This is a genomic window from Nonomuraea sp. NPDC003214 (genome assembly GCF_053590035.1).
Map to the genome: position 1 here is coordinate 628,201 of NZ_JBSFSX010000003.1, position 113,060 is coordinate 741,260.

At 72.2% G+C, this 113,060-nt stretch carries 101 protein-coding genes, 1 tRNA gene and 1 pseudogene (1 of these 103 running past the window's edge); 52 read left to right on the forward strand and 51 right to left on the reverse strand.

Annotation, left to right across the window (positions count from 1 at the left end; translation table 11 throughout):
* Window positions 1–71 precede the first annotated feature (71 nt).
* From ACWDXC_RS11730 to ACWDXC_RS11740, 3 genes and pseudogenes are all read right to left on the reverse strand, one after another.
* Window positions 72–290, reverse strand: coding sequence for a DUF6011 domain-containing protein (locus ACWDXC_RS11730; RefSeq protein WP_219511683.1), 219 nt, complete (start codon window positions 288–290; stop codon window positions 72–74).
* Window positions 290–691 carry a phosphatase domain-containing protein gene (locus ACWDXC_RS11735; protein WP_449980807.1) on the reverse strand — a complete coding sequence of 134 codons (402 nt, stop codon included), beginning with the start codon at window positions 689–691 and terminating at the stop codon, window positions 290–292. The genes ACWDXC_RS11730 and ACWDXC_RS11735 overlap by 1 nt, the downstream gene beginning before the upstream one ends.
* A 50-nt stretch (window positions 692–741) precedes the next feature.
* Window positions 742–840: pseudogene (locus tag ACWDXC_RS11740) on the reverse strand (IS5/IS1182 family transposase); the annotation flags it as partial.
* Between the two features lie 320 nt (window positions 841–1,160).
* Here ACWDXC_RS11740 and ACWDXC_RS11745 point away from each other — a divergent pair.
* The 4 genes from ACWDXC_RS11745 (at window position 1,161) to ACWDXC_RS11760 (ending at window position 4,265) form a co-directional block, all read left to right on the forward strand.
* Window positions 1,161–1,667: a DUF4240 domain-containing protein gene (locus ACWDXC_RS11745; RefSeq protein WP_449980809.1), complete on the forward strand. Its 507-nt coding sequence runs from the start codon at window positions 1,161–1,163 to the stop codon at window positions 1,665–1,667.
* Window positions 1,668–2,090: 423 nt separating this feature from the next.
* Entirely contained in the window at window positions 2,091–2,807 is a 717-nt protein-coding gene (locus tag ACWDXC_RS11750; protein ID WP_449980811.1) for a DUF4352 domain-containing protein, read from the forward strand.
* A gap of 310 nt (window positions 2,808–3,117) precedes the next feature.
* Complete coding sequence (locus ACWDXC_RS11755) at window positions 3,118–3,306, forward strand: hypothetical protein (RefSeq protein ID WP_449980813.1); 189 nt, start codon at window positions 3,118–3,120, stop codon at window positions 3,304–3,306.
* 431 nt (window positions 3,307–3,737) lie between these two features.
* Entirely contained in the window at window positions 3,738–4,265 is a 528-nt protein-coding gene (locus ACWDXC_RS11760; RefSeq protein ID WP_449980815.1) for an SMI1/KNR4 family protein, read from the forward strand.
* A gap of 76 nt (window positions 4,266–4,341) precedes the next feature.
* On the opposite strand, the gene ACWDXC_RS11765 is transcribed toward ACWDXC_RS11760, so the two are convergent.
* From ACWDXC_RS11765 to ACWDXC_RS11805, 9 genes are all read right to left on the reverse strand, one after another.
* A complete protein-coding gene (locus ACWDXC_RS11765) occupies window positions 4,342–4,974 on the reverse strand; it encodes a DUF6461 domain-containing protein (protein ID WP_449980817.1) in 633 nt (210 codons plus the stop codon).
* A gap of 120 nt (window positions 4,975–5,094) precedes the next feature.
* On the reverse strand, window positions 5,095–5,619 hold the full coding sequence (locus tag ACWDXC_RS11770) for a DUF6461 domain-containing protein (RefSeq protein ID WP_449980819.1): 525 nt from the start codon (window positions 5,617–5,619) through the stop codon (window positions 5,095–5,097).
* A gap of 224 nt (window positions 5,620–5,843) precedes the next feature.
* Window positions 5,844–5,918: transfer RNA gene (locus ACWDXC_RS11775), tRNA-Val, on the reverse strand.
* An 18-nt stretch (window positions 5,919–5,936) separates the two neighbouring features.
* Window positions 5,937–6,887 carry an ROK family protein gene (locus ACWDXC_RS11780; RefSeq protein WP_308126175.1) on the reverse strand — a complete coding sequence of 317 codons (951 nt, stop codon included), beginning with the start codon at window positions 6,885–6,887 and terminating at the stop codon, window positions 5,937–5,939.
* A 51-nt stretch (window positions 6,888–6,938) separates the two neighbouring features.
* Complete coding sequence (locus ACWDXC_RS11785) at window positions 6,939–7,259, reverse strand: hypothetical protein (protein WP_219517455.1); 321 nt, start codon at window positions 7,257–7,259, stop codon at window positions 6,939–6,941.
* 11 nt (window positions 7,260–7,270) lie between these two features.
* Window positions 7,271–7,726: a peroxiredoxin gene (locus tag ACWDXC_RS11790; protein WP_357587406.1), complete on the reverse strand. Its 456-nt coding sequence runs from the start codon at window positions 7,724–7,726 to the stop codon at window positions 7,271–7,273.
* A 49-nt stretch (window positions 7,727–7,775) separates the two neighbouring features.
* A complete protein-coding gene (locus tag ACWDXC_RS11795; RefSeq protein ID WP_219517457.1) occupies window positions 7,776–8,207 on the reverse strand; it encodes a DUF3052 domain-containing protein in 432 nt (143 codons plus the stop codon).
* A 117-nt stretch (window positions 8,208–8,324) separates the two neighbouring features.
* Entirely contained in the window at window positions 8,325–8,732 is a 408-nt protein-coding gene (locus ACWDXC_RS11800; protein WP_219517458.1) for a secondary thiamine-phosphate synthase enzyme YjbQ, read from the reverse strand.
* A gap of 9 nt (window positions 8,733–8,741) precedes the next feature.
* The gene (locus tag ACWDXC_RS11805; RefSeq protein ID WP_219517460.1) at window positions 8,742–8,924 is read right to left on the reverse strand and encodes a DUF1918 domain-containing protein; all 183 of its coding nucleotides are present in this window, start codon (window positions 8,922–8,924) and stop codon (window positions 8,742–8,744) included.
* Between the two features lie 442 nt (window positions 8,925–9,366).
* Between ACWDXC_RS11805 and aceE the strand changes: the two genes are divergently transcribed.
* Complete coding sequence (gene aceE / locus ACWDXC_RS11810; RefSeq protein WP_449980823.1) at window positions 9,367–12,114, forward strand: pyruvate dehydrogenase (acetyl-transferring), homodimeric type; 2,748 nt, start codon at window positions 9,367–9,369, stop codon at window positions 12,112–12,114.
* Between the two features lie 109 nt (window positions 12,115–12,223).
* Window positions 12,224–13,720 (forward strand): alpha/beta hydrolase, encoded by a 1,497-nt coding sequence (locus ACWDXC_RS11815; RefSeq protein WP_449980825.1) that lies wholly within the window; start codon window positions 12,224–12,226, stop codon window positions 13,718–13,720.
* Between the two features lie 165 nt (window positions 13,721–13,885).
* Here ACWDXC_RS11815 and ACWDXC_RS11820 read toward each other — a convergent pair whose 3' ends face one another.
* The 3 genes from ACWDXC_RS11820 to ACWDXC_RS11830 form a co-directional block, all read right to left on the reverse strand.
* On the reverse strand, window positions 13,886–14,248 hold the full coding sequence (locus ACWDXC_RS11820) for a VOC family protein (protein ID WP_219517465.1): 363 nt from the start codon (window positions 14,246–14,248) through the stop codon (window positions 13,886–13,888).
* A gap of 91 nt (window positions 14,249–14,339) precedes the next feature.
* Window positions 14,340–15,065 (reverse strand): helix-turn-helix transcriptional regulator, encoded by a 726-nt coding sequence (locus ACWDXC_RS11825; RefSeq protein WP_449980827.1) that lies wholly within the window; start codon window positions 15,063–15,065, stop codon window positions 14,340–14,342.
* Between the two features lie 68 nt (window positions 15,066–15,133).
* Window positions 15,134–16,153: a PHP domain-containing protein gene (locus ACWDXC_RS11830; RefSeq protein ID WP_449980829.1), complete on the reverse strand. Its 1,020-nt coding sequence runs from the start codon at window positions 16,151–16,153 to the stop codon at window positions 15,134–15,136.
* Between the two features lie 109 nt (window positions 16,154–16,262).
* Between ACWDXC_RS11830 and ACWDXC_RS11835 the strand changes: the two genes are divergently transcribed.
* The 9 genes from ACWDXC_RS11835 (at window position 16,263) to ACWDXC_RS11875 (ending at window position 24,372) form a co-directional block, all read left to right on the forward strand.
* Window positions 16,263–16,649 (forward strand): hypothetical protein, encoded by a 387-nt coding sequence (locus tag ACWDXC_RS11835; RefSeq protein WP_219517471.1) that lies wholly within the window; start codon window positions 16,263–16,265, stop codon window positions 16,647–16,649.
* 3 nt (window positions 16,650–16,652) lie between these two features.
* Window positions 16,653–17,795 (forward strand): glutathionylspermidine synthase family protein, encoded by a 1,143-nt coding sequence (locus ACWDXC_RS11840; RefSeq protein ID WP_449980831.1) that lies wholly within the window; start codon window positions 16,653–16,655, stop codon window positions 17,793–17,795.
* Between the two features lie 2 nt (window positions 17,796–17,797).
* On the forward strand, window positions 17,798–18,235 hold the full coding sequence (locus ACWDXC_RS11845; protein ID WP_364169775.1) for a DUF350 domain-containing protein: 438 nt from the start codon (window positions 17,798–17,800) through the stop codon (window positions 18,233–18,235).
* A 71-nt stretch (window positions 18,236–18,306) separates the two neighbouring features.
* A complete protein-coding gene (locus ACWDXC_RS11850; protein ID WP_364169864.1) occupies window positions 18,307–19,431 on the forward strand; it encodes a PucR family transcriptional regulator in 1,125 nt (374 codons plus the stop codon).
* Between the two features lie 103 nt (window positions 19,432–19,534).
* Window positions 19,535–20,431: an ACP S-malonyltransferase gene (locus tag ACWDXC_RS11855; RefSeq protein ID WP_364169778.1), complete on the forward strand. Its 897-nt coding sequence runs from the start codon at window positions 19,535–19,537 to the stop codon at window positions 20,429–20,431.
* The gene (locus tag ACWDXC_RS11860; protein ID WP_219517478.1) at window positions 20,428–21,384 is read left to right on the forward strand and encodes a beta-ketoacyl-ACP synthase III; all 957 of its coding nucleotides are present in this window, start codon (window positions 20,428–20,430) and stop codon (window positions 21,382–21,384) included. The genes ACWDXC_RS11855 and ACWDXC_RS11860 overlap by 4 nt, the downstream gene beginning before the upstream one ends.
* A 57-nt stretch (window positions 21,385–21,441) precedes the next feature.
* Window positions 21,442–21,678, forward strand: a complete 237-nt coding sequence (locus ACWDXC_RS11865) for an acyl carrier protein (RefSeq protein WP_219517480.1) — start codon at window positions 21,442–21,444, stop codon at window positions 21,676–21,678.
* Between the two features lie 36 nt (window positions 21,679–21,714).
* The gene (gene fabF, locus ACWDXC_RS11870) at window positions 21,715–22,947 is read left to right on the forward strand and encodes a beta-ketoacyl-ACP synthase II (protein WP_364169782.1); all 1,233 of its coding nucleotides are present in this window, start codon (window positions 21,715–21,717) and stop codon (window positions 22,945–22,947) included.
* Window positions 22,948–24,372, forward strand: coding sequence for an acyl-CoA carboxylase subunit beta (locus tag ACWDXC_RS11875; RefSeq protein WP_449980835.1), 1,425 nt, complete (start codon window positions 22,948–22,950; stop codon window positions 24,370–24,372). It begins immediately after the preceding gene.
* Between the two features lie 210 nt (window positions 24,373–24,582).
* Here the strand turns inward: ACWDXC_RS11875 and ACWDXC_RS11880 are convergent, their stop codons facing one another.
* Window positions 24,583–25,077, reverse strand: coding sequence for a DUF3145 domain-containing protein (locus tag ACWDXC_RS11880; RefSeq protein ID WP_219510259.1), 495 nt, complete (start codon window positions 25,075–25,077; stop codon window positions 24,583–24,585).
* Between the two features lie 175 nt (window positions 25,078–25,252).
* Between ACWDXC_RS11880 and ACWDXC_RS11885 the strand changes: the two genes are divergently transcribed.
* The 4 genes from ACWDXC_RS11885 to ACWDXC_RS11900 all read left to right on the forward strand — a co-directional run bounded on the left by ACWDXC_RS11885 (window position 25,253) and on the right by ACWDXC_RS11900 (window position 29,975).
* Window positions 25,253–26,266 (forward strand): S8 family peptidase, encoded by a 1,014-nt coding sequence (locus ACWDXC_RS11885; RefSeq protein WP_219510261.1) that lies wholly within the window; start codon window positions 25,253–25,255, stop codon window positions 26,264–26,266.
* Between the two features lie 72 nt (window positions 26,267–26,338).
* A complete protein-coding gene (locus ACWDXC_RS11890; protein ID WP_449980837.1) occupies window positions 26,339–26,872 on the forward strand; it encodes an RNA polymerase sigma factor in 534 nt (177 codons plus the stop codon).
* Window positions 26,869–27,315, forward strand: a complete 447-nt coding sequence (locus ACWDXC_RS11895; RefSeq protein ID WP_449980839.1) for a hypothetical protein — start codon at window positions 26,869–26,871, stop codon at window positions 27,313–27,315. Before ACWDXC_RS11890 ends, ACWDXC_RS11895 begins: the two co-directional genes overlap by 4 nt.
* Entirely contained in the window at window positions 27,312–29,975 is a 2,664-nt protein-coding gene (locus tag ACWDXC_RS11900) for a CHAT domain-containing protein (protein WP_449980841.1), read from the forward strand. Before ACWDXC_RS11895 ends, ACWDXC_RS11900 begins: the two co-directional genes overlap by 4 nt.
* On the opposite strand, the gene ACWDXC_RS11905 is transcribed toward ACWDXC_RS11900, so the two are convergent.
* The 4 genes from ACWDXC_RS11905 to ACWDXC_RS11920 all read right to left on the reverse strand — a co-directional run bounded on the left by ACWDXC_RS11905 (window position 29,915) and on the right by ACWDXC_RS11920 (window position 35,431).
* Entirely contained in the window at window positions 29,915–30,730 is an 816-nt protein-coding gene (locus ACWDXC_RS11905; RefSeq protein WP_449980843.1) for a sulfurtransferase, read from the reverse strand. The two genes, ACWDXC_RS11900 and ACWDXC_RS11905, sit on opposite strands and share 61 nt — an antisense overlap.
* Window positions 30,727–31,893: an alkaline phosphatase family protein gene (locus tag ACWDXC_RS11910; RefSeq protein WP_449980845.1), complete on the reverse strand. Its 1,167-nt coding sequence runs from the start codon at window positions 31,891–31,893 to the stop codon at window positions 30,727–30,729. The genes ACWDXC_RS11905 and ACWDXC_RS11910 overlap by 4 nt, the downstream gene beginning before the upstream one ends.
* 69 nt (window positions 31,894–31,962) lie before the next feature.
* Window positions 31,963–32,553: a DUF5998 family protein gene (locus ACWDXC_RS11915; RefSeq protein ID WP_219510267.1), complete on the reverse strand. Its 591-nt coding sequence runs from the start codon at window positions 32,551–32,553 to the stop codon at window positions 31,963–31,965.
* A gap of 130 nt (window positions 32,554–32,683) precedes the next feature.
* Complete coding sequence (locus ACWDXC_RS11920; RefSeq protein WP_449980848.1) at window positions 32,684–35,431, reverse strand: bifunctional acetate--CoA ligase family protein/GNAT family N-acetyltransferase; 2,748 nt, start codon at window positions 35,429–35,431, stop codon at window positions 32,684–32,686.
* 158 nt (window positions 35,432–35,589) lie between these two features.
* Between ACWDXC_RS11920 and ACWDXC_RS11925 the strand changes: the two genes are divergently transcribed.
* A complete protein-coding gene (locus ACWDXC_RS11925) occupies window positions 35,590–36,483 on the forward strand; it encodes a carbohydrate kinase family protein (RefSeq protein WP_449980850.1) in 894 nt (297 codons plus the stop codon).
* Window positions 36,484–36,553: 70 nt separating this feature from the next.
* Here ACWDXC_RS11925 and ACWDXC_RS11930 read toward each other — a convergent pair whose 3' ends face one another.
* The gene (locus tag ACWDXC_RS11930; protein WP_449980852.1) at window positions 36,554–38,641 is read right to left on the reverse strand and encodes a RecQ family ATP-dependent DNA helicase; all 2,088 of its coding nucleotides are present in this window, start codon (window positions 38,639–38,641) and stop codon (window positions 36,554–36,556) included.
* 117 nt (window positions 38,642–38,758) lie between these two features.
* Between ACWDXC_RS11930 and ACWDXC_RS11935 the strand changes: the two genes are divergently transcribed.
* Window positions 38,759–39,565, forward strand: a complete 807-nt coding sequence (locus ACWDXC_RS11935; protein ID WP_449980854.1) for a hypothetical protein — start codon at window positions 38,759–38,761, stop codon at window positions 39,563–39,565.
* A gap of 107 nt (window positions 39,566–39,672) precedes the next feature.
* Window positions 39,673–42,162 carry a DNA gyrase/topoisomerase IV subunit A gene (locus ACWDXC_RS11940; protein WP_449980856.1) on the forward strand — a complete coding sequence of 830 codons (2,490 nt, stop codon included), beginning with the start codon at window positions 39,673–39,675 and terminating at the stop codon, window positions 42,160–42,162.
* Window positions 42,163–42,450: 288 nt separating this feature from the next.
* Here ACWDXC_RS11940 and ACWDXC_RS11945 read toward each other — a convergent pair whose 3' ends face one another.
* Window positions 42,451–42,825, reverse strand: coding sequence for a VOC family protein (locus ACWDXC_RS11945; protein ID WP_449980858.1), 375 nt, complete (start codon window positions 42,823–42,825; stop codon window positions 42,451–42,453).
* 26 nt (window positions 42,826–42,851) lie between these two features.
* Between ACWDXC_RS11945 and ACWDXC_RS11950 the strand changes: the two genes are divergently transcribed.
* A complete protein-coding gene (locus ACWDXC_RS11950) occupies window positions 42,852–43,415 on the forward strand; it encodes a thioredoxin family protein (protein WP_449980860.1) in 564 nt (187 codons plus the stop codon).
* Here the strand turns inward: ACWDXC_RS11950 and ACWDXC_RS11955 are convergent.
* Window positions 43,412–43,741: a hypothetical protein gene (locus ACWDXC_RS11955; RefSeq protein WP_219510274.1), complete on the reverse strand. Its 330-nt coding sequence runs from the start codon at window positions 43,739–43,741 to the stop codon at window positions 43,412–43,414. The two genes, ACWDXC_RS11950 and ACWDXC_RS11955, sit on opposite strands and share 4 nt — an antisense overlap.
* 134 nt (window positions 43,742–43,875) lie before the next feature.
* Here ACWDXC_RS11955 and ACWDXC_RS11960 point away from each other — a divergent pair, with 134 nt between their 5' ends.
* On the forward strand, window positions 43,876–44,367 hold the full coding sequence (locus tag ACWDXC_RS11960) for a beta-class carbonic anhydrase (protein WP_219510275.1): 492 nt from the start codon (window positions 43,876–43,878) through the stop codon (window positions 44,365–44,367).
* A gap of 145 nt (window positions 44,368–44,512) precedes the next feature.
* On the opposite strand, the gene ACWDXC_RS11965 is transcribed toward ACWDXC_RS11960, so the two are convergent.
* Window positions 44,513–46,579 (reverse strand): DNA gyrase/topoisomerase IV subunit B, encoded by a 2,067-nt coding sequence (locus ACWDXC_RS11965; protein WP_357587425.1) that lies wholly within the window; start codon window positions 46,577–46,579, stop codon window positions 44,513–44,515.
* Window positions 46,580–46,828: 249 nt separating this feature from the next.
* Between ACWDXC_RS11965 and ACWDXC_RS11970 the strand changes: the two genes are divergently transcribed.
* Window positions 46,829–47,059: a DUF7455 domain-containing protein gene (locus ACWDXC_RS11970; RefSeq protein ID WP_219510277.1), complete on the forward strand. Its 231-nt coding sequence runs from the start codon at window positions 46,829–46,831 to the stop codon at window positions 47,057–47,059.
* Between the two features lie 104 nt (window positions 47,060–47,163).
* Here the strand turns inward: ACWDXC_RS11970 and ACWDXC_RS11975 are convergent, their stop codons facing one another.
* Window positions 47,164–47,862: a GNAT family N-acetyltransferase gene (locus tag ACWDXC_RS11975; RefSeq protein WP_449980863.1), complete on the reverse strand. Its 699-nt coding sequence runs from the start codon at window positions 47,860–47,862 to the stop codon at window positions 47,164–47,166.
* Window positions 47,863–47,948: 86 nt separating this feature from the next.
* Here ACWDXC_RS11975 and ACWDXC_RS11980 point away from each other — a divergent pair, with 86 nt between their 5' ends.
* From ACWDXC_RS11980 to ACWDXC_RS11995, 4 genes are read left to right on the forward strand one after another with little or no spacing between them, the layout of a single operon-like run.
* The gene (locus ACWDXC_RS11980; RefSeq protein ID WP_449980865.1) at window positions 47,949–49,271 is read left to right on the forward strand and encodes an extracellular solute-binding protein; all 1,323 of its coding nucleotides are present in this window, start codon (window positions 47,949–47,951) and stop codon (window positions 49,269–49,271) included.
* A complete protein-coding gene (locus ACWDXC_RS11985) occupies window positions 49,268–50,167 on the forward strand; it encodes a carbohydrate ABC transporter permease (protein WP_449980867.1) in 900 nt (299 codons plus the stop codon). Before ACWDXC_RS11980 ends, ACWDXC_RS11985 begins: the two co-directional genes overlap by 4 nt.
* Window positions 50,164–50,988: a carbohydrate ABC transporter permease gene (locus tag ACWDXC_RS11990; RefSeq protein WP_449980869.1), complete on the forward strand. Its 825-nt coding sequence runs from the start codon at window positions 50,164–50,166 to the stop codon at window positions 50,986–50,988. Before ACWDXC_RS11985 ends, ACWDXC_RS11990 begins: the two co-directional genes overlap by 4 nt.
* Before the next feature lie 25 nt (window positions 50,989–51,013).
* A complete protein-coding gene (locus ACWDXC_RS11995) occupies window positions 51,014–51,727 on the forward strand; it encodes a YaaA family protein (RefSeq protein WP_449980871.1) in 714 nt (237 codons plus the stop codon).
* 60 nt (window positions 51,728–51,787) lie between these two features.
* On the opposite strand, the gene ACWDXC_RS12000 is transcribed toward ACWDXC_RS11995, so the two are convergent.
* The 3 genes from ACWDXC_RS12000 to ACWDXC_RS12010 all read right to left on the reverse strand — a co-directional run bounded on the left by ACWDXC_RS12000 (window position 51,788) and on the right by ACWDXC_RS12010 (window position 56,558).
* Entirely contained in the window at window positions 51,788–53,458 is a 1,671-nt protein-coding gene (locus tag ACWDXC_RS12000) for an RNA polymerase sigma factor (RefSeq protein WP_449980873.1), read from the reverse strand.
* A 242-nt stretch (window positions 53,459–53,700) separates the two neighbouring features.
* Window positions 53,701–55,794, reverse strand: a complete 2,094-nt coding sequence (locus ACWDXC_RS12005) for a SpoIIE family protein phosphatase (protein WP_219510284.1) — start codon at window positions 55,792–55,794, stop codon at window positions 53,701–53,703.
* A 194-nt stretch (window positions 55,795–55,988) separates the two neighbouring features.
* On the reverse strand, window positions 55,989–56,558 hold the full coding sequence (locus ACWDXC_RS12010; RefSeq protein WP_449980875.1) for an HhH-GPD-type base excision DNA repair protein: 570 nt from the start codon (window positions 56,556–56,558) through the stop codon (window positions 55,989–55,991).
* A gap of 153 nt (window positions 56,559–56,711) precedes the next feature.
* Here ACWDXC_RS12010 and ACWDXC_RS12015 point away from each other — a divergent pair, with 153 nt between their 5' ends.
* The 6 genes from ACWDXC_RS12015 to ACWDXC_RS12040 all read left to right on the forward strand — a co-directional run bounded on the left by ACWDXC_RS12015 (window position 56,712) and on the right by ACWDXC_RS12040 (window position 62,058).
* On the forward strand, window positions 56,712–56,936 hold the full coding sequence (locus ACWDXC_RS12015) for a hypothetical protein (RefSeq protein WP_219510286.1): 225 nt from the start codon (window positions 56,712–56,714) through the stop codon (window positions 56,934–56,936).
* Between the two features lie 123 nt (window positions 56,937–57,059).
* A complete protein-coding gene (locus ACWDXC_RS12020) occupies window positions 57,060–58,559 on the forward strand; it encodes a hypothetical protein (protein ID WP_219510304.1) in 1,500 nt (499 codons plus the stop codon).
* The gene (locus ACWDXC_RS12025; RefSeq protein WP_449980877.1) at window positions 58,559–59,317 is read left to right on the forward strand and encodes a thioesterase family protein; all 759 of its coding nucleotides are present in this window, start codon (window positions 58,559–58,561) and stop codon (window positions 59,315–59,317) included. The genes ACWDXC_RS12020 and ACWDXC_RS12025 overlap by 1 nt, the downstream gene beginning before the upstream one ends.
* A 22-nt stretch (window positions 59,318–59,339) precedes the next feature.
* Entirely contained in the window at window positions 59,340–60,095 is a 756-nt protein-coding gene (locus ACWDXC_RS12030) for a LamB/YcsF family protein (RefSeq protein ID WP_449980879.1), read from the forward strand.
* A 472-nt stretch (window positions 60,096–60,567) separates the two neighbouring features.
* The gene (locus tag ACWDXC_RS12035) at window positions 60,568–61,185 is read left to right on the forward strand and encodes a 5-oxoprolinase subunit B family protein (protein ID WP_449980881.1); all 618 of its coding nucleotides are present in this window, start codon (window positions 60,568–60,570) and stop codon (window positions 61,183–61,185) included.
* A 24-nt stretch (window positions 61,186–61,209) separates the two neighbouring features.
* Complete coding sequence (locus ACWDXC_RS12040; RefSeq protein ID WP_449980883.1) at window positions 61,210–62,058, forward strand: 5-oxoprolinase subunit C family protein; 849 nt, start codon at window positions 61,210–61,212, stop codon at window positions 62,056–62,058.
* Here the strand turns inward: ACWDXC_RS12040 and ACWDXC_RS12045 are convergent.
* The 9 genes from ACWDXC_RS12045 to ACWDXC_RS12085 all read right to left on the reverse strand — a co-directional run bounded on the left by ACWDXC_RS12045 (window position 62,048) and on the right by ACWDXC_RS12085 (window position 74,630).
* Complete coding sequence (locus ACWDXC_RS12045) at window positions 62,048–62,881, reverse strand: PhzF family phenazine biosynthesis protein (protein WP_449980885.1); 834 nt, start codon at window positions 62,879–62,881, stop codon at window positions 62,048–62,050. The genes ACWDXC_RS12040 and ACWDXC_RS12045 overlap by 11 nt on opposite strands.
* 13 nt (window positions 62,882–62,894) lie before the next feature.
* On the reverse strand, window positions 62,895–64,442 hold the full coding sequence (locus tag ACWDXC_RS12050) for a phospholipase D family protein (protein WP_449980887.1): 1,548 nt from the start codon (window positions 64,440–64,442) through the stop codon (window positions 62,895–62,897).
* Window positions 64,443–64,451: 9 nt separating this feature from the next.
* On the reverse strand, window positions 64,452–65,555 hold the full coding sequence (locus ACWDXC_RS12055) for a winged helix DNA-binding domain-containing protein (protein WP_449980889.1): 1,104 nt from the start codon (window positions 65,553–65,555) through the stop codon (window positions 64,452–64,454).
* Window positions 65,556–65,591: 36 nt separating this feature from the next.
* Window positions 65,592–67,277 carry an ABC transporter family substrate-binding protein gene (locus ACWDXC_RS12060; protein WP_449980891.1) on the reverse strand — a complete coding sequence of 562 codons (1,686 nt, stop codon included), beginning with the start codon at window positions 67,275–67,277 and terminating at the stop codon, window positions 65,592–65,594.
* Window positions 67,278–67,288: 11 nt separating this feature from the next.
* Window positions 67,289–69,316 carry a dipeptide ABC transporter ATP-binding protein gene (locus tag ACWDXC_RS12065; protein WP_449980893.1) on the reverse strand — a complete coding sequence of 676 codons (2,028 nt, stop codon included), beginning with the start codon at window positions 69,314–69,316 and terminating at the stop codon, window positions 67,289–67,291.
* Window positions 69,313–70,218, reverse strand: coding sequence for an ABC transporter permease (locus tag ACWDXC_RS12070; protein ID WP_449980895.1), 906 nt, complete (start codon window positions 70,216–70,218; stop codon window positions 69,313–69,315). Before ACWDXC_RS12070 ends, ACWDXC_RS12065 begins: the two co-directional genes overlap by 4 nt.
* Window positions 70,215–71,201 (reverse strand): ABC transporter permease, encoded by a 987-nt coding sequence (locus ACWDXC_RS12075; RefSeq protein ID WP_219510296.1) that lies wholly within the window; start codon window positions 71,199–71,201, stop codon window positions 70,215–70,217. Before ACWDXC_RS12075 ends, ACWDXC_RS12070 begins: the two co-directional genes overlap by 4 nt.
* A 125-nt stretch (window positions 71,202–71,326) precedes the next feature.
* Window positions 71,327–73,669 carry an AAA family ATPase gene (locus ACWDXC_RS12080; RefSeq protein ID WP_449980897.1) on the reverse strand — a complete coding sequence of 781 codons (2,343 nt, stop codon included), beginning with the start codon at window positions 73,667–73,669 and terminating at the stop codon, window positions 71,327–71,329.
* Window positions 73,670–73,733: 64 nt separating this feature from the next.
* Window positions 73,734–74,630, reverse strand: coding sequence for a haloalkane dehalogenase (locus ACWDXC_RS12085; protein ID WP_375072029.1), 897 nt, complete (start codon window positions 74,628–74,630; stop codon window positions 73,734–73,736).
* 163 nt (window positions 74,631–74,793) lie between these two features.
* Here ACWDXC_RS12085 and ACWDXC_RS12090 point away from each other — a divergent pair, with 163 nt between their 5' ends.
* Complete coding sequence (locus tag ACWDXC_RS12090) at window positions 74,794–76,323, forward strand: MFS transporter (protein WP_219510300.1); 1,530 nt, start codon at window positions 74,794–74,796, stop codon at window positions 76,321–76,323.
* Between the two features lie 35 nt (window positions 76,324–76,358).
* Window positions 76,359–77,135 carry a DoxX family membrane protein gene (locus tag ACWDXC_RS12095; protein WP_449980900.1) on the forward strand — a complete coding sequence of 259 codons (777 nt, stop codon included), beginning with the start codon at window positions 76,359–76,361 and terminating at the stop codon, window positions 77,133–77,135.
* Window positions 77,136–77,143: 8 nt separating this feature from the next.
* Here ACWDXC_RS12095 and ACWDXC_RS12100 read toward each other — a convergent pair whose 3' ends face one another.
* The 3 genes from ACWDXC_RS12100 to ACWDXC_RS12110 all read right to left on the reverse strand — a co-directional run bounded on the left by ACWDXC_RS12100 (window position 77,144) and on the right by ACWDXC_RS12110 (window position 79,604).
* Complete coding sequence (locus ACWDXC_RS12100; protein WP_449980902.1) at window positions 77,144–78,067, reverse strand: DMT family transporter; 924 nt, start codon at window positions 78,065–78,067, stop codon at window positions 77,144–77,146.
* Between the two features lie 100 nt (window positions 78,068–78,167).
* Window positions 78,168–78,419, reverse strand: a complete 252-nt coding sequence (locus tag ACWDXC_RS12105; protein WP_219508345.1) for a hypothetical protein — start codon at window positions 78,417–78,419, stop codon at window positions 78,168–78,170.
* A gap of 72 nt (window positions 78,420–78,491) precedes the next feature.
* Window positions 78,492–79,604 carry an MFS transporter gene (locus ACWDXC_RS12110; RefSeq protein ID WP_449980904.1) on the reverse strand — a complete coding sequence of 371 codons (1,113 nt, stop codon included), beginning with the start codon at window positions 79,602–79,604 and terminating at the stop codon, window positions 78,492–78,494.
* Window positions 79,605–80,034: 430 nt separating this feature from the next.
* On the opposite strand from ACWDXC_RS12110, the gene ACWDXC_RS12115 reads away from it, so the two are divergent.
* On the forward strand, window positions 80,035–80,205 hold the full coding sequence (locus tag ACWDXC_RS12115; RefSeq protein ID WP_219508351.1) for a hypothetical protein: 171 nt from the start codon (window positions 80,035–80,037) through the stop codon (window positions 80,203–80,205).
* Here the strand turns inward: ACWDXC_RS12115 and ACWDXC_RS12120 are convergent.
* Window positions 80,202–80,825 carry a pyridoxamine 5'-phosphate oxidase family protein gene (locus ACWDXC_RS12120; protein ID WP_449980906.1) on the reverse strand — a complete coding sequence of 208 codons (624 nt, stop codon included), beginning with the start codon at window positions 80,823–80,825 and terminating at the stop codon, window positions 80,202–80,204. The genes ACWDXC_RS12115 and ACWDXC_RS12120 overlap by 4 nt on opposite strands.
* Before the next feature lie 48 nt (window positions 80,826–80,873).
* On the reverse strand, window positions 80,874–81,971 hold the full coding sequence (locus tag ACWDXC_RS12125; RefSeq protein ID WP_375072024.1) for a PrsW family intramembrane metalloprotease: 1,098 nt from the start codon (window positions 81,969–81,971) through the stop codon (window positions 80,874–80,876).
* A 53-nt stretch (window positions 81,972–82,024) separates the two neighbouring features.
* Between ACWDXC_RS12125 and ACWDXC_RS12130 the strand changes: the two genes are divergently transcribed.
* The 3 genes from ACWDXC_RS12130 to ACWDXC_RS12140 all read left to right on the forward strand — a co-directional run bounded on the left by ACWDXC_RS12130 (window position 82,025) and on the right by ACWDXC_RS12140 (window position 85,920).
* The gene (locus tag ACWDXC_RS12130; protein ID WP_449980908.1) at window positions 82,025–82,420 is read left to right on the forward strand and encodes an ester cyclase; all 396 of its coding nucleotides are present in this window, start codon (window positions 82,025–82,027) and stop codon (window positions 82,418–82,420) included.
* Between the two features lie 77 nt (window positions 82,421–82,497).
* Window positions 82,498–85,068: a glycosyl hydrolase family 18 protein gene (locus ACWDXC_RS12135; protein ID WP_449980910.1), complete on the forward strand. Its 2,571-nt coding sequence runs from the start codon at window positions 82,498–82,500 to the stop codon at window positions 85,066–85,068.
* A 69-nt stretch (window positions 85,069–85,137) separates the two neighbouring features.
* A complete protein-coding gene (locus ACWDXC_RS12140) occupies window positions 85,138–85,920 on the forward strand; it encodes a maleylpyruvate isomerase family mycothiol-dependent enzyme (RefSeq protein ID WP_449980912.1) in 783 nt (260 codons plus the stop codon).
* Between the two features lie 58 nt (window positions 85,921–85,978).
* Here the strand turns inward: ACWDXC_RS12140 and ACWDXC_RS12145 are convergent, their stop codons facing one another.
* The 4 genes from ACWDXC_RS12145 to ACWDXC_RS12160 form a co-directional block, all read right to left on the reverse strand.
* On the reverse strand, window positions 85,979–88,792 hold the full coding sequence (locus tag ACWDXC_RS12145) for a vitamin B12-dependent ribonucleotide reductase (protein WP_449980914.1): 2,814 nt from the start codon (window positions 88,790–88,792) through the stop codon (window positions 85,979–85,981).
* On the reverse strand, window positions 88,789–89,244 hold the full coding sequence (gene nrdR, locus ACWDXC_RS12150) for a transcriptional regulator NrdR (RefSeq protein WP_219508337.1): 456 nt from the start codon (window positions 89,242–89,244) through the stop codon (window positions 88,789–88,791). Before nrdR ends, ACWDXC_RS12145 begins: the two co-directional genes overlap by 4 nt.
* Window positions 89,245–89,609: 365 nt before the next feature.
* Complete coding sequence (locus tag ACWDXC_RS12155) at window positions 89,610–89,906, reverse strand: LysM peptidoglycan-binding domain-containing protein (RefSeq protein ID WP_246645630.1); 297 nt, start codon at window positions 89,904–89,906, stop codon at window positions 89,610–89,612.
* 359 nt (window positions 89,907–90,265) lie between these two features.
* Window positions 90,266–90,493 carry a hypothetical protein gene (locus ACWDXC_RS12160; RefSeq protein ID WP_449980917.1) on the reverse strand — a complete coding sequence of 76 codons (228 nt, stop codon included), beginning with the start codon at window positions 90,491–90,493 and terminating at the stop codon, window positions 90,266–90,268.
* Between the two features lie 665 nt (window positions 90,494–91,158).
* Between ACWDXC_RS12160 and lexA the strand changes: the two genes are divergently transcribed.
* From lexA to ACWDXC_RS12180, 4 genes are all read left to right on the forward strand, one after another.
* Window positions 91,159–91,866 (forward strand): transcriptional repressor LexA, encoded by a 708-nt coding sequence (lexA, locus tag ACWDXC_RS12165; RefSeq protein ID WP_364181097.1) that lies wholly within the window; start codon window positions 91,159–91,161, stop codon window positions 91,864–91,866.
* Window positions 91,867–92,384: 518 nt separating this feature from the next.
* Complete coding sequence (locus tag ACWDXC_RS12170) at window positions 92,385–92,771, forward strand: DoxX family protein (RefSeq protein WP_449980919.1); 387 nt, start codon at window positions 92,385–92,387, stop codon at window positions 92,769–92,771.
* Between the two features lie 246 nt (window positions 92,772–93,017).
* Window positions 93,018–94,130: a MalY/PatB family protein gene (locus tag ACWDXC_RS12175; protein WP_449980921.1), complete on the forward strand. Its 1,113-nt coding sequence runs from the start codon at window positions 93,018–93,020 to the stop codon at window positions 94,128–94,130.
* A gap of 40 nt (window positions 94,131–94,170) precedes the next feature.
* Complete coding sequence (locus ACWDXC_RS12180) at window positions 94,171–94,848, forward strand: NPCBM/NEW2 domain-containing protein (protein WP_364181088.1); 678 nt, start codon at window positions 94,171–94,173, stop codon at window positions 94,846–94,848.
* A 72-nt stretch (window positions 94,849–94,920) separates the two neighbouring features.
* On the opposite strand, the gene ACWDXC_RS12185 is transcribed toward ACWDXC_RS12180, so the two are convergent.
* On the reverse strand, window positions 94,921–98,076 hold the full coding sequence (locus tag ACWDXC_RS12185) for a S41 family peptidase (RefSeq protein WP_449980924.1): 3,156 nt from the start codon (window positions 98,074–98,076) through the stop codon (window positions 94,921–94,923).
* Between the two features lie 90 nt (window positions 98,077–98,166).
* On the opposite strand from ACWDXC_RS12185, the gene ACWDXC_RS12190 reads away from it, so the two are divergent.
* Both ACWDXC_RS12190 and ACWDXC_RS12195 read left to right on the forward strand, forming a co-directional pair.
* Complete coding sequence (locus ACWDXC_RS12190; RefSeq protein WP_449980926.1) at window positions 98,167–98,589, forward strand: hypothetical protein; 423 nt, start codon at window positions 98,167–98,169, stop codon at window positions 98,587–98,589.
* 50 nt (window positions 98,590–98,639) lie between these two features.
* Window positions 98,640–99,608 carry a TIGR03557 family F420-dependent LLM class oxidoreductase gene (locus tag ACWDXC_RS12195; RefSeq protein WP_357588571.1) on the forward strand — a complete coding sequence of 323 codons (969 nt, stop codon included), beginning with the start codon at window positions 98,640–98,642 and terminating at the stop codon, window positions 99,606–99,608.
* 3 nt (window positions 99,609–99,611) lie between these two features.
* On the opposite strand, the gene leuS is transcribed toward ACWDXC_RS12195, so the two are convergent.
* Window positions 99,612–102,065, reverse strand: coding sequence for a leucine--tRNA ligase (gene leuS / locus ACWDXC_RS12200; protein ID WP_449980928.1), 2,454 nt, complete (start codon window positions 102,063–102,065; stop codon window positions 99,612–99,614).
* Window positions 102,066–102,512: 447 nt separating this feature from the next.
* Between leuS and ACWDXC_RS12205 the strand changes: the two genes are divergently transcribed.
* On the forward strand, window positions 102,513–104,096 hold the full coding sequence (locus ACWDXC_RS12205; protein ID WP_449980930.1) for a hypothetical protein: 1,584 nt from the start codon (window positions 102,513–102,515) through the stop codon (window positions 104,094–104,096).
* 9 nt (window positions 104,097–104,105) lie between these two features.
* On the opposite strand, the gene ACWDXC_RS12210 is transcribed toward ACWDXC_RS12205, so the two are convergent.
* The gene (locus ACWDXC_RS12210) at window positions 104,106–105,347 is read right to left on the reverse strand and encodes a cytochrome P450 (protein WP_449980932.1); all 1,242 of its coding nucleotides are present in this window, start codon (window positions 105,345–105,347) and stop codon (window positions 104,106–104,108) included.
* A gap of 229 nt (window positions 105,348–105,576) precedes the next feature.
* Between ACWDXC_RS12210 and ACWDXC_RS12215 the strand changes: the two genes are divergently transcribed.
* Window positions 105,577–107,130, forward strand: coding sequence for a methyltransferase domain-containing protein (locus tag ACWDXC_RS12215; RefSeq protein WP_449980934.1), 1,554 nt, complete (start codon window positions 105,577–105,579; stop codon window positions 107,128–107,130).
* Here ACWDXC_RS12215 and ACWDXC_RS12220 read toward each other — a convergent pair.
* On the reverse strand, window positions 107,087–107,929 hold the full coding sequence (locus ACWDXC_RS12220; protein WP_449980936.1) for an alpha/beta fold hydrolase: 843 nt from the start codon (window positions 107,927–107,929) through the stop codon (window positions 107,087–107,089). The genes ACWDXC_RS12215 and ACWDXC_RS12220 overlap by 44 nt on opposite strands.
* 3 nt (window positions 107,930–107,932) lie before the next feature.
* Window positions 107,933–109,474, reverse strand: a complete 1,542-nt coding sequence (locus ACWDXC_RS12225; RefSeq protein ID WP_449980938.1) for a GMC family oxidoreductase — start codon at window positions 109,472–109,474, stop codon at window positions 107,933–107,935.
* Window positions 109,475–109,614: 140 nt separating this feature from the next.
* On the opposite strand from ACWDXC_RS12225, the gene ACWDXC_RS12230 reads away from it, so the two are divergent.
* The 3 genes from ACWDXC_RS12230 to ACWDXC_RS12240 form a co-directional block, all read left to right on the forward strand.
* Window positions 109,615–111,150: a long-chain-fatty-acid--CoA ligase gene (locus ACWDXC_RS12230; RefSeq protein WP_449980940.1), complete on the forward strand. Its 1,536-nt coding sequence runs from the start codon at window positions 109,615–109,617 to the stop codon at window positions 111,148–111,150.
* A gap of 126 nt (window positions 111,151–111,276) precedes the next feature.
* Window positions 111,277–112,578: an extracellular catalytic domain type 1 short-chain-length polyhydroxyalkanoate depolymerase gene (locus ACWDXC_RS12235; RefSeq protein ID WP_449980942.1), complete on the forward strand. Its 1,302-nt coding sequence runs from the start codon at window positions 111,277–111,279 to the stop codon at window positions 112,576–112,578.
* A gap of 26 nt (window positions 112,579–112,604) precedes the next feature.
* On the forward strand, window positions 112,605–113,060 hold the 5' portion of the coding sequence (locus tag ACWDXC_RS12240) for an AAA family ATPase (protein ID WP_449980944.1). Its footprint extends 75 nt past the window's final position; only the first 456 of its 531 coding nucleotides appear in the window; the start codon lies at window positions 112,605–112,607; the stop codon falls past the right edge of the window.

Sequence of the window (113,060 nt, forward strand, 5' to 3'; positions counted from 1 at the left end):
CGCCGCCAAGATCGACCATAAAGGCCCCACCCCAGGGCCTTACGTCCACCCTCCGCGATGCCGTTCCAGGATCACCCTTCCTCCAGCAGATCGATCTGCCCTTCGACAGCCCATCCTCGCGGCACTCCGGTGATCCTCAACGGCTTCCGGGGAGCCAACCCCAGCTTGGAAGCACAGCCCGGCCCCAACCCCAGCGCGCGGGACTCCGGGGTCCTGAGGGTGTGCTTGCAGGCCGCACACTTGGCGACATGGTCGAGGGCGGCAGGCTCGGTGAGATCGAGAAGGTTCATCAGAACCGGCCTCCAGCCACCTGCAGCACGGTCAACCCGAGCCGCCGCCACATCGCGACCACGGACGCCCAGTCGTCGATCACCCCGGCGATCCGGAGGTGAGCGAAATGCCGCTCGTAGATCTCCCGCTTCACGACCGTGTCAGCCCGGTTGGCTCCGTTGCCTCGCATCCACAGCCCTTCGGTGTCGTCCCAGTAGCCGACATGGGCGCACAGCCACTTCTCCGTCTGGCGCCGGCACCTCTCTTTCCTACCGGACACGTAGCCGATGCGGTGTTCGTCACGCAGCAGGGCCTGAAGCGGGTTCGGCTGATCCTCGCCTACCCGATCCCACTCGTACGGTCCGCGATCGCCGCGTAACGCGAGTGCGCCGTCGATGTCCACAAGCCAGAGGCCGCTCACGTCCCCTCCTCCACCCCAGTGTCCCGCAACCACACCAACTCGTACGCGACCCTGCTCAGGGCGTCGATCAGGCCAATCATCCGGGTCGCGGTCACGTCATGGACGGCGCCCAGTGGAGCAGGCGAGGCCCACATCAGCCGTCCCCCAGGACCAGTCCAAATTCGCCACTCCTCCACGCCAATCCCATCGCGGTCTACGCCGTCGACGAAAAGCGCACCGGCCACTGTCCATACGGTGACGGGGCTGGTCACTCGTACTGTTCCTAGCGCCTATCTTCCTGTCGGCGGGATGCGCTGTGGCGGGTCCGTGGCTGCCGCTCAGGGCGACGACCTCCCACGCCTTAAGCCTGGCTGCCCACGGAGTCCCGCTTGTCTCATCGATCCAGCGCATCGTCATCCGGCGGACGATTGAGGCGGCACCCCTTTCGGACCCACCAGTTCTGTCATCGGCATATGCCACGATCACCACTATGGACATCGACGAGTTCTGGCACCTGATCGAGCGATCCGCACAACATCGTCCGAACGAAGCGCGCCTGCAATGGCTGCAACAGGAGCTCATGCGACGGACCGTCGAGGACATCATCGACTTCGAGTCGTGGATTCTCGAAGCTCGGCGTAAGGCCAACACCAACCTGCTGGGAGGCGCGTCCAACATTTTATATCTGACAGGCAGTAGCGACAGCTTCGAGTATTTCCAGATGTGGCTGGTCGGCCTCGGCCGTGAAATCTTCGAAAAGGTCACCGCCGACCCGGACACGCTTTCGGACGTGCCAGAGGTCCAGCGCTTTCTCACCATGCAGCGAGACCGGATACCCCGCACCGATGACGACTGGCCGGAGCTGGAAGGCCTCGCCTATGTGGCTCTGACCGCCTGGGAGGAAGTGACGGGCACGGATACCCAAGCCCTGTTCGACGTCCTTGAAGCCCGCGGTGAGACGTTCGCGGGAGCGTTTCATTCAACGGACGAGGAGTAGGACCCTCAAGACAAGGAAGAGGCCGCCCGAAGGGTACCGCGAAGTTACCGTTTCATCCGCGAGTTCTACGGCCGCGCCTAGATACCGGCATTCTCCATCGACGGGAAGCGGACCCACTACCGTTCCTGGCCACTGTCACCCAGCGGGAGGCCCTGCCACCAGGCCGCGCACGCTCGCGGGCAATGCGACCGGTGGGGCCGCTACTCACGCACGGCCCGGTCCCACACTTCGAGAGCTGCATTTCAAACGGTGCGCGACCCCGGACACACAGATCACCACAAACCATTACAAACACCAGGGCCGCCGAGCTGCCTGTCCACATCCGGACACGCACATCCCCTCAGCCACGGCAACCAAGCAGGAGGCTGGAACGTCCCAATCCCTACCCCCCGTTCTCTTCTTTCGTGATTCGGAGCCCCTGCGATGTCGCAGCCATACGGGCAAGACCCTTACGGATACAGGCCGCAGCAGCCGACGTACCCTCCACAGCAGGGTTACGGCTATCCACCCGGCCCGCCGCCGAGGAAGAAGAGCAGCGCCCCGCTGATCCTGCTGATCATCGGCGTGGTGCTGGTGTTCGTGTTCGGCGGCTGTGCGGTGCTCATCGCCGCGGCTACCGGTGGGGGCAGCAGCGCCCCGACGACGGTCGTGGCCGACCGCGAACCCGCCGACGAAGACCAAGCACCGGAACCGGAATCCGATGCCGCAGAAGCAGAAGCTAAGCCGGAAGCCAAGCCTAAGACCGCAGGGATCGGCTCACGGGTACGAGACGGAAAGTTCGAGTTCACCGTCACCAGGCTGGAGAAGCGAGACCGGGTCGGCGGCGAATTCCTCAGCAAGGACGCGCAAGGCGTGTTCCTGCTCGTCCATGTCAAGGTGACGAACATCGGCGATGAGTCGGAGTCGTTCATGGGCGCCGAGCAGAAGCTGTTCGACGCAAAGGGCCGCGAATTCGAAGCGTCGTCGGAGGCAGCCTTCTACCTGGATGACTCGAAGTCGCTCTACGAGAAGATCAACCCTGGCAACTCGGTGGACGGCGTGGTGCTGTTCGACATTCCGAAGAATGTGAAGCCTGTCTCGATCGAGCTCCACGATTCGATCTTCTCAGACGGAGTGAAAGTGTCCCTGGCGGGCTCATGACCGCCACGAAGAGCCTCGAGAAAGTACCAGAAGGCTCAAGCTCCCATTCTTCACATCCATAGCCCCCAACACGCGGCACACGTTTCACCGTCGCCCCGGCGCGAGCCGCGCAGATCTCGCGCAGCGCCGGGGCCACGCCCATGGGCGGGCCCCGTCTTCCTGCCTGGTCTGCGCTTCCCGCGTGCCTCGCCCGCCTGTGAATCAGAGGGCCAAAATCCCAACCTCTTGGACGTAACCCTGAACGAAAAGAACGCCGCTCGACCTCATGTCCCTGGCCTGCTGCCTGAACGAATCCGGGAAGACGCTCACCATGACTGACACGTTCGCCGCCGTCTTCATCGCCATCGCCTGGGTTGTGCTCGCGGCCTTGATCCAGAACTCCGGCAAGAAACCCCGGGCATCGAAACCGGGCAGCGCTCTCGGCTCGATGGCCTACGCGGGGCTTGTCGTCGGCGCGGTTCTCCTCGCCTACCTGGCCCTCACGGGCGGTTTCCGGTAGACGCAGGGACCTCGGCGATCCGCCGAGTCCGTGAGATGCCCGACCGGCCGTCGCTCTTCGGCGCGACCTCCCACACGAGACCGACCCCCAGGCCGCATCCCGCGGGCGCCTCGCTTGTAAGCGGCCATGATGCCCGATCCCGGGTTGCGGCCACCCTCACACCGCTGGCCACCCCCCTACCGCTTCAGAGGCTGGCCAATGGCACGGTGATCATGCCGATCACCTGCCATTCAATCAAGCTGGCGGGCACAACAGATCGATGACCCGAATGTGCTCAAGGCCTTGGCCAGCGGGTTTCGGATAAGGCTCTTCCGGATTGGCCCTGTCACGGTAGGCGGGCTCGCCAGAGGGATGGATGCCGACCCGGGCCGGGTGAGGTACCACCCGCGGCATCGGATGACATGTCAGATCTGATCGCTATGGTCTCCGCCATGAGCGACACCGACAACGCATGGCGCGAACTCCTTGGGCAGGCACCGGGGTTCCCGGCGATAGGCGCAAGCGAGGCCGAAATCGCCGAGCGGGAGGAACGTCTTGGTATACGCCTCCCGCCGACTTATCGCGCCTTCCTCCGCATCGCGAACGGGTGGGGGGAGGGCATCTTCCGGCCCGTCCACGAAATCGGGCGGGTGCGAACCCTCGCCCCATGGCTGGCCGAACTGGCGGACCCCAATCAGCCCTACCCCATCGACAGTGCATCGGATGAGGACTACTTCGTCTACGGCGACGACCAGGATTCCGTGTTCTACCGCCCCGAATATCTCCCCGATTCCATCCTGATCGGGCAGTTCGACGAGGGCGACTATTTCCTCAACCCGCACGTCATCAGCCCGGCGGGAGAATGGGAAGCGTGCTTCGCGGCCGCGTGGCTGCCGGGAGTCGAGCGCCATCGCAGCTTCTTCGACCTTGTGGCCAGTGACATGGACAGATTCAAGGACTTCCAACCCGATGCAAGCTGATCATTGCGGACTCCCCCACCTTGACGGTGGGCCAAACCCGGTCGCCACCCGCAGCACCAGTGCACGCCCCTCGTGATCATTGACTGATGGCGCCGACAAGCAGGGGCTCGTCGAGGACGCTGGGGGTGAACACCACGCCCGTGATCTTGGCTGCCAGCAAGAACGCGCGCGAAATCCTGTTCATGTACATGTCATCCCACGTCGCCTCCCATGCCTCCTCATCCAACTTCTCCGGAGGCAAGCCGGTTTCACGCATGAGCTCGTTGATCAGGTCCGGATCTCTGCCCCACCGGGTGCCTGGCGAGTGCGGCGTGAAGCTGGTGACGACCTCGCCATCCGCCGCGTACACGAAGCTGTCCTCCGCATGATCGTGCCGTGCCACCGCCACCACCTCACATCCCCGAGACAGCCCGGTCAGCCGATCGGGCAGCACCGCCTGGCAACCCCGCAGTTCGACGGCCACGCCCCACTCACCGGCCTGGACGACCCCGACATAGTCGTCATCAGTCATTCCTATGGCCTCCCAGACCTCCCCAGCGAGTTCATGGAAGGTCATCTCTCGCCCTGGGCGTCCGGCCCCGAAGCGGCGCAGCACCTCAGCAGGTTCGAGCCTGCGAAAGAAGGACACGCAGAAGATCTCGCCAAGCAGGTCGTCATGGTCCCCTGGAAAGGCTTCCAACCAACGGAACGGGGCAAGCGGATCGGCCACCGTAACCTTCCTTCGTTGCTCTCCAGGAGCGGCCTTCTCCATACGACAGAACGATCTCTCGCCACGATGAGCTGCGTGATCATTACATGCATTGCATGGCAGGTCGCTGGATCGGGACCTTCAGTCGATCGACCCCACGACAGGCTCCGCCCCATAGTGAGCCGGTGTCAGGGTGACTCCAGTGGCTCGTGCGGCCAGCGCAATGGCGAGACCGATGGAGGTCCGCGAGTCGGCCTCTCCATCCAGCGGCATGCCAAGCTCTCGCATATGAGCCAGCAAGCGGTCAGGATCGCTGCCCTGCCGATCGCCGGGGAAGAACGGCTCGAATGCCGTGACCATCACTCCCTCGACGGAGTAGCCGAAGTGTTCGTCCATGGTGATGCCTGTAATGACCCTTGCCATCTCCGTACCTTGGGAGAGGGTCTCTGGGAGCGGCTGGCAATGGTAGTCGATCAGGACCGCTCCTCCGTCTCCCGCGTAGGCGGCGATGCCCACCTCGCGGGAAATGTCACCGGGAGTGGCGCCGACCCGGTGCAATGCTTCCTCAGGAGACAGGCCCCGCACGAACGTCACGCCGATCAGGTCGCTGTCCTTCTGGCACTCCTCGATGAACCAGGCGTAAGCCATCGGCGATGCGCCGCCCATAATTTTCCCCTTTCGCTGCAGCCTGGACAATGATCCTTTTCGGGGACAGGCTATGGGCGGCAGCCGTTACCTCGATAGGGGCAGCCGGGTACGCCGCCCCTTCCTGAGCTGGCGCCTGTGCCTCTGACTGCCTCGGCTCGGAACGCCAAGATCGACGCAACCCTGATGGCACGCCACCAGCAGAAAAGCCCCGTTTCCATGATCGGAAACGGGGCTTCTTCTGCTGGTGGGCGGTACTGGGTTCGAACCAGTGACCCCTCGCTTGTAAGGCGAGTGCTCTACCGCTGAGCTAACCGCCCCCTGATCGGCACTACACCTTACGACACCAACGGAGCCGATCGCACCTCCACGTCCCACCCGGCGCCCAGGTCCGGGCGGCCGGCGGCGCGCCAGCCGAGGAGGGCGGCGCCGAGCATGCCGGCGTCGACGCCCAGGGCGGCCGGCAGCAGGGGCGGGGCGTCGCGGAACGTGAGGCGCTTGACGAGGCGCGTACGAACCGGATCGAACAGGGCGGGTCCCGCCTCGGCCAGGCCGCCGCCGAGGACGATCATCGAGGGGTCCAGCAGGAGCGTGTACGTGGCCAGCGCCAGGGAGAGGGCTTCGACGGCGTCGTCCCAGACTTCGATGGCGACGGGGTCGTCGGAGGCGACGACCTGTTCGGCGCGTACGCCTTCGACGCCGGCGCGCTGGCTGTAGCGGCGGCCTACGGAGGCGGCGGAGGCGTAGGTCTCCAGGCAGCCGAGCTGGCCGCAGGCGCACTGTTCGCCGTCGGGGAAGACGGGGATGTGGCCGATCTCGCCGCCCCAGCCGGACGCGCCGCCGTACGGCTCGCCGTGGATGATCATGGCGCCGGCGATGCCGGTGCCGATGGGGAGGAAGAGGAAGTCGGGCACGCCGCGCCCGGCGCCGAGGACGCTTTCTGCGAGGCCGCCGGTGCGGACGTCGTGGCCGAGGATGACGGGCACGTCGAGTTCGGTGAAGTCGGTGGCGGGGACCTCGCTCCAGCCGAGGTTGGCGGCGTAGAGGGCCGTGTCCTCGGAGACCAGGCCGGGGACGGCCAGGCCGACGCCCGCGGGCGTGCCGTCGCCGGAGGCGGCGAGGTGGCTGATGAAGGCGCGGATGGCGGCGACGACCGCCTCGGGCCCTTCGGCGCGCGGGGTGGAGCGGCGCTCGCTCAGCAGCACGGTGCCGGTCTCGCTGACCAGGCCGCCCTTCATGGACGTGCCACCGACGTCCAGCGCGACGACGAACGAACTAGTTGAGGACACGAAACGGAACGATAGCGCAGCTCAGCAAATGTCTGGAAAAGTCCTGCAAGATCAGGCGCGTCCGAGCACCCGGTTGAGCGCCGCCTCGACCTCCGCGGACAGCCCGGGCGGAGCGCCGGAGCCGATCAGCGCCTCGGGGTCGACCAGGGCACGGGCGGTGCGGACGGCGCCGCAGGAACGGCACTCGACCTCGCCGAGCCGGCAGATCATCGACGTGGACCCGCACGAGCCGCACGATTCCAGGTCGAGGTCGTGCAGGCGTTGACAGTCCGGGCAGATGAGCACCTGCCGCTCCCGGCGCACCGCGCGCTTCCAGGGGCTGGCCCCGCGGACGGGGTCGGTCTGCCGGGCCCCGCAGCGGTAGCAGGGCATCGTTTCCTCCGTTACGAGATGTCGGCGAGCGCCTTGGCGTAGTCGGCGACGTCGCGCGCCTCACCGGCCGGGTTGACCACCGACCAGCGGATCACGCCCTCGCCGTCGATGACGAAGGTGCCCCGCCGCGCGACGCCCTTCGTCTCGTCGAACACACCGTACGCCCGCGCCACCTGTCCATGTGGCCAGAAATCGGAGAGCAGGGGAAAAACGTAACCCTCCTGGTCCGCCCAGGCACGATGCGTGAACATCGAGTCGACCGAGACGGTGAGGATCTGCGCGTCACCCGCGGCGAAGTCACGCAGATCGGACAGCTCGCGGTGGCACACGCCGCTGAACGCCAGCGGGTAGAAGACCAGCACGACCTTCCTGCCCCGGAACTGAGAAAGCCTCACCGGAGTGCCGTGCTGGTCCCGCAGCTCGAATTCGGGAGCCGGGGCGCCGACCCCGGCAGGATGCCCGTTCACGGTTCCATCCTGCCGTACGGCTGGCGTCCGCGCTCCTGTCGTCAGGCTCCTACCGCCGGCCCTTCGGGGCGACGAGCCTGGTCCCCGACCAGTCGGGGGCCGCGGAGATGCTGCTGGTCTGCGATAGACCGGCCGTAGTGGCATCCTCCCCGATGTCGCTCGGCTCCACGTGGCCCTCGCGCCCGGCCTTCGGAGTCAGCAACCAGATCTGGCCACCGTCGGCGAGTGCTCGCATGGCATCGCCGCTCAGGACGTCGAACAGGTCCCCGTCGCCGTCGCGCCACCACAGCAGCACCACGTCGACGACGTCGTCGGTGTCTTCGTCCAGCAGTTCGTTGCCGGTCAGGTCCTCGATGGAATCGCGAAGCTCGTCATCGACGTCCTCGTCCCAGCCGATCTCCTGCACCACCTGACCCGGCTTGAGGCCGAGTCGTTCGGCCAGGCCGCGCTCGCCCTGCGCCTGACCCGCGGTCGCGCTCACGTTTATCCCTCCTGCTTGAGTGGCCCCGCATATGCGGTTTATCGCTTCGGGACAGTCCACACGCTGTGACCCTCAGTCGTCAACGGTCGCCACGGGTACGGCCCTACTCGGCCAGAATCAATCAGACAAAAACGACAGCCGAACCTGGCGTTGCGGGTTGTCGACATTCAGGTCCACCAGCGCGATGGACTGCCAGGTGCCCAGCGCCAATCTGCCGCCCAGCACGGGGACCGTGACGTACGGCGGAATGAACGCGGGCATCACGTGTGACCTGCCGTGACCGCGCGAGCCGTGGGCGTGGCGCCACCGGTCGTCGGCCGGCAGCAGGTCACGCAGCGCGGACAGCAGGTCGTCGTCGCTGCCGGAGCCGAGCTCCAGCAGCGCCACGCCGGCCGTCGCGTGCGGGACGAAGACGTGCAGCAGCCCGTCGTCACCCCGCGCGCGGACGAATTCGGCGCATTCCCCGGTGATGTCGTGCACCGTCTCGCGTGAACCCGTGGCCACGGAGATGAGTTCTGATCTCACGGGGAAATTCTACTGAGGCACAATGACGGCATCAGGGCCGGGAAACACCAGCCCGGTGTGCCCGTCGTCGAAGCGCACGATGTACGGAGGGCCGCCGTCCGCGCCCTGGACCTCGATGATCACTCCGCTCCGGTCCCTTTCGCCAACGGTGTTCCCGTGCACGAGGAGCCGGTCTCCTACCGTCGCATTCATAGCTACAGCCTCGTACGGACGCGGCCGTACGAAAAGAGGGCGGCGGCCGGAGCGGCGCGACAACGGCCGCAATCATGACCGAACCGTTACCTGAGAGTTCGCTGAGAACGCCCGGAAGGCAGGCGCCGGAGGAGCCGGATGCCTGCCGTTAGACTCCGCGCGGCGCTTGCCCCCTCCCCGGGAGTGACGCGGCCACCCCGCCGGGGGATACTCAGGAGCGCAAGGCAAAAATTTGTAGCTTTTCCCGTCTTGTTAAAATGCGGGACGGATGTAACCTATGCGGTTGATTCGTCCTACCATCGGTGGTCTAGGCCACCAGTGGTACCCCTGCCAGCCGCGACACCCTGGTTACCGGTGAGTAGAGATGCACTTTCTACGCCGAGCGACCAGGATGGAAAGCGACCCAGACCAGACATCAGTCATCCTCGGAAGGCGAGACCCAGTGGCTTCCGGACGCCAGCGTTTCTCGATCATCAGCGACGGCCTACCCAGCCAGCTGCCTGATGTCGACCCCAGTGAGACCAACGAGTGGCTCGAGTCCCTCGACAACGTCGTCAAGACGGAGGGCCGCACCAGAGCCCGCTACCTGATGCTCCGCATGCTGGAGCGGGCGCGCGAGCACCAGGTCGGCGTGCCGGGCCTGCGCAGCACCGACTACATCAACACGATCCCGCCGGAGCGCGAGCCCTGGTTCCCCGGCGACGAGCACGTCGAGCGGCGCATCCGGGCCTACATCCGCTGGAACGCGGCGGTCATGGTCTCGCGCGCCAACGCCCGCACCAACGTGGGCGGCCACATCGCCACCTACGCCTCGGCCGCCTCCCTGTACGAGGTCGGCTTCAACCACTTCTTCCGCGGCAAGGACCACGGCGAGTCGGGCGACCAGGTCTTCTTCCAGGGTCACGCCGCGCCGGGCATCTACGCCCGCGCCTTCCTGGAGGGCCGTCTCAACGAGGCCCAGCTCGACGCCTTCCGCCAGGAGCTGTCGCACGGCTTCCACGGCCTGCCCTCCTACCCGCATCCGCGGCTCATGCCTGACTTCTGGGAGTTCCCCACGGTCTCGATGGGTCTGGGGCCGATCGGGGCGATCTACCAGGCGCGGTTCAACCGCTACCTGCTCAACCGCCAGATCAAGGACACCAGCCGCAGCCACGTATGGGCGTTCCTGGGCGACGGCGAGATGGACGAGCCCGAGTCGCTCGGCGCCATCGGCGTGGCCGCGCGCGAGGAGCTCGACAACCTCACCTTCGTCATCAACTGCAACCTGCAGCGGCTCGACGGCCCGGTGCGCGGCAACGGCAAGATCATCCAGGAGCTGGAGTCCTACTTCCGCGGCGCCGGCTGGAACGTCATCAAGGTCGTCTGGGGCCGCGACTGGGACCCGCTGCTCGCGGCCGACGTCGACGGCGTGCTCGTCAACCAGATGAACACCACCCCCGACGGCCAGTTCCAGACCTACTCGGTCGAGTCGGGCGGCTACATCCGGGAGAACTTCTTCGGCGGCGACCCGCGCCTGCGCAAGATGGTCGAGCACCTGACCGACGACGACATCCGCAAGCTGTCGCGCGGCGGGCACGACTACCACAAGGTCTACGCGGCGTTCAAGGCCGCGCGCGAGCACGTCGGCCAGCCGACGGTCATCCTGGCCCAGACCATCAAGGGCTGGACGCTCGGCAAGGACTTCGAGGCGCGCAACGCCACCCATCAGATGAAGAAGCTCACCAAGGCCGAGCTCAAGGAGTTCCGCGACCGGCTCTACCTGCCGATCCCGGACTCGGCGCTGGAAGGCGACCTGCCGCCGTACTTCCACCCGGGCGAGAACGACCCCGAGATCGCGTACATGAAGGAGCGCCGCGCCGCGCTCGGCGGCGTGCTGCCCAAGCGCGTCGTGCGCGCCAAGCCGGTCAAGCTGCCCGGCGACGCCGCCTACCAGACGTTCGCCAAGGGCTCGGGCAAGCAGCAGGTCGCCACCACGATGGCGTTCGTGCGGCTGCTCAAGGACCTCATGCGCGACAAGGAGATCGGCCACCGGTTCGTGCCGATCATCCCCGACGAGGCCCGTACGTTCGGCCTCGACGCGATGTTCCCCACGGCGAAGATCTACTCGCCGCACGGCCAGACGTACGAGGCCGTCGACAGGGAGCTGCTGCTGTCGTACAAGGAGTCGGTGCAGGGCCAGATCCTGCACGAGGGCATCAGCGAGTCGGGCTCGATGGCCTCGGCGATCGCCGTCGGCACCTCGTACGCCACGCACGGCGAGCACATGATCCCGGTCTACATCTTCTACTCGATGTTCGGCTGGCAGCGCACCGGCGACCAGATGTGGCAGATGGCCGACCAGATGACGCGCGGCTTCCTGCTGGGCGCCACCGCCGGCCGCACCACGCTCAACGGCGAGGGCCTGCAGCACGAGGACGGCCACACGCCGCTCATCGCCTCGACCAACCCGGCGGCGATCTCCTACGACCCGTCGTGGGCGTTCGAGGTCGCGCACATCGTCAAGGACGGCCTGCGGCGCATGTACGGCGAGCAGCCGGAGGACGTGTTCTACTACCTGACCGTCTACAACGAGCCCTACCTGCAGCCGGCCCAGCCCGAAGGCATCGACGTGGACGGCCTGCTCAAGGGCCTCTACAAGTTCGCCGAGGGGCCGCAGACGCAGGGGCCGAAGGCCAACATCCTGTCCTCCGGCGTGGCGGGCCCGTGGGCGATGGAGGCCCAGCGGCTGCTGGCCGAGGAGTGGGGCGTGTCGGCCGACGTGTGGTCGGCGACGTCCTGGACCGAGCTGCGCCGCGACGCGCTGGCGTGCGAGGAGCACAACCTGCTCAACCCCGACGCCGAGCAGCGCGTCCCGTACGTGACGCAGGTGCTGTCGCAGGCGCAGGGCCCGTTCGTGGGCGTCAGCGACTACATGAAGGCCGTCCAGGACCAGATCGCGCAGTGGGTGCCGGGTGACTGGTCCTCGCTGGGCACCGACGGGTTCGGCCTGTCCGACACGCGCTCGGCGCTGCGCCGCCACTTCCACGTCGACGCCGCCTCGATCACGCTGGCCGTGCTGACCAGCCTGGTCAAGCGGGGTGAGCTCGACGGCGAGGTGCTGCGCGAGGCGATCGCCCGCTACCACCTGAAGAACGGCGTGACCGAGGCCGGTGGCGCCGAGAGCAACGACACCCAGTCGATGGGCGTCTGAGACGACCCGGACGGGCGGGACGGCACGACCGTGCCGTCCCGCCCGTTCCGGTGGGCCGTCACGTATTGTGGGCACTACTTCCCCCTGAGCTGACGAGGGGAAATGTCGCATGCGCCGCGTACTGGCCGCCGCAGTCCTGGCCGCCGCAACCACGGGTTGTGTGAGCACGGCCAAGCCCGCCACCGATGTGATTCCGGAGACTGACAAGATCGCGTGGGGCCCGTGCACGGACGTGGCCCGCCCCGACGGCGAACCGCCCGTCGAGAAGGACGCGACGGTCCGGTGCGGCAAGCTGAGCGTCCCGCTGAACTACTCCGACCCCGGCGGCGAGAAGATCGACCTGGCGCTGATCAAGCTCGCGGCGACCGACCAGAAGAAGCGGATCGGGTCGCTGCTGTTCAACTTCGGCGGCCCCGGCGCCTCCGGCGTCGACACGCTCGACCAGGCGGGCAAGGCGCTCGGCGCGCTGCGCACCCGCTACGACCTGGTCAGCTTCGACCCGCGCGGCGTCGAGCGCAGCTCCGGCGTGCGCTGCGGCGGCACCGCCGACCTCGACCGCTTCACCTCGCTCGACACGCTGCCCGCCAACGCGCAGACCCGCGCCGAGATCGACGCGGCCAACCGGCGCTTCGCCGAGCTCTGCGCGCGCGACTCCGGCAAGATCCTGCCGTACGTCGGCACCGCCAACGCCGCCCGCGACATGGACCGCATCCGCACCGCCCTCGGCGACGAGAAGCTCAACTACGTCGGCATGTCCTACGGCACCCAGCTCGGCGCCGTGTACGCCACGCAGTTCCCGGAGAACGTGGGCCGGATGGTGCTCGACGCGCCGCTGGACCCGACGGTCACGTTCGAGGAGCGCACGCTGGCCCAGACCAAGGGCTTCCAGAAGTCGTACGAGGCCTTCCTGAAGGACTGCGTGAAGGACACCTGCGAGGTCGGCGCCGACGTCGCCGCCGCGGGCTCGAACGTCGAGAAGCTGATGAACGACCTGGCCGCCAAGCCGATGAAGGTCTACCACCGCCAGCTCACGCAGGGGCTGGCCGCCACCGGCGTCGCCGCCGCCCTCTACTCGGAGCTGACGTGGCCGTTCCTGGAGAGCGCGCTCGGCCAGGCGCTCAAGGGCAACGGGGCGGCGCTGCTCTATCTGGCCGACACCTACACCGGCCGCGGCGAGGACGGCTCCTACACCACGCAGACGACCAGCTTCCCGGCGATCACCTGCGTCGACACGGCCGAACGCCCCGACGCGGCCACGCTGCGGCGCACCGAGACGGCCTCGCTGAAGATCTCGCCGCTGTTCGGCGGCGCGGGCTCGGGCGCGCTGTGCGACGTGTGGCCGGTCAAGGGCAGCGATGAAGCCAGGAAGGTCGACGCCACCGGCTCGGCGCCGATCCTCGTGGTCGGCGGCAAGAACGACCCCGCCACCCCGTACGAGTGGGCGCCCAAGCTGACCAGGCAGCTCAGGACCGCCACGCTGGTCACCTACGAGGGCGAGGGGCACGGCGCCTACCTGTCGGGCAGCAAGTGCGTCGCCGAGCTGGTGAACGGCTACCTGCTCAAGGGCAAGGTGCCCGAGCGCGGCGCCTCCTGCCCGGCAGCCTGACGCCTCCGGGCCTGACGCATCGGGCCTGACGCTTCGGGCCCTGGACGCGCCGCCACTCGGCGGTCGGCGGCGTGTCCAGGGCAGGGGTGGCCGCTCGCGGGAGCGGCCCGCGCGGGACCGGGACGCGGGGAAGGCGGCACCCGGCCCGCGACGATCAGGGGCGGCTCACGCGCGGGGCCGGTAGACGCCGAAGACGCTGCCCGACCGGTCGCGCACGTAGGCGAAGTCGGTGCCCGGGGCGTCGCCGACCACCTTCGTCAGCACCTTGCCGCCCAGCTCCTCGCCGCGCCGGCAGGTCTCCGCCACGTCGGCCACCTGCACGTGGAAGACCGCGTGCGCCGGGAACTCGCCCTTGGTGCCGAACAGGCCGCCGACGGGCTCACCGCCCGGGTAGCGGATCAACCGGTAGTCCATCGAGCCGTCGCCCTCCCGGGCGAAGGTCCAGCCGAACAGCTCGCCGTAGAAGCGCTCGGCGCCCTCCGGGTCGTCGGTGGCCACCTCGAACCAGTTGACCGTGTTGTCAGCCATCGCCATCTCCTCCACAACTTTCGAACAAGACAACGATCTAACGCGATGGCGACAACCCTATGTCGGTGTTTCCTCTTGACTTTTCGAGCATTCAATCGAGTACGGTGCCGTGCACGAGCAGGTCGGGGACATCGGTGGCATAGCCCTCCAGCGGCCGGTCGGGGCAGCGCTCGGCGGTGACGGAGGCGGCGGCGATGCGGTCGAGCCGGAAGACGCGCACGTCGTCACGGAGCCGGCACCACGCCACCAGATACCAGAACCCGCCTCGGCCGCCCAGGAACACGCCGGGCTCGACGTCGCGCGAGGTCAGCGCGCCCTTGGCGTCGGCGTAGTCGAGCCGGAGCACCCGGCGGCGCAGCAGCGCCTCCTCGATGGCGCGGGAGATGCCCTCACCGCCCATCGGCCGGGCGCCGCCCGGCTCGGCGGGCTCGGTGACGTGCACCACCCGCCGCGCCAGCTCCCTGGCCAGCTCGCCCTCGCGGCCGGGCATGGCGGCGACGACCTTGCGTAACGCGCTGCGGGCCTGCCGGCCGAACGGCTGGTCGCCGGCCCGGCTGAGCGCCACCGCGATGGCCACCGCCTCGGCGGGGGTGAAGTTGAGCGGCGGCAGGGACATCTTCCTGTCGATCGCGTAGCCGCCCTTGCGCCCCGTCTCGGCGTAGATCGGCACCCCGGACTCCTGCAGGGCGGTGATGTCGCGCTCGATCGTGCGCACGCTCACCTCGAACCTGCCGGCCAGCTCGCGGGCCGAGCGGCAACGGGGCGAGATGGCGCGCAGGTCCTCGACGAGCGCGTAGAGCCGGTCGGTACGGTTCACACCCGCGACGCTACGCGCGGACACCGACAATCCCGAGCGCACCGGGGTTTCGGGCGTCCGGAAGGGGGTCAGCGAGCCCAGTCGAGCAGCTCGTCCACCGGCCAGGTGTTGACGATCCGGCCGGCCTCGATCCCGCACCTGGCCGCCCGCTCGCAGCCGAAGCGCTGCCAGTCGAGCTGGCCGGGCGCGTGCGCGTCGGAGTTGATCGCGAACACGCACCCCTGCTCGTACGCCTGGCGCAGCAGCCGCTTGGGCGGGTCGAGCCGGTCGGGACGCGAGTTGATCTCCACGGCGACCCCGAACCGCCGGCACGCCTCGAAGACCAGGTCGGCCTCGAACTCCGACTCCGGCCTGCGCGAGCCGCGCGCTCCCCCGGCCTGCACGACCCGGCCGGTGCAGTGGCCGAGCACGTCCACGAGCGGGTTGGCGACGGCCGTCACCATCCGCCGGGTCATCTCGGAGCTGGGCATGCGCAGCTTGGAGTGCACGCTGGCGACCACCACGTCGAGCCGTTCCAGCAGCTCCGGCTCCTGGTCGAGGCTGCCGTCGAGGTTGATGTCGACCTCGATGCCCGTCAGGATGCGGAACGGCGCCAGCCGCTCGTTGAGCGCCTCCACGACGTCGAGCTGCTCGCGCAGCCGCGCCGCCGGCAGCCCGCGGGCGACGGTCAGCCGCGGCGAGTGGTCGGTCAGCGCCAGGTAGGCGTGGCCCAGCGACTCGGCCGCCTCGGCCATCTCCTCGATCGGCGATCCGCCGTCGGACCAGTCGGAATGGCTGTGCAGGTCGCCCTTGAGCGCCGCGCGCAACGCCGCCGTCTCGTCGTCGAGGTCGGCCCCCTCCGTGGCGCGCAACCGGCGCAGATAGGTCGGGACCTGACCGGCCAGCGCCTCGGTGACGACCAGCGCGGTCACCTTGCCGATGCCGGGCAGCTCGGCCAGGCCGCCCGACTCCGCGCGCCGTACGAGCTCGTCGCGGGGCAGGTCGGCGACGACGGAGGCGGCGCGGCGGAAGGCGCGCACGCGGTAGGCGGGCTCGCCCGCCCGCTCCAGCAGGAAGGCGATTTCCCGGAACGCTTCGACCGGTTCCATACGTTCATCCCTATCAAAAGCGGCAACGGGCCAGGTCACCGTCGGATCACGGGCGATTGAAGGCCGGCCGGAACCCCCGCTAGGCTGTGCGACCCACGAAGGAGCCCGATTGCCCCCCAAGCCGCCCCCACCGAAACAGCGCTCGTCGAAAGCGATCACCCTGACCGTCATCGGCGTCGTGTCCGTCATGGTGGTCGGCTACTGCGCGGCGACGCAGGACGACGACGAGGTCACCGCCGACTGCGTCGACACCAGCCAGCAGCTCCCCGACGGCTCCTACCCGGTCGTGGACGAGGACTACTGCGACGACGACCACCACTCCCACTACTACGCCGGGCCGCGGGGCGCCTACCACTGGTACTACGGCGGCGTCCGCAACGGCACCCGCGTGCGCGGCGGCACCACGCTGCGCCCCTCCGACGTCACCATCTCCACCCGCACCGGGCGCGAGATCCAGCGCGGCGGCTTCGGCAGCGGCCGCAGCAGCGGGAGCTGACCGGTGCGACGCGAGCAGGGCGCTCCCCGCGACGGCTGGGACAAGACGATCGAGAGCCAGGGCCTGGCCTACCACCGCGCGGCCCACCCCGAGGGGCTGAGCAGGCCCTACTGGGACGAGTCGGTCCACTACGTGTTCTCCATGGACGAGGTCGAGTCGCTGGAGGAGCAGGTCGAGGAGCTGCACGGGATGTGCCTCCAGGCCGCCGAGCACGTGGTCTCCACCGGCCGCCTGGCCGACCTGGCCATCCCGGAGTGGGCGGCCGGCGACGTGGCGCGCTCGTGGGAGCGGCGCGACGCCCACCTCTACGGCCGATTCGACCTGCGCTACGACGGCACCGGGCCGGCCAAGCTGCTGGAGTACAACGCCGACACGCCGACCTCGCTGCTGGAGTCGTCGGTGATCCAGTGGTTCTGGCTGCAGGACACCCACCCCGGCGGCGACCAGTGGAACTCCGTGCACGAGCGGCTCATCGACCGCTGGCGCGCGATGCCGCTGCCGCCGGGCCCCACCCACTTCGCCTGGACCAACGGCGACGAGACCGGCGAGGAGGCCATGACGCTGGCCTACCTCCAGGAGACCGCCGAGCAGGCCGGGCTGGAGACCGTGGCCGTCGCCATGGAGGACATCGGCTGGGACTCGCTCAACCGGTGCTTCGTCGACGTCGAGGAGCGCAGGATCCGCTCGGCCTTCAAGCTCTACCCGTGGGAGTGGATGCTCGCCGAGCCGTTCGGCCGCCACGCGGTGCGCCACGCGACGTGGATCGAGCCGCTGTGGAAGGCTCTACTGTCCAACAAGGCGCTGCTGGCCGTGCTGTGGGAGCTGTTCCCCGGCCATCCCAACCTGCTGCCCGCCTACCTCGACGGCCCCCGCGACCTCGGCTCGTACATCGCCAAGCCGCTGCTCGGCCGGGAGGGCGCGTCGATGCGGATCGTCACGCCGTCCGGCGGCCTGGAGACGCCCGGTTCCTATGGCCAGGAGGGGTATGTCTACCAGGGCTTCGAGGCGTTGCCGGAGTTCGGCGGCCAGCGGCCGGTCCTGGGCGCCTGGGTGGTCGCCGACGAGGCGGCCGGCCTGGGCATCCGGGAGACGACCGGCCTGATCACCGACGACACCTCTTCCTTCGTACCTCACCGAATCGAGTGACCGTGACCACCGTGTTCCTGGAACATCTCGCCCGCGGCGCGGGCTCCATCGCCTCCTACGCCGCCGTCGGCGTGATCCTGATGATCGTCGGCTTCTACGTGATCGACCTGGCGACCCCGGGCAAGCTCAGCCAGATCATCCGCACCGAGCGCAACCCGAACGCGACCCTGCTGGCCACCTCCGCGCTGGCCGCGGTCGGACTGATCGTGGCCGCCTCCATCTGGGGCTCCGGCGGGCGGCTGGCCGAGGGGCTGGTGAGCACCGCGGTGTTCGGCCTGGTCGGCATCGCCGTGCAGACGCTGGCGATGCTGCTGTTCGACCGGGTGGTCGGCATCTCCGTGCGCGAACTCGTCAAGGAGCCCGAGCTGCAGCCGGGCGCCCGGCTGCTCGCGGTGACCCACATTGCGATCGGCCTGATAACCGCCGTCGCGGTCATCTGAAATCACCTGGCACTCTAGGAGACGTGACAGACCGGACCCGGGAGGACACCACTCGCAGGCTCGAGCGCGCGATGGGCGCGCTCGGCACGGCGGCGATGGCGCGGATGGACGACCAGCTGCCGTGGTTCCGCGCGCTCAGCGCCGAGGACCGCTCCTGGGTGGGGCTGGTGGCGCAGGCGGGCATCGCCGCGTTCGTCGAGTGGTTCCAGCACGCGGGCGAGGACCGGCCCACGCCCAGCATCGAGTTCTTCGGCACCGCGCCGCGCGAGCTGAAGCGGTCGATCTCGCTGCAGCAGACGGTCGACATCGTCCGCGTCGTCGTCCAGGTGGTCGAGGCGCAGACCGACGAGCTGGCCGCGCCCGGCGGCGAGGACCAGCTCCAGCAGGCGATGCTCCGCTACACCCGGGACGTGGCGTTCGCCGCCGCGCACGTCTACGCCCGCGAGGCCGAGGCCCGGGGCTCCTGGGACGCGCGGCTGGAGGCGCTGATCGTCGACGCGCTGGTGCGCGGCGAGGTCGACGACGGGCTGCACTCCTGGGCCGCCGCGCTCGGCTGGACGTCCTCGCCGGTGGTCGTGATCGCCGGGCACGCCCCCGAGGGCGACCCGCGCGCCGTCATCGACGGGCTGCGCGAGCGGGGCCGCCGCATCGGCATGGACCTGCTCGCCGGTGTCCAGGCCGACCGGCTCATCGTGATCGTGGGCGGCGCCGAGAGCGTGAACGACGCGGCCCGGCAGGTCGTCGCCCGGTTCGGCGAGGGCCCGATCGTGATCGGCCCCGAGGTGCCCGACCTGCACGCCGCCGCGCGGTCGGCCCGGGCCGCGCTGGCCGGGCTGAAGGCCTCCTCCGGCTGGCCCGACGCGCCCCGGCCGGTGCACGCCGAGGACCTGCTGGCCGAGCGGGCGCTCGACGGCGACGAGGACGCCAGGGAGCAGCTCGTCGAGAACGTCTATCTGCCCCTCGCGGGCACCCCGCTGCTCGATACGCTGGCCACGTACCTGGAGCAGGGCACGTCGCTGGAGGCGACCGCACGGCTGCTGTTCGTCCATCCCAACACGGTCCGCTACCGGCTCAAGAAGATCACCGAGCTGACCGGCTACCAGCCGACCGAGGGCCGTTCGGCCTTCACCCTGCAGGTGGGGCTCATCCTGGGGCGCCTCGCCGACAGCGCCGAGATGTGGCGGGCCCTAACGTAATCTTCCCGAAACCCCTACTGTGGGGTTCCTACAAAACAGCCCGGACAAAGTTCGTTCAGATCTTCATCGGCGTGTCGAAGTTCTACAGGGCATGGTGGATTTCGTGCTTGTAGTCGTCGCGCCGGGCCAAGGCGCCCAAACCCCAGGTTTCCTCACCCCGTGGCTGGAGCTGCCCGGTGTGGCCGACCGGCTCGCCGCGTGGTCGGAGGTCGCCGGGCTCGACCTGATCGCGTTCGGCACCACTGCGGACGCCGACGAGATCCGCGACACCGCCGTCGCCCAGCCCCTGCTCGTGGCAGCCGCGCTGGCCAGCGCCGAGGCGCTCGGCGTGACCCCCGACCTGCTGGCCGGCCACAGCGTCGGCGAGTTCGCGACCGCCGCGCTGGCCGGGGTGATCACCCCCGAGCAGGCGCTGACGCTGGTCCGCGAGCGCGGCAGGGCGATGGCCGAGGCCGCCTCCGTCACCGAGACCGGCATGACCGCCGTGCTCGGCGGCGAGGAGCCCGACGTGCTGGCGGCCATCGACAAGCACGGCCTGACCCCCGCCAACATCAACGGCTCCGGCCAGATCGTCGCGGGCGGCACGCTGGAGCAGCTCGCCGCCTTCGCCGACGACGCCCCGGCCGGCGCCCGGCTCCGCCCGCTGGCCGTGGCCGGCGCCTTCCACACCGCCCACATGGCCCCCGCGGTCGCGCGGCTGCGCGAGGCCGCCGCCTCCGTCACCCCCGCCGACCCCACCGTGCGGCTGCTGTCCAACGCCGACGGCCAGGTCGTGACCGGCGGCGACGAGGTCATGAGCCGCCTGGTCAACCAGGTGAGCAACCCCGTGCGCTGGGACTCCTGCATGGCGACGATGGCCGAGCTGGGCGTCACCGCGATGATCGAGCTGCTGCCCGGCGGCACGCTGACCGGCCTCGCCAGGCGCGGGCTGCGCGGCGTGAAGACCGTGGCCGTCAAGACCCCCGAACATCTCGACGCCGCCAGGGAGCTGATCAAGTGAGGATCGCCGACACCGCGCCCGGCGCCAGGCTGCTGGCCCTCGGCCACTACCAGCCCGCCCGCGTCGTCACCAACGACGAGCTGGCCAGGACCATGGAGACCAACGACGAGTGGATCCAGTCCCGCGTCGGCATCAAGGAGCGTCGGGTCGCCGCCGACAGCGAGACGCTGGAGGACATGGCGGCCCAGGCGGGCGGCAAGGCGCTGGCCGCCAGCGGTCTGGCCGCCGATGACATCGACCTGGTCATCGTCGCGACCTGCACGCTGGAGTCGCAGATCCCCAACGCCGCCGCGGTCGTCGCGCACCGGCTCGGCATCGACGCCCCCGGCGCCTTCGACGTCAACGCCGCCTGCGCCGGCTTCTGCTACGCGCTCGGCACCGCCGACGCCGCCATCCGCGCCGGCTCGGCCCGCAACGTGCTGGTCATCGGCGCGGAGAAGCTGTCGCAGTGGATCGACTGGACCGACCGCTCCACCGCGGTGATCTTCGCCGACGGCGCGGGCGCCGCGGTCGTCGGCCCCTCCGACACCCCCGGCATCGGCCCGGTCGTGTGGGGCAGCTCCGGCGACAAGTCCGAGGCCATCCGCATCGACGACCGCCACAGCTCGCTGCAGCAGGAGGGCCAGACGGTCTTCCGCTGGGCCACCACCGCGCTCCACCCGGTCGCCAAGCAGGCGTGCGAGCGCGCCGGCGTCGACCCGTCGGAGCTGGCCGCGTTCATCCCGCATCAGGCCAACCTGCGTATCATCGAGTCGATCGCCCGCCGGCTGGGCGCCGAGCGCGCGGTCATCGCCCGCGACATCGTCACCGCCGGCAACACCTCCGCAGCCTCCATCCCGCTCGCGCTCTCGCGCATGCTGGAGCGCGGCGAGGTCCGCTCGGGTGAGCTCGCGCTCATCCTCGGCTTCGGCGCCGGCCTGACCTACGCGGGTCAGGTCATCGAGATCCCCTAAGAAAAGCTTGTACGGCGAAGCCGTGCAGAACCAGGAAAACTAAGGAGAACCAGCGACATGGCCACCGAGCAGGACATCCTCCAGGGCCTCGGCAAGATCATCAACGAGATCACCGGCATCCCGGCCGCCGAGGTCACCCCGGAGAAGAGCTTCGTGGACGACCTCGACATCGACTCCCTGTCCATGGTCGAGATCGCCGTGGCCGCCCAGGACGAGTTCGGCGTCGAGATCCCCGACGACCAGCTCAAGAACCTGAAGACGGTCAAGGACGTCCTCACCTTCATCCAGAACTAGAACGTCCTTACCCCTGATCGACAAGGAGTGCGAAACGTGAGTGCAAACCGGGTACGTGTCGTCGTCACCGGGCTCGGCGCGACGACGCCCGTCGGTGGAGACGTCGCCTCGTCCTGGTCGGCGCTCCTCGCCGGTCAGTCGGGTGTCAGGACCCTCACCGAGGACTGGATCGACACCGTCCCCGTGACGTTCGCGGGGACGGCCGCGGTCGACCCGACCGAGGTGCTGCCCCGGCCCGAGTCCCGCCGTCTCGACCGCAGCGAGCAGTTCGCGATGGTCGCCGCGCGTGAGGCGTGGCAGGACGCGGGAGCGCCGGAGGTGGCGCCCGAGCGGCTGGGCGTCGTCGTGTCCAGCGGCATCGGCGGCATCAACACCACCCTGTCCGCCTACGACACCTACAAGGAGCGCGGCTGGAACCGGCTGTCGCCCTTCACGGTGCCGATGCTCATGCCCAACGGCCCCGCCGCCTGGATCGGCCTCGACCGGGGCGCCCAGGCCGGGGTGCACGCCACGGTGTCCGCCTGCGCCTCCGGCGCGGAAGCCATCGGCTACGCGATGGACATGATCAGGGCGGGCCGGGCCGACGTGGTGATCGCCGGCGGCACCGAGGCCGCCATCCACGGCCTCAACGTGGCGGCCTTCGCCGCCGCCCGCGCCATGTCCACCCGCAACGACGAGCCGCAGCGCGCCTCCCGGCCGTGGGACCGCGACCGCGACGGCTTCGTCCTGGGTGAGGGCGCCGGCATCCTCGTCCTGGAGTCGGAGGAGCACGCCCGCGCCCGCGACGCGCGGATCTACGCCTACGCCTCGGGTGTCGGCTACTCGGCCGACTCCCACCACATCACCCAGCCCGAGCCCGAGGGCCGGGGCATCATCATGGCGATGACGCAGGCGCTCACCGACGCCGGCATCACCGGCCAGGACGTCAAGCACGTCAACGCGCACGCCACCTCCACCCCGGCAGGCGACGTCATCGAGGTGCAGGCGGTGGCCAAGGCCATCGGCAACCACCCGCTGGTCACCTCGACCAAGTCCATGACCGGCCACCTCCTGGGCGGCGCCGGCGGCATCGAGTCCGTCTTCACCGTCAAGGCGCTGCAGGAGCGCATCGTCCCCGCGACCATCAACCTCGACAACGTCGACGACGGCATCGAGGTCGATCTGGTGCACGGCGCCCACCGCGCCCTGCCCGCGGGTGACATCGCCGCGGTCAACAACTCGTTCGGCTTCGGCGGCCACAACGTGACCGTCGTGTTCAAGGGGGCTTAAATGACCGTGCTCGACAACCGCGTGGCGACCGAGGGTCCCGAACAGGAGCCTGCCGATCCCCGCGATCCCGCCGTCCGCCTGGCCGCCCTCCTCGACGAGGGGTCGGTGCGGCTGATTACCCCCGAGGACAAGAGCGGCGTGCTGGCCGCCATGGGCCGCGTCGAGGGAGTCCCCGTCGTCGCGTTCTGCAGTGACGCGCGTTTTCAGGGCGGCGCGATGGGCAGCGAGGGTTGCGAGCACATCGTCCACGCCTATGACGTGGCCGTCCGCGAACGGGTGCCGGTCCTCGGGATCTGGCACTCCGGCGGTGCGCGACTCGCCGAAGGCGTCGAGTCGCTGCACGCCGTCGGCCGGGTGTTCGCCGCCATGACCAAGGCGTCGGGCGTCGTGCCGCAGATCTCCGTGGTCGTCGGCCCGGCCGCCGGCGGCGCCGCCTACGGCCCGGCGCTGACCGACCTGGTGATCCTGGCCGACTCCGGCCGCATCTTCGTCACCGGGCCCGACGTGGTCCGCAGCGTCACCGGCGAGGACGTCACCAGCGCCGCCCTGGGCGGCCCCGAGCCGCACAGCAAGCGCAGCGGTGTCGTGCACGTCGTCACCAAGACCGAGACCGACGCGCTGCTCAAGGCCCGCCAGCTCGCCGTGCTGCTCGGCCACCAGGGCCGGGTGCGCTCCTCGGAGATCGACGAGGTCGACTTCTCCTCGCTGCTGCCCGACTCGCCGCGCCGCGCCTACGACGTCAAGCCGCTGGTCAACGGCCTGCTCGACGAGCCCGGCGTGGAGCTGCACCCCAAGTGGGCGCCCAACATCGTCACGTCGCTGGGACGGCTCGGCGGCCGGACCGTCGGCGTGATCGCCAACAACCCGATGCGGCTGGGCGGCTGCCTCGACGCCACCTCCGCCGAGAAGGCCGCGCGTTTCGTGCGCATGTGTGACGCCTTCGGGGTGCCGCTGGTCGTGCTGGTGGACGTGCCGGGCTATCTGCCGGGCGTCGGCCAGGAGCACGACGGCGTGGTGCGCCGCGGCGCCAAGCTGCTGCACGCCTTCGCCGAGGCGTCGGTGCCGCGCATCACGCTCGTCACCCGCAAGGCCTACGGCGGCGCCTACATCGCGATGAACTCCCGCGCCCTCGGCGCGACCAAGGTGTTCGCGTGGCCGACGACCGAGGTCGCGGTCATGGGCGCGGTCGCCGCGGTCCGCATCCTCAAGCGCCGCCAGCTCGCCGCCGCCTCCGAGGACGAGCGCGCGGAGCTGGAGCAGCGGCTCGCCGAGGAGCACGAGAAGCTCGCGGGCGGCCTCAGCCGCGCGCAGGAGCTGGGCGTGATCGACGAGGTGATCAAGCCGGAGGAGACCCGCGGCGCGATCGCCAAGGTCCTGGCCCAGGCGACCCCGGCCCGGGGCGCGCACGGCAACATCCCGCTGTAGTCCGGACGACGTCGAGGGGCCCCGCACCGATTCGGTGCGGGGCCCTTTCGCGTCTGCTCTCGTGCCAGGGGGACGGGGACGGGGGCGGGGCGGGGACCGCGGAGACGGGCGCGGGGACCGGGAGGACGGGGACCGGGGGGGTGGGGACCGGGGAGATGGGCGCGGCGGACCGGGGAGATGGGGGCGGCGGACCGGGGGCGGCGCCGCGCGTCAGACGGCGGCGTGCAGCCAGCGGACGGGCGCGCCGTCGCCCGCGTAGCGGAACGGCTCCAGCTCCTCGTCCCAGGGCCGGCCGAGCAGCTTGTCGAGCTCCTCCTCCAGCACGCAGCGGCCCTGACCGGCGGTCAGCATCACGGCGCGCAGCCGGTCCTCGGGGATCATGATGTCGCCCGCGGCGCCGATGACCGCGCTGAACGCGCCGAGCGTCGGGGTGTAGGCGTGCCGGGAGCCGTCGACGCCCGGCGAGGCGTCCTCGGTGATCTCGAACCTGAGGCGCTGCCAGCCCATGAGTGAGGAGGCGATGGCGGCGGCGATGCCGGGCCGGCCTTCCCATTCGGCCTGCGCGCGCACCACGTTGGGCGCGGCGGGTTGCGGCGTCCAGGTAAGATCAACGGGCACGCCAAGGACACCCGCGACTGCCCATTCGATATGAGGGCACAGCGCGGGCTGAGCCGAGTGGACGTACAGCACGCCACGAGCAGACACCGGACCTCCCGTTTCGGTACGAGGTGCGCCTTCCCCAACGGCCTCGCCCCGGGATGATCACAAGTGACTAGGGAGAGACTACCGTCGGTCGCAATCCGACACCAGAGGGGGGCCATACCAAGTTGGTGCGCGTGTGACACGTGACAGGACGGCCGGCGGGGAAAGATACCCGCTCATGAACATCCAACAAGTCGGCGACGCGCTCATCCGCCCAGGTCAGGTGCTGACCGACCGCAGCGCGCTGTCCGCCGCCTCGCGCTGGACGCAGGCCGTCTCGGAGGCCGACGGCGTCTGCGTGATCCACCTGTCCGACGGCGTCGACCCGTGCGAGCTGACCGCCGACCTGCGCGAGCACGGCTTCCGCGCCTCCCCCAACCACGTGCTGGCCGGGCAGCCGCTGTTCTTCGGCGGGCCGGCGTCGCGCCCTTTCCCCGCCCCGCCCATCGCCCACCGCCACAGCCGCACCCGCTCGCCGGTGGTGGTCGGGCTGCTCGACACGGGCGTGGCGGAGCACCGCTGGTGGGCCGGGAGCGACTGGTTCGCCGAGCGCCGGGCCGAGGACGACGACGCCGCCGAGGGCCGCCAGGCGGGGCATGGAACGTTCCTGGCCGGATTGCTGACGATGCGGGCGCCGGGCGTGTCGCTGCGGGTGACCCGGGTGCTCGACGGCGAGGGGCTGGGCGACGAGGCGACCGTGGTGCGGGCGCTGCACCGGATGCGCGAGCGGCCGCCCGACGTGCTCAACCTGTCGTTCGGCTGCCACACCTTCGACGGCAGGCCGCCGCCGCTGCTGGCCGACGCGCTGGCCGAGCTGCCCGGCACGGTCGTGGTCGCGTGCGCCGGCAACTCCGCCTCGGACGTGCCCTTCTACCCGGCCGCGCTGGGGCCGGTGGTGGCGGTGGGCGCGGTCGACGACACCCAGCAGCGCCGCGCCCCGTTCTCGGCGTACGGGCCGTGGGTGGATGCCTGCGCCCGCGGCGAGTGGCTGACCAGCACGTTCCCGGAGCGGGGCGAGTTCGCCGGCTACGCCTCGTGGAGCGGCACGTCGTTCGCCGCGGCCCTGGTGGCGGGGGCCATCGCGGACGCCGCGCGCGATCTGCCGGCGGCCCAGGCGGCCAAGGCGGTGCTGGATCCGCAGGCCACCCGGCAAATTCCCGATCTGGGAGTTCTCGTCCCGTCGAGTCTGTAGAGTTTACGCTCAGTCCCCGGGCGATCACGTGGAGGCAGAACGGCCTCCCGGCAGGGTCGGGAAGGAGGCCGTATGCACGACACGCGCGACCCAGCGGAGCTGCTCGCGGCGGCGGCCGATGGCGACCAGGACGCCTGGGACCAGCTCGTGTCCCGCTTCGGGCCGCGGATGTGGGCGGTGGCCCGCTCCTGCGGTCTCGGCGAGAGCGACGCGGCGGACGTCGTCCAGGGCGCGTGGCTGCGCCTGCTGGAGCGGCTGCACGCGATCAGGGAGCCCGCGGCCGTGGGGGCGTGGCTGGCCACCACGACCCGCCGCGAAGCGCTCCAGCTGCTGCGGAAGACTCCGCACAGCGTGGCCGCGGAGCCTCCGGCCGCGCCCGACCCGGCCTCCGCCGTGCTGGAGGCCGACGGCAACCGCCTGCTCTGGCAGACGGTCTCCACCCTGCACGAGCCCTGCCGCACCATGCTCCGGCTGGTGGCGACGGATCTCGGCAGCCGGCAGATGGCCCAGCGCCTGGGCGTCCCGATCGGCAGCGTCGGCCCTACCAGGGCGCGCTGCCTGGAAAAACTGCGCACCCTGATCTCACTACAGGAGACGGTGCAATGATCAACGACGAATACTTCCTGGCGGCCCTCAGACTGGCCGCCGGGAGCGATCCCATCCCGGGACACGTGAGCGCGGCCGCCCGCGACGTCTTCCGGCTCCGGGTCCCCAGCGCGATCACCGCCGTCCCCGCCGAGTGCACCGCGACGCGCGGCGTGCGCGGGCCGGAGGGCCCGCACATGGTCCGCTTCGTGGCGGCCGGGCTCACCTTCGACCTGGAGGTGACCTTCGGCGACGGGCTGATCGACGTGGCGGGGCAGGTGTGCCCGGCTCCCGGCGACGGGACGCTCGTCGACGTACGCACCCCGCACCTGACGCTGAGCAGGCGGCTGGCGCCCAGCGGCCACTTCGCGGTGACCGGGCTGCCGCCGGGCTGGCTCAGCGTGGTCTGCCACCGCCCCGGCAACGCCCCCGTCCAGACCCGGTGGGTGCGCATCCGCCCTTGAACACCGAGCCGAACCTGACGACACCGGAGCATCAGCGGGACACGTCCCCGGTCGTCGCCATGCTCGTGCGCGCGGCGGAGATGGCGGTGCAGCGTTCCGTGGTCGACCCGCGGCAGGCGTTGCGGGCGGGCCGGACGATCCTGGCGAAGGCGGCGGCCGTCCCCGGGAGCGCGGAGGCGACGGCGGTGGCGTTGCGGGCGATGGGCCTGGCCGAGCGTGAGCTGGGCGATCTGGAGGCGGCCGAGCAGCACCTCAGGCAGGCGATCGGCACCGTGGGGGCGCCCGGCGAGCGGCTGGCGCAGGCGCGGCTGTCGCTGGTGACGGTGCGCACCGAGCGCGGCCACCCGCTGCAGGCGCTGCGCGTCGCCGCGCTGGCGTGGGCCTACCTGTCGCCGCTCGACCGCGCCAAGCTCGACACGCAGCGGGCCGTCGCGCTGGCCTGCCTGGGCCGCTACCAGGAGGCCGTCGCCTCCTGCGACCGGGCGCTGCGGGCGCTCGTGGCCGCGCCGGGCACGCTCGACGACCGCAGGTTCCTGGCGGGCGGGCTGCTCAACCGGGGCCTGGTGCACGCCTACCGGGGCGACTGGGACGACGCGATGCGCGACATCAGCGCCTGCCTGGAGATCTCCCGCCACGCCGGGCTCCACCACCTGGCCCGGCTCGCCGCCGCCAACCTGCCCTTTCTCGCCGTACGACGCGGCGACGTCGGCGAGGCGTTCGCCCACTACCGCGCCGCCCAGGACACGCTGTTCGGCTTCACCGAGCGGCTGGCCACGATGCGCGCCGACTTCGCGGGCGCCCTGCTGGCCGCCCACCTGCCCGGCGAGGCGCGGGCGCTGCTCAGCCTGGCCGTGCCCGACCTGGAGCAGTCCGGCGGCCGGGCGGCGCTGGCCGAGGCGCGGCTCAAGCTCGCCCAGGTCGAGCTGCTGACGGGCGACGCCCGCGAGGCGATCACGGTGGCCGAGCGGGCCGGGCGCGAGCTGGCGGAGCAGGAGCGGCACTCGTGGCTGCCGCTGGCCGGGGAGGTCGTGCTGCGGGCCAGGCTGGCGCTGGAGCCGCCGACGCCCGCGCTGCTCGCCGAGCTGATCGCGTGTGCGGGCGAGCTCGAACGCGACGCCGCCCACCTGGCCGGGGCGGCGGCGCTGCGGCTGGTGGCGGCCGAGACCGCGCTGGCCGTCGACGACCACCCGACGGCCTCGGCCCAGCTCGCCCGGCTCACCACGCACGCCAGGCCGCAGGAGCGGTGGATGCCGGCCGGCACCCGGCTGACGCCGCTGTCGTGCGAGACGCAGCAGCGGCGGCTGGCCCAGGCCGCCCAGGTGCCGCCCGTGGTGCGCCAGCACGCGCTCGCGCTGGAGGCGGCGCTGCAGGAGGACGTCCCGGGCGCCTTCCGCGCCGTGAGGGAGGGCCTGGCCGAGATGGGCGGGCGCATGGACACGCTCGACGACCCGGCGTTGCGCGCCCACGCGGCCCGCGCCGGTGAGCGGCTGGCGGCGTTCGGGCTGCGGCTGGCGATCCGCGACGGAGACGCCGGCGCGGTGTTCGAGTGGGCGGAGCGGTGGCGGGCGGTGGCCGCGCCGGCGCACGCCCGCCTGCTGACCGGCTCCGGGCAGCTGCGCGAGGAGTTGGGACGGGCCGCGCTGGTCGAGTACGTCACCGACGAGGAGTCGCTGCTGGGCGTGGTCGTCACCGGCGAGCGCGTGACGCTGCGGCGGCTCGGCGGGCTGCGGGCGGTGGCCGAGACGCTGATCCGGCTGCGCTACTCGCTGCGCCGGGCCGGGCTGCGCGAGGGCGGCGCAGCGCCTCCGCAGCCGATCGACGCCGTCGGGGCCGAGCTCGGGCGGCTGCTGCTGGAGCCCTTCGCTGACGAGCTCGCCGACGAGCTCGGCGAGCGGCCGCTCGTCCTGGTGCCGACCGGGCCGCTGCACACCATGCCGTGGGGCGCGCTGCCCTGCCTGCGCGGCCGTCCGGTGAGCGTGGCGGCGAGCGCGGCCGGTTGGCTGGCGGCGAGCGGACGCGGCGCCGGGGACGGGCGGCCGTCCGTGGTCGCCGCCGCCGGGCCCGGCCTCGCGCACGCCGAGGAGGAGGTGGGCAGGGTGCTCGCCCGCCATCCCGGCGCCCGCCCGGTCCCCGGCCGCAGGCAGGCGGTGCTCGACGCGCTGACGGGCGCGGACGTGCTGCACCTGGCCGCCCACGGGGTGTTCCACGCGCGCAGCCCGCTGCTGTCCGGCATCACGCTGGAGGACGGCCCGCTCATGGCGTACGACCTGCTGCGGGTGGAGCGGGCGCCGAGGCTGGTGGTGCTGTCGTCCTGCGACTCGGGGATGGCGCGCACGCCCGCCGACGGGGCACCGCTCGGGCTGGCCGGCACGTTCCTGTCGCGCGGCGCCGCCTGCGTGGTGGCGGGAATGGTGCCGGTGGGCGACGAGGACGCGCTGGCGCTCATGACGGCCTTCCACGAGCTGCTGGCCGCCGGCCGGCCGCCCGACGCCGCGCTGGCCGTCTCGTCGGCCGCGACGGGGGTGCCGGGCTTCGTGTGCTTCGGGGCCGGTCACCGGCCGCTCGTCCGGCCCGCTGCGGCGGACGCGCGGGCGGGCGTTCAGCCGGTGGCGACGGGCCTCGCCGGGTCGGCCACCCAGTTGGACCACGAGCCCACGTAGAGGGCGGCGTCGATCCCGGCGATCGCGAGCGCGAGCACCTCGTGCGCGGCCGTCACGCCCGACCCGCAGTAGGCGCCGACCGGCACGCCGCCCGTCACGCCCAGCCCGGCGAAGCGGACCCGCAGCACGTCCGGGGCCGGGAAGCGGCCGTCGGCGCCCACGTTCGCGGTGGTCGGGGCGCTGACCGCGCCGGGGATGTGCCCGGCCACCGGGTCGACCGGCTCCACCTCACCCCGGTAGCGCTCCTCCGCCCTGGCGTCGAGCAGCACGCCGGAGCCGGCCAGCGCCGCGGCCTGCCCGGCGTCGAGGACCGGCATCCCGCCAGGCGTGGCCGTGAAGTCGCCGGGCTCGGGCCGGGGCTCGTCCTTGGTGACCGGCAGCCCGGCCGCGATCCAGGCGGGCAGCCCGCCGTCGAGCACCCGTACGTCCTGGTGGCCGAAGTAGCGCAGCGTCCACCAGGCGCGGGCGGCCACCGTCGAGCCCGCGTCGTCGTACACCACGACGGGCCTGCCGTCCGACACGCCGAGCCGCCGCATCGCCCGCTCGAACGCGTCCGCGCCGGGCAGCGGGTGCCGGCCGGCGTCGCCGGGCGGCGCCGCCAGGTCGGCGTCGAGGTTGCAGAAGACGGCGCCCGGCACGTGACCCTCGCGGTAGAGGCCGATCCCGGGCGGGCCGCCCAGCCGCCAGCGCACGTCGAGCACGCTCGCCGTGTCGCCCAGCGCGGCCAGCTCGTCCGGAGTGATCAGCGGGCTCATCTGCGGGATACCTCCACAAGTGGTACGAGCTGCTCGGCGGCGGTCATGGAGCCGTGGTAGCCGGTGAAGAGCGCCTCGATCCGATGCGCGGACGGGGCGATGATCGCCAGGTCAGTGTAGGGGACGGCGAGCACGTCACCGATGCGCCGCAGCCACGCGCCGCGCACGTCCGGCCCGAACCAGCCGGCCTCGACCGCCTCCTCGCGCGGCACCACCCAGGCGCGCCCGTTGAGCGTCGCCGCCCAGGCGTCGAGCACGTCGCCCGCCGCGCCGGGCTCGGCGTAGACGTGGCGGGCGCGGGCCTCGCCGCCGAGCATCGCCACGCCGCGCGTCAGCTCGGGCGTCTTCTCGGCGTCGAGCTTGTCGGCGGCGTTGACCATGCCGTGGTCGGCGGTCACGTACAGGGCGGCGCCGTCGGGCAGTCCCTCGGCCAGGCGCTCGGCCATGCGGTCGACGATCGCCAGCTGCCGCAGCCACTCGTCGCTGCCCCAGCCGGTCATGTGCCCGGCCGCGTCGAGGTCGCCGTAGTAGACGGTGACGTGGGCGCGCGGCCCGGCCAGCTCGGCCAGCGCCCTGGTGACGCGCTCGTCCGGCGTCTCGGCGGGGGCGTAGCGGACGCCCCGGTAGACGGCGTCGGTCAGGCCGGTGCCCTCGAACTCGGCCGGGGCCACGTAGACGGCGTCGATCCCGGCCGCGGCGGCCCGCTGGTAAACAGTGGTGCTCGGCTGCCACTCGGCCGGGTCCATCGGCGTCCCGGTCCAGCGCAGGCAGTTGAACAGCAGGCCGGCGCCGGGCACGGCCAGCGTCATGCCGAGCATGCCGTGCTCGCCCGGCGGCAGCCCGGTGCCGAGCGAGCACAGGCTCGTCACGGTCGTCGCGGGAAACCCGGCGGTGAGGGTGGCGGGCGGCGCCGCGTGGGCCGGAGGGGCGATCGTCCCGCCGGTGGCGGTGGTCGCGGCGGCGGCCGTGAGGAAGGGAGCGGCGTCCGGGTGGGCGCGCAGGAGCTCCGCGCCGAGGCCGTCGACCAGGAACAGGCAGGTGCGGGTGGCGGGCGCGATCGCCAGCGGGTTGGGCTCGTCGAGGCCGAGGGCCGCGAGCAGGGAACGGGCGAGGTCGGGCAACGAGGCCCCGCCGTAGGCCGGCACCAGCGGCACGCTGTCCATGCCCTCGATCTTAGACGCCGCGGCGGCGCCCACCTACAGCGTCGGCGAGGCCGTACGGGGGATGATCGCTCAGGCGGCGGCGCGGGCCGTGGCCTCCGACAGGGCCTTGGCGAAGGCCAGCACGTGGGTGACCGCCTCGGGGCCGTCGGCTGCCTCGCTGACGCGCAGGGACAGGTCGTCGGCGGTGATGGCGCCGGTGTAGCCGTGGTCGGCCTCGCAGTTCTCGTCGCCGCAGGTGGCCGGTTCGAGGTCCACGTGGGAGATGGCGCCCCAGCCGATGGTGAGTGTCACCTCGGTGGGCGGCACGCCCGGGACGTAGGAGGCGGGGTCGGGAACCACCCGGGTCACCGCGACCGACTGGACGCGGCTCAGCCGCACCGCCTCCGTGGTCGTGGACGCGTGCGCCGTCGAGACCCCCTCCACCGCCGGGTGCTCGTCGGTGTGGCACACCAGCAGCCTCGTGCCGGACAGCACCAGCACGGTGACGTGCCGGCGCACCTCCATCGCGGGATCGAAGGTGGCCTCGTGATGGACCACGAACGCGGTCACGGCCTCCTTGCCCAGCGCGGATTCGACCGCATCGGTGACGAGGTCGGGATAGTAGCCGCTGCGCTCGATCGCTTCACGCAGGCCCGCGGCTGAGACTCGGGTTTCCCTCATGGATCCAGTTTGCCAGGGCGTCGCAGTGCACTCACCCGCCGGATATAACGCTCTATAACGTCTTCAACACCGAAATTTTCCCTTTCGCCCCCAGCTCCCCCGCCGGGGCGGAGCCCGCCGCCCGTGCCGGTCAGCCCAGGCGGCGGGGGCCGCCGTCCAGCCGGGGGCCGGGCGGGGTGCGGAGGGTCACGCGGGCGCCGAGGACGATCACGCCGCTCTCGCCGACGAGGACCTGGTCCAGGTCGAGGCGGGCCAGCTCCGGCAGGTCGTGGGCCAGACGGCCCACCCTGACCAGGAGGTCCTCCAGGGCGTCGACGGCCACCGGCGGGTAGCCGTACTCGCCGAACAGCAGCGGCGCGGCCCGTACGGACCTCACCAGGCCGGCGGCGTCGTCGCGGGTCAGCGGCGCGAGACGGAACCCCTGGTCGAGCAGCAGGCGCGCGGTCACCTCGCCCAGCCCGAACGACACCACCGGCCCGAACGCCGGGTCCTCGACAACGGTCACGACCGTGGGGACGGCGGGCTGCGGGGCCATGCGCTGCACGGCCAGCTCCGTGGCGTCGCCGAACTGGCGGGCGAGCTCGGCGTACGCGTGACGGACGCTCTCGGCGGTGGACAGGCCCAGGCGTACGGTCCCGGCGCGGCGGGCGGCGCGGGGGTCGGCGAGCTTGAGCACCACCGGCCACCCGAGCCGTTCGGCGGCGGCCACCGCCTCGTCCGGCGACCCGGCCACCTCGGCCGGCCACACGCTCAGCCCGTAGCAGGCGAGCAGCTCGGCCGCCTCCGCCAGGACCGGCGGCCCCGCCTCGGCGAACGCCCCGGCGTCCGGCGCGGCGTCCGGCGCGGCGTCCGGCGCGGGGTCCGGCGCGGGGTCCGGCACAGCGTCCGGCCCGGCGGCGGCTTCGTCCCCGGGGGTGCCGGGTGCTTCCTGGGGCGGCGGGGTGAGGGTGCGATGGACGAGCGCGCGGGCGCGCGGGGTGTCGATGTCCTCCAGGTCCGCCGGGGGGACGGCGGGGCGGGCGCGCCAGGCGGCGTAGCGGACGGCGTGGGACAGGGCGCGCACCGCCTCCTCGGGGGCCGCGTAGGAGGGGATGGAGCCGCGGGCCGGGGCGGCGCCCGTCTGGAGGCAGGGGTGCATGCCCAGATGCCCCTGGAAGGTGGCGAGAACGGGCTTGGCCGAGCCCCGCGACACCTCCATGAGCCGGTCGGCGATGCCCGCGGCGTCACCCGGGATGGGCGGCATGTAGATGACGACCGCCGCGTCGACCTCGGGTGAGGCCAGCTCGGCGGCGAGGGCCGTGCCGAACTCGTCCGGCCCGGCGGCGGGGCCGAGGTTGGCCGGGGGCCGGGGGGCGAGCCCGGCGGCGACGCAGGCGTCCGCGGCGAGCAGGCCGAGCGCGTCGGAGTTGGTGACCAGGGCGACGCGCGGCCCGGCGGGCAGCGGCTGGTAGGCCAGGAGCTGGCCGACGTCGAAGAGCTCGATGAGGTCGGCCACCCGGATCAGCCCCGCCTGCTCGAACAGGGAGCTGACGGCGGAGTCTGGCAGGCCGAGCTCCTCGGCGGAGTGGCCGGACGGGGTGCCGCCGCTCTTGACGACGACGATGGGCTTGGTGCGGGCGATGCGCCGGGCCAGGCGGGTGAACTTGCGCGGGTTTCCCAGCGACTCCAGGTAGAGCAGGATCACCTCGGTGGCGTCGTCCTCCTCCCAGTACTGGAGCAGGTCGTTGCCCGACACGTCGGCCCGGTTGCCCGCGGAGACGAACGACGAGATGCCCATGCCGCGCTGCTTGACGCGCTGGAGGAGGGCGGTGCCGAGGGCGCCGGACTGGCTGAAGAAGCCCACGCGGCCACGGCCGGGGACGGTGGCGGCGAGGGTGGCGTTGAGCTTGACGGCGGGGTCGGTGTTGGCGATGCCGAGGCAGTTGGGGCCGACCACGCGCAGCCCGTAGGAGCGGGCGATGCGGGCGAGCTCGTCCTGGCGGGCGCGGCCGCGGCTGCCCGTCTCGCCGAACCCCGACGACACGACGACGAGGCCGTGCACGCCCTTCTCGGCGCACTCCTTGACCACGTCGAGCACGCTCTCGGCGGGCACGGCGACGACGGCGAGGTCGACCTCGCCGTCGATGGCGGTCACGCTCGGGTAGGCGCGCACGCCCGCGACGGCCCGGACCTCGCGGTGCACCGGGTAGACGGGGCCGGTGAAGTCGGCGGCCAGCAGGTTGCGCAGCACGGTCTGGCCGACGCCGCCGGGCTCGCGGGAGGCGCCGATGACGGCGACGGAGCCGGGGGTGAGCAGCCGGGCGATCGAACGGGCCTCGGCGCGGTGCTCGCGGGCGGTGGTGACCTCGGCGGCGGTCTCGGTCGGGGTGAGGTCGAGCGTCATGCGGACGACGCCGTCGGCGAAGCTGCTCTCCGCCGTGTAGCCGGCCTGGCGCAGCACGCCCATCATCTTCATGTTGGCGGGCAGCACGTCGGCGACGAAGCGCTCGATGCCGCGTTCGCGGGCGGTGGCGGCCAGGTGTTCGAGCAGCACGGAGGCCACTCCCCTGCCCTGGTGGGCGTCCTCGACGAGGAAGGCGACCTCGGCCTCGCCCGGTCCGGTGCGGTCGTAGCGGATGACGGCCACCATCTCCGCCCCGATGGTGGCGATCAGGGCGACGCGGCTCTCGTAGTCGACGGTGGTGAACCGGGTGACCTCGCGGTCGGACAGGCGCGGCCGGGGCCCGAAGAACCGGAAATAGATGGATTCGGGGGACAGCCGCGAGTAGAAGGCGCGCAGCCGATCGGCGTCTGCGGGCCTGATCGGGCGCACGTGCGCGGTGCCGCCGTCGGCCAGGACGACGTCGGCTTCCCAGTGAGCGGGATATTGTGCCTCCACAGTCACGAGCGTAAACCCGTGTCCCACATGTCAAGAAGTTGGGCAACGCTTGTGCATCGACTCAGGCCGGGTGTCGGGGGTCCGCCACACGAACCGGCTGGAAGCTGTTAGTTTTGCCGTGGCCAGGCTCGATCTGTAGGCAGCAAGGTGGTGGCATCATGACGCGGGTCGTCGTGGTGGGCGATCTCATGACCGACGCGGTGGCGCGCGCCCGTTATGCGCTCGCCAGGGCGAGCGACACCCCGGCGATCGTCACGATGCACGGTGGCGGGTCCGGGGCCAACATCGCCTCGTGGCTAGCCGTCGAGGGCGCGGAGGTGGCCTTCATCGGCCGCCGGGGCGCCGACATCACGGGGCGCAACCGCGACATGGAGCTGATGGGCTACGGCGTCGACGCCCGGCTCGTCATGGACCCCGAGCGTCCCACCGGCACCTGCGTGGTGCTCGTCACGCACAAGGGCGAGCGCACCATGCTGTCCGACCCGGGCGCCAACGCGGCGCTGTCGCCGGAGGACCTGCCGCGTGACCTGTTCAACGGCGGCGGCCACCTGCACCTGTCGGGCTACACGCTGATCAACGAGGGCTCGCGCGACGCGGGGCTGGCCGCGCTCGACATGGCGCGCCGCTCGGGGATGTCGATCTCCGTCGACTGCGCCTCGTCGGCGCCTCTCGAGCGTACGGGCGCCGAGCCGTTCCTGGAGTGGACCAACGGCGCCAAGCTGCTGTTCGCCAACATCGACCAGGCCAAGGTGCTGACCGGGCGGGACGACCCGGAGGCGGCGGCCAAGGTGCTGACGGCGTGGTTCCCGCAGGTCGTCATCAAGATGACCGCCGAGGGCGCGCTGTGGTTCGGCAACGGGCGGCAGGAGCCGGTCCGGGTGCCGGCCGAGCCGGTCGACCGGATCGTCGACGGCACGGGCGCGGGTGACGCGTTCTGCGCCGGGTTCCTGCCGGCGTGGCTGGCGGGCAAGCCGCCGGCGGAGTCGCTGGGCGCCGGGTGCGCCCTGGCCGCCAAGGCGATCGTGCACCTGGGCGCGCGGCCCCGCCTCTGACCTTCCGGCGGGGCCTCTCCCTCCGAGCCACCGTACGGGCTGAACGTACGGCGCTAAGGGCGTACGGCGCTCAGGATGTGGTGGCCAGGACGAGCGGGAGGACGGCCGGGGCGCCCGCGTGGCGCACCAGGGCGGCGGCGAGCGTCATCGTCCAGCCGGTGTCGACCCGGTCGTCGATCAGCAGCACGGGCCCGCCACAGGCGGCCACGGCCGCGCCCACCTCGCGCGGCATCGCCAGCGTCGCCCGCACGGCCTGCACCCGCTTGGCGCTGTTGAACTGCTGCCCGGGCGGCCCCGACCGGTAGCCGAGCTCGCCGAGGTAGGACAGCCGGCCCACCTGCGCCAGCCGTTCGGCGAACCCGCGCACGAGCAGCGGACGCGACGCCGACGGCACGTTGACCACGGCCACCGGCCGCTCGCGCCACTCCCACGCGGACAGCACCTTGACCACGGCGGCGAACATGTCGTCGGCCATCGGCCCGTCGGCCCCGGCGAACAGCTCGCGCAGCCGGTTGCCCCAGCCGATGTCGGTGAGCCTGCCGAGCGCGCGGCCCGGCTCGGCGCCCAGCTCGGGCTTGATCCGCCCGGACAGGTCGGCCAGCCCGGTCGGCCACTGCTTGCGCGCCTCGATGTCGACGCCGGGCCTGCTCAGCCGCTCGCGGGCGGTCTCGACGGCCCCGGCGGCGATCTCGGGTGAGCGGTGGCGTCCGGTGCAGTTGTCGCAGCGGCCGCACGGCCGGGCGGCCTCGTCGTCGAGGCGGCGGCGCAGGTATTCCTCACGGCAGTCGGCGGTGGTCAGGTAGCCGAGCATGGCGTCCTGCTCGGCCTTGCGCTCGGCGGCGATGCGGGAGTAGCGCTCGGCGTCGTAGGACCATTCCTCGCCGGTCGACTCCCAGCCGCCCTTGACCCTGCGCACGGCGCCGTCGACGTCGAGGACCTTGAGCATCATCTCCAGCCGGCTGCGGCTGAGGTCGACGGCGGTCTCCAGGGCCTGCGTGGACATGACGCCGCGCTCGGCCAGCGTCTCCAGCACGGTGCGCACGACCGGCTCCGGCGGGAACGCCAGCGACGTGAAATAGGCCCAGATGTCGCGGTCCTCGGTGCCGGGCAGCAGGATCACCTCGGCCCGCTCGACCCCGCGGCCCGCGCGGCCGACCTGCTGGTAGTAGGCGACGGGCGACTGCGGCGCGCCGACGTGGACGACGAAGCCCAGGTCGGGCTTGTCGAAGCCCATGCCGAGCGCGCTGGTGGCGACCAGCGCCTTGATCTTGTTGTTGAGCAGCGCCTCCTCGGCCGCCAGCCGCTCGGCCGGGTCGGTCTGGCCGGAGTAGGCGGCCACCTCGTGGCCCTGCTCGCGCAGGTAGGAGGCGATCTCGTGGGCGGCGGCCACGGTCAGCGTGTAGACGATGCCGGAGCCGGGCAGCTCGTGCAGCGTCTGGGCCAGCCAGGCCAGCCGCTGCTCGGCCGACGGGAGGCGTACGACGCTCAGGTGGAGGCTCTCGCGCTCCAGCGGGCCGCGCAGCACGAGGGTGTCCTCGCCCATCTGCTCGGCCACGTCGCGGGTGACGCGGGCGTTGGCGGTGGCGGTGGTGGCCAGCACCGGGATGCCGGGCGGCAGCTCCTCGAAGAGGGTGGCGAGCCTGCGGTAGTCGGGCCTGAAGTCGTGGCCCCAGTCGGAGATGCAGTGGGCCTCGTCGACGACGACCAGCCCGGCGCTCTCGGCCAGCTCGGGCAGCACGTTGTCGCGGAAGTCGGGGTTGTTGAGCCGCTCGGGGCTGACCAGCAGCACGTCGACGAGGCCGTCGGCGACCTGGCCGTAGACCTCCTCCCACGCCTCGGGGTTGGCCGAGTTGATGGTGACGGCGCGGATGCCGGCGCGCTCGGCGGCGGCGATCTGGTTGCGCATGAGGGCCAGCAGCGGCGACACGATGACGGTCGGCCCCTCGCCGAGCTCGCGCAGCAGGGCGGTGGCCACGAAGTAGACGGCCGACTTGCCCCAGCCGGTGCGCTGCACGACGAGCACCCGCCGGCGGTCGACGACCAGCGCCTCGATGGCCTTCCACTGGTCGTCGCGGAGCCTGGCGTGCTCGCCGGCCAGCGCGCGCAGCTTCTCCTCGGCCTCTTCGCGCAGCATCCCGGCGTCGGGGGCGTCAATCATGTGTCCCTTGTTACCAGGTTTCCCCGACGATTCGCGCCCGCGAGCGGCGGAACCCGCCATCGGCGCGAAGCGTTGAGCGTACGTCACCCCTGGAGAGCACGGCCCTCAGGAGGGTTCATGGCGGAGTTGTCACTCGCGCGACGTGCCCGGCGGCCGGCGGTTCCGCGTCTTGCTTTCGCGCGGGTCGTCACGGTGGTGCTGCTGGTGGTGGGGATGGGCGCGGCGGGCTGCGCGGGAACGGACGTGAAGGCGTCCTACCGGCCGATGTTCCTGCCGGTCAAGCTCGAGTGGGGGCCCGGCGGGGTGAAGGTCACCGGCGACGCCTCGATCGCCACGCCGATCGGCGTGTTCTCCGTGGGCGCCGAGCACAGCCTCGTGGCCAAGAAGCAGAACGCCCTCTACGTCATCTTCCGCGACCACGACGGGGTCCTGCCCGGCTCGCCCGTGGCGGGCACCGACCTGGTGTACGAGGTGCTGAGCGGGGGCGGCCGGTTCACCGCCGTGGTCAACGGCACGGCCGTCATCCAGGTCGCCAACCAGGAAGTGCTCATCGACGTCACGGACGGCACGCTCAAGGTCATCGAGTTCCAGGGCGCCCAGGCGATCATGCAGGAGCGGCCCAGCGGCCTGGCGCAGCGGTGGCGGGAGTTCTGGGACGGCTGCCTCTACACGCCGATGTCGCTGTCGCGGTGGGCCTACGACGACTCGACCATCGACCAGTGGTTCGGCCTGGGATTCGTGCTGTTCCTGGTCCGGCTGGCCCTGGCGCTCGTCCTCGGGGTGGCCGACCTGGTGCTGACCGCCGGGTGCTTCCTGGCCGCCGTCGCCTTCGTGGTCGCCGGTCCGACCGGGCGCAACATCGTGTACGGCGTCGAGGTCCTGTTGTTCCTCGTCCTCGTGTTCGGGGCGCGGTCGCTGGCCTAGCGATTTCGGGCCAAGATCGGCACAAAAGTGATCATGTGGGCGTCCAGGCGCACGGCGAAGCACGTCGGTGTCGCGGGCACCCGCGTTTCTTCGGCACAATGTTCGACATGGCCCGACGTACCCCTGCACCCCCGACTGAGGACTTCGAAGAGCGGATCGTCGACATCGACGTCTCCTCGGAGATGCGCACGAGCTTCCTCGAGTACGCGTATTCGGTGATCTACCAGCGTGCGCTGCCCGACGCCCGTGACGGACTCAAGCCGGTGCAGCGGCGCATCCTCTACTCGATGAGCGAGATGGGCCTGCGCCCCGACCGGGGGCACGTCAAGTCCTCCCGCGTCGTCGGCGACGTGATGGGCAAGCTCCATCCCCACGGCGACACCGCCATCTACGACGCGGTGGTGCGCCTGGCGCAGCCGTTCTCGATGCGGCTGCCGCTGGTCGACGGGCACGGCAACTTCGGCTCGCCCGACGACCTGCCCGCCGCCATGCGTTACACCGAGGCCCGGCTGGCCCCGGCCGCGATGCTCATGGTGGAGTCGCTCGACGAGGACACCGTCGACTTCAAGCCCAACTACGACGGCCAGGAGACCGAGCCCACGGTCATGCCGTCGGCGTTCCCCAACCTGCTGGTCAACGGCACGACCGGCATCGCGGTCGGCATGGCGACCAACATGGCGCCGCACAACCTGGCCGAGGTCGTGGCCGCCGCCCGCCACCTGATCAAGAAGCCCACGGCCACGCTCGACGAGCTGATGAAGTTCATCCCCGGCCCCGACCTGCCGACCGGCGGCACGATCACCGGCCTGCAGGGGGTGCGTGACGCGTACGAGACCGGCCGCGGCACGTTCCGCATGCGCGCCAAGTGCGCGGTCGAGCAGATCACGCCGCGCCGCAGGGGCATCGTCGTCACCGAGCTGCCCTACAACGTCGGCCCCGAGCGCGTGGTCACCAAGATCAAAGAGCTGGTGACCAGCAAGAAGCTGCAGGGCATCGCCGACCTGAAGGACCTCACCGACCGGCACAAGGGCCTGCGCCTGGTCATCGAGATCAAGAACGGCTTCATCCCCGAGGCGGTGCTCGACGAGCTCTACCGGCTCACGCCGATGGAGGAGACGTTCGGCATCAACAACGTCGCGCTGGTCGACGGCGAGCCGCGCACGCTGGGCCTGCGCGAGCTCCTCCAGGTCTACGTCGACCACCGCATCGAGGTCGTCCGCCGTCGCTCCGAGCACCGCAGGCGCAAGCGCGAGGACCGCCTCCACCTGGTCGACGGCCTCATCGTCGCACTGCTCAACATCGACGAGGTCATCCAGGTCATCCGCTCCTCCGACGACTCCGGGCAGGCCCGCGAGCGGCTGATGGACGTCTTCGACCTGACCGACATCCAGGCCGCCTACATCCTCGACACCCCGCTGCGCCGCCTGACCCGCTACGACAAGCTGGAGCTCGACCGCGAGAAGGAGACGCTGACCGACGAGATCGCCGAGCTGACCGGCATCCTGTCGTCCGAGACGCGGCTGCGCCAGGTCGTCTCCGGCGAGCTCGCCGAGGTGGCCAAGAAGTACGCCACGCCGCGCCGCACCGTGCTGCTGGAGGCGTCCGGCGTCTCCCGCACCGCGACGGTCGAGCTCCAGGTGGCCGACGACCCGTGCCTGGCGCTGCTGTCGTCCACCGGCCTGCTGGCCCGCACCTCCAACGCCGACCCGCTGGCCGCCACCGGCGACCGCACCGCCCACGACGTGCTCGTCTCCGCCGTGCGCACCACCGTCAGAGGCGAGGTGGGCGTGGTCACGTCACTCGGCCGGCTCATCCGCGTCCAGGTGGTCGACCTCCCCACGCTGCCGCCGTCCGCCGGCCCGCCCTCCCTGTCGGGCGGGCATCCCGTCTCCGAGTACGTGTCGCTCCAGCCCGACGAGACCGTGGTCGGCCTCGGCTCCCTCGACCCCGAGAGCCCCGGCCTGGCCCTCGGCACCGCGCAGGGCGTGGTGAAACGGGTGGTGCCCGACTATCCGGCCAACCGTGACGACTTCGAGGTGATCACCCTCAAGGACGGCGACACCGTCGTCGGCGCGGTCGAGCTCGACTCCGAAGAGCACGACCTGGTGTTCATCAGCTCCGACGCCCAGCTCCTGCGCTACCAGGCGGCCCAGGTGCGCCCCCAGGGACGGCCCGCGGGCGGCATGGCCGGCATCCGGCTCGACGGCGGGGCGCGGGTCATCTGGTTCGGCGTCGTCGACCCGGCCCGGCCCGGCCAGGTCGTCACGGTCGCCGGCTCCTCCACCGCGCTGCCCGGCACCCAGGTCGGCGGCGGCAAGGTGTCCGACTACGCCGAGTTCCCCGCCAAGGGGCGCGCCACGGGCGGCGTACGCGCCCAGCGCTTCCTCAAGGGCGAGGACGTCCTGCTGCTCGCCTGGGCCGGGCCCGCCCCGGCCAAGGCGGTCTCCTCGGTCGGCAAGCCCGTGCCGCTCCCCGACGAGATCGGCCGCCGCGACGGCTCGGGCGTGCGCCTCACCCACACCATCGGCGCCATCGGCGGCCCCCTGGCCTCCTCCCCCGACGCCCCAGAGGGAGAAACCCCTCAGGACACCGAGTAGCCGCCGCTCTGAGCCCCGGCACGCTGCCGGCGCCGGGGCCCTTCACGGACGGGCCGTACACACGCCCGCCATGTGAGGCGGACGTCCTGTACGGCCCAGAGGCGGGCCCGGACGTGCGCGGACGGTCGTGGTGCCGGGGGCACTGAACGGACGCTGGACACAGGCGGAGGGCCGGGTGGGAGGCCTGGCGCCGGGTGGGGGTCCGGCGCCCGCCGTGCGCCTTGGAGGCTACGGCGGGCGTGCGCCAGGAGGTCGGGCGGGGCGCGGGCGTGTGGGCCGGTGCCTGGGTCAGTCGGCGATCGTGAGGCAGAACGGGTGGCCGGCCGGGTCGAGGTAGACGCGGAAGTTGTCGCTCTCGCTCGGCTGGACCTCGTGCTTGGTGGCGCCGATCTTGAGCACCTGCTCCTCGGCCGCGTCCAGGTCGTCGACGACGGTGTCGATGTGGAGCTGCTGGGGCCGCTCCCCCTCCGGCCAGACGGGCGGCCGGAAGTCGCCGACCCGCTGGAAGGCCAGACGCATCGACGAGCCGGTGTCCTTCAGCACGACCCAGTCGTCCTCGTCATGGATCACCGGCCAGCCGAACAGCCGGGAGTAGAAGTCCGCCAGCTTCTTCGGGTCGGGGCAGTCGATCACCGTGGAGTGGTACTCCGCGATGCCCTTCATGGCTCACCTCCGGGATGATGGTCCGCATGGCTGCGAACTCGTTCATGGTTCCTCTCGGCACGCCCGCGCCCCCGTTCGACCTCACCGCCGTCAGCGGCGGCAGCGTCTCGCTCGGCGATCTGCGCGGCTCGCCGGCCACGCTCGTGGTCTTCCTGTCCAACCACTGCCCGTACGTCCGCCACATCGAGCACGGCCTGGGCGCGTTGGCCGCCGACTACGGGTCACGCCTGTCGGTCGTCGCCATCTGCAGCAACGACAGCGTGAACTACCCGGACGACGATCCGACACACCTGGCCGAGCAGGCGGCCCGGGCCGGGTTCGGCTTTCCGTATCTGCTGGACGACACGCAGGAGGTCGCCAAGGCCTACCGGGCTGCGTGCACGCCCGATCTGTTCCTCTACGACGCCGATTTTCGGCTGGCCTACCGGGGTGAGTTCGACGGCTCGCGGCCCGGCAACGGGGTGCCGGTGACGGGCTCGTCGGTGCGGGCCGCGATCGACGCGCTGCTGGAGGGCGTGCCGGTCAGCACGGATCAGGTGCCGGCGATCGGCTGCGGCATCAAGTGGAAGCCCGGCAACGCGCCGGCCTAGTGTGACTCCCATTCGGTGGCGGCGGTGATCGTGGCGGGCAGCGACAGCAGCAGCTCGTGCGGCTCGCCGCCCTGCCAGCCGCGCACCAGCCGGTCGCCGGCCGGGCCGGGGTTGAAGTCCTCGCACCCGAGCGGCCCGTAGCAGCCGGCCTGGTCGAGCATGAGGATGAGCGGGTCGTCGTCGGGCAGCGCCGCGGCGTAGGCGGCGGCGTCGAGCAGGGCCAGGGCGCATCTGGCGTTGCGGCCGCCGTCGTTGGACTCCACACGGTCCAGGCGGCGCCTGGCCTGGGCTCGGAAATACGCGGCGAGCGACTCGGACCTGCTCAAGACGACCCTCTTCTACGTCACGTTGGGCTAGCACATCATCGCGCTAAGTTAGCAGTGATCGGGGGTCGTTCGCGAAGTACGACAGTCCGCCACCCCGCGTTTTCGCGGGGGACGAGCATGGGATCATCAAGGACATGGATGCCTTCGACGACGTTTTCGCCGGTAACGCGAAGTTTGCTGAGAAGTTCAAGGAGTCTGGGCTCACCGGCACCGCCGCACGCGGGCTCGCGGTGGTCACCTGCATGGACTCACGGATCGACCCGCTCGGACTGCTCGGGCTCAAGCCCGGCGACGCCAAGATCCTGCGCAACGCGGGCGCCCGCGTCACCGACGACGTGCTGCGCACGCTGGTGCTGGGCGTCTACCTGCTCGGCGTGCGCCGGGTGCTCGTCATGCCGCACACCGACTGCGGCATGACGAAGGTGACGGACGCCGACGTGCACGACCTGACGCAGAGCAACGGCGTCGACACGCGCAGCCTGGAGTTTCACACGGTGCCTGACCAGCACGCCGCGCTGCTGCACGACCTCACCCGCATCACGTCCTCGCCCTTCCTGCCGGCGGACATGCCGGTGCAGGGAGCGATCTACGACGTGCGCTCGGGCGTGTTGCGGCCCGTCGGGTAGCGGCCCGTCCAGTAGCGGCCCGCGGAGTGCTGGCTCGCGGGGTCAGCGGCCCGCAGGATGGCGGGCCGCTGGGTGACGGCCCGCCGCTGGGTGACGGCCCGCAACGTGGCGGCCCGCAACGTGGCGGGCCGCAGGGCGGGGGTGGTCAGGCGTCGATGTGGTCGCGGTCGACCTCGGCGGCGCTCTTGACGATGAACTCCCGCCGGGGCGCCACGTCGCTGCCCATGAGCAGGCTGAAGATGCTCTCGGCCTCTTCGACGTCCTCGATGCGGACCCGGCGCAGGATGCGGTGACGGGGGTCCATGGTGGTCTCGGCGAGCTGGTCGGCGTCCATCTCCCCCAGGCCCTTGTAGCGCTGCACCGGGTCCTTCCAGCGCTTGCCGCGCCGCTCCAGGTCGCGCAGCACCTTCTGCAGCTCGCCGTCGGAGTAGCAGTAGATGTACTTGTCCTTGCCCCGGCCCGGGTTGGTCAGCTCGATGCGGTGCAGCGGCGGGACCGCCGCGAAGACCCGCCCGGCCTCGACCATCGGCTTCATGTAGCGGTGGAAGAGCGTGAGCAGCAGGCAGCGGATGTGGGCGCCGTCGACGTCGGCGTCGGCCATCAGGATGATCTTGCCGTAGCGGGCCGCCTCGATGTCGAACGAGCGGCCCGAGCCGGCGCCGACCACCTGGATGATCGCGGCGCACTCGGCGTTCTTGAGCATGTCGCTCACGGACGCCTTCTGCACGTTGAGGATCTTGCCGCGGATCGGCAGCAGGGCCTGGAACTCCGAGTCGCGGGCCAGCTTGGCGGTGCCGAGCGCCGAGTCGCCCTCGACGATGAACAGCTCGCTGCGGTCGACGTCGTCGTTGCGGCAGTCGACGAGCTTGGCCGGGAGCGCGGAGTTCTCCAGGGCGCTCTTGCGGCGCTGGTTCTCCCGGTGCTCGCGGGCGGCGATGCGGGCCTTGGCGGCGGCGACGATCTTCTCCAGCACGGCGCGCAGCGCCTGCTTCGTGCCGCGCGGAGGGTTGGCGAACAGCTCCTTGAGCTCGCGGCTGACCACGTGGGAGACGATGCGGGTGGCCGCGGAGGTGCCCAGCACCTCCTTGGTCTGGCCCTCGAACTGCGGCTCAGGCACCCGGATGGTGACGACGGCGGTCAGGCCCTCGGAGATGTCCTCCTTGTTGACCGGGTCGTCGCCGTTCTTCAGCAGGCGGGTCTCGCGCAGCTGCTCGTTGATCGTGCGCACGAGCGCCCGCTCGAAGCCGGTGACGTGGGTGCCGCCCTTGGGGGTGGCGATCACGTTGACGAACGAGCGCACGGTCGACTCGTAGCCCTTGCCCCAGCGCACGGCCACGTCGACGGTCAGCTCGCGCTGCACCTCGGTGGGCGTCATGTGGCCCTGGTCGTCGAGGACCGGGACGGTCTCGTGGAAGTGGCCGACGCCCTGCAGCCGCAGCACGTCGCAGACGGCCTCGTCGCGGGCCAGGAACTCGGTGAACTCGGAGATGCCGCCGTCGAAGCGGAACTCCTCCTCGACGCGCTCCTCGTGGCGGCTGTCGATGACGACCAGGGTGAGGCCGGGGACCAGGAAGGCGGTCTGGCGCAGCCGGACGTGGATCTCGTCGAGGGAGACCTCGGCGTCGGGCAGGAAGATCTGCTTGTCGGCCCAGAACCGCACCCGGGTGCCGGTGACGCGCTTGGGCAGCGGGCCGCCGTCGCGCAGGCCGGACTTCTTGCGGAACTTGGCGGTGGGCCCGTCGCCGTCGAACACGCCCGGCACGCCGCGCCGGAAGCTGATCTCGTGGACCCGGCCGTCACGGTCGACCTCGACGTCGAGGCGGGACGACAGCGCGTTGACCACGGAGGCGCCCACGCCGTGCAGGCCGCCGGAGGCCGCGTAGGAGCCGCCGCCGAACTTCCCGCCGGCGTGCAGCTTGGTGTAGACGAGCTCGACGCCGGCCAGGCCGCTCTTGGGCTCGACGTCGACCGGGATGCCGCGGCCGTTGTCGCGGACCTCGATGGAGCCGTCGGCGTGGAGCTCGACCTCGATGCGGTCGCAGTGGCCGCCGAGCGCCTCGTCGACGCCGTTGTCGACGATCTCCCAGAGACAGTGCATGAGCCCGCGGCTGTCGGTGGACCCGATGTACATGCCAGGTCGCTTGCGGACGGCTTCGAGGCCCTCAAGCACCGACAGGTGACGAGCTGTGTAACCCGCCTCCACTAGCGTCACTCCAGCTCCTCTGGTCACTTGTCATCGAACACGTGTGCGTAGCCTACCGTTCTTCCCCTGCGCACGCGTACAAGCTTGCCATGCGGTCACGTTTGCCGTTACCGGCGGGCTGCTGGGCATTACTTTCGGACACATTCTGCTCTGGGCGTAGCGAGGGGGAGGTTGGGAACGTCCACGTCCGGTTAGATGTTGTTCCAAGTGACTGACGCCAGATCCTCGCTTCGGCGGGGGTGACCCGAAAGGCGATACGTGACTGGAGCTCTTGCCCCCGTTAAGCCGCTGACGGCCCTCGACCGCTGCGACCGTTGCGGTGCCCAGGCATACATTCGCGCGACCCTGCCCGTGGGCGGGGAGCTGCTGTTCTGCGCCCACCACGGGCGTCAGCACATCGCGGCGCTGCGCGAAAAGGGCGCCGACATCCTGGACGAGTCGGCACGACTCAGCGAAACCCGATCCCACGCCCCCGACGGCGAGCGCTGACCGCGCTGGCCTTGAGATAACCACATATTGCATGACAGAACGGCGATCCCGGGCCTGCCCGGGATCGCCGTTCTGCGTTCAACGCGCCAGGTCAACGCACCGGGTCAGCGCACTCGATAGTGATACGTGGCGACCGGCTCCAGCCCCTCGCTCCGGTAGAGCGCCTGGGCGGCCGCGTTGCCTGCCGTGACCACCAGGTAGGCATGCCCGCCCCCGGCCAGCGCCCGCAGCACGCTGCGCGCCAGCCCGCGCCTGCGGGCAGACGGCAGCGTCGCCATGCAGTACACACCGACTGTGCCGTCTTCCGTGCCTCCCTGGGGCACTCCCCTGCCGACCGCCACGGGCACGCCGTCCTCCTCCACGGCCGCGTAGCGCGCGGGCACGCCCGTGAGGATGCGCCCCGCCTCGCGCAGCCCGTCGCCGTAGCGGCCGTCGACCTGCCACCAGGTCCGCGCCCAGGCGTCCCAGGGCCGGTCCTCGACCCGTACGGGATGGGCGGGCTCGCCTGGGACAGACCCGGACATGACCACGGTCGGGTCGGCCCGCGCGTAGCCGCGCCGGTCCAGCTCGGCGTCGAGGCCGGGCGTGGCGCCCGGCCCGATGGAGAACGCGCACGCCTGCCCGCGCGCCGCGTAGAACGCCTCGGCCGCCTCGATCGCCGCGCCCAGGTCCGCCGGGACGCCGAGCGGCAGCACCGAGTTCGCGCGCTTGGTCACGCCGCCCGCGTGGCGCAGGATCCAGCCGTCGTGGCGCACCTGCTCGTAGGCAGGCCACGCCTGGTGCACGAGAGCGTCGACGTTCATGGCCCGCGAGCCTAGCCGACCCGGGTTTGACGGCATCACTCCAGGTAAGTGCCTCCCCCATCACATGGGCCGTGAAAGGGGTCGCCATGTCCAGGTCAACTGCCGCGGTCGCCGCGATGCTCCTCCTGACCGCGTGCGGCGGCGTGGGCGGCCCGAGCCGCCCGGCGGGCGAGTCGCTGACCACGATGGGCTTCGGGCTGCCCGACGAGATCGCCACGGTCCGGGTGGACGCCTTCAAAAAGGCGTACCCGGGAGTGACGGTCCGGATCAACGAGGGCGCGTTCGACGAGCAGGCGTTCCTGTCGGCGGTCGCCTCGGGCAACCCGCCGGACGTGGTCTACCTGGCCCGCGAGCGGCTGGGCAGCTACGCCGCGCGCGGCGCCATCCAGCCGCTGGACGACTGCGTCAGCCGCGAGTCCATCCCGACCGGCGACTTCTACCCGGCCGCGCGGCAGCAGGTGCGCTACGACGGCCGCTGGTACGGCATCCCCGAGTTCTCCAACTCCATCGTGCTCATCGTCAACGACCGGGCGGCCCGTGACGCCGGGATCGACCCGGCGAGCGTCGACACCTCCGACTGGGACCGCCTTGCCGCGCTGGCCAGGAAGATGACCAGGACGGACGGCGGCAAGGTCGAGCGATTCGGCTTCAACCCGAAGCTGCCCGAGTTCCTGCCGCTGTGGGCCAAGGCCAACGGCGCCGACCTGCTGTCCCCCGACGGCCGCACCGCCGGCCTCGACGCTCCCGCCGTCGTCGAGGCCATGACGTACGCGAGCCGCCTGGTCGAGTCGCAGGGCGGCTGGAAGCGGCTCAAGGCGTTCGTGGACACGTGGGACTTCTTCGGCGCCCGCAACCCGTTCGCCGAGGACCAGGTCGGCATGATGCTGGGCGAGCAGTTCCTGGTCTCCTCGATGGCCGGCACCACGCCGGACGTCGCGATCACCGTGCTGCCGTTCCGGGGCCGCGACGGGCAGCCGGTCAACCTGGTGGGCGGCAACGCCTGGGCCGTGCCGAAGGGCGCGCGCAACCCGCAGGCCGCCTGCCGCTGGATGAAGACGATGACCGCCGCCGAGACCTGGATCGCCGCCGCACGGGCCCGCCAGGACAAGCGCACCCGCGAGGGCAAGGTCAACATCGGCACCTTCACCGGCAACGCCAGGGCCGACGAGACGATCTTCGGCGAGATCGTCAGGCCGAGCGGGAAGGCGCCGTTCGACGCGGCGGTCAGGACGATCCGCGCGGTGCAGCCGGCCGGGTTCGTGGTGCCGCAGTCGCCCGCCGCGGCCGAGTTCAGGAAGGCGTGGGAGGACGCGGGCACCCGCGTGCTGCTCGGCGGCCAGAAGCCGGCCGACGCCCTGGGACGCGCCCAGGCCGAGGCCCAGAAGGCCATCGACGGGGCGGCGTCGTGAGAGCGGAGACCCGCTGGGCGTACGTCTTCGTGCTCCCCTGGCTCGTCGGGCTGGTGCTGTTCCAGCTCGGCCCGATGCTCGCCAGCCTCGCCCTGTCGTTCACCGAGTACGACCTGATCTCCAGCCCGGAGTTCGCCGGGACGGCCAACTACGCCCGGATGGCGCAGGATCCCAAGGTCGCGGTGGCGATCGGCAACACCGTGCTCTACACCGCCCTGCACGTGCCGCTGGCCATCACGCTGGCGCTCGGCCTGGCGCTGATGCTGAACCGGATCGGCGGCCGGGGCGCCGGAGTCTTCCGGACGATCTTCTACCTGCCGTCGATGACCCCGTACGTGGCGGTGGGTGTGCTGTTCCTGTTCCTGCTGAACGGGCAGGCGGGCATGGTCAACCAGTTCCTGGGCCTGTTCGGCGTCGAGGGGCCGCAGTGGACGACCGACCCGGAGTGGATCCTGCCGGGCATCGTGCTCATGTCGCTGTGGAACCTGGGCTCGACGACGATCATCCTGTTCGCGGCGCTGCGGAACGTGCCCGCCGAGCTGGCCGAGGCCGCGATGATCGACGGGGCCGGGGCGTGGGCGCGGTTCCGGTGGATCACGCTGCCGATGATCAGCCCGGCGCTGTTCTTCGTCGTGATCATCAACACGATCGCGTCGCTGCAGATGTTCGACCAGGTGTACGCCATGTTCTTCGGCAACCAGGTGACGCAGCAGGCGTCGGGCGACTCGGCGCTGTTCTACGTCGTCTACCTGTTCCAGCAGGCGTTCCAGTTCCTGCACATGGGCTACGCCTCGGCGCTGGCCTGGGTGCTGTTCCTGGTGATCGCGCTGATCACGCTCGTGCAGTGGAAGCTCGGCGGGCGGCTGGTGCACTACGAGGCGGGAGATCGGGCGTGAGGCGGCGGCCGTTCTTCTGGATGATGCTCGCGGCGGCGTCGGTGATCTTCCTGTACCCGTTCGTGTGGCTGGTCGTCGCCTCGCTCAAGCCGCGCTCCCACACCTTCGCCGACCCGTTCGCCCCGTGGCCCGACCCGTTCGCGCCGGAGAACTACGCGGTGGTCTGGGAGGCCGTGCCGATGCTGGCGTGGCTGGTGAACACCGTGCTCGTGGGGCTGGCGGCGGCGCTCGCGGTGACCCTGTCGAGCGCCTTCGTGGCGTTCGGGTTCGCCTACTTCCGCTTCCCCGGGCGCAACGTGATCTTCGCGAGCGTGCTGGGCACGATGATGCTGCCGGCCGCGGTGACGCTCGTGCCGACGTACCTGATCTGGCACGCCGCCGGGCTGACCGGGACCCAGGTGCCGCTGTGGGCGGGCAACCTGTTCGGCTCGGCGTTCTACATCTTCCTGCTGCGCCAGTTCCTGCTCGGCGTGCCCCGGTACGTGTTCGAGGCCGCCCGGGTGGACGGCGCCACGTACCTGGACCTGTTCTGGCGGATCGCGGTGCCGCTGGCGAAACCGGCGCTGATCATCGCGTTCGTGTTCGAGCTGAAGGCGAGCTGGTTCGACCTGATGAAGCCGCTGGTCTACCTGCAGGACCCGAGCCTGTTCACGCTGCCCCGGGGGCTGAAGGCCGTCGTCGACCAGTTCTACCAGGGCGGCGACCCCAAGTGGGAGCTCGTCCTGGCCGTGAGCGTGATCACCACGCTGCCGCTCGTCGTCGTCTTCTTCGCCGGGCAGCGCTACTTCGTGCAGGGCGTCGCCACCACCGGGCACCGGTGATGACCAGGGCGTATAGGGTTCGGCTGTGCTGATTCTGCTGCCGCCGTCCGAGGGCAAGGCGTCCACGGGAGACGGCCCGCCCGTCGGAGAGCTGTCGTTCCCCAAGCTCGGCCGCCCGCGCGGGCGGGTCATGAGCGCCCTGATCAAGGCCTCGCGCCGCCGCGACGCCCTGAGCGTGCTCGGCCTGTCGCCCGGTCAGGCCCCCGAGCTGGCCAAGAACCTAGCGCTCAAGGAGGCGGCCACGCTGCCCGCCGCCGAGCTCTACACGGGCGTGCTCTACGACAACCTGGCGCTGTCCGGCCTCGACGCCGACGCGCGGGCCAGGGCCGAGGAGAGCGTGCTGATCTTCTCGGGGCTGTGGGGGGTCGTGCGGCTGTCCGACCGCATCCCGCCCTACCGGCTGTCGATGGGCGTGTCGCTGAAGCCCCTGGGCGGGCTGGCGGCCTTCTGGCGCCCGCTGATCACCGCCGAGCTGGACCGGCTGCCCGGCCTGGTCGTCGACCTGCGCTCGGCCACCTACGCGGGCGCCTGGCGCCCCGGCGACCGCGCCGTGAGCGTACGGGTCTTCAAGGACGGCAAGGTCGTCAGCCACATGGCCAAGGCCACCCGGGGGGAGATCGCCAGGAAGCTGCTGGAGAGCGGCCTGACGCCCACCACCCCGGACGAGCTGGCCAAGGCCCTCGACGACCTCGGCTACTCCGTCCGGCTCGCCCCCGGCAAGCTCGACGTCGACCTCTGAACGACGAAAAGGGGGGTGCGGCCCGCGCGGGCCGCACCCCCCTTTTCGTCGTGCTGGGACCTAGTCCAGGTAGTCGCGCAGGACCTGCGAGCGCGACGGGTGACGCAGCTTGGACATGGTCTTGGACTCGATCTGCCGGATGCGCTCCCGCGTCACCCCGTAGACCTTGCCGATCTCGTCCAGCGTCTTGGGCTGGCCGTCGGTGAGGCCGAACCGCATCGACACGACGCCCGCCTCGCGCTCCGACAGCGTGTCGAGAACGGAGTGGAGCTGCTCCTGCAGCAGCGTGAAGCTGACGGCGTCGGCCGGCACGATGGCCTCGGAGTCCTCGATGAGGTCACCGAACTCGCTGTCGCCCTCCTCACCCAGCGGGGTGTGCAGGGAGATCGGCTCGCGGCCGTACTTCTGGACCTCGACCACCTTCTCGGGGGTCATGTCCAGCTCGCGGGCGAGCTCTTCCGGCGTGGGCTCGCGGCCCAGGTCCTGCAGCATCTGCCGCTGGACGCGGGCCAGCTTGTTGATCACTTCGACCATGTGGACCGGGATGCGGATGGTCCGCGCCTGGTCGGCCATGGCCCTGGTGATCGCCTGCCGGATCCACCACGTGGCGTAGGTGGAGAACTTGTAGCCCTTGGTGTAGTCGAACTTCTCCACCGCGCGGATCAGGCCCAGGTTGCCCTCCTGGATCAGGTCCAGGAACAGCATGCCGCGGCCGGTGTAGCGCTTGGCCAGCGAGACCACCAGGCGGAGGTTGGCCTCCAGCAGGTGGTTCTTGGCCCGGCGGCCGTCCTCGGCGATCCACTCCAGCTCGGCGCGCACGTCGACCGGAAGGCCGTCGCTCTCGCCGCCCAGCTGCTCCTCGGCGAACAGGCCGGCCTCGATGCGCTTGGCCAGCTCGACCTCCTGCTCGGCGTTGAGCAGGGGGACCTTGCCGATCTGCTTGAGGTAGTCCTTGACCGGGTCGGCGGTGGCGCCGGCGGCGGCGACCTGCGCGACCGGGGCGTCATCGTCGTCGTCGGACAGGATGAGGACCTCGTCCTCGCTCTTCTCGGCGGTCACGGCGGCGGCCTCGGCGACGACCTTGGGCTCGTCGTCGGAGTCGTCGTCGTCGGAGTCGGCCTCGTCGGCGGAGTCGGCGTCGTCGGCGATCTCCTCGACGTCGATGTCCTCGAGGTCGTCCAGCTCCACGTCGCCGTCGAGCTCGATGTCCTCGTCGTCGTCGGCGTCGGCCTTGGGACCCTCGGGGCCCTTCGGCTTGTTGTCGGCAGGCCCAGCGCTGTCCGGCTTGGCCTTCTTGGCAGGCGCGGCCTTGGCGGGCGCGGCGGCCTTCTTGGCCGCGGGAGCGGCCTTCTTGGCGGGAGCCGGCTTCTTGGCCGCCGGCTCTGCTTCGGCGGTGCCCACGACCGCGGTCACGGTCTCGGGTTGCTGCTCTTTGGCGGCCGCCGCCGTCTTGGTCTTGACGGGCGCGGCGGTCTGGCGCTTTGCTGAGCCTCGAGACTTCTTCTTCGGCGCAGCCGAATCCGCGGCGGTCACCACCACGGTCACGCCCTCTTTGCTGAGGTTCCGCAAGAACGCGGCGGCGTGCGACATGGGGATGTCCGCCTCCTCGAAGGCCTGACGGACGTCCTCAGACTCGAGGAAACCCTGCGAGCGCCCACGCTCGAGCAGTCGCTGAATGACGGGCTCGTTCAGCTCTTGTGGCTTCGAGCGAGTCGAACTTGCAGGCGACACGAACACCTCTCGAACGAACGCGTGGCGACAATGGACCCAGATGCCCGCTGGGGGGCTGATGCCTCTCTCGGAGATCGGTGAGGCCGTGCGGATCGCGACGGACCTGTCCAGCATTCTGGCACGACCACGCACTCCATACGGCCACCTCCCGGCGGTTGACCTCCACCCTAGGCCGACCAAGAGAGTAGTGCGTACGTAAGCGCGCCACTGATATCCGAAAGCAACCCTTATGACTGTTTCATTCAGTCACTCTTCGTGGCGGGCGGCACGTGAATGGCCAGGGCGGTAACGTCATCATCTTGCTCATATCCCGACAACATCCGGTCGACCAGGAAGTCCAGCAACATGTGTGGACTTCTCACGACCTCAGGCGGCGCTTCGGTCACAACACTGCAAATCTCTGCGAGACCGGCATCCAGCCCGCGCTTCCGGTTCTCGACGAGGCCGTCGGAGTAGAGCACGGCGGTATGGCCGGGCGGCACCACGAACCGGAACTGCCTACGGCTGGTCGGCCAGCCTAGCGGGGTGCCCGGCTCCGCGTCGCAGAGAATCGCCGTGCCCTGCGGAGAAACCAGCACGGGCGGCGGGTGACCGGCCAGCGCCAGCGTGCCCTCGCCCGTCGACGGCTCGACGACCATGTAGGCCAGGGTGGTGACCTGCTCTTCCTCCTCGGTCGCGTCGAAGACCCGGTCCAGGCCGGTGAGAACCGCGGCGGGCGGCGGGTTGGTCAGCGCGAGCGCCCGCATGGCGTTGCGGATGCGGCCCATCCCGGCCGCCGCCTTGACGCCCTTGCCCATGACGTCGCCGACGACCGCGGCCACGCGGCCGTCCTGCAGCACGAACGCGTCGTACCAGTCGCCGCCGACCTGCACGTGACGGCTGCCCGAGCGGAAGCGCTGGGCCAGCTCCAGGCCCCTGACCACCGGCAGGCGGTCGGGCAGCAGGCTGCGCTGCAGCGTCTCGGCGGTGCGGTGCTCGCGCTCGAACAGCGTGGCGCGCTCCACGGCCAGCGCGCACTGCCCGGCCAGCGCCTCCAGGAAGACGCCGTCCTCCTGGGAGATCTTCTGCGGCCGGGTGAACGAGAACCGCAGCGCGCCCAGCGCCCGGCCCGCCGCCAGCAGCGGCAGCCCGACCCAGGCGCGCTCGTCGCTGCTGGCCAGGTAGTTGGTCAGCACCTGCTCGTCGCCGCCCGCCTCCAGCAGCTGGGCCTTCAGGCTCTCGGGCGACTCGGCGAACACCGGCCTGCGGCTGTTGACCGCCATCGTCATCACGCTGGAGCTCGACAGCGGGATCTCCTCGCCGGCGGCGCCGGACGCCTCGGGGACGCCCTCGCCGTTGATCAGCTTGAGCGCCGCCCGGTCGGTGTCGAGCAGCGCCACGGCCGACCGGTCGGCGGCCAGCGCCGTGCGGCCGACGTCGATGATGACCTGCACCACCTGCTCGACGGTGAGCGCCTCGGCCAGTATGGCGGTGGCGCCCTGGAGCCGGGCGGTGCGCAGCGCGGCGGCGCCGAGCTGGTCGGTCAGCCTGCCGCGCATCTCCTCGGCCTCGCGCTGCGGCGTGACGTCGGTGTTGGCGCCCACCCACTCCACGACCCTGCCGTGCCGGATGATCGGCACCGCGCGGACCTCGAAGTGGCGGTAGCCGCTGGCCCGGGTGCGCACGCGGTAGTTCCACTCGAACATGGTGCGGCCGCGCAGCGCCTCCTTCCAGGCCTCCTCGGTCTGCTGGCGCTCCTCCGGGTGGACCACGTCCAGCCAGCCGGCCGCCAGGTATTCCTCCAGGCCCTGGCCGGTGATGGCGCGCCACTGCGGGGCGTCCTCGACCACCGTGCCGGTCGGCGAGGTGATCCAGACGAGCTGCGACTGCGCCTCGACCAGCGAGCGGTAGCGCTCCTCGCTGCGGCGCAGGTCCTCCTCGACGAGGCGGCTCTCGGTCACGTCGAGCCCGGCCAGGGCGACGGCCTGCAGCGCGCCGTCGGCGTCGTGGACCGGCGAGAACGAGACCGACCAGTAGCGGGCCTCGCCGCCGGTCGCGCGCACCCGCACGGGCCGCTCGGAGACCGGCGCGTCGCTGCCGATGACGGCCTGGACGCCGTGCGTGATGAGCTGGCTGAGGTCGGCCGCGAGCGTCTCGGACGGCGCGCGTCCCAGCAGCCGCTCGGCGGGCACGCCGACGACCTCGGCGAACACGTCGTTGACCCGCAGGACGCGGGTCTGGGTGTCGAAGAAGGCAAAGGCGAACTCTGCCTCGGACAGCAGGCCCTCGAAGAGGGCGGAGTCTGAGACGTCCACATCCGACTCCCGGGGACGGGGAACGGAGGTCTCGGCGCTCATGGTCGGCACCTCCGTCGCGTGCCAGGGTCTCCCACGCGGCACATCTCCATAATCGTGTATCGGCGTAGCGCAGCTCCGGGCGACCGGATTCTGCAGTACATCATCTGCGATGGGCGGGCGCGGACGGAAGCCCCGGCCGCCATACGGTCAACGCATCCTGTCAAAATCGCTCCACGTTGCGCAGCAAGATCAGGCTACTCGGCCTTCGCCGCCCGCTTGGCCGCCTGCTTGGTGGCGCGCACTCTGCCCAGGCTGTCGGCGTCGACCACGTCCGCGACCGAACGGTAGGACCCCTGCTCGCCATAGGGGCCGGCCGCCTCGCGCCATCCTTGCGGCTGGACCCCGAGCTGCTTGCCCAGCAATGCCAAAAATATCTGGGCCTTCTGCTTGCCGTATCCCGGAAGGTCCATCAGTCGTTTGAGCAACTGCTTGCCGTCGGCTGCCTCGGTCCAGATGCGCTCGGGCTTGCCGTCGTAGTGCTCGACGAGGTAGGCGGCGAGCTGCTGGACGCGGGCCGCCATCGACTTGGGGTAGCGGTGGACCGCCGGCTTGGCGGCCAGGAGCGCGGTGAACGCCTCGGGGTCGTAGGCCGCGATCTCCTCGGCGGTGAGCTCGTGCCCGAGCCGTTCGGAGATGGTGTAAGGGCCCGTGAACGCCCACTCCATCGGCACCTGCTGATCGAGCAGCATGCCGACGAGCAGGGCGAGCGGACTGCGGCCGAGCAGTTCGTCGGCCTCCGCGCGCTGGGTGAGCTGGATGCGCATGGGAACAGCTTCGCACGAAAGCCGCTCGCGAGAAGCGAAGACAGCCGTCGTGGAGGCTTGACACCAGCCCGAGAAAAGATGAAATGAGAGCGCAAGTCACCTGCGTCCATTCCTGGGGGTTTGCCCTGGGGCATCCAGAGGAATCTCACACCTATGCTCGCTCTGGCCACACGCTTCCTCAAGGAGCCGGTCAGTCTCAGGCTGGCCGAGGAGTTCCTGACCGTGCCCGTGGACACCATCGACCGGTGCGTCGAGGACGTGTGCGTGTGCGCGCAGCACCTCGGCATCACCGCGACACCCGAGATCGTGGAGCGGATCGCCCGCGAGCACCTGCTCGCGATCGTCAACTCCGCGCCGCCGCCGCGCGCCCCTCGATAACATCGGAGTCACCGGGCCGCGTTCTGCGCACCGTTTCCGCCTGGAATGCGAGAGAGTGAGGGCGTGCGCCGACACCGACGAGACCCCCGGGAGAGCCCCCCGCCCGACGACGTGTTCAAGGAGATGGTGCAGGCGGCCCGCGAACTGCTGGCCGTGCGCAGCCCGCTCGACGCGGAGCTGATGGTCTCCGACATGGTCGGGGCCTGGTGGGGCAGGAAGGTGCGGGGCGGCGACGTCGAGCAGGTGCTCGGCGAGGGGCTGGTCGACTACGCGGCCAAGGCCGGCACCCCCGCCTCCCTGACGCTGCTCATCTGCCTGGCCTACCTCGGCACCGCCCGCCAGGGCGCCAAGGCCGAGGGCGCGGCGCTGGCCATGATGGAGTCCGGCGTGGCCAGGCCCGGCTGGGCCGACCGGGTGGGCGCGGTCAAGCCCACCGGCTGCTACGTCTCCCGCGACGCCTACGGCGACCAGGACACCGTCATCTGCACCTTCGCCTACCGCTGGAACGAGGACTCCACCCCCCGCCACAACCAGGACCGGCACGCGCTGGTCATGGTCGTCGACCACAACATGTCCGGCATGGCGCGCGACGCCTGGGTGTCCTCCCACGTCGACAAGCTGCTGGAGCAGGCCAGGGCCGAGGCCGCCGGCAACCCGATGCTGCTGTTCGAGGAGATCGAGCCGCAGCAGGCCAGGGCGCTGCTCGAATCGGCGATGAAGGCCACCGGCGAGCCCAAGACGCCGCCGCCCGTCAGCGACAGCTACAGCGCCTACCACGCCTTCGCCCGCGCCCGCCTCAAGGCGCTGCCGCCCGGCCGCAAGCGGCCCGCCCCGCTGCACATCGAGGCCCCCTACAGCCGCGAGCGGCGGGCGATGCTCGCCGCCGAGTTCCTCGCCTCCGACGCCGCCGAGCACCTGTCGGACCCGTCGGCCGCCTCCCGGTGCGCCGACCACATCATCGACTACGGCTGCGAGCAGGACTTCGGCCGGCCGCTGCGGGTCAGCCCGACCAAGTGCGAGACGTTCCTGCTCGACTGGCTGCCGCGCAAGGTCATGCTCTCGCAGGCCGAGCAGGAGGCGATGCCGCACGCGCTGTCGGCCTGGGTGCGCTTCGCCGCCGCCCGCACCGGCCTGCCCGAGCAGGGGCTCAAGGCCACGCTCGACGCGGTGTGGGGGGCGATCGGCAAGTTCCCCGAGGCCTACCGCGACCCGACGTCGTTCGGGATCGACCGGCCGCTGCTGGAGCGCCTGCTGCCCGACGGCGACCTGTCGGCGCTGGCCAGACGGGCGTTCGCGTTCCCGTTCCTGCAGGGCGTGCACAACGGCGTCGACCTCGACCGGCTCAACCCCGCCGACGCGGCGGACCGCCGTACCCTCCTGGAGATCGACCACGTCGGCGCGATCGACGAGGAGCACCTGGCGTGGCACGAGGAGATCGCCACCCGACTGTGGGACGGCGACCCGCCACAGCTGTGGGAGGCCGCCCAGCGGCTGCTCGACCTCGGCCACGACCGCCACGACGTGCTCCACGTGCTCATCGAGATCGCCGAGCGCATCGGCGGCGACCCCGAGGAGCTGGCCGCCGCGCTCGACGACATCGCCGACATCCCCGACGAGATCTGATGGCCATGTACACGCGGCTCGCGCCGGGCCGCTACCGCGCCTCCGAGCACACCCAGGGCCCGTGGGACCCGGCCACGCAGCACCTCGGGCCGGTGACGGCGCTGCTCGTGCACGAGCTGGCGCTCACCGCGCCCCGTCCCGGCCTCGACCTGGCGCGGCTGGCCGTCGACGTGCTCGGTCCCGTCCCCGTCGGCGACCTCGACGTACGCACCGACGTCGTACGCGACGGCAAGCGCGTGCAGTGCCTGTCGGCGTCGGTGAGCGGCGGCGGCCGCGAGCACGTACGGGCCACCGCGTGGCGCATCCGCGAGGCCCCCACGCCCGCCACCCCCGCCGCCGCCCCGCCGCCCCTGCCCGGCCCGCAGGGCGAGTCGTGGATCTCGACCGGCTTCGGCTACGGGCGCGCCACCGAATGGCGCTTCGCCCGCGGCGGCCCCGACGAGCCCGGCCCCGCCACCGCGTGGGGCCGCTGCCGGGTGCCGCTGGTCGACGGCGAGGAGATCACGCCGATGGAGCGGCTGGCGCTGTTCGCCGACAGCGGCAACGGCATCAGCCTCGCCCTCGGCTTCGACACCCACCTGTTCGTGAACGTCGACCTGACCATCTCCCTGTTCCGCGCGCCCGCCGGCGAGTGGATCTGCCTCGACGCCGCCACCGCCATCGGCCCGTCCGGGCGCGGCCTCACCCGCTCCACCCTGTACGACCTCGACGGCGAAGTCGGCAGCGCGACTCAGACCTTGTTCGTCGCGCCGAGGTAGCCGCTCACGCCATGATGGGGTCATGGTGATGGACCTGAACGCGGACCTCGGCGAAGGCTTCGGCATCTGGCGGCTCGGCGACGACCTGGCGCTGCTCGACATCGTCACCAGCGCCAACGTCGCGTGCGGCTTCCACGCCGGCGACCCGGTGACCATCCGGCGCACCTGCGCCGCCGCCGTCGACCGGGGGGTGTCCATCGGGGCGCAGGTGTCCTACCGCGACCTGGCCCACTTCGGGCGCCGGGAGATGGAGGTCGAGCCCGAGGAGCTCTGCGCCGAGGTGCTCTACCAGCTCGCCGCCGTCGACGGCATCGCCCGCGCCATGGGCGGCCGCGTCTCGTACGTGAAGCCGCACGGCGCCCTCTACAACCGCATCTGCCGCGACCGGGAGCAGGCCGAGGCCGTCGTCGACGCCATCGCCGACTACGACCCGGCGCTGCCGGTGCTCACGCTGCCCGGCTCCGTGGTCCACACCGTCGCCGCCGCCGCGGGCGTCCCCACCGTCGCCGAGGCGTTCGCCGACCGCGCCTACACCGCCGACGGCGCCCTGCTCCCCCGCCGCCTGCCCGGCGCCGTGCTGCACGACGCCGCCGACGTCTCGGCCCGCGCCGTCCGCATGGCCCTGTCCGGGTCGGTCATCTCCGTCGACGGGGCCGAGGTCCCGGTCAAGGCCCGCTCCCTCTGCGTCCACGGCGACACGCCCGACGCCGTCCACCTCGCCCGCACCGTCCGCGACGACCTCCTGGCCGCCGGCATCGTCCTCCAGGCCTTCGCATGACCGCCCCCACGCGGCCCCTGCCGCCCCGCCGCCTCCCCTCGCGCGAGCTCCCTCCCCGCGAGACGCCCTCTCCCCTCCGCCCGGCCCGCGAGACCCCCTCCCGCCGCCTCCCGCCCCGCCCCCTCCCCTCCCGCAAGGCCCACGCCCCCGGTGGACGCGCAAAGGCCACGCCCCTGCCGGACCACCGGAACGGCACCCCGACGGGCGCGCGCCCGCTGGAGGGTGCGCGGCCTCGCGGGAGGGAGCAGCGGCTGCTGCGGAAGGGCCGTCACCCGCTCCGGCGGGTGCGCCTCCCCGGGGCAGGGCACCGCGCCGCCACGAGCGCGCGCCCGCTAAAGGGCGCGCCCCCGCTGGATGGCGCGTGGTTTTCGGCGAGAGAGTGGGGGCCACCCCAAGGGGGCCGTGGGCCGGTCCGGCCTGGACGGCTCTTGGGGGCGCGGAGGTTCATGCGTGGTCGCCGGGAGGCGGGCGGGTGATTCGGCGGGTCGGGGAGCACGGGCTGCTCGTGGAGACGGGCGCGCTGGACGTGTCGCACCGGCTGGACGCCGCGCTGCGGGCCGAACGGCCGCCCGGGGTCGTGGAGGTGGTGCCGGGGCCTGAGACGGTCCTGGTGGTGGCTCCGGGGGCCGAGCAGGGCGGGTTGCGGGCGCGGCTGGGCGAGCTGCTGCGGCGGTGCGCGGCGGCCGGGGTGACGGAGGCGCCCGAGGAGGGGGACGTGGTCCGGGTGCCCGTCGTCTACGACGGGGCGGATCTGGAGTCGGTGGCGGAGCTGGCCGGGGTGCCGGTGGACGAGGTGGTGGCCCGGCACACGCGGCGGGAGCTGGTGGTGGGCTGGCTGGGGTTCGCGCCGGGGTTCGCGTATCTGACGGGGCTGGACCCGGTGCTGCACGTGCCCCGGCTGGCGACGCCGCGGACGTCGGTGCCCGCCGGGTCGGTGGCCGTGGCCGGGCCGTACTCGGCCGTCTATCCGGCGGCGTCGCCGGGCGGGTGGCGGCTGCTGGGCAGGACGGGGCTGCGGGTGTGGGACGTGACGGCGCGCCCGCCGTCGGCGTTCCGCCCGGGGACCCGCGTGCGCTTCGAGGCCGCATGATCGAGGTCCCATGATCGAGGCTGCATGATCGAGGTGCTCGGGTCCGGTCCGTACGCGACCGTGCAGGATCTGGGGCGCCGGGGGCTGGCGCATCTGGGGGTGCCGCGTTCGGGGGCGGCCGACGAGGCGAGCCTGCGGCTGGCGAACCGGCTCGTCGGCAACCCGGAGGGGCTGGCGGGGATCGAGGCGACGTTCGGCGGGCTGCGGCTGCGGTTCGGGCGTGGCGCGTGGGTGGCGCTGGCGGGCGCGCCGTGCCCGGTGCGGGGTCCCGCGCGGGCGGGCATGGGGGTGCCGTTCTGGGTGCCCGGGGGCGGCGAGCTGGCGCTGGGGGCGCCGGTGTGGGGGCTGCGAACGTACCTGGCGGTGCGCGGCGGGGTGGCGGTGGAGCCGGTGCTGGGCAGCCGGTCGACCGATTCGCTGTCGGGCCTGGGGCCGCCTCCGCTCGCGCCGGGGACGAGGCTGCCGATCGGCGACGCGGCGGACCAGGGCGGGATCGGGGTGGACCTGGCGCCGATTCCGGGGCCGGGGCCGGCGGTGCTGCGGGTGCTGAGGGGCCCGCGTGACGACTGGTTCGCCGAGGGGGCCCTGGCGGCGCTGTGCGCGGCCCCGTACGAGGTGAGCCAGGACAGCAACCGGGTGGGGGTGCGGCTGCGCGGCGCGGAGCTGGCGCGCGGCCGGGAGGGGGAGCTGCCGAGCGAGGGCATGGTGGCGGGCGCGGTGCAGGTGCCGCCGAGCGGGCAGCCGATCGTCTTCCTGGCCGACCATCCGCCGACGGGCGGCTACCCGGTGATCGCGGTGGTGCGTGAGGCGGATCTGGGGGTGGCGGCGCAGCTGCGGCCCGGGGACGAGGTGCGCTTCCGCGTCACATGCTGACGTGGCCGCTGACGCGGGTGACGACCGAGCCGCCCACCCAGACGTCGTCGCCCTCGGCCGTGATGCGGACGCGGCCGGCGCGGCCGAGCGCGGTGCCCTGGCTGACCGTGTAGGGGGCGGTGACACGGCCCGTGCGCAGGAGCCACTGGGCGACCGAGGCGTTGAGGCTGCCGGTCACCGGGTCCTCGGTCGTGCCGCCGTCGTGGGGGCAGAAGGCCCGCAGCTCGTACGCGTACGGCGATCCGGCGGGGTGCGGGCCCGCCACGCCGACGTCGACGGGCACCCGGCCGGGCCGCAGCGCGAGGACGGCGGCGGCGTCGCGGAGCAGGAGCGCGACCCAGCCGGGGCCGTTGTCGGCCCATTCGGCGTCGACGACGTCGTCCCTGGCGATGCCGAGCGCGGCGGCGAGGCCCGTCAGCAGCGTCTCGTCCACGGGGCCGGAGCGCAGCAGCGGCGGCGCGGCGAAGGCGAGGTCGCCGCCGCGGTCGTCGCCGCGCACGCGGATCAGCCCGGCGCCGCATTCCTGGACGACGGTCCGCGCGTCGCGCGGGACGCCGCCCGCCTCCAGCCAGGCGTGGCAGGTGCCGAGCGTCGGATGCCCGGCGAACGGCAGCTCGGACGTGGTGGTGAAGATCCGTACCCGGTAGTCGGCGCGAGGGTCGGCGGGCGGCAGCAGGAACGTGGTCTCCGACAGGTTCGTCCAGTGGGCGAAGCGCTGCATCTCCTCGCCGGTCAGCCCGCCGGCGTCGAGCACGACGGCGAGCGGGTTGCCGCCGTAGGGCGTCGAGGTGAACACGTCGACCTGGCGGAAGGGGCGCTGCATGCTCGCGAGTCTCTCAGAACCGCCGGGAGCGGCGCAGCGCCGGGGGCCGCCCGTCGGGGTCGACGGCGAGCCGGTAGAGCGGCTGGGCCAGCATCCTGCGCACGCGGCCGAGGCTGGGCTCGGGGTGCGGGCGCAGCCGGCCGGGCGGCCTGAGCCCGCGACGGCCGCCGCGGTGCCAGGCGTCGAGCGCGCGGGCCGAGGCGGCGAACGCCTCGAACGCGTCGCGGGGGTCGCACAGGCCGGACGGGTCGCGGTCGAGGTGCTCGCCCGCCAGGAGCAGCCGCAGGTCGCGGGCGAATTTGCGGGCCCCGGCGGGCGGGCGCGGGTCGGGCTCCTCGTCGACGACGGCGCAGCTCAGCTCCGAGTCGTACGTCCACGAGCGCAGGTTGACGTTGTCGGAGCCGATCGAGGCCCACACGTCGTCGACCACGCACACCTTGGCGTGCACGTAGACGGGGGTGCCGGCGTGGTTCTCCAGGTCGTACACGCCGAGCCGGTCGCCGCCGGCGCGCCGGAGCCTGGCCAGCGCGTCGGCGCGGCCGATGAGGCTGGCCGGGGCGGCGAGCCAGCCGTCCTGGTCGGGGTGGCGCGGCACCACGATGATCATGCGGAGCCCGGGCTCCCGTTCGAGCGCGGCGGCGAACGGCTCGATCACCTCGGTGGACCACAGGTACTGGTCCTCCAGGTAGACCAGGGACCGGGCCCTGGCCAGCACCTTGTGGTAGGCCCTGGCGACGCTGCGCTCGCCCAGGGGCGCGAACGGGTAGGCGGATCGCCGGTAGGGGTAGGTGCGCAGGAGCTGCACGGCGTGGGTGCCGGCCGGGGCGGGCGGCGGTCCGGGGTCGGGCAGGGCGGGCACGTCGTCCATCCGCTCGACGTGGTCGCGCAGGCGGCGCAGCGGCTGGCGGGTCTCGGGGGCGGGGTCGTCCCAGCGCTCGCAGAAGACGGTCTCCACGTCGGCCACGGCGGGGCCGTGCACGGCCACCTGGGCGTCGTGCCAGGGCGGGGTGTCGCCGTAGACGTCCGGCATGGGCGCGGCCTGCGGGTCGCCGCGGTGGGCGGCGTCGTCGCGGCGGCTGTGGCACAGGTCGATGCCGCCGACGTAGGCGACGTCGGCGGCGGCGTCGCCGTCGTGGCGCAGGACGACGAACTTCTGGTGGTGCGAGCCGCCGGGGCGGACCCGGGTGTCGAGCAGGCACTGGCCGCCGGCGGCCTCGATGTCCTCGCCGAGGTGGCGGTTCTCCGCGGCGCTGAAGCGCAGCCGGTCGAGGTGGGAGCGCCAGATGAGGCCCCGGACGAGCGCTCCCCGGTGCGCCGCCGCGGCCATGGCGCTCGCCACGCCGGGGCCGTCGCCGGTCAGCCGCTCGTCGGGGTCGCCGCGCCAGTCGGCGAACAGCAGCAGGTCGCCCTTGCCGAGCCGGTCGAGCGCGGCCCGCAGGTCGGCGAAGTAGGCGGCGCCGTGGACGAGCGGGCGCACGAGGTTGCCGGTCGTCCAGGCGCCGAGCCTGGTGGCCGGGTTGCCCCGCTCCTCGCGGGTGAGGAACCACTCGTCGAGCCGCACCCCGCCCGGCTACCCGGCGGCGGCCCCGGCAATCAGCTTCTCGGCGCGGGAGACGGCGGCGGCGAGCGGATCATCGGGGACGGGCTCGAACAGGTCGGTGGTGACCCGGCCGCCCTTGGCCTCCCACACGCCGGCGACGCGCCCCTGGTGGAGGACGACCGGGGAGATCCAGCCGGCCTGGCGGCTCACCCTGGCCTTGACGGCGGCCGGGACGAGCGGCTCCAGGGAGCGGGGCGCGCCGAGGATGTAGGGGTCGAAGCCGGGCAGCAGGTGGACCTCGTCCGCCGGCCGGGTTGCGGCCAGGTCGTCGAGGTGCTCGGTGAGCGCCAGCAGGGTGTGGCCGCCGGCCTCGACCTCGGTCAGCTCGCCCGCCAGGTCGCGGAACCAGCCCTTGAGCACGGCCTTCCTGGCGACGCCGCCGAACAGCCAGCCGTCGAGCATCTCCGGCGTGGCGGGGCCGTGGGCGGCCAGGAACGCGCGGGCGATCCGCACGCCCGCCTCCTCCTGCGGCGGCAGCTCGGCGGGCCAGCCGGGCAGCCAGGCGCGGGGCGCGGTGAAGGTGACGCGGCCGTCGCGCGGCGGGCCGTAGCAGAGCTCGCCGAGGCGGCTGAGCGGCTTGAGCAGCGCCCCCCAGCCGGAGGTGAGCGCCTCCCGCAGGTGGGCGTCGCCGGTCACCTCGACGACGGCGTCGACCAGCTCCTCCCGGGTCTTGGGCGTGTCGCCGAGCGCCTGCGGGACGGCCTCGACGATGGCGGCGATCTCGGCGGCGGTGACGCCGTGGCCGCGCTGCCAGGAGCCCTTCTCCCAGAACCGCAGCGTGCTCAGCGCCGCGCAGTAGCCGGGCAGCTCGTCGGCGGGCAGCAGGTGCAGGGTGCCGCGCATGACCCAGGTCTTGACCAGGGTGCGCTCGTCCCAGAGCGCCCGCTCGACCTCGCCGGGGCCGGGTGAGGCGGCGCGGACGGCGACCGCGTGCTGGGCGGAGGAGGCCACCTGGGCCTGCACCCCGCACAGCCGGCGGGCGATCTCCACGGCGCCCGGCCCGCCGGGGCCGCTCACGAACTGCCGGCGCAGCCGCCAGGCGAGGATCTGCGGCCAGCTCACATGGATCGTCACCCGGCCAGTTGTACACGGCCGGGCCGACAGTCCGGGTCAGCGGGTGTAGCCGATGTCCTGGTAGCGCAGCGTCTGGAAGCCCCGGGCGCCCGCGTTGGCCAGGTTCTGCCGGGCGGCGACGAGCTGCGGCCGCTGGTAGAGGGGCAGCACGTTGACCTGCTGCCAGATGAGCCGGTCGGCGGTGTTGGCCTCGGCGCGGGCCTGGTCCGGGTCGAGGCTGCGGGCGGCGCGGGCCATGGCGGCGTCGATGTCGGCCGAGCCGGTGCGGCCGAAGTTGGCGTTCCACGTCTTGCCGTCGGCGGCGTGGGCGTAGACGCCGTAGCTGCTCGACACCGGGTACGGGGTGCCGATGTAGGCGAACGGCGCGATGTCGAAGTCGCCGGGGATCACGTACTTGGCGAAGAAGTCGTCGCTGGGCACGGCCCGGATGGCGAGCTTCACCCCGATCGCGGCGAGCATGTTCTGCGCCAGCTCGCCCTCGGACTTGCTGATCTGCACGCCGGACGGCACCACGAAGGTGAGCTCGAGCGGGCGGCCGTCCTTGTGCCGGACCGGGCCGGTGCGGGGGTCGAGCCGCCAGCCGGCCTCGTCGAGCAGCCGGGCGGCGCGTGCCGGGTCGTGGGCGCCGAGGTCGCCGGCGTTGTCGCGGTAGCCCTGCTGGGTGGTCATGAAGAAGTGGCTGTTGAGCGGGGTGCTCGGCCAGTCGAGGCCGCGCAGGTCGGAGCGGGCGATGGCCTCCCGGTCGAGGCCGAGCTGGACGGCCTGGCGGACGCGCAGGTCGCGGAGCGGCCCGCGTGAGCCGTTGAGCGTGAAGTGGCGGAAGTCGGGGGCGGCGGCCCGGCGGACCTCGGCGCCTGGCGTGGCGGCGGCGCGGGCGTGGTCGGGGGCGGACGGGCCGATGTCGGCCAGGTCGAGCTCGCCGTTGCCGAACATGCCGACGAGCGAGTCCTGCTCGGCCGCCCGGAAGACGATCCTGTCCAGTTTGGCCCGGTCGCCCCACCAGGCGTCGTCGCGCACGAGCGTGACGGTCTTGGCGGTCTGGTCGATGCCCTGGACCTTGAACGGCCCGGCGGTGACGGGGATGCGGTTGAGCCAGGCGGTGTTGAACGCCTCGGGCGTGGCGTTGGCGGAGGCGGGCAGCAGCGGCCCGAACAGCGCCCGCCAGTCGCCGAACGGCCGCGCGAACGTCACCACGACCTCGTGGTCGCCGCGGCCCCGCTCGACGCTCTCGATGTCCTGGTAGCCGGTGGAGGAGGCGATGTGGAAGGCCGGGTCGCCGCCGTCCAGCGCCTGCCACTGAGCGCGGAAGTCGGCCCAGGTGATGGGCCTGCCGTCGGACCATCGGGCGCGCGGGTTCAGCTCGTAGGTGACGACCTGCTTGGGCGTGGTGGCGGTGACGCGGGCGTCGATCAGGTAGGCGTGGTTGACGGAGATGCGCGCCCTGTCGTCCGACACGAACGGGCGCGGCAGCAGCGCGTCGGTGATGGCCGCCGCCACGGCCAGGTGGCCGTCGACGTGGTGCCTGTTCCACTGGGCGGGGAACTCGTTGACGCCCCAGCGCAGCGTGCCGCCGTCCTTGACCCGCTCGCGCGGCACGGGGTTGAGGTCGGACGCCTTGATCACCGCGTCTCCGGAGGGCCGGACGACCACGGCGCCGCCCCCGCCGCACGCCGTCAGCGACAGCACTGCGGTCGCGGCGGCCACGAAATGAGTTGCTTTCAACGGTACTCCTGTCAGACGACGGCGAGCTTCTCGGCGTAGTGGCAGGCGGCGGCCTGGTCCTCGCCGAGCGGCCGCACCTCGGGCTCGGTCTCGACGCACAGGCTGCGCTCCTCGGCCGTCAGCACGCCCCGGAAGGTCGGGCATCGGGTACGGAACCGGCATCCCGACGGCGGGTCGGCCGGGCTGGGCGGCTCGCCGTCGAGCAGGATGCGCTCGCGTGAGCGTTCGCGCACCGGGTCGGGCAGCGGGACCGCCGACAGCAGCGCCTGCGTGTACGGGTGCGCCGGGCTGGCGTAGACGGCCTCGGCGCGCCCGATCTCGGCGATCCTGCCGAGCTGCATGACGGCGACCCGGTCGGCCAGGTGGCGGACCACGGCCAGGTCGTGCGCGACGAACAGGTAGGACAGGCCCAGCCGGTCCTTCAGCGCGCCGAGCAGGTTGAGCACGCCCGCGCGGATCGACGTGTCGAGTGCGGAGACGGGCTCGTCGAGGACGAGCAGCCGGGGTTCGAGGGCGAGCGCGCGGGCGATGGCGACGCGCTGGCACTGGCCTCCGGACAGCTCGCGCGGGTGGCGGGCGGCGCACGCGGGGTCGAGCCCGGCCAGGGCGAGCAGCTCGGCCACCCGGCCCTCGGGCGCGCCCCGGCGGTGGGCGCGCAGCGGCTCGGCGAGGATGTCGTGGACGGTCATGCGCGGGTCGAGCGAGGCCGCCGGGTCCTGGAAGACCACCTGCATGTCGCGCCGGATCGCGGCGCGCTGCGCGGGCGTGAGCCGGGCGGTGTCGCGGCCGAGCACGACGATGCGGCCCTCCTCGGGCCTGGCCAGCTCCAGGATCTGCGTCAGCGCCGTGGTCTTGCCCGATCCCGACTCGCCGACGAGGCCGAGCGTCTCGCCCTCGCGGATGTCGAAGCTGATCCCGGCCACGGCGTGCACGGTGCCGGTCCGCCGCCTGAACAGCGTGCCCCGCGTCAGCGGGTAGCGCTTGACCAGGCCCTCGACCTCCAGCACCGTGCGCGGGCGGCGGGTCACCGGCTCGCGCGGCGGCGCGGGCCGCTCGGCGCCGTCCCGGCGCACGTCAGCCCTGTGCACGTCGGCCCAGCGGATGCAGGCCGCCCGGTGCCCGGCCCCCACCTCGAACAGCGGCGGCTCCCGGTCGTCGCACGCCTCCACCCGCATCGGGCAGCGCGGCGCGAACGGGCAGCCCGGCGGCAGCCTGCCGGGCTCGGGCGGGCCGCCCTCGATCGGCACCAGCGGCCGCCTCCCGCCGCCGTCGACGCGCGGCACCGAGCCGAGCAGGCCCGCGGTGTACGGCATCCGCGTGCGGTAGTAGACGTCGTCCACGTCGCCGACCTCGACCGGGCGGCCCGCGTACATGACCAGGACGCGGTCGGCGAAGCCGGCGACCACGCCGAGGTCGTGGGTGATCAGGACGATGGCGGCGCCGGTCCGGCGCTGCGCCTTCTTGAGCACCTCCAGCACCTGGGCCTGGACGGTGACGTCGAGCGCGGTCGTGGGCTCGTCGCAGATGATCACGTCGGGGTCGTTGGCGACGGCCATGGCGATGAGCGCGCGCTGGCGCATCCCGCCGGAGAACTCGTGCGGGAAGGCGAGCGCGCGCCGGGCCGGGTCCGGGATGCCGACGAGGTCGAGCAGGTCGACGGCCTTGACGGCGGCCTGCTCGCGGGTGACCCGGTGGTGGGCGCGCACCGCCTCGGCGATCTGGTCGCCGACCCGGTAGACGGGGGTGAGCGCCGACAGCGGGTCCTGGAACACCATCGACACGGCCCGGCCCCGTACGCGGGCCAGCTCGCGCTCGGAGGCGCCGACGAGCTCGCGGCCGTGCAGCCGGACCGAGCCGGCGACCTTGGCCTCGGGCGGCAGGAGGCCGAGCACGGCGGCGGCGGCCACGGACTTGCCCGCGCCGGACTCGCCGACGATGCCGAGCACCTCGCCGGCCCGCAGCTCGTAGCTGAGGCCGCGTACGACGGGCACGTCGCCGAAGGCGACCTCCAGGCCGTCGACCTCCAGGACCGGGCTCATCGCGGCCCCTTCGCGCCGGGGTCGAAGGCGTCGCGCAGCGCGTCGCCGGCCAGGTTGACCGCGAGCAGGGTGACGACGAGCAGCCCGGCGGCGAACCAGAACGTCCACGGCGCGTAGATCGCGGTCCGGGAGCCGTCGGCGATGACCGTGCCGAGCGACACGTCGGGCGGCTGGATGCCGAGGCCGAAGTACGACAGGGACGTCTCGGCGAGGATGGCGGCGCTGACGTTCACGGTGGCGTCCACGATGAGCAGGGACGACAGGTTGGGCAGCACGTGCGAGAAGATGATCTTCACGGGCGGGACGCCGAGGTAGCGGGCGGCGCGGACGAACTCGCGCTGCCTGAGCGAGATCGTCATCCCCCGGACGATCTTGGCGGTGACCATCCACAGGAACAGCGCCAGCACGATCACGAACAGCGGCCACTGCCCCGCCCCGAACAGCGGCGACATGATCGCCAGGACGAGGAAGGCGGGCAACGCGAGCAGCAGGTCGGCGGCCCAGCCGAGCACCCGGTCGGTCCAGCCGCCGAAGTAGCCGGCGAACGCCCCCGCGAGCGCGGCCAGCGCGGTCGACACCAGGGCGGCGAGCAGGCCGACGATCAGCGACCGCCGCAGCCCGCACAGCGTGACCGCGTACACGTCGGCGCCGGTCTGCAGGGTGCCGAACCAGTGCCGGGACGACGGCGGCGCCAGGAACGCGGTGAAGTCCTTGTCCGCGGGGGACCACGGGGTGAGCAGCGGTCCGGCGAACGCGAGCGCGAACATCAGCGCCAGCACCGCGACCCCGGCCCGCCCCTGCCGGGAGGCGAGGAAGCGCCGCGCCAGCACGCGCCCGCGGGACGGCGGCGCGGCCACTGCCGGGCCGAGTTCGCCGGCGACCTCCTCCTCCGAGAGCGTCATCCCGCCCTCACCCGGGGATCGAGCGCGGCGTGCAGCAGGTCGGCGGCCAGCGACGCGCACAGCACGGCCAGCGCGGCCAGGCACGAGATCGCGGCGACGGTGTTGACGTCGTTGGTGAAGACGGCGCTGATCAGCCGCTCCCCCAGCCCGTGCCAGCCGAAGATCTTCTCGGTGAAGGCGGCGCCGGTGAGCAGCGTGCCGAACACGAAGGCGAAGTACGTCGCGACCGGGATGAGCGCGGTGCGCAGCCCGTGGCGGACCAGCGCCCGCCGCCTGCTCAGCCCCTTGGCCCTGGCGGTGCGCAGATAGTCGGCGCCGAGCACGTCGAGCATCAGGTTGCGCTGGTAGCGGCTGAAGACCGCGATCAGGCCGAGCGACAGCGTCACGGTCGGCAGGATCAGGTGCTGGAGCCGGTCGAGCAGCCCCGCCCAGAGCCCGGCGTCGAGCCCGGCGGACCGCTCACCGCCCACCAGGAGGACCCGGCGGCCGAACAGATGGTCGTTGGCCCAGGTGCCGCCCAGGATCGCCACGTTCGCCAGCACCACGACGGGGATCGCCAGCAGCAGGTAGGCCAGGCCCGCCGACAGCCGGTCGAACCAGCCGTACTGCCTGGCCGCCGCGGCGGCCCCGGCGGCGACGCCGAGCACGCTGCCGCACACCAGCCCGAGCAGGACCAGCCGCAGCGTGACACCGGCCCGCCGCCGCAGGTCGTCGCCGACCGGCGAGCCCGTCACGCTCCTGCCGAAGTCGCCGCGCAGCACCCCGCCCGCCCAGGTCAGGTAGCGCTCGAACAGCGGCGTGCGGTCGTTCAGGTTGAGCGCGGCGAGCTGGGCGTCGACGGCGGCGGGCGGCGGCTGCGGGGTGCGCCCGGCGTAGTTGGCGCGCGGGTCGAGGGCGGCGGCGGCCAGCAGGTAGGCGAGGCTGGCGGCGACGGCGGCCAGCACGACCGAGCCGAGCAGCCTGCGGGCCAGGAACCCCGCCATCGTCCCCCCTTACGAACGGCGTGTGGCCATCGTGCTACATTCCGCGACCATCCGGGCGCAGGCACATGTCAAGGGGGCGTCTGGTTAACGTCCGGAAAGCCCTGGTCAGACCCTCGGCGGGGCGGTCAGCGGCCGGACAGCTCGTCGACCGCGGTGCGGACGTCGTCGCTGGTGATCGTGGTGAGGTCGGCGGAGCTGGCCGACTCGCCGCGCGAGGCCAGCGCGGCCAGCCGCACGTCGCGGCGCATGGCCGCTCGCTCGAACAGCGACCTGGCGAAGCGGCCGTTGCCGAGCCCGTCGATCAGCCGCTCGCCGCACACCCAGGTGAACACCTCGTCGAGGTCGCCCAGCGCCTCCTCGTCGAACCGGTCGCCCGCCTGCTCGGCCAGCAGCACGGCGATCTCCGACAGCTCGCGCGGCGCGTAGCTGGGGAAGGTCACCCGCTGGTTGAACCGGCTGGCCAGGCCGGGGTTGGAGGCCAGGAAGACGTCCATCTCGCGCTGGTAGCCGGCCAGCACGATGACGAGCCGGTCGCGGTCGTCCTCGGCCCGCTTGAGCAGCGTCTGCACGGCCTCGGCGCCGAACGCGTCGCCGCCCGAGTAACCGGGATTGACCAGGCTGTAGGCCTCGTCGATGAACAGCACGCCGCCGAGCGCCCGGTCGACGAGCTCGTTCGTCTTGATGGCCGTCGCGCCCAGGTGCTGGCCGACCAGGTCGGCGCGGTGCGCCTCGACCACGTCGGGCCTGGCCAGCAGGCCGAGCGCGGCGAACACCCGGCCCACGACGCGGGCGACGGTCGTCTTGCCGGTGCCCGGCGGGCCGACGAACACGAAGTGGCGCATCTGCGGCGGCGTCGGCAGCCCGCGCTCCTGGCGCATCCGGGCCACCTGGAGCTGGGCGGCGATCGCGTGCACCTGCCGCTTGACCGGGGCCAGCCCGGCCATCCTGTCGAGGTCGGCCAGCGCCTCCTCCAGCGTGGGCGTGGCCACGTAGCCGCGGAAGCGGGCCGTCAGCTCGTCGAACGCCTTGGTCACGTCGGCGGTCGTGGTCGTCACCAGGTCCTCGGTGGTCGGGGTGCCGCCCGCGCCGACCACGCGCACGTCACGGGCCTGGGCGGCGGCCTCGACCAGGCTGCGCGCGAACCGGGCGTTGCCCAGCTCGTCGACCAGGCCGCGCCGCTGCACGTCCTCGAACATGCCGAGCAGCGCCGCCCTGGCCTCCGGGCGCATGGTGTCGCCGCGCTGCCGCTGGAGCAGCTCGGTGATCTCGGCCAGCTCCCCGGCGGAGTAGGTGGGGAAGCGCACGCGGGTGGCGAAGCGGCTGGCCAGGCCGGGGTTGCTGGACAGGAACGCGGTCATCTCCTGCTCGTAGCCGGCCAGGATGATGATCAGCCGGTCGCGGTCGTCCTCGGCCCGCTTGAGCAGCGTCTGCACGGCCTCCGCGCCGAACCGGTCGGGCTGGCCGTCGGAGGAGTTGATCAGGCCGTACGCCTCGTCGATGAACAGCACGCCGCCGAGCGCCCGGTCGACCAGCTCGTTCGTCTTGATCGCCGTCGCGCCCAGGAACTCGCCGACCAGGTCGGCCCGCTGCCCCTCGACCACGTACGGGGTCTCCAGCAGGCCGAACGCGTAGAAGATCTTCGCGAGGGTACGGGCCACGCTGGTCTTGCCGGTGCCGGGCGGCCCCAGGAAGACGAAGTGGCGGGTGGGACGCCCGGCCGTGTAGCCCGCCTCGGCGCGCAGCCGGGACGCCTCGATGGAGGCGGCGATCGACCGGACCTGCTCCTTGACCGGGGCCAGTCCGATCATGCCGTCGAGCTCGGCCAGCGCCTCCTCGACGGAGATCTGCGGCAGCGCGGGCGCCTTGTCGGCCACCGGCTCCGGCCTGCCCTCGCGCGCCCGAACGCGGACCTGCTCCTCGGCGGTCAGCTCGGACCTGGCGCGGCGGGCCAGCAGGAAGCGGTAGCCGAGCACGGCGGCGGCGGCGCCGTAGGCGACCCAGACGGCCAGGCTCTCGGAGACCAGGGAGACGGCGGCGGCCAGCGCACCGGCGGGCACCAGCGCCAGCAGCGCCGTCACCCAGGGCGCCACCCACCGGATGAGGTGCGCCCCCGCGGCCACCGGCAGCGCCAGCAGCAGGAGCAGCGTCGGCGCGAGCGACGTCGGCGGGAACAGCGCGACGAAGACGGGCAGCAGCGCGCACCAGCCCGCCACCACGAGCGTCGTCGCGGCGGCGCGCGGGAAGTGCAGCGCCAGCGCGATGAAGGAGAGCGCCACCATCGTGAGCAGGAAGGTCTGGAACAGCTGGCCGCCCAGCGCCGCGGACACACCGACGGAGCCCACCAGGACGACCACGTACATCACCCGGCGGGCGGCCGGCGGAAGCCGGAAATAGCGCACGCGCACCTGTTCGAACAGATCCCGCACCGCGGCCCGCCCCGCCGCCCGGGTCCTGCTGGACTCCTGCATCACGCCTCCCCGGTCCGCCCCTGGTTATACCGCACCGGGCCGTCGATTGGGCGGACCTGACACGCTAGGTGGAGCTGACGAAAGCGGCGATGTGCCGGCCGAGTTCGGCGCCCGCGTCCTCCTGGAGGAAGTGGCCGGCGCCCGTGATGACCGGATGGGCGCGGCCGGCCGCCCCCGGCATGGACCGGCGCAGGACGGGCGCCATCCCGGCGGTGATCGGGTCGCCGTCGGAGAAGGCGACGAGAAAGGGCCGGTCAAGCGTGGTGAGGACCTGCCAGGCGGCGCGGTTGGCGGCCGAGGCGGGGTTGTCCGGCGCGTACGGCACGAGGCCGGGCATCGCCCGTGGGCCCGCTTTGTACGACTCGTCCGGGAAGGGGGCGTCGTAGGCGGCGCGTACCTCCGGCGGCAGTTTCGTGGCGCAGCCCGATTGGACGAACCTGGCGATGTCCAGCTCCGGCGCGGACGCCACCGCGTCCTTGAACCGGTGCCACACCTCCGGCATGGGATTGTCACCCGTCGGCAACCCCGTGTTGGCGGCGACGATCCTGGCCACGCGTCCGGGGTGCTCGGCGGCCAGGCGCAGGCCGATCAGCCCGCCCCAGTCCTGGCCGACGAGGGTGACGCCGGTCAGGCCGAGCGCGTCGTACAGCAGGGCGCGCGTCCACTCGACGTGCCGGGCGTAGCTGTGGTCGCCCTGTTCGGCCGGTTTGTCGGAGCGGCCGAAGCCGATGAGGTCCGGCGCGATCGCACGCAGCCCGGCGGCGGCCAGCTCGCGCATCACGTCACGGTAGAGGTACGACCAGGACGGCTCACCGTGCAGGAGCACCACCGGCTCCCCGTCGGCGGGCCCCGCCTCGGCGTAGGCCATCCGCAGCCCGTCGCCCACGTCGGCGTAGCGGGCCTCGTACGGGAATCCGGGCAGATCGGCGAACCGGTCGTGGGGGGTGCGGAGGATTCGCATAGAACAAGATTCTATGCAGCGGCCCCGGCGCCGCCCAGGGACCGGGCCGCGAACGGTATTCCGGATCAACCGATACCGCTACACCCATCGGGTGACATGGCCTAAGCTGCCACGCAAGTTCATGCGGGCCCGCTTGCGCACGGATCGGCCTGCAAGGAGGTCCATGACCGTCACCCAGGCCGCGCCCCTCGCCCGCCGCGCCGACCACGAACCCCGGGACAATCGCTGGGCCGTCCTGGTCCTGCTCTGCCTGAGCCTGCTGCTGATCACGGTCGACGCCACCGTCCTGCACATCGCGGTCCCCGCGCTCACCGCCGCCCTGGAGCCGTCGGCGGTGCAACTGCTGTGGATCGTGGACGTCTACTCGCTGGTCGTGGCCCCGCTGCTGATCATGTTCGGCTCGCTCGGCGACCGCTACGGGCGCAAGCGGCTGGTGCTGGCGGGGTTCGTGCTGTTCGGCCTGGCCTCGGCGGCTGCGGCCCTGTCGACCACGCCGCTGGCGCTCATCCTGTCCAGGGCGGCGCTCGGCGTCGGCGGCGCGATGATCATGCCGGCCACGCTGTCGCTGATCCGCCAGGTGTTCACCGACCGGCGCGAGCGGACGATCGCGCTCGGCGTGTGGAGCGCCGTGGCCGCCGCGGGGGCCGCCGTGGGCCCGCTGGTCGGCGGCCTGCTCGTCGGCTGGTGGTGGGGCGCGGTCTTCCTGGTCAACGTGCCGATCCTGCTCGTGCTGCTGCCCGCCGCCGTGCGCCTGCTGCCGGAGTCGCGCGGGCGCGCCGGTCACCCGTGGGACGCGCCCAGCGCCGCGCTGTCGGTGCTGGGCATCCTGGCGCTGGCGTTCGGGCTGAAGGAGGCGGGCTCGGGCAGCCTGATGCCGTTCGGCGCGGCCGTGGCGGTGTTCCTGACCGGGGTGGCGCTGCTGGTGTGGTTCGTCAGGCGGCAGACCCGGCTGGCCGCGCCGCTGCTGGAGGTCGGCCTGTTCCGGCGGCGGGCGTTCACCACCGGGGTCGCCGGGGTGCTGCTGGGCGTGTTCGCGCTGGTGGGGCTGCAGCTCATGCTGGCGCAGTACCTGCAGCTCGTGCTGGGCGACAGCGAGATCCGGGCGGCGCTGCGGATGCTGCCGCTGGTCGTCTCGGCCGTCGCCGGCGGGCTGGCGGCGGCGCACCTCCTGCCCCGCCTCGGCATGCGCGCCACGATGAGCGGCGGCCTCGGCCTCGTCGCGCTCTCCCTGACCCCGACGCTGACCTGGGGCGTCGAGAGCCATCCGGTCATGCTGGCCTGCTGCTTCGTGGGCATCGGGTTCGGCGTCCAGGTCGCGCTGCTGGCCGCGTCCGACACGATCATGTCGGCGGCCCCCGAGTCCCAGGCGGGCGGCGCCGCCGCGATCGAGGAGACCGCCTACGAGCTGGGCGCCGGTCTCGGCGTCGCCGTGCTCGGCACGATCACCACCATCGTGTACGCCCCCGCGCTGCCGGCCGTGCCCGGCGTCCCCGGCGCGGACATGGACCAGGCCAGGCAGTCGCTCGCCGGCGCCGCCCACGTGGCCGACCGGGTCGGCGGCAGCGCCGGCCACGCGTTGCTCGACGCGGCCCGCTGGGCCTTCGTCAACGCCCTGCACACGACCGTGGTCGTGAGCGTCGTCCTGCTCAGCCTGACCGCCGTCGCCGTGGCCATGCTGCTGCGCCGTGATTGAGGTGTGTGATGTCCCGATTAGGGCAGACAACAACCGTGAGACAGGCCCTCCGTGATCTCGCCGCGCTCGTCGCCCGTGTGGGCGTGGGCGGCATCTTCTTCGCCAACGGCTGGCGCAAGCTGGAGATCGGCCTGGCCCAGACCGGGGTCCAGTTCCAGTCGCAGGGCGCCCCCGCGCCGCGGGCCTGGGCCACGATCACCATGATGACCGAGCTGATCGGCGGCGCGCTGCTGATCGCCGGGCTGCTGGTGTCGGTGATGGGGCTGATCCTGTTCGCCGAGGCCGTGGCCGTGCTGACGGTCGCGATGCCGCTCAACCCGATCACGGTCAACGAGCTCATCCTGCTGGGGGCGACCTCGCTGCTGCTCGCCGTGGTGGGCGCGGGGCGGCTCTCGGTGGATCACATGGTGGTGATCCGGCGCAGGGAGTCGGAGGCGGCCGGCGAGTTCGCGGCCGACCAGGAGGCCGACGCGGTCATCGCCAGCCTGCGCGACCCTGACGCCCCGCCGCGCCCGTCCACCCCCTCGCACCCGGCCGCCCCATCGCGACCGGCCACCCCGCCGGAGCGGGCCGACGACCCCGCGCCGCCGCCCAGGACACCGCCCAGGACGCCGCCCGCCGCCAAGGGCGCGCCGGCGGCCAGGGGCAAGCCCTCGGCCGAGCCCGCGCCGGACGACACGGCCCCGCACCCGCGACCCGGCCGCACGGACCCCGAGCCCGCCGGTGAGCCCGGCTCCTCCCCCGGCGACACGCTGGTGGCCGGGCGGAAGAAGCCGCCCGCGCGGGGCCGCCGGACGACCTCGGCCGACTAGGCGGCCGACTAGGCGGCCGGCGCCGGGGCGCGCTTCTTGAGCGGCCTGAGCGCGCCCTGGGTGAGCGCGATGGCCGCCAGGATGATCAGCGCCCCGACCGGCTGGTTCCACGTCAGGCCCTCGTCCAGCACGAGCACGCCCGACAGCGCCGCGAACACCGGCAGCAGGTACGTGACAGTCGAGGTCGTGGTCACCCCGGCCTGCTTCTGCACCCAGTAGAGCAGCAGGTACGCCACCCCGGTGCCGAGTCCGCCGAGCGCCAGCAGGCTCCACCAGACGCCCGCGGTCACGCCGGTGTCGACCAGCGGCACCCCGGCCAGCAGCGTGATCACCCCGAGCTGCACGGTCCCGCTGAGGAGCTGCCCGGTGGCCAGCACGACCGGCGGCTCGCTGCGCCGCCCGGTGACGAACCGCCCCAGGTACGCGCCCCCGATCCCGTAGCACAGGGCCGCGCCGAAGCAGGCGAGGCTGCCGCCGAGCTGCCCGCCGCTGATCGGCTGCCACACGCCCAGCACCACCATCACGCCCGCGAACCCGGCGCCGAGCCCGGCCATCCGCCCGGCGGTCGGCTTCTCGGCCCGCAGCAGCAGCGTGAAGGCCAGGGTGCACAGCGGCGTGGTCGCGTTCCAGATCGACGCGACGACGGAGGACACGTACTGCTCCCCGTAGGCGAACAGCGTGAACGGGAGCGTGGTCAGCACCACGGACGCGACCTGGAAGTGCCCCCACAGCCGGGGGTCGCGCGGCAGCGCGCGGCGGCTGACGGCCAGCGCGGCGAGCAGCACGGCGGCGCCGACGGCCATCCGCCCGAACGACACCTGCAGCGGATGCAGCTCGGTGACGGCGACCTTGATGAAGAAGAAGCTGTTCCCCCAGACGGCCGCCAGCACCAGGAACGCCGGCAGCCACCTCCCTGCTCCGTTGCCGCGCACCCGCGCCCTCCCTGTCATCAGAACCAGGAGGAGCGTAACGACCCACACAGATCCAAAACGATAGGGATATTTCCCTATTTATGGTCGCGCCACAGCGCCCTCAGGCACTGGCGCCGGCCATGACGCGGTCGACGATGCCGCGGGTGCCCTCCTGCCGGGCGCAGTGGGCGCAGCAGTACCAGTGCTCGCCGGACTGGACGCCGTGGCCGATGACCTTGGTGCCGCAGTGCTCGCAGATCGGCGCCATGGCCTGGATCGCGCACTGGAAGGAGTCGAACGTGTGCACCGCGCCCTGGGCGTGCACCTCGAAGGACATGTCGTAGTCGTTGCCGCAGTTCTCGCAGACGGCCATGGTGATCCCCCTTGATCTCGGAGCGCCGGTGGGATTCCGCGCTCAAGGGTTTCCTCTCCCCGATGCGGCGCCCTATTCAGGACCCCGGGAAGCGACGGCCAGGACGACCAGCGGCAACGCCAGCAGCCCGATGGCCGCGAGCGCGGCGGGCAGGCCGAGCCAGGCGGCGAGCGCGGCCATGAGCAGCGGGCTGACCACGAAGCCGGTGTAGGAGATGGCCGACAGGGCGGAGACCTGCGTGCCGGTGGGGTCGCCGGCGGCGGCGCGGCTGAGCATGGCGGGCACCACCGGGCCCAGCGCCAGCCCGGTCAGCGCGAACCCCGCCAGCGACAGGGCGGGCGTCCCGGCCAGGCCCGCCAGCGCGATGCCGCCGGCTCCGCCGAGGCCCGCCACCAGATAGAGGGCGCGCTCCGGCAGGCGCGGGAGGGCGTGCACGACGAGCCGGCCGGCGGTGAGCGCGGCCATGTAGGCGGCGGGTGCGGCGCCGGCCACCAGCGGCGAGGCGCCCTGATGAGTCTCCAGCAGCAGCGCCGACCACTGCTCGACGGCGTTCTCGACGGCGAGCACCCCGGCCGCGAGCACGCCGAGCACGACCGCCGCCGTCCAGCGCCGCCGGTGCCCGTCGCCACCGGAGGGAGCCGGGCCGCGGCCGGGCGGCAGGGCGAGCGCCGTCGCCGCCGCGGCCAGCATGATCGCGGCGGCGGTCACCAGCACCGCCGTCGTCCCGGCGCCGAGGTCGCGGGCCAGGCCGGTGGCGGGCGCGGCGACGATGACCGCGACCGGGAAGGCGGCGTGCACCGGCTGGAAGAGCCCGCGCCCGCTCTCGCGCTCGGCCCGGCCGGTGGCCAGGTTGAGCGCGATGTCCAGCGCGCCGCTCGTCGCGCCGACCGCGAGCAGCGCCGCCGCGAGCTGGGCGGGCGTGTCGACCCGGCCGACGGCCAGCACACTCAGCGCGAACAGGGCCGAGCACAGCGCCAGCGCGCCCCGCTCACGCCCCCGGGCCAGCCGCCCGGCCAGCGCCATCGCCGGGATCGCGCCCACCGGCGTGGCCGCCAGCGCCAGCCCGAGACCGGCCGTGGACGTGCCGAGGTGCTCCTTGACCGCGGGCAGCAGCGCCGACCAGGACCCCCAGAAGACGCCCCAGGCCGCGCACACGGCGACGAGCGGCGGGAGCGGATTTCTCATCCCCTGGATTGTCACATCCGGCCGCCCCGGAACGGTCATTGCGCATGAACCCGCCCGATTCCGGAGGTGTGCGCTGACCCAGCGGCCGTCGCCGCCCGCGCGACGCCCGGCAGCCCCTAGAAAGGGGCGCGGACCCGCAAATGCCTTGAGCGGCCCCGCAAGCGGGCGCTAGGTTGTCGGCAACCACCCGTCAAGCGGCACGGCGCACACTCGCGCTGTGACCACCGGGGAAGGGGCCGACGATGCGACGAGTGCGGATCAGCAAGCCGGCGAGCAGCCGGCGCCCGGACCAGAACACGGACCAGAACACGGACGCCGACCTGCGGACGCCGTCAGGCCGCCGACTTCCCTACTGACACACCGCTTACACCCGTCTTACAGAGGTATCTGTAGATAACATAGGTAACAAGAACATCACGGGGGGCTCACGTTGAAGAGGCTAGTGGCAGTGCCGCCGCGCGTCGCCAGGCACAAGATCCGCGACATCGGCTCGGCAGGCCGCCGCCATGTCCAGGGACGCGATCCCAAGGTCGTCGACCTGCGCGCCTACACGGGCCGCAACGTGATCCGCTTCCCCGGCGGCCCGGCTCCGGCCGCCTAGCCGTAGAGCTTCTTGGTGTAGGAGGCCTCCGCGTAGTAGGACTCCAGCTCGGCCAGCGACTCCTGCGTCACCTGCACCTCCTTGACGAGGGCGGCGTGGGAGGGCAGCGGGTCGGGCCCCCACTGCTCGGGCTTCCACAGGGCGCTGCGCATGAGCGCCTTGGCGCAGTGGAAGAAGATCTGCTCGATCTCCACGACGAGCGCCAGCATCGGCCGGTGTCCCTTGACGATCATCTCGTCGAAGAACGGCGCCTCGCGGATCAGCCGGGCCCGGCCGTTGACGCGCAGGGTCTCGTTGCGGCCCGGCAGGAAGAAGATCAGCCCGGCGTGCGGGTTGGACAGGATGTTGCGGAACCCGTCGGCCCTGCGGTTGCCGGGGCGATCGGGGATGGCGATCGTGCTGTCGTCGATCACGTACGTGAATCCGGCGGGGTCGCCCTTGGGCGAGACGTCGCAGTTGCCGTCGGCGTCGGAGGTGGCGATCAGGCAGAACGGTGAGGCCGCCAGCCACTGGCGGTCACGTTCGTGCAGGCGGGTGCGCTCCTTGGTGGCCGCCCGCGGCATCACCTCGCCCAGCAGCTCGCGCAGCTCGTCCTCGGACCGGATCTCCGCCCAGCTCATCTGTTCTCCCTTCGGGGGCCGGCGACCATTGTCGCAGGGCCCCTCACATCACCAGCGGCGGGCCGCCGCCATCGCGTTGAGCAGCGGGTCGCGCTCGGCGGCGAACCGGTCGGGCGGCAGGTGCTCCCGTTCGGCGCGCAGGTGGAGCATGACGAGCTCGGTGGCCGCCTGCTGGTAGTCGCTCATCGCGCGGCCCAGCCCGGCGGCCCTGGCCTGGCGGCGGGCGGTCCGGCGGGCGGGGATGCTGGTCAGCATGCGGATGTCGGCGTCGGTGACCAGCCCGGTCCGCTCGTAGCCGGGCAGGTAGGCGCCCATCCGGGCGACCAGGTGGCGGCGCTCGCGCGCGGTGATCCCGATCAGCGCGACGAGCGCCACCATGATCACCAGGTACGCGCCGCCGAGCCAGGCGAGTGAGCCCGTGACGGCCGCGCCGTTCCAGAGCCCGTGCAGGAAGACCGCGCCGAGGTAGCCGAGCGGGATCGCGGCGTAGCGGGCGGCGTTGCGCCGGGTCAGCGCGTACGCGACCCCGACCCCGATGAGCGAGGTGTAGATGGGGTGCCCGAGGGGGTCGATCAGCCCGCGGATCACGAAGAGCTGCAGGGCCGCGCCGACGCCCTCCTCGCCGAACGCCGTCAGGTAGTAGCCGACGTTCTCCACGGCGGCGAACCCGAGTCCGGCCATGGACGCGTACACGATGCCGTCGGTCAGCCCGTCGATCTCCCGGCGGCGGCGCAGGAGCAGCACCAGCGCCGCGCCCTTGAGCGCCTCCTCGATCACCGGCGCGAGGAAGACGGCGCCCATCGCGTCGACGGTCTGCGTGCCGTAGCCGGCGCGGGCGAACAGCGCCTGCCCGGCCACGGTGAGCGCGATCGCGATCACCACGGCCACGCCGGCGCCCCAGGCGAAGGCGAAGGCCAGGTGGAGCTTGGGCTCGGGCTCCAGCCGGTCGAGGGAGAGCACGGCCGCCAGCAGCACGGGCAGCGGCGCCACGGCCAGCACGGCCGACAGCCCGAACCCGGCGGGACCGCCGGCCACCAGCAGCACCACGAGCACGCCGAGCGCCAGCAGGCTGGAGATCACCAGGGCGATGATCAAAGCTTTGCTGGGACGCTGGGCGAGCATGACGGAGCGTGTCGGAACGGTCATGCACCCACTATGGCGGGCCCGGTTGCCGTTCACTTGCGGGGTAGTGAGTGGTCATGAGGATGTTGTACGAGCGTTGGCTGCTGGAGATGTGGAACGGCGATTTCGAGCTCGCCCACGAGCTGGTCACCCCGGACTTCGCCGGGCACTGGCCTGGTCGGGAGGTGCGCGGCCCGGCGGAGCTGGTGGAGGTGCTGCGACAGGGGCACGAGCCGTTCGGCGACGTGTCCGTCACGCTCGACGTGGGGCCGGTGGTGGACGGCGACCTGGTGGCGGCCAGGTGGACGTTCGCCGGCTCCTACCGGGGCGGCATGCCGGGCGCGACGGCGGCGCCGGGCACCCGGATCGCCTTCAGCGGCCACGATCTCCTGCGGGCCGAGGGCGGCCGGTTCGCCGAATACTGGGTCATCTCCGACGTCCAGACTTTCGCCAGGCTGCTCGGCATGGGCTGACCCCTTGCCAGACGGGTCAGAGAGGCTTACGATCCGCGTAATTGTTAGGAAACTTTCCTTAAAGAAGGGTTCCGTACGTGCGCCGATTAGCCGCCCCCCTGATCGCCGTGCTCGTGATCGTCGCCCTGTGCGCTCTTCCCGCGCAGGCAGCGAGCCGCCTCGTCGCCGTCTTCTCCCTCTCCGGCACCACCGGGACGTTCGTCGTCAGCAACCCCGGCACGACCTCCGTCACCGGCTGGTCGATCGTCTTCGACCTGCCCGCCGGGGTCACCGCGAGCAGCCCCCAGAACGCCACCCTCCGCCAGACCGGCACGAAGGTGACGCTCACCCCCGCCTACTACATCAACACCATCCAGCCGGGCCGCAACACCGAGCCGTTCAGCCCCAAGTTCTCGCTGAGCGCGGCCGCCCAGCCCGCCAACTGCACGATCAACCGGGCCAACTGCGACGGCACCGGTGAGGAACCGCCCGCCCCGCCACCGGTCAGCGCCACGTACGAGGTCACCGGCAGCTCGGCCAAGTTCGTCGTCGCCAACAACGGCACCGCCGCGCTGAACGGCTGGTCGATCGTCTTCGACCTGCCCGAGGGCGTCACCGCGAGCAACGCGCAGAACGGCTCGCTCAGCCAGAGCGGCCGGACGGTGACCCTCACTCCCGCCCACTACAACACCAACGTCGCGGCGGGCGGCACCACCGAGCCCTACAGCCCGGCGTTCACCGTCAGCAGGTCCGGCGCCGAGCCGACGAGCTGCCGCATCAACGACGTGAACTGCGACGGCACCCCCGACGCGCCGCCCGGCGCGCCCGGCAACCTGCGCTCCCCGGTCAAGACGACCAAGACCGTCTCCCTGGCCTGGGACGCCGCCACCCCCGGCAGCCTGCCGATCACCGGGTACGAGGTCTACAACGGCACGGAGCGGGCCACCACGGTCACCGGCACCACCGCGACCGTCACCGGCCTGACCCCCAACACCTCCTACACGTTCACCGTCAAGGCCAAGGACCGCAAGGGCACGCTCTCGCCGGCCTCCTCGCCGGTGACCGTGCGGACCAACAACCCGGCGGACGACACCCAGGCGCCCACCGCCCCGGGCAACCTCCGCAGCACCGGCAAGACCTCCTCCAGCGTCACGCTCGCCTGGAACGCCGCCACGGACAACTCCGGCGTGGCCAGCTACGAGGTCTACACCGGCACCACCCTGGCGACCACCGTCACCGGGACCACCGCGACGGTCTCCGGGCTGTCGCCGTCCACCAAGTACACGTTCACGGTCAAGGCCAGGGACCTGTACGACAACATGTCGCCGGCCAGCGCCGCCGTCGAGGTGACCACCGCGGACATCGTCGAGAACGGGCACGCCCGCGTCGGCTACTTCGTCCAGTGGGGCATCTACGGCCGCCAGTACTTCGTGCGCAACCTCGACACGAGCGGGGCCGCGGCCAAGCTCACCCACATCAACTACGCCTTCGCCAACATCGACCCGGTCAACCTGACCTGTCTGCAGGGCGTCACCAAGGGCACCACGCAGAACCCGCAGGACCCCAACCAGGGTGACGGCGCCGGTGACGCCGAGGCCGACTACGGCAGGCCGTTCAGCTCCGCGCAGTCGGTGGACGGGGTGGCCGACACCGGCTGGGAGAAGCTGCGCGGCAACTTCAACCAGCTCAAGAAGCTCAAGGCCAAGCACCCGCACCTGAAGGTGCTCATCTCGCTGGGCGGGTGGACGTACTCGAAGTACTTCTCCGACGTCGCGGCCACGGACGCGGCGCGCAAGAAGTTCGTCTCCTCCTGCATCGACATCTACATCAAGGGCAACCTGCCCGTGTACAACGCGGCGGGCGGACCGGGGACCGGGGCCGGCATCTTCGACGGCATCGACCTCGACTGGGAGTGGCCGGGCGCCGAGGGGCACCCGGGCAACCACATCAGCCCGCAGGACAAGGAGAACAACACGCTGCTGATCGCCGAATTCAGGCGGCAGCTCGACGCGCTCACCCAGACCACGGGCAAGCGTTACGACCTGACGGCCTTCACCCCGGCGGACCCGGTCAAGATCGAGGCCGGCTGGGACCTCCCCGAAGTCGCGAAATATCTGGACATCTTCAATGTCCAGGGCTACGACTTCCACGGGGCCGGCAGCGACAACTCCTGGGAGCCGAACCGGACCGGCCACCAGGGCAACCTCTACCTCGACGCCGACAGCCCGTACAACCCGGACTTCAGCGTGGAGAAGGCCGTCGACGTCTACCTGGACGCGGGGGTCAACCCGAGGAAGATCACCATCGGGCTCGCCTACTACGGCCGCGGCTGGCAGCAGGTCGCCGACGGCGGCAAGTTCGGCGAGTGGCAGTCGGCCGTCGGGGCCGCTCCCGGCCAGTTCCAGGAGGAGGCCGGCACCCGCGGCTACAGCAACCTGATCGCCTCGGTGCCCGGCTGCACGGTCAGGCATGACGAGGCCGCGGTCGCCACCTACTGCTACACCGGCAACAACGGGCAGTGGTGGAGCTTCGACGACGTCTGGTCGATCCAGAAGAAGACCGCCTGGCTCAAGAGCAAGGGCCTGCTCGGCGCGATGGTGTGGGAGATGTCGGGCGACACCGCCTCCGGCACCCTCACCAACGCGCTGGACGCCGGCCTGCGCCAGTAGAAGCGTGCCGGTGGCGGGTGAATTCCGGGCACCCGCCACCGGCCGTCCGCACGTGCGAGAGTCGGAGGCATGGACCACCTCGCGCACTTCCGCAAGGAGACCACCGCCTTCGCCGCCGCCGCCCGCTCAGCCGGTGCCGCCCTGGTGCGGACCTGCCCCGGCTGGGCGGTGGCCGACCTCGTCTGGCACCTGGGCGGCGTGCACCGCCACGTCGCCCACCTGATCGCGAACCGGCTCACCGAGCCGCCGGCCTCGCCCGGCCCGGCCGTCCTCGCCCTGCCCGCCGACACCACCGGCTGGCCCCGGCCCGGCCACACCCCCACGACCGGCCCGCTGCCGGACAGCCTGGTCACCTGGTTCGCCGAGGGCGCCGCCGCCCTGGCCGGGCAGTTCGCGAGCGCCGGGCCCGGCACCCGGGTGTGGACGTGGTCGGAGGACCAGAGCGTCGGCTTCTGGATCCGCATGCAGGCCATCGAGGCCGCCGTCCACCGCTGGGACGCCGAGGACGCCGCCGCCCCCGCCGCCGCCCGGCCCGTGGACGGCTCGCTGGCGGCCGACGCGATCGGCCAAACCTTCGAGGTCATGGCCCCGCTGCGCCGGGCGATGGCGCAGGCCCCGCCGGGCGCGGGCGAGACGTACGCCTTCCGCCGCGGCGACGGGCCCGGCACGTGGACGGTCCGCTTCGACGGCGACGACGTACGCCTCACCGAGGGGCCCGCCGACGTGGAGCTCACCGGCACGGCCTCGGACCTGATGCTCTGGCTGTGGCAGCGCGTCAGCGCCGACCGGCTCGCGGTGCGCGGCGACCGGGCCCTGCTCGATCGCTACTTCACCCTCGTCCCGCCGCTCTGATCAGCCGCTCCGGCACAGGCCGGGGGCCCGGGCGCGCCGCCCGGACCCCCGGGTGCCGTCAGCTGCAGCCGCTGGTGGAGCCGCAGCCCTCGCAGACGTAGCAGCTGCCCGCCGGGCGCATCTTGGTGCCGCACGTCATGCAGAGCGGCGCGTCGGCCGTGAAGCGCTGGTGGCTCTCCAGCGTCAGCTCCTTGGACGGCTCCGGCTTCGGCTTCTCCTCGATGGGCGCCGACTGGGCCAGCGCCTCGCGGTCGACCGTCTCCTGCAGCGCCGCCGGGTCCTCGCCGCGCTGCTGCGCCGCCCGCTCGGCCGCCGAGAAGATGCCCAGCGCCGCCCGCTCCTCGTAGGGCAGGTGGTCGAGCGCCAGGCGGCGGAAGATGTAGTCCATCACCGACGTGGCCATCCGGATGTCCGGGTCGTCCGTCATACCCGCCGGCTCGAACCGCATGTTGACGAACTTGCTCATGTACGTCTCCAGCGGCACCCCGTACTGGAGACCGATGGAGATCGCCACCGAGAAGGCGTCCATGACGCCCGCCAGCGTGGAGCCCTGCTTGGACATCTTGAGGAAGACCTCGCCCAGCCCGTCGTCCGGGTAGGACGAAGCGGTCATGTAGCCCTTGGCGCCGCCGACCGTGAAGCGGGTCGTGGTGCTCGGCCGCTGGTTGGGCATGCGGCGCCGGGTCGGCCGGTTGACCTCGATGACCTTGACCTCGGGCTCGGCGTCCGGCTTGGCCTCGTCCTTCTTGGTGCCGCCGGCCGACAGCGGCTGGCCGACCTTGCAGTTGTCGCGGTAGACGGCCAGGGCCTTGAGGCCGAGCCGCCAGCCCTCCATGTAGACCTGCTCGATGTCGTCGATCGAGGCCGACTCGGGCAGGTTGACGGTCTTGGAGATGGCGCCCGACAGGAACGGCTGCGTGGCGGCCATCATCCGCACGTGGCCCATGGGCGCGATCGCCCGCTCGCCCATCGCGCAGTCGAACACCTCGTAGTGCTCGTGCCGCAGGCCAGGGGCGTCGACGACGTGACCGTGCTCGGCGATGTACTCGACGATGGCCTCGATCTGCTCCTGCTGGTAGCCGAGCTGCCGCAGCGCGCGCGGGATCGTCTGGTTGACGATCTGCATGGAGCCGCCGCCGACCAGCTTCTTGAACTTGACCAGCGCCAGGTCCGGCTCGATGCCGGTGGTGTCGCAGTCCATCATCAGGCCGATGGTGCCCGTCGGGGCCAGCAGGCTGGCCTGGGCGTTGCGGTAGCCGTTCTTCTCGCCGACCTTGAGGCACTCCGACCACTGGCGGGTCGCCTCGGCGTGGATCTTGGCGTCCATCGAGCCGATCGTGCGCAGCCCGTCGTTGGCGGAGGCGTGCTTGCGCATCACGCGCTTGTGCGGCTCGGCGTTGCGGGCGTAGCCGTCGTACGCGCCCACGACCCCGGCCAGCTCGGCGCTGCGGCGGTAGGACACGCCGGTCATCAGCGACGTGATCGCCCCGGCCACCGCCCGGCCGCCGTCGGAGTCGTACGCGTGGCCGGTCGCCATCAGCAGCGCGCCCAGGTTGGCGTAGCCGATGCCGAGCTGGCGGTAGGCGCGGGTGGTCTCGCCGATCTTCTCCGTCGGGAAGTCGGCGAAGCAGATCGAGATGTCCATCGCGGTGATGATCAGCTCGGTCAGCTTGACGAAGTTCGCGACGTCGAAGGAGTTGTCGTCCTTCAGGAACTTCAGCAGGTTGATGCTGGCCAGGTTGCAGGAGGAGTTGTCCAGGTGGACGTACTCGCTGCACGGGTTGGAGGCGGTGATGCGACCGGTCTCGGGGGTGGTGTGCCAGTCGTTGATCGTGTCGTCGTACTGCACGCCCGGGTCGGCGCACTCCCACGCGGCCTTGGCCATCTTGCGGAACAGGTCGCGGGCGTCGACGGTCTCGATCACCTCGCCGCTGAGGCGGGCGCGCAGGCCGAACTCGCCGCCCTTCTCCACCGCGCGCATGAACTCGTCGGAGACGCGCACCGAGTTGTTGGCGTTCTGGTACTGGACGGAGACGATGTCCTTGCCGCCCAGGTCCATGTCGAACCCGGCGTCGCGCAGCGCGCGGACCTTGTCCTCCTCGCGCGCCTTGGTCTCGATGAACTCCTCGATGTCGGGGTGGTCCACGTCGAGCACGACCATCTTGGCGGCCCGGCGGGTGGCGCCGCCGGACTTGATCGTGCCGGCGCTCGCGTCGGCTCCGCGCATGAACGACACGGGGCCGCTGGCGGTGCCGCCGCTGGAGAGCAGCTCCTTGGACGAGCGGATGCGCGACAGGTTGACGCCCGATCCGGAACCGCCCTTGAAGATCACGCCCTCTTCCTTGTACCACTCCAGGATCGACTCCATCTGGTCGTCCACGGAGAGGATGAAGCACGCCGACACCTGCTGCGGCGACTGGGTGCCCACGTTGAACCAGACCGGCGAGTTGAAGGCGAACACCTGGTGGATCAGGGCGTGCTTCAGCTCGTGGTCGAAGATCTCGGCGTCCTCGTCGGTGGCGAAGTAGCCGTGCTCGACGCCCGTGCGCGTGTAGACGCCCACGACGCGGTCCACGAGCTGGCGCAGGCTGAACTCGCGCTGCGGGGTGCCGACGGCGCCGCGGAAGTACTTGGTCGTCACGATGTTGGCGGCGTTGACCGACCAGAACTCGGGGAACTCGACCCCCCGCTGCTCGAAGTTGACCGAGCCGTCGCGCCAGTTGGTCATGACGACGTCACGGCGCTCCCACGTCACGTCGTCGTACGGATGCACGCCGGGCTTGGTGAAGATCCGCTTCATCTTCAGGCCCTTGCGCGGGCGCTTTCCACCGTTTCCTCCGCGCGCGACTGAACCGCTGGCCGTCTCCGTCATGACTCCCCCTTCTCCGCCTTCAACTGAGAGATCTCGGCTTCGAAGTCCGCCAGGCTTTCGAAACCGCGATATACCGATGCGAAACGCAAATAGGCCACCTCGTCGAGCGCGCGCAGCGGGCCGAGGATCGCCAGCCCCACCTCGTTGGAGGGGATCTCCGCCGCGCCCTTCGCGCGGATGGCCTCCTCCACGCTCTGGCCGAGCTGGGCCAGCGAGTCCTCGCTCACCGGCCTGCCCTGGCAGGCCCGCCGCACGCCCGCGACGACCTTGTCCCTGGAGAAGGGCTCGGTCACCCCGCTGCGTTTGCTCACCATGAGGAGTACGGTCTCCTGGGTGGTGAAGCGTCGCCCGCAGTCGGGGCACGTGCGACGGCGTCTGATCGCCGCGCCGTCCTCCGTGGAGCGGCTGTCGATGACCCTCGTGTCGGGGTGGCGACAGAACGGACAATGCACGCGCGTACGCCTCCTCGGACCCCGGGTCACCACATGCGCCGAACCCGCGCCCCGGTACGCTCGCGCACACTCCACGGCTGTCCGTGGAGCGGTCGCGTAAACACAAGGTGTGGTGAACTACATCGGTGTAACTACTAGATGTTGTGGTCCAACCGTAGAAGCGCGCGACCATGAACGCAAGTTGAGCGACCCCCCGCCGCGGAAGTCGCTGATCAGGCGCGGCACTGCCGCCCTCCCCGGGCGTGTCGCCCCCGGCGGTGTCACATCCGTCACCGCAGCGGTCCCCTGTCACGCCGTTTGCGCCCCCGCTCGCGCGTGAACCAGCGTCACACCGCTTCCCCCGTGTGACGCCCTCGCCCCTCAGTTCACGGCGACGCCGGCACGTACAACTTGGTGCCCGTACGGATGAGCGAATCGGGCAACCCGTTGAGCCGCCGGATCTCCGCCACGATCGCCATCGGGTCCTCGCCCTCCCCGGCCATGGCATCGGCGATCGTCCAGATCGTGTCGCCGCGCTGCACCTCGATCCACGGCGCGCCGACCTGGGCCGGGGTCGCGGGCTCGGCCTCCGCCATGCTCGCCGCCCGCGTCCCCAGCCAGAACCCGGCCAGCGACAGCAGCGCCACCCCCATCACCAGCACCGCCCTCCCCCGCCGCGTCAACCGCACCGGCACCCTCTGCCCCTGCCGCGTCGCCTCGCCTCCAGGCCGCACCGCTTTGCCTCCCCGCCGTGCCGCCTTGCCTCCCTGTCGCGCTGAAGCCTTGTCCCCGCACTGCGCCGGAGCCTTGAGTCCCCGCCGCGCCGGAGCCTCGCCTCCCCACCACGCCGAAGCCTTGCCCGCTCGCCTCACCTGCGCCCTGCGCCCTCGCCGCCCCGGAGCCGCGTCCCCCTGCCGCCCCGGCACGCTCTTCTCCCCGGAGCGCCACGCCGCCCCGTCCGCCGAGCGTCGCGCGGCACCCTTGCCCGAGCCCTGCACGAGCACCATGCCCGGCCGCCCCGGGGACGCCGCACCGTCCGACTTCACGAGCCGCACCGGTGCACCACCGCGCCGCCGAGCCGCCCGTACGCCTCCTCGAACCCTTCGACCCTCTCGACCCGTACGGTCCATCCCGTCGGCCCCCACCTCGGCCCGGGGCGGCGGCACCAGCCACAACCGAGGCCGCTCCCCAGCACCCCCGCCCGGACGCCCACCCGCACGCTCGCCCACGCCCGGCCCGCCCGCACCACGACCCGCCGCACCGGGGTCATCCGCGCCCCGTCCCGCCACGCCCGGCCCGCCCGCGCCACGTCCCGCCGCGCCGGGGTCGCCTACGCCACGCCCCCGCGCTTGCCCACGCTCCCCCATGCCACGACCCCCTGCCGATCCGCGCTCCCCAGCGCCACCACCCGCGGAGCCGGTCACGCCACGGCTCCGCGAACCTCCCGCCGAACGACCGGCGCGCCGAATGCCCTCCCCGTCCCCGTATGACCGCCCAGCGCCTCCCCCGCGAGTTCTCGAACGCCCGCTCACCTTCCCCCTCGCCCGCCCCCCGGCCTCCCCGCCCCCCGCCGCCGCGTCGCCGCCCCCGGATTCCCCGTGCGCCCGGGCGGGGCGTCTGTCCTGGGTGGCGTCGGCGATGAGGGTGAGATGATTGACGTCGTCGCTGGTCGCGTCTGTGATTGTGGTCGTTCGCACGATTGACCTCCCGCCGTCGCGGCCCGCGAAACGGGCCACATAAAGATCGGCATATCGAACACGATGTCGATCGAACTCCCGTACGATGTTGTACACCACGCCGCGACCGATTTCGAGGAAGACTCGAACAATTGTTTGAAGATGATCTTCAAGAGCGATACGGTCGCTGTGTGCGACATCAAGACCACGGACCGGGAGGGGTGCCGGTAAGGCGGCCCGCCGGGCGAGGAGGCAGAGCATGAGCGAGCGGGACGACGCAAACGGGGTCACCGACCTCGCGGTGCGCCGACGTGACTCCCTGGGGCTGACCCCGAGGCAGCGCAAGATCCTTGAGGTGATCCGCGACTCGGTGCAGCAGCGCGGCTATCCGCCGTCCATGCGCGAGATCGGCGAAGCCGTGCAGTTGACGAGCACGTCCAGCGTGTCGCACCAGTTGACCGCCCTGCAGCGCAAGGGCTATCTGCGGCGTGACCCACACCGCCCGCGCGCGCTTGAGGTCCGCCTGCCGGGCGAGCCGGTGCTCTGGGTCGACCCCGACGCCTCCAACGACGAGTCGCCCGTCAGCCGGCCCACCGCCGCCTACGTCCCGCTCGTGGGCCGCATCGCCGCCGGTGGCCCGATCCTGGCCGAGGAGAGCGTCGAGGACGTCTTCGCGCTGCCCAAGCAGCTTGTCGGCGAGGGCACGCTGTTCCTCCTCCAGGTCGCCGGTGACTCGATGATCGACGCCGCCATCGCCGACGGCGACTGGGTCGTGGTCCGCCAGCAGCCGGTCGCCGAGAGCGGCGACATCGTGGCCGCCATGATCGAGGGCGAGGCCACGGTCAAGACGTTCAAGCGCAAGGACGGCCACGTCTGGCTGGTGCCGCACAACCCCAACTACGAGCCCATCCCGGGCGACGAGGCCAGTGTCCTGGGCAAGGTCGTAGCGGTCCTGCGCCGCCTCTGACCTTCGACGCCGGCCCGGGCCCCCACCCCCGTACCCGAGCCGGTCGACACGAGCCCCCTCCCGGCGTGCCCGCGGATGCCCCCTCCTGCATCCGCGGCACGCACGCTTGCCGCTGCCTCTGTACGCCCCCGGCTCACCCCTGGCCGCCACCTACCGACGACGGAGCCAGCCCCGGCCCCTGTCCCAGGCCCAGCCCCGGCCGCCCCACGGTGCCCCTGCCGCACGCTGCCCATGCCGACCCTCGGCCCTCCCTCACGCCCTCCCTGCTCGTGCCCTCCCCCCTCCGATCTGCTGGCCCGTGCTCCAGCCTGAGGTCCGGCGGGAGATGAGCGTGGTCCTCGTAATCGGGAGGGCAGCTCGCGGCTGGCTGAGCCCACCCCTGTGCGACTTCCTGGTCGGGGCGCGCTTCTCTCGTTCGGCTCGGCGGGCGTGTGTGCGGGGGTGGTGCATCTAGGTGCACCCTGGTCCGGTAGGCAGGGCGATTCCGCGTCCCACAGGGGCTTCGTAGCGTCGGTTGCATGGACAAGAGCAAGGTGGGCGGGTTCGCTCTGTGGGTGCTGCAGGTGGTCGCGGCGGGCTGGTTCGTGATGGGGGCGTTGGCGAAGTTCGCCGGGGCGGAGCCTGCGGCGTCGACGTTCGAGGCGATCGGCTGGGGGGACTGGTTCCGGCAGCTGGTCGGGGTGCTGGAGGTGGCGGGGGCCGTTGCGCTGCTGGTGCCGGCGCTGGCGGGGCTCGCGGGGCTGGCGTTCGTGGGGCTGATGGCGGGGGCCGTGGTGACGGAGGCGTTCGTGTCCGGGGGCAGTGTGGTGCTGCCGTTGGCGCTGCTCGTGGTGAGTGGTGTGATCGCGTGGGGGCGGCGGCGGAGTACGACGCGGCTGTTGCGCCGTCTTACCTCGGCGACGTGAAAGCCGTCGCGCGCCGTAGAGGCCGCTGGGCACGGTCAAGGCCGCTGGGGATGCTCAAGGCTGCTGGGGGTGGTGAAGGGCGCTGGGTGAAGCAGCCCCTGGTCCGCTGCTGGGCGAGGTGGAGGCCACTGGGCTACGGGAAGGCCGAGGCGGCCGCCCTTGGCGACGTGAGGCGCGAGGGGGCCGGTCGGCCCGAGGCGACGGACCGGCTCGGTGGACGAATCCGGATGTTTCTACACTGATCGGGTGAGCGACGCATTCGTTGGCAAGGACTTCAAGGCATCCAATGACGGACTGAAGTGGGCGAAGGCCGCCCCGGGGGTGATTCCCGCCTGGGTGGCCGACATGGACTTCCGCACGGCCCCGGCGGTGCGTGAGGCGCTGCGGCGGCGGGCGGACGGGGACCTGGGCTACCCGGTGTGGCTGGACAGCCCGCAGTGCGAGCCGCTGGCGGAGGCGTTCGCGGAGCGGATGGCCGCGCGGTTCGGCTGGGCGGCGGACGCGGGGTCGGTGCGCACGTACTCCGACCTGAACCAGGCCCTGCAGGTGCTTCTGCACGTCTGCACCGAGCGGGGTGACGCGGTGGCGCTGCACACTCCGGCCTATCACCCGTTCCTGGGCACGCTGGAGTCGATGGGCCGGCCGCTGCGGCCGGTGCCGATGGTGGCGGACGGGGGTTCGTGGCGGTTCGAGGTGCCGGATCTGGCGGGATGCCGGGTGCTGCTGCTGGTCAATCCACACAATCCGACCGGCAGGGTGTTCACCCGGACGGAGCTGGAGGAGCTGGCGGAGCACGCGGAGCGGCACGACCTGCTGGTGATCTCGGACGAGATCCACGCCGACCTGGTGTACGAGCCGCACCGGCACATCCCGTTCGCGACGATCCTGCCGAACCGTACCGTGACGCTGACGTCGGCCACGAAGGCGTTCAACCTGGGCGGGATCCGCTGCTCGGTGGCGCACGTGGGCGCGCCGGCGGCGCGTAAGGCGCTGGACGCGCAGCCGGAGTTCGTGTTCGGGTCGCCGAGCGTGTTCGGCGTGGAGGCGACGGTCGCGGCGTGGCGGCACGGCGACGCGTGGCTGGAGGAGACGCGGGCGCTGCTGGACCACAACCGGCACCTGATCGCGTCCGGCCTGCCGGAGGGCGTCGCGTACCGGGTGCCGGAGGCCACCTACCTGGCGTGGCTGGGTTACGGCCGGCCGGGGATGGCGGAGGTGCTGGAGCGGGAGGCCGGGGTGCTGCTGAGTGACGGGGCGGCGTTCGGGCCGGGCGGGGAGACGTTCGTCCGGCTGAACTTCGCGACCGGCCGGCCCGTTCTGGAGGAGATCCTGCGTAGGATCGCCTCGGTGACGATATGATCGTCATTCCTCACTCCGCGTAACCCCCAGCCGAGGATGAATGACGACAGAGCCACGCGACGACGACGACCCCGCGGTCAAAGCCGCGCGCGAGGGGCGCAACGGGCAGATCCTGGCCGCGGTGATCACCGCGTTGGCGGGCGTGGTCGTGGCCTACATGACCTACCTGGCCGGCAAGGACGAGGGGGCCAGCCAGGCGGCGCAGGTGACGCCGTCGCCGGCGGCCACGGTGACGGTCACCGCGACGGCGACCATCACGGAGCCGGCGGGCACGTCGCCGGAGCCGGGCCGGTCGGCGCTCACGGAGGGCGCCCTCCTCCTGTCGAGCCTGACCCCGACCGAGTCCGCGCCGATCAAGGGCACGCAGCGGATCGGCGGGCACACCTACCGGCACAGCCTCGGCTTCGCGACCGACTGCGGGACGAACATGGCGACGACGGTCTTCCCGCTCGGCAAGGGCTACCAGCGGTTCGAGGCCACGGTGGGGCTCGCCGAGGCCGAGGACAGTGAGCAGGCGGTGACGTTCACGGTCTTCGCCGACCGGGACGAGGACGGCCAGCCCGACTCCGACGAGGAGGTCGGCTCGGTCGCCGCCCAGCTCAAGCGGCCGGCGACGATGGACGTGACCCTCGACGGGGCCAGCGTCGTGATCCTGCGGACGGAGGCCGAGACCTGCTTCACCTCGACCGCCGTGTGGGGCGACCCTCGCGTGTCGTGAGGGCCGTCGTGCGGGGCGACCGTCGGGCGTCGTCGTGAAAGCCGCCGTACGGGCCGCCCCGCAGACCTCGGGTCAGGGCAGGGGCGGCAGGTCGGGGGCGGTGGCCGCGGGGGTCTCCTCCAGCGCGGCGAGCGCGAGCTCGACGGCCTTCTCAAGCTGCGGGTCGCGCCCGGCGACCCGGTCCTGCGGGGTGATGACGACCTCGACGTCGGGGTCGACGCCGTGGTTCTCCACCCCCCATCCGGGCCCTTCGAGCCAGAACGAGTAGCGCGGCTGCGTCACGGCGGTGCCGTCGACCAGCGAGTAGCGTGAGTCGATGCCGATCACGCCGCCCCAGGTGCGGACGCCGACGAGCGGGCCGATGGCGCGGTTCTTGATCCCGGCGCTGACGATGTCGCCGTCGGACCCGGCGTACTCGTCGGTGACGGCGACGACGGGGCCGCGCGGCGAGTCCTCGGGGTAGCGCATCGGCTGGTTGCCGCGCACCTGGATCCAGCCGGTGACCCGGCGGGACAGCTTCTCCAGCACGAGCTCGGAGACGTGCCCGCCGCCGTTCTCGCGCACGTCCACGACCAGGCCCTCGCGGGCCATCTCCGTACGCAGGTCGCGGTGGAACTGCGCCCACCCGGCGGCGACCATGTCGGGCACGTGCAGGTAGCCGAGCCGGCCGCCGGACGCCTCGCGGACGTAGGCGCGCCGGTTCTCCACCCAGTCGTGGTAGCGCAGCCGGAGCTCGTCGGCGATGGGCGTCACCACGACCTTGCGCGGCTCGCCGCCGGTGCCGGCCCGTACGGTGAGCTCGACGGGGTGGCCCGCCGTGCCCGCGAGCAGGGGCAGCGGGCCGCGCGCCGGGTCGACGGGCCGGCCGTTGACGGCGACGATCGCGTCACCGGCGCGGACGGCGACGCCGGGCGCGAGCAGCGGCGAGCGGGCGTCGTGGTCGGAGGTCTCGCCCGGCAGGATGCGGGCGACGCGCCAGGTGCCGTCGTCGTCGCGGGACAGGTCGGCGCCGAGCAGGCCCTGCCGGCGGCGCGGGTCGACGGGGGCGCCGTTGGCGATGGCGTAGGCGTGGGAGGTGCCGAGCTCGCCCTGCACCTCCCAGAGCAGGTCGACCAGCTCGGAGTGGGAGCCGATCCGCTCGACCAGCGGCTCGTAGCGGTCGAGCACGGCCTGCCAGTCGACGCCGTTCATGTCGGCGCGCCAGAAGTGGTCGCGCATGAGCCGCCCGGCCTCGCGGTAGCCCTGCCGCCATTCGGCGACGGGGTCGAGCTGGACGGAGACCCGGTCGAGGTCGATGGTGACGACGTCGTCGCCGTCGCCGGCCGGGCGGGTCTGGAGGCCGTTCTTGCCGTTGAGGACGAGGCGGGTGCCGTCGCCGCTCACTTCGAAGGCGCGGATCTCCTTGCCGAGTTCGGACTTGGCGCGCTTGGCCAGGTCGTAGCGCTCCAGGACGACCTCGCCGGTCTGCTCGGTGCCGTCGCCGAGCTGGCCGGACAGCGGGTGGCGCAGCCAGAGCAGCGCGTCCTTGGCGGTGCGCAGGTTGCTGTAGCGGGCGGCGGGGACCGGGACGGGCACGACGCGGGAGGCGAGCCCTTCGGGGTCGACCTCGGTGCGCGGCGGTGTGTCGTCCTTGTCCTTCTTCTTCTCTTCCGGCGTGGGGTGGTCGTCCTCGCCGTTGAAGCCGCGCCCCTGGAGGCTCGGGTCGAACGGGGAGGGCGTGCCCGCGCGCAGCGGCACCAGGTACGGCCGGCAGCCGGCGGGGAACGACAGGTCGAAGACGTGCGCGTCGTAGACCGGGTCGAAGGTGCGTACCGACAGGAACGCCAGGTGCTTGCCGTCCTTGGTGAAGACCGGGTCGTAGTCGGCGAAGCGGAGCGGCGTCACCTCGATGACGGAGGTGCCGTCGAGGCGGCCCATCTTGATCTGTGAGAGCGGGTTGTGGTGCGGGTGCACCCAGGCGAGCCAGGCGGAGTCGGGCGAGAACGTGAGCCCGCTGATGTCGCCGTAGCCGGTGCGGTCGAGCTCGCGCAGGTCGCCGGTCTCCAGGTCGGCGACGAGGAGCCGGCCGTCGTGGGTGGCGACGGCGGCGTGCTTGCCGTCGGGGGCGGCCTCCAGTTCGAGGACGCGGCCGAGCTCGCCGGCGGCCAGGGTGCGGATCTCGCCGCCGGGCGTGCCGATCTCCAGGCCGTCCTCGCCGGTGGCGTCGGACACCCAGATCGCGCGGCCGTCGGAGCCGAGGGCGCGCGGCAGGCGGACGCGGACGCCGGGCTCGACGCGCAGCGCGCCGGCGGGGCCGTCGCGGTGGGTGAGCCAGTGGGCGGTGCCGCGGATCTCGACGGCGCTCGCGCGTCCGGACGTGTCGGGCGAGAAGCCGCCGACGCGGGCGGGGGCGGGCCGCCGGGCGCGGGCCGGTCGGGGGCCGCCGAGGCGGATGTCGAGCGGGTACGGCTCGGCGTCCAGGCTTTCCAGCAGCCACAGGTCGCCGGCGTGGGAATAGACGACGCGCTCGCCGTCGGTGGCGGCGTGGCGCGCGTAGAACGCGTCGTGTGAGCTGTGGCGGCGCAGGTCGGAGCCGTCGGGCAGGGCGGAGTAGAGGTTGCCGGTGCCGTCGGTGTCGGCGAGGAAGGCGATGCGGTCGCCGATCCACATGGCGGCCCAGTGCTGGGCGGCGCTGTCGGCGAACAGCCGGGCGAACTCGCCCGTGCCGTCGGCGTCGATCCAGATCTTGCCCGCCGTGCCGCCCCGGTAGCGCTTCCAGGCGGACGGCTCGCGCCACATGGGCGACACGGTGACCACGCGATCGCCGCTGGTGGACAGGTCGCTCACCCAGCCGTACGGCAGGCGGGTGGCGGGGCCGCCGTCGAGCGGGATCTCGTACGCCCACGTCCTGTTGCGCCCGCCCTGGCCGGTGGCGCTGATCGCGCGGGGCCTGCCGTCGTCGCTCCAGCCGCGCGCCTGGGTGGTGGCGGAGCCCCAGTGGGTGAGCCGCTCGCCCTCGCCGCCGTCGAGCTCGGCCGCGAACACCTCGGGGGCGCCTTCGCGGGTGCTGGTCCAGGCGATGCGGCTGCCGTCGGGGGAGAAACGCGGGGCCGAGACGGGGGTCCGGTCGGCGGTGAACCGCCAGGCCCGGCCGCCGGTCACGGGGGCGAGCCAGACATCGTCGTCGGCGACGAAGGTGACGAGGTCACCGTTTAGGTGCGGGAATCTCAGGTAAGCGCCAGTTGTCACAGCTGAACACTAATGCGCAGCCCATCGAACCGTAGAGGATAATTTCCGCGCTCAGCGGACAGCCGCGCACGTCAGGGGCAGGGGCAGGGCATGAGACTCTGCGCACGCGCTCACCAGATGCCGCCCAGGATCGCCGCCGGGGCGATCATCCTGAACTCCGGCCTGTCCAAGGCGCACGCCGACGAACAGGCCGCCGCCGGGCTGCACGGGATGGCCACGGTCCCGTACCCGTTCCTGGGCAAGCTGGAGCCGCAGCGGTTCGTCAAGCTGCTGTCGAAGGCCGAGATCGCGCTCGGCGCCGCCCTGCTGCTGCCCGTGGTGCCGTCGCTGCTGGCCGGGGTGGCGCTGACCGGGTTCGCGGGCGGGCTGATCGGGCTCTACCTGAAGACGCCGGGCCTGCGCCAGGAGGGCAGCCTGCGCCCGTCGCAGGAGGGCATCGGCATCGTCAAGGACATCTGGCTGCTGGGCATCGGGCTCGGCCTGGTGGTGGAGGAACTGGCGGACCATCATTGATCTCCACCGGCCGGTAACTAGCCTGTACGAAGCCGGGTAGTCCGGACATCATGGCAGAATTCGGCTACACCCTGATGTGCGAGCAGACGCCCGCCCGGCAGCTCGTCGACTTCGCCGCCCGGGCCGAACAGGCGGGCTTCGACTACGCGGTCATCTCCGACCACTACTTCCCGTGGGTCGAGGAGATGGGCCATTCACCGTACGCCTGGTCGGTGCTCGGCGCCGCGGCCCAGGCCACCGCCCGGCTGCCGCTCATGACGTACGTGACCTGCCCGATCATGCGTTACCACCCGGCGGTGGTGGCGCAGAAGGCGGCCACGATGGGCGTGCTGAGCGGCGGCCGGTTCACGCTCGGCCTCGGCGCGGGCGAGAACCTCAACGAGCACGTCATCGGCGAGGGCTGGCCGTCCGCCGACGTGCGCCACCGCATGCTGCGTGAGGCCGTGCAGATCATCCGCGAGCTGTTCGGCGGCGGCTACGTCACCTACCAGGGCGAGTTCTACGACGTCGACTCGGCCAAGCTGTACGACCTGCCCGAGGAGCCGGTGCCGATCGCGATCGCCGCCTCGGGCTCCAGCTCGGCGCGGCTCGCCGCCGAGTACGGGGACATCCTGGTCATCAACGACCCGATGCCGGAGGTGGTGAGCGCGTTCGCCGACGCCGGAGGCTCGGGCAAGCCGGTGTACGGGCAGCTCGCGCTCTCCTACGACACCGACGCCGAGGCGGCCAAGGAACGCGCGCACCGGCTGTGGCGCTGGTCGGGCGTCGGCGGCTGGAAGGTCATGGCCGAGCTGCCCGGCCCGGTCAACTTCGCGGCCGCCGCCTCGACCGTACGCCCCGACGACGTCGCGCAGAGCGTGCCGTGCGGCAATGACGTGGACGCGGTCGTGGAGGCGGTGCGCGCCTACCTCGACGGCGGCTACACCCACGTCGCGCTCGTGCAGATCGGCGCCGACCAGCAGGAGCCCTTCTTCGCCTGGGCGGAGAAGGACCTCCTGCCGGCCCTGCGCCGGCTGTGAGCGTCAGGGGACGATGTTGACCAGCTTGGGCGCCCGGACGATCACCTTGCGCGGGGTGCCCTGGAGGTAGCCCTGGACCTTCTCGGAGGCCAGGGCCAGCTCGCGCAGCTCGTCCTCGGAGATGCCGGGCGGGACCTCCAGCCGCTCGCGCACCTTGCCCGCGACCTGCACGACGCAGGTGACTGACTCCTGCACGAGCAGCGCCGGGTCGGCGACCGGCCAGCCCGCCTTGGCGACGGTGCCGCCGGTGTGGCCCAGCCGCTCCCAGCCTTCCTCGGCGGTGTAGGGGGCGACCAGCGACAGCATGACGGCCAGCGCCTCGGCGGCCTCGCGCACCGCCGGGTCGGCGGCGCCGGGGCCGGAGTCGATCGCCCGGCGGGCGGCCGTGGTCAGCTCCATCATGCGCGCCACCGCGACGTTGAAGCGGTAGGACTCGACCAGCTTGGTGACCTCGTCGATGGTCCGGTGGGTGATCTTGCGCAGCTCCAGGTCGCCGCCCTCGAAGGAGACGCCCGGCTCGCTGGCCGTCTCGTCCATCACCCGGAAGGCGCGGGCCAGGAACTTCTGCGACGCCGCCGGCGACACGTCGGCCCAGTCGATGTCGTCCTCCGGCGGGCCGGCGAACACCATCGTCAGTCGGACCGCGTCGACGCCGTAGTCGTCGATCTGCTGGCCCAGGTCGACGCCGTTGCCCAGGGACTTCGACATCGCCTTGCCGCCGTTGATCACCTGGCCCTGGTTGAGCAGGCGCAGGAACGGCTCGGTGAAGCTCACCATGCCCATGTCGTACAGGACCTTGGTGAAGAAGCGCGAGTAGAGGAGGTGCAGCACCGCGTGCTCGACGCCGCCCACGTACTGGTCGATGGGGCCCCACTTGCGGACCTGCTCGATGTCGAACGGGCCCTCGGTGTAGCCGGGCGAGCAGTAGCGCAGGAAGTACCAGGACGAGTCGACGAAGGTGTCCATGGTGTCGGTGTCGCGCTTGGCCGGGCCGCCGCACTTGGGGCACTCGACGTTGACCCAGTCGGTGGCGCTGGCCAGCGGGGAGACGCCCTTGGGCGACAGCGCCTCGCCGCGCAGGTCGGGCAGCGTGACCGGCAGCTGGTCGTCGGGGACGGGCACCTCGCCGCAGTCGCCGCAGTGGATGATCGGGATCGGCGTGCCCCAGAACCGCTGCCGAGACAGCAGCCAGTCGCGCAGCCGGAAGTTGACCGCGCCGGCGCCCTTGCCGTCGACCTCCAGGATCTCGATGATCTTGGCGATGGCCTCGGCCTTGGTCAGGCCGTCGAGCGGGCCCGAGTTGACCAGCCGGCCCTCGCCGGGCGTGGCCTCGCCGGTCTCGCCGGGGTCGGCCAGCCCGGTGTGCACGACGACCTTGACCGGCAGCCCGAACTTGCGGGCGAAGTCGAGGTCGCGCTGGTCGTGGGCGGGCACGGCCATGATGGCGCCGTGGCCGTAGTCGGACAGCACGTAGTCGGCGGCCCAGACGGGGATGCGCTCGCCGTTGACCGGGTTGATCGCGTGGCGGCCCAGGAAGACGCCGGTTTTCTCCTTGTCGGTGGACAGCCGCTCGATGTCGCTCAGCTTGGCGACCTCGGCGCGGTAGGCCTCGAACGCGGGGCGCTGCTCGTCGGTGACGATCTCGTCGGCCAGCGCGGCGTCGACCGCGACGACGAAGAACGTGGCGCCGAACAGCGTGTCGGGGCGCGTGGTGTAGACGTGCACGGGCTCGTCGCGGCCCTCGATCTGGAACAGCACGTCGGCGCCCTCGGAGCGGCCGATCCAGTTGCGCTGCATGGTCATGACGCGCTCGGGCCAGCCGCCTTCGAGCTGGTCCATGTCGTCCAGCAGGCGCTGCGCGTAGTCAGTGATCTTGAAGTACCACTGCGTCAGCTCGCGCCTGACGACGTCCGCGCCGCACCGCTCGCACTTGCCGGCCACGACCTGCTCGTTGGCCAGCACGGTCTGGTCGTTGGGGCACCAGTTGACCAGGCCGCCCTTGCGGTAGGCCAGGCCGCGCTCGAAGAAGCGGTTGAACAGCCACTGGTTCCAGTGGAAGTAGTCGGCGTCGCTGGTGTGCAGGCGGCGCGACCAGTCGAAGGAGATGCCGTAGCGCTTGAACGAGTTGGCCTGCGTCTCGATGTTGGCGTAGGTCCACTCGGCGGGGTGGGCGTTGCGCTTGATCGCGGCGTTCTCGGCGGGCAGGCCGAAGGAGTCCCAGCCGATGGGGTGCAGGACGTTGTAGCCGCGCTGGAACCAGTAGCGCGCGACCACGTCGGCGATCGCGAACACCTCGCCGTGGCCCATGTGAAGGTCGCCGGAGGGGTAGGGGAACATGTCGAGCATGTAGCGCCGCTCGCGCGGGTCGGCGGCGTCCTCGCTCGCCCGGAACGGGTCCAGCTCCTCCCATCGCTGCTGCCATTTGGCCTGCAGCGCCTGCGGGTCGTACTCACTCACGGCGGTTGTCCTTCTGATTGACTCGGACCCATAGAAAAACCCCTCGTATGCAGGACGAGGGGCAGCCGCGACGGCGAGATCTTCAGGGCCGTCGCGGCCCGCTAAGAAGCAGGGTCGCGGAACGCATAGGTCAAGCCTAGCGCACCTCTTCAACCGAATGCAGGCGCTCAAGCGGCGCGGGCGGGCACAATGGAGCCTTCAGGCCGGTGAGACCTGATGGTGATAGATCCGTTGTGACCTCATATGTCCCATTAGAATACTCTCGTCGCCGTGGTGCATTCAGCTGAGCCGGAACGACCGGAGGCCGACCTGCCCCAGCAGGATCCGCCGACCGATCCGCACGGCTTCGCCCGTTTCCCTGCGGAGCCGGCTGGGTCTCCTGGAAAATCCCATGAGATCATGCACAGCACGTCGAATCCGGACATAACCACAGGAGGGCCGGCAGCAATGGCAACGGAGCATTCCGGAGCACCTCACCTGCCACCGTCCTGGCCCGAGGCCCCGCGCGAGGATGTCCCGACCTCCTGGCCCGAAACGCCTCCGGCGGCCCAGCAGCCGCCCACCGCCTGGCCCGAGGCTCCCCCCGCCGCCGCCTGGCCCGAGCCGCCCGGCCGGTCGTCGCAGCCCGAGCAGTTCTCCTGGGCGGACGCCACCCGGCCCGAGGCCCAGCCCGCCCGGCGCGACGCCGAGCCGGTGCCGACGTCCTGGCCCACCACCGGGCAGCCCTCCCCCGGGCAGCCCGCGGACCCGACGCCCGCGTGGTCGGAGCCGCCCGCAGCGCAGCCCGGCGCCTGGGCGAACCTCAGCTCCCCGGCCCCCTGGCCGCCGCAGGACTCCGCCGCGCCCCGCCACCAGTCCCCCTCGCCGCTGGACACCCCGTACAGCGCGCCCCCGCCCGACCAGCCGGTGGTGCCGACCTCACAGGCCGCCGACGAGCGCACGATGACGTACTCCCAGGTCCAGGCGCAGGGCCACGCACAGCCGCAGGGCCACGGACAGGCCCCCGGGCACACGCAGTCCCCCGGGCACGGGCAGCCGCACGCCGCGCCCGTCGCCGAGCCGCAGCAGCAGCCGCAGCAGCCGATCCAGCCCCTCGACCAGGCGCACGACCCGCACCAGCACCCGGGCGAGCACCAGGCGCAGCACGGCAGGCCGGGCGCGAACCTGAGCCGCGACCCGTCCGACCCGGACCGCCCGTTCGTCACGGCCGGCCAGATCAGCGGCTCGCGCACCCCTCCCCCCGAGCGCCAGCAGCAGCTCTGGGACACCGTCTTCGGCGACGACTACAACGAGATGGGCGAGCCCGAGACCCTGGAGGAGGGCAAGCCCATCTGGATCTACGCGCTGGCCGGCTCGGTCGCGATCGCGCTGGTCGCGGGCCTGCTCTGGGCGTTCCTCGCCGGTCCGCTCGCCGGGGCGAAGGAGACGCCGCCCGCCGCCCAGGAGACTACGAAGACGCCGCCGCCCGGGCCGCAGAAGACCACCTCGACGATCCCCCGGCTGCCGAAGTTCCCCGGCAAGGCGTCGGGCGTGACGGGCACGCTGCCCGACGCCGCCGCCGGCATCTCCGTCCCGCGCCTCGGCGGCACCTGGCGGCTGGACGAGCGGCCCACGGTGAAGGGCACGTACGGCTTCGAGACCCGCCAGTACGCGATGGTCGGCACCAACCTGGCCGCGCAGGTGCTCACCGGGCCGCTCCCGGAACGGCTGGCCTCGTCCTACGCCAAGCCGGGCGAGCTGGAGCCGGCGATCAAGGCGGTCGTGGTCGACGCGCGCAAGCGCCTGTTCGAGATGCCCAACCGGGTCAAGAAGATCGCCCAGCAGGAGCTGACCGTGGGCGACGCCAAGGGCATGCTCATCGCGTACGCGCTCACGTCCGCGAGCGAGAAGGCCACGATCGTCACGGCCGCGCTCGACACGGGCGCCGAGCTGCCGGCCGTCGTCTACATGTCGGTCCCGGAGGAGGGCGAGAACCTGCGCCCCGACCTCAACACCGTGATCAACCGGCTGAAGGTGACCGCCCAGGGGTAGGCCCGGGCGCTAGAAGGCGCACTCCATGTGCTTGATCCCGTTGATGAAGCTGGAGTGCAGCCGGTCCGGCGTGCCGCCCTCGATGCCGGGGACGCGGCGCAGCAGCTCGCGGAACATCACCGTGATCTCGCGGCGGGCCAGGTGGGCGCCCAGGCAGAAGTGCGGGCCCGGGCCGCCGAAGCCGACGTGCGGGTTCGGGTGGCGGGTGATGTCGAACCGCTCCGGGTCCTCGAACACCGCCGGGTCGCGGTTGGCCGCCCAGTAGTAGAGGACGGCCTTCTCGCCCTTGCGGTAGAGGTGGCCGTTCATCGTGTGGTCGCGGGTGACCTTGCGGCGCATGAAGTTGACCGGCGAGGCGAGGCGGACGATCTCCTCGACGGCCGTGGCGGTATAGGCCTCCGGGTCGCTCAGCCACAGCGCGCGCTGGTCGGGGTTCGTGGTGAGCAGGCGCAGGCCGTGCGAGATCGCGTTGCGGGTGGTCTCGTTGCCGGCCACGACGAGCAGGATGAAGAACGAGCCGAGCTCCTGAAGGGTGAGCTGCTCGCCGTCGATGTTGGCGTTGACCAGGGACGAGGTCAGGTCGTTCGTCGGGTGTTCGGCGCGGTGCGCGGCCAGGTCCTGGACGAGCTGCTGCAGCTCCATGCCGGCGGTGAGCAGCTTCTCGGCGAGCTGGCCGAGGTCGGGGCCGGTGTATTCGGGGTCGAAGCCGCCGAGGATGATGTTCGACCGGTCGAACACGAAGCCGTAGTCGCGCTCCGGGATGCCCATCATGTCGCAGATGATCTTCAGGGGCAGCCGGGCGGCGACCTCGGTGACGAAGTCACAGCCGGGGCCCTTGGCCAGCAGGTCGTCGACGATCTTGACGGCCGCCGACTCCACGTCGGTCTCGAACTGCTTGATCATCTTCGGCGTGAACGCGCGCGAGACGATCCGGCGCAGGCGGGCGTGCCGGGGATCGTCCATGTTGATCATCGACCCGAAGTATTCGGCGAACTCGGCCGGCATGTCCGGGATGTTCGTCGCGCCGCCCTCCCCCGACGAGAACACCTCCGGGGTACGGCTGGCCTCGAGGATGTCCGCGTGCCGGACCAGGGCGTAGTAGCCGGGGCCCTTCGGGGCGAACGAGATCTCCGGCTCCTCGAAGAAGGCCGGGCTGTCCAGGCGGCGCAGCCGGTCGAACGCCTCCCGGCGCTCGTCCATGGGCCTGGCCCAGAAATCGCGGTCGGACAGGTCGAAGTCAACGACGCTCATGGGGCCATCATTCGAGCCTCGACGCCGGTACGTCAATGCTTTCGACGTACACCGTACGTACGTGGCCGGAAAATGTGTGGCGAGCCGGGCCGGACGGTGGCTACGGTGACCGCCATGACGTTCTTCTTCCTCCTCGGCTAGCGATCCGCCGGCGGGTCGCGGATGACCCACCGCCGGCGATGCGGGACGGCCTGCCGCCGCCCCGGGTCGCTCCATGGGAGAAGGACACGTGCACACCCTTGCCGTGGCCAGGGCGGTGCATGGCATCGAACCCCTGGTCGCAGCTGAGATCCGCCGTTCCCGGCTCGGCTCCGTCCGCGGGTTGCGCCATCGCGAGGTCTGGTTCGACGCGGCCGACCCCGGCCCCGGGCTGCTGGGGCTGCGGACGGCCGACGACGTACTGCTGGTGGCGGCCGTGGTGGACGGGGTCGGCCACGGCCGCCTCGCCCTGCGCCGCCTGTCGGCCGCCGCCCGCGCCCTCCGCGCCCTCCGCGCCCTGCCGCCCCGCCCGCTTCCGCACCGGGACGCGGCCGGGGTCGAGGTGTCGGCCACGTTCGTGGGGCGGCGCGCCTACACGCGCCACGACATCGAGGACGCGGTCGGGGCCGAGCTGGGCCGCCGGCTGCGGCTGCCCTACCACTCGCGCGCCGGCGGCGCCGTGCCGCCCGCCGGATGCCTGGCGTTCCGGGTGACGATCGAGGGCGAGCGCGCCGTCATCGGCCTGCGCCTGGCGGTCCGGCCCCTGCACCGCCGGCCGTACAAGCTCGGGTCCGTGCCGGGCAGCCTGCACCCGCCGCTCGCCGCCGCCATGGCGGCCCTCGCCCGCCTCGACGGCGCCCGCACCGTGCTCGACCCTTGCTGCGGCGCCGGCACCACCCTCCTCGAGGCCGCCGCCGTCGCCCCCCACGCCCGCTTCCTCGGCCTGGACCACAACCCGGCCGCCATCACCGCCGCCACCACCAACGCCACCCACCTGCTCACTGCCCCAACGCCTTCCTTCGACGGGATGACGCCCACCGGAGGCGGCCCCGTGCCCGGGCCGGGCCGGCCACGGTCCCCGGAGGACGCGCACGCTCCCTGCACGCCCGCCGCCGAAACCAGGCCGGGCGGGCCGCTGCGCCCGGAGGCGGGGGACGGCTCCGCGCCCGGCGCGGGTGGCCGTGGGGCGGGCACCCACCAAACGCCCGCCGGCGAGCCCGCCGTCACCCGCGCCCCGGCGGAGGGGCGCACCGCCGCCGGGGTCGTCTCCAGCGGGGACGGCTCCGCGCCCGGCGCGGGTGGCCGTGGGGCGGGCACCCACCCAACGCCCGCCGTCACCCGCGCCCCCGCGGAGGGGCGCGCCGGCGCCGGGGCCGTCTGCAGTGCAGACGGGCCTGTGGCCGGGGCGGGCTACTCCCGTGCGCGCGGCGCAGGCTGGGCGGGCGGGGCGGGGCTTCTGGTTGGCGGGGCCGGTGGTGTCGCTTCCGGCAGGTTCTGGTGGGGGGTGGCGGACGGGGGGCGGGTTCCGCTGGGGGACGGGGTGGTGGATCGGGTGCTGGTGAATCCGCCGTGGGGGCGTCAGGTCGCGGCGGGCGGGCTGCTGGCCGGGGATCCCGGGAGGCTGTGGCGGGAGGTGCGGCGGGTGCTGGCGGCGGACGGGCTGGTGGTGGCGCTGGTGCACGACGAGGTCCCGGACGGCTTCACCGTACGGGAGAGGGTGGGGGTGAGTTTGTCGGGCCGGCACCCGGAGCTGGTCGTGCTCAGCCCCGGGCGGGCCCGAGCCAGGACAGGACGAGGTCGTTGACCGCCGCCGGGCGCTCCAGATGGAGGAAGTGCCCGGCGCCGGCGACGAGTTCGGCGCGGGAGCCGGGCGGCAGCGCGGCGGCGGCGTCCTTGACGAGGTCGGCGCCGATGCAGCCGTCGCGTTCGCCGTGGAGGTAGAGGATCGGCGTGGCGGCGGCGGCTCCGGCGGCGGGGTGGCGGCCGGAGGGCGGGGTGGCGCCGAGCATGGCCCGGTAGTAGCCGATGGCGGCCGAGAGGTGGGCGGGGTCGCCGATGCTGCGGCGGACGAGCTCCAGGTCGTGGGTGGCGTCGTAGCCGGGTGACCAGTCGGCCCAGAGCCCTTCGAGGAACCCGGGCGCCGACGCGGCGGTCTCGGCCAGCCCGGTCTGGAAGAGGAACACGTAGAACGACCGTTTGAGCTGTTCGTAGTGCAGGAAGGCGGCGCGGAGGACGGCGGGCGGCGGGACGGCGAGGGCGACGGCGGCGCGGAAGCGGTCGGCGGTGGCGTACACGGGGACGGCGCCCCAGTCGTGGCCGACGATGACGGCCGAGTCGTCGCCGCCGAGCCGCTCGTGCAGGGCGAGGGCGTCGGCGGCGAGCGCGTCGCCGTCGTAGGCGCCGTCGGCGGGGATCTCGGTGGACGCGTAGCCGCGCATGAACGGCGCGACGGCGCGGTAGCCGCGGGCGGCGAGCGCGGGCACGAGGTGGCGCCAGGTGTGGGCGGTGTCGGGGAAGCCGTGCATGCAGAGCGCGAGCGGCCCGTCCCCGGCGGTGAGGTACGCGAACTCCACCCCGTTGGCGTGGATCGTCCGGATCTCCACGGGTCAGCCTGCCGCGATGAGGTCGGCCGCCTTCTCGCCGATCATGATGGCGGGGGCGTGGGTGTGTCCCCGGTTGAGCGTCGGCATGATCGACACGTCGGCGACCCGGAGTCCGTCGAGGCCGCGCACGCGCAGCTCCGGGTCCACGACGGCGTCCTCGTCGGCGCCCATGCGGCAGCTGCCGACCGGGTGATACAGGGTCTCGCCGCGCTCGCGCACCCATTGGGCCAGCTCGTCGTCGGTCTCGGGCGCGGTGTAGGGGGGCATCGGGCCGCCGGCGTACGGCTTCATGGCGGCGCTGGCGAACACCTGCTTGGCCACCTTGAGCCCGGCGACGAGCCGTTTCACGTCGGCTTCCTTGGTCAGGTAGCCGGGGTCGACGAGGACTTCGCGGCCGTTGAGCCCGATGCGGCCCCGGCTCTCGGGCTGGAGCAGGATGACGCCGACGGTCAGGCCGTGGCCGGTGGGCGGGGTGAGGCCGTGGTCGATGAACGGGCCGGGCGCGAAGATCAGCTCGATGTCGGGGGCGGGCTCGGCGGGCGTGGTGCGGATGAACGCGACGGCCTCGCCGACGTTCGTGGTGAGCATGCCGGAGCGCAGCACGATGTAGCGGAGCAGGTTGCCCAGCGACTCGGCCTTGGTCAGCGTGACCGGCTGCTTGCAGGCGACGAACACGCCGGACGACAGGTGGTCCTGGAGGTTCTTGCCCACTTCGGGCAGTTCGTGGACGACGGCGATCCCGGCGTCGCGCAGTTCGTCGGCGGCGCCGACGCCGGAGCGCATGAGCAGGTAGGGGGAGCCGATGGCGCCCGCCGACAGGATGACCTCCCGCCGGGCCCTGACCTGGGCGCCGCCGCTGTGCTCGATGCCGACGGCGCGCCTGCCGTCGAAGACGACGCGGTTCACGTCCGCCTCGGTGATCAGGGTGAGGTTGGGGCGTTTGAGCGCGGGGCGCAGGTAGCCGTCGGCGGCGCTCCAGCGGCGGCCGCGGTCCTGGTTGACGGGGGTGGGGCCGTAGCCGTCGTTGACGTGGCCGTTGATCTCGTCGGCGCGCCGCAGGCCGAGCTCGTCGCACGCCTTGAGGAAGGCGGCGGTGGTGACGTTGGGGCTGCGCAGCTCGGAGATGAACAGCGGCCCGTCGGTGCCGTAGACGCCGCCGTGGTTGCTGCCGACCCGGCGCTCGGCGCGTTTGAAGTAGGGCAGCACGTCCTCGTACGTCCAGCCGGGCACGCCCCACTGGTCGTAGTCGAGCGCGCAGCCGCGCACCCACATCTGGGCGTTGATCGACGAGGAGCCGCCGAGGACCCGGCCGCGCGGCCAGTAGAGCTCACGCCCGGCCATCTCGCTCTGCTTGGCCGTGGTGTAGTCCCAGTCGTAGCCGGTCTTGAACAGCTTGGCGAACCCCGCGGGCATGCGGATCTCCAGCTTGTCGTCGCGGCCTCCGGCCTCGATGAGGGCGACGGTCACCGCCGGGTCCGCCGACAGCCTGTTGGCCAGCACGCACCCTGCCGAACCGGCTCCGACGATCACGTAGTCGTACTCCATGGCCACTCCTCAGTGATGTGCTACTTGCTTACTCCAGGCGACGGGGCGCGTCCATACATACTTGTGACCTCTGTTACCTACCAGTCGGTATGGTCAGGCTGACAGGATGTGCCCAAGCACCTGGATGAGGGAGGAAAGGCATGCTCAACCTGTCGAGCGTCCTGGAGGACAGCGCGCGCAACACCCCGGATGCCACCGCGATCGTCTTCGGGGACATGCGACTGCCCTACTCCATGATCGACACGGTCGCCTGCCAGGTCGCGAACCTGCTCGTGTCGCGCGGCATCGGCAAGGGCGACAAGGTGGCGATCGCCTGTCCCAACCTGCCCTACTTCCCGTTCGTCTACTTCGGCATCCTCAAGGCCGGGGCGACGGTGGTGCCGCTCAACGTGCTGCTGCAGTCGCGGGAGATCGCCTACCACCTCGACGACAGCGACGCCAAGGCGCTGTTCTGCTTCGAGGGCACGCCGGAGCTGCCGCTGGGCGAGCGCGGCAAGGCGGGGTTCGAGGCGGCCGAGGGGTGCGAGCACTTCTTCGTGCTGCCCGCCACGGCGCTGGCCACGGAGTCGGAGTACGGCGAGTCGATCTGGGCGGCGCTGGGCGGGATGTCGGGCGAGTTCGAGACCGTGCAGACCGCGCCCGACGACACCGCGGTCATCCTCTACACCTCGGGCACCACGGGCCGCCCCAAGGGCGCCGAGCTCAGCCACCAGAACATGGTCATGAACGTCATGGTCAACGACAAGATGTTCCCGCGCACCGAGGGCGGCGACACCTATCTGGCGGTGCTGCCGCTGTTCCACTCCTTCGGGCAGACGGTCATCCTCAACACCGGTTTCATGCGCGGCGCGACGCTGGTCCTGATGCCGCGCTTCGAGCCGGGTGAGGCGCTGGCCATCATGCGCGCCGAGGGGGTCACGTTCTTCGCGGGCGTGCCGACCATGTACTGGGCCCTGCTCACCAAGATCCACGCCGACGGCGAGGAGGCCCCGTCCACGCTGCGGATCGCGGTGGCGGGCGGCTCGGCCTCGCCGGTCGAGGTGCTCAAGGACTTCGAGAAGACGTTCGGCATCCCGATCCTGGAGGGCTACGGCCTGTCGGAGACCTCGCCGGTGGCGAGCTTCAACCAGCTCGGCCGGCCCACCAAGCCGGGCACGATCGGCACCCCGATCTGGGGCGTGGAGATGCGGCTGGTCGACCCCGACTGGAAGACCGTCGAGGGCGAGGGCCCGGGCGAGATCGCGGTGCGCGGCCACAACGTCATGAAGGGCTACTACGGCCGCCCGGAGGCCACCGCCGAGGTGATGCGCGACGGCTGGTTCCGCACCGGCGACATCGCCACCCGGGACGCCGACGGCTACTACTCCATCATCGACCGGGCCAAGGACATGATCATCCGCGGCGGGTTCAACGTCTACCCGCGCGAGGTGGAGGAGGTCCTCATGGGCCACGAGGAGGTCTCGCTGGCCGCCGTCGTCGGCGTCCCGCACGACTCCCACGGCGAGGAGATCAAGGCGTACGTGATCCGCACCCCGGGATCGTCGCTGACCGAGGACGAGCTGATCGCCTGGAGCCGCGAGGCCATGGCGGCCTACAAGTACCCGCGGGTGGTCGAGTTCCGCGACGCGCTCCCGATGACGGCGACGGGCAAGATCCTCAAGCGCGAGCTGCGCTGACGCCGAAACTTTCATCCGCCGACGCCCTCCCAGCTGCGTGCCGGGAGGGCGTCGTCGTGCGGGCATTGCTCGATCGAAATTTTCTGTCCACACTCGAAATGTTTCAGTTCGAGGGAGAGGAACTCGATGAGCATCAGATCCCGGATCGCGGGAGCCGTGGCGGCGGCCGTGACGATCGCCGCGGCGGCGCTGGCCCTGGCGCCGCCTGCCGCCTCGGCCCAGCTGACGGAGGTCACCGGCTTCGGCACGAACCCCACCGGCCTGCGCATGCACCTGTACGTGCCCGACGGCGTCGGCGCGCGCCCGGCGGTGCTGGTGGCCGTGCACTACTGCACCGGGTCGGGACCGGCGTTCTACTCCGGCACGGAGTTCGCCTCGCTGGCCGACCGGCACAAGTTCATCGTCATCTACCCGTCGGCCACCAGGAGCGGCTCCTGCTACGACGTCTCCTCCCCGCAGGCGCTGCGGCACGACGGCGGCAGCGACCCGGTCGGCATCGTGTCCATGGTCCGCTGGGTCGAGCAGCGCTACGGCGCCGACCCCGGCCGCACCTACGCGGTGGGCGCCTCCTCCGGCGGCATGATGACGAACGTGCTGCTCGGCGCCTACCCTGACGTGTTCGAGGCGGGCGCGTCGTACATGGGCGTGCCGTTCGGCTGCTTCGCCACCACCGACGGGTCGAGCTGGAACAGCGCGTGCGCCAACGGCCAGATCAGCCGGACGCCGCAGCAGTGGGGCGACCTGGTCCGCGCCGCCTACCCGGGCTACGGCGGCGCCCGGCCGCGCATGCAGATCTGGCACGGCACCGAGGACAGCACGCTGCGCTACCCGAACTTCCAGGAGCAGATCAAGCAGTGGACCAACGTCCACGGCCTGAGCCAGACGCCCGCCCGCACCGACCAGCCGCAGCCGTCCTGGACCAGGACCCGCTACGGCGGCACCGGCACGAACGTGGCCGTCGAGGCCGTCAGCCTCCAGGGCGTGGGCCACAGCCTGCCGGTCGGCGGGATGGCCGGGGCCACGATCGACTTCCTCGGCCTGTCGGAGCCCGGCCCGACGACCTCCCCGAGCATCACGCCCACGGCCACGACCACGGCGACGCCGCCGCCGGGCGGGTGCCGCGTCACGTACACGATGAGCACCTGGAACACCGGGTTCACGACCGCGGTCACCATCACGAACACCGGCTCCACCCCGGTGTCGGCCTGGTCGCTGGCCTTCACGCTGCCGCAGGGCCAGAGCGTCACGGGCGTGTGGAACGCCACGCTGTCGCCGTCGAGCGGCCAGGTGACGGCCAGGAACGTCGCCTACAACGGGGCGATCGCGCCGGGCGCGTCGGCGTCGTTCGGCTTCCAGGCCACCCACTCGGGCAACACCGCCGAGCCGGCCGCCTTCGCCCTCAACGGCTCCCCCTGCGCGACGGCCTGACCACCGGGCGGTGGGATGGTTGTCCCATGTACGTCGTCTTCACCGGCGGGCCCGGGTCCGGCAAGAGCACGCTCGTCGAGGCTCTGCGCGGACGCGGGCTCGCCGCCATGCCGGAGGCGGGCCGGGCGATCATCCGGGAGCAGGCGGCCATCGGCGGCGCCGCGCTGCCGTGGGCCGATCCCGGGCTGTTCGCCGAGCTGATGCTCTCCTTCGACCTGCGCTCCTACCGGGAGGCCCCTGAGGAGGGCACGGTGCTGTTCGACCGGGGGGTGGTGGACGTGGCCGCCTACCTCACGCTGTCGGGCCTGCCGGTCCCGCCGCACGTGCGCGCCGCCGCCCGGGCCGTGCGCTACGGGCGGGTGTTCGCGGCGCCGCCGTGGCCGGAGATCTACGAGCGGGACGCCGAGCGCAAGCAGGACCTCGCCGAGGCCGAGCGCACCTACGAGGCCTGCGTGGCGGCGTACCAGGAGTACGGCTACGAG

Excerpts from the sequence above, each read along its gene's own strand:
- ACWDXC_RS11730 (WP_219511683.1), bottom strand. The coding sequence starts at position 290 with ATGAACCTTCTCGATCTCACCGAGCCTGCCGCCCTCGACCATGTCGCC.
- ACWDXC_RS11745 (WP_449980809.1), top strand. The coding sequence starts at position 1,161 with ATGGACATCGACGAGTTCTGGCACCTGATCGAGCGATCCGCACAACAT.
- ACWDXC_RS11750 (WP_449980811.1), top strand. The coding sequence starts at position 2,091 with ATGTCGCAGCCATACGGGCAAGACCCTTACGGATACAGGCCGCAGCAG.
- ACWDXC_RS11755 (WP_449980813.1), top strand. The coding sequence starts at position 3,118 with ATGACTGACACGTTCGCCGCCGTCTTCATCGCCATCGCCTGGGTTGTG.
- ACWDXC_RS11760 (WP_449980815.1), top strand. The coding sequence starts at position 3,738 with ATGAGCGACACCGACAACGCATGGCGCGAACTCCTTGGGCAGGCACCG.
- ACWDXC_RS11770 (WP_449980819.1), bottom strand. The coding sequence starts at position 5,619 with ATGGGCGGCGCATCGCCGATGGCTTACGCCTGGTTCATCGAGGAGTGC.
- ACWDXC_RS11785 (WP_219517455.1), bottom strand. The coding sequence starts at position 7,259 with ATGCCCTGCTACCGCTGCGGGGCCCGGCAGACCGACCCCGTCCGCGGG.
- ACWDXC_RS11805 (WP_219517460.1), bottom strand. The coding sequence starts at position 8,924 with ATGAATGCGACGGTAGGAGACCGGCTCCTCGTGCACGGGAACACCGTT.
- ACWDXC_RS11815 (WP_449980825.1), top strand. The coding sequence starts at position 12,224 with ATGCGCCGCGTACTGGCCGCCGCAGTCCTGGCCGCCGCAACCACGGGT.
- ACWDXC_RS11820 (WP_219517465.1), bottom strand. The coding sequence starts at position 14,248 with ATGGCTGACAACACGGTCAACTGGTTCGAGGTGGCCACCGACGACCCG.
- ACWDXC_RS11830 (WP_449980829.1), bottom strand. The coding sequence starts at position 16,153 with ATGGAACCGGTCGAAGCGTTCCGGGAAATCGCCTTCCTGCTGGAGCGG.
- ACWDXC_RS11850 (WP_364169864.1), top strand. The coding sequence starts at position 18,307 with ATGGGCGCGCTCGGCACGGCGGCGATGGCGCGGATGGACGACCAGCTG.
- ACWDXC_RS11865 (WP_219517480.1), top strand. The coding sequence starts at position 21,442 with ATGGCCACCGAGCAGGACATCCTCCAGGGCCTCGGCAAGATCATCAAC.
- ACWDXC_RS11875 (WP_449980835.1), top strand. The coding sequence starts at position 22,948 with ATGACCGTGCTCGACAACCGCGTGGCGACCGAGGGTCCCGAACAGGAG.
- ACWDXC_RS11885 (WP_219510261.1), top strand. The coding sequence starts at position 25,253 with ATGAACATCCAACAAGTCGGCGACGCGCTCATCCGCCCAGGTCAGGTG.
- ACWDXC_RS11890 (WP_449980837.1), top strand. The coding sequence starts at position 26,339 with ATGCACGACACGCGCGACCCAGCGGAGCTGCTCGCGGCGGCGGCCGAT.
- ACWDXC_RS11895 (WP_449980839.1), top strand. The coding sequence starts at position 26,869 with ATGATCAACGACGAATACTTCCTGGCGGCCCTCAGACTGGCCGCCGGG.
- ACWDXC_RS11905 (WP_449980843.1), bottom strand. The coding sequence starts at position 30,730 with ATGAGCCCGCTGATCACTCCGGACGAGCTGGCCGCGCTGGGCGACACG.
- ACWDXC_RS11910 (WP_449980845.1), bottom strand. The coding sequence starts at position 31,893 with ATGGACAGCGTGCCGCTGGTGCCGGCCTACGGCGGGGCCTCGTTGCCC.
- ACWDXC_RS11915 (WP_219510267.1), bottom strand. The coding sequence starts at position 32,553 with ATGAGGGAAACCCGAGTCTCAGCCGCGGGCCTGCGTGAAGCGATCGAG.
- ACWDXC_RS11925 (WP_449980850.1), top strand. The coding sequence starts at position 35,590 with ATGACGCGGGTCGTCGTGGTGGGCGATCTCATGACCGACGCGGTGGCG.
- ACWDXC_RS11930 (WP_449980852.1), bottom strand. The coding sequence starts at position 38,641 with ATGATTGACGCCCCCGACGCCGGGATGCTGCGCGAAGAGGCCGAGGAG.
- ACWDXC_RS11935 (WP_449980854.1), top strand. The coding sequence starts at position 38,759 with ATGGCGGAGTTGTCACTCGCGCGACGTGCCCGGCGGCCGGCGGTTCCG.
- ACWDXC_RS11940 (WP_449980856.1), top strand. The coding sequence starts at position 39,673 with ATGGCCCGACGTACCCCTGCACCCCCGACTGAGGACTTCGAAGAGCGG.
- ACWDXC_RS11945 (WP_449980858.1), bottom strand. The coding sequence starts at position 42,825 with ATGAAGGGCATCGCGGAGTACCACTCCACGGTGATCGACTGCCCCGAC.
- ACWDXC_RS11950 (WP_449980860.1), top strand. The coding sequence starts at position 42,852 with ATGGCTGCGAACTCGTTCATGGTTCCTCTCGGCACGCCCGCGCCCCCG.
- ACWDXC_RS11960 (WP_219510275.1), top strand. The coding sequence starts at position 43,876 with ATGGATGCCTTCGACGACGTTTTCGCCGGTAACGCGAAGTTTGCTGAG.
- ACWDXC_RS11975 (WP_449980863.1), bottom strand. The coding sequence starts at position 47,862 with ATGAACGTCGACGCTCTCGTGCACCAGGCGTGGCCTGCCTACGAGCAG.
- ACWDXC_RS11980 (WP_449980865.1), top strand. The coding sequence starts at position 47,949 with ATGTCCAGGTCAACTGCCGCGGTCGCCGCGATGCTCCTCCTGACCGCG.
- ACWDXC_RS12005 (WP_219510284.1), bottom strand. The coding sequence starts at position 55,794 with ATGAGCGCCGAGACCTCCGTTCCCCGTCCCCGGGAGTCGGATGTGGAC.
- ACWDXC_RS12010 (WP_449980875.1), bottom strand. The coding sequence starts at position 56,558 with ATGCGCATCCAGCTCACCCAGCGCGCGGAGGCCGACGAACTGCTCGGC.
- ACWDXC_RS12015 (WP_219510286.1), top strand. The coding sequence starts at position 56,712 with ATGCTCGCTCTGGCCACACGCTTCCTCAAGGAGCCGGTCAGTCTCAGG.
- ACWDXC_RS12020 (WP_219510304.1), top strand. The coding sequence starts at position 57,060 with ATGGTGCAGGCGGCCCGCGAACTGCTGGCCGTGCGCAGCCCGCTCGAC.
- ACWDXC_RS12025 (WP_449980877.1), top strand. The coding sequence starts at position 58,559 with ATGGCCATGTACACGCGGCTCGCGCCGGGCCGCTACCGCGCCTCCGAG.
- ACWDXC_RS12030 (WP_449980879.1), top strand. The coding sequence starts at position 59,340 with ATGGTGATGGACCTGAACGCGGACCTCGGCGAAGGCTTCGGCATCTGG.
- ACWDXC_RS12040 (WP_449980883.1), top strand. The coding sequence starts at position 61,210 with ATGATCGAGGTGCTCGGGTCCGGTCCGTACGCGACCGTGCAGGATCTG.
- ACWDXC_RS12045 (WP_449980885.1), bottom strand. The coding sequence starts at position 62,881 with ATGCAGCGCCCCTTCCGCCAGGTCGACGTGTTCACCTCGACGCCCTAC.
- ACWDXC_RS12065 (WP_449980893.1), bottom strand. The coding sequence starts at position 69,316 with ATGAGCCCGGTCCTGGAGGTCGACGGCCTGGAGGTCGCCTTCGGCGAC.
- ACWDXC_RS12070 (WP_449980895.1), bottom strand. The coding sequence starts at position 70,218 with ATGACGCTCTCGGAGGAGGAGGTCGCCGGCGAACTCGGCCCGGCAGTG.
- ACWDXC_RS12075 (WP_219510296.1), bottom strand. The coding sequence starts at position 71,201 with ATGGCGGGGTTCCTGGCCCGCAGGCTGCTCGGCTCGGTCGTGCTGGCC.
- ACWDXC_RS12080 (WP_449980897.1), bottom strand. The coding sequence starts at position 73,669 with ATGCAGGAGTCCAGCAGGACCCGGGCGGCGGGGCGGGCCGCGGTGCGG.
- ACWDXC_RS12085 (WP_375072029.1), bottom strand. The coding sequence starts at position 74,630 with ATGCGAATCCTCCGCACCCCCCACGACCGGTTCGCCGATCTGCCCGGA.
- ACWDXC_RS12090 (WP_219510300.1), top strand. The coding sequence starts at position 74,794 with ATGACCGTCACCCAGGCCGCGCCCCTCGCCCGCCGCGCCGACCACGAA.
- ACWDXC_RS12105 (WP_219508345.1), bottom strand. The coding sequence starts at position 78,419 with ATGGCCGTCTGCGAGAACTGCGGCAACGACTACGACATGTCCTTCGAG.
- ACWDXC_RS12110 (WP_449980904.1), bottom strand. The coding sequence starts at position 79,604 with ATGAGAAATCCGCTCCCGCCGCTCGTCGCCGTGTGCGCGGCCTGGGGC.
- ACWDXC_RS12120 (WP_449980906.1), bottom strand. The coding sequence starts at position 80,825 with ATGAGCTGGGCGGAGATCCGGTCCGAGGACGAGCTGCGCGAGCTGCTG.
- ACWDXC_RS12125 (WP_375072024.1), bottom strand. The coding sequence starts at position 81,971 with ATGACCGTTCCGACACGCTCCGTCATGCTCGCCCAGCGTCCCAGCAAA.
- ACWDXC_RS12130 (WP_449980908.1), top strand. The coding sequence starts at position 82,025 with ATGAGGATGTTGTACGAGCGTTGGCTGCTGGAGATGTGGAACGGCGAT.
- ACWDXC_RS12140 (WP_449980912.1), top strand. The coding sequence starts at position 85,138 with ATGGACCACCTCGCGCACTTCCGCAAGGAGACCACCGCCTTCGCCGCC.
- ACWDXC_RS12145 (WP_449980914.1), bottom strand. The coding sequence starts at position 88,792 with ATGACGGAGACGGCCAGCGGTTCAGTCGCGCGCGGAGGAAACGGTGGA.
- ACWDXC_RS12160 (WP_449980917.1), bottom strand. The coding sequence starts at position 90,493 with ATGACCCCGGTGCGGCGGGTCGTGGTGCGGGCGGGCCGGGCGTGGGCG.
- lexA (WP_364181097.1), top strand. The coding sequence starts at position 91,159 with ATGAGCGAGCGGGACGACGCAAACGGGGTCACCGACCTCGCGGTGCGC.
- ACWDXC_RS12170 (WP_449980919.1), top strand. The coding sequence starts at position 92,385 with ATGGACAAGAGCAAGGTGGGCGGGTTCGCTCTGTGGGTGCTGCAGGTG.
- ACWDXC_RS12180 (WP_364181088.1), top strand. The coding sequence starts at position 94,171 with ATGACGACAGAGCCACGCGACGACGACGACCCCGCGGTCAAAGCCGCG.
- ACWDXC_RS12190 (WP_449980926.1), top strand. The coding sequence starts at position 98,167 with ATGAGACTCTGCGCACGCGCTCACCAGATGCCGCCCAGGATCGCCGCC.
- ACWDXC_RS12195 (WP_357588571.1), top strand. The coding sequence starts at position 98,640 with ATGGCAGAATTCGGCTACACCCTGATGTGCGAGCAGACGCCCGCCCGG.
- ACWDXC_RS12205 (WP_449980930.1), top strand. The coding sequence starts at position 102,513 with ATGGCAACGGAGCATTCCGGAGCACCTCACCTGCCACCGTCCTGGCCC.
- ACWDXC_RS12210 (WP_449980932.1), bottom strand. The coding sequence starts at position 105,347 with ATGAGCGTCGTTGACTTCGACCTGTCCGACCGCGATTTCTGGGCCAGG.
- ACWDXC_RS12225 (WP_449980938.1), bottom strand. The coding sequence starts at position 109,474 with ATGGAGTACGACTACGTGATCGTCGGAGCCGGTTCGGCAGGGTGCGTG.
- ACWDXC_RS12230 (WP_449980940.1), top strand. The coding sequence starts at position 109,615 with ATGCTCAACCTGTCGAGCGTCCTGGAGGACAGCGCGCGCAACACCCCG.
- ACWDXC_RS12235 (WP_449980942.1), top strand. The coding sequence starts at position 111,277 with ATGAGCATCAGATCCCGGATCGCGGGAGCCGTGGCGGCGGCCGTGACG.